Annotated in this window: 107 protein-coding genes and 1 tRNA gene (1 of these 108 running past the window's edge); 65 read left to right on the top strand and 43 right to left on the bottom strand. The window is 67.0% G+C overall.

All coding sequences use genetic code 11. From position 1 onward, the window contains the following. Together rpsA and coaE are read left to right on the top strand one after the other, a co-directional pair. Positions 1-143 carry the end of a 30S ribosomal protein S1 gene (gene rpsA, locus B7R22_RS08395; protein ID WP_116283136.1) on the top strand. It extends 1,318 nt beyond the left edge of the window, so the window shows 143 of its 1,461 coding nt (coding positions 1,319-1,461); the start codon falls outside the window, past its left edge; the stop codon is at positions 141-143. A gap of 137 nt (positions 144-280) precedes the next feature. Beyond that, positions 281-895 carry a dephospho-CoA kinase gene (coaE, locus tag B7R22_RS08390; RefSeq protein WP_116411315.1) on the top strand — a complete coding sequence of 205 codons (615 nt, stop codon included), beginning with the start codon at positions 281-283 and terminating at the stop codon, positions 893-895. Between the two features lie 3 nt (positions 896-898). Here coaE and B7R22_RS08385 read toward each other — a convergent pair whose 3' ends face one another. Next, positions 899-1,924: an ATP-dependent 6-phosphofructokinase gene (locus tag B7R22_RS08385; protein ID WP_116411314.1), complete on the bottom strand. Its 1,026-nt coding sequence runs from the start codon at positions 1,922-1,924 to the stop codon at positions 899-901. A gap of 93 nt (positions 1,925-2,017) precedes the next feature. On the opposite strand from B7R22_RS08385, the gene uvrB reads away from it, so the two are divergent. The 13 genes from uvrB to B7R22_RS08320 all read left to right on the top strand — a co-directional run bounded on the left by uvrB (position 2,018) and on the right by B7R22_RS08320 (position 16,321). Next, positions 2,018-4,081, top strand: coding sequence for an excinuclease ABC subunit UvrB (uvrB, locus tag B7R22_RS08380; protein WP_116411313.1), 2,064 nt, complete (start codon positions 2,018-2,020; stop codon positions 4,079-4,081). Between the two features lie 118 nt (positions 4,082-4,199). Beyond that, positions 4,200-4,499, top strand: coding sequence for a helix-turn-helix domain-containing protein (locus B7R22_RS08375; RefSeq protein WP_116411312.1), 300 nt, complete (start codon positions 4,200-4,202; stop codon positions 4,497-4,499). A gap of 48 nt (positions 4,500-4,547) precedes the next feature. Further along, the gene (locus tag B7R22_RS20225; protein ID WP_116411311.1) at positions 4,548-5,087 is read left to right on the top strand and encodes a hypothetical protein; all 540 of its coding nucleotides are present in this window, start codon (positions 4,548-4,550) and stop codon (positions 5,085-5,087) included. After that, entirely contained in the window at positions 5,069-7,960 is a 2,892-nt protein-coding gene (gene uvrA, locus B7R22_RS08365; protein ID WP_116411310.1) for an excinuclease ABC subunit UvrA, read from the top strand. Before B7R22_RS20225 ends, uvrA begins: the two co-directional genes overlap by 19 nt. Continuing rightward, positions 7,957-9,810, top strand: a complete 1,854-nt coding sequence (gene uvrC, locus B7R22_RS08360; protein WP_116411309.1) for an excinuclease ABC subunit UvrC — start codon at positions 7,957-7,959, stop codon at positions 9,808-9,810. Before uvrA ends, uvrC begins: the two co-directional genes overlap by 4 nt. A 50-nt stretch (positions 9,811-9,860) precedes the next feature. Further along, positions 9,861-10,739: an RNase adapter RapZ gene (rapZ, locus tag B7R22_RS08355; protein WP_116411308.1), complete on the top strand. Its 879-nt coding sequence runs from the start codon at positions 9,861-9,863 to the stop codon at positions 10,737-10,739. A 60-nt stretch (positions 10,740-10,799) separates the two neighbouring features. Further along, on the top strand, positions 10,800-11,777 hold the full coding sequence (whiA, locus tag B7R22_RS08350; protein WP_116411307.1) for a DNA-binding protein WhiA: 978 nt from the start codon (positions 10,800-10,802) through the stop codon (positions 11,775-11,777). Between the two features lie 42 nt (positions 11,778-11,819). Further along, a complete protein-coding gene (locus tag B7R22_RS08345) occupies positions 11,820-12,443 on the top strand; it encodes a superoxide dismutase (RefSeq protein WP_116411306.1) in 624 nt (207 codons plus the stop codon). A 110-nt stretch (positions 12,444-12,553) separates the two neighbouring features. Beyond that, a complete protein-coding gene (gap, locus tag B7R22_RS08340; RefSeq protein WP_116411305.1) occupies positions 12,554-13,561 on the top strand; it encodes a type I glyceraldehyde-3-phosphate dehydrogenase in 1,008 nt (335 codons plus the stop codon). A gap of 13 nt (positions 13,562-13,574) precedes the next feature. Continuing rightward, positions 13,575-14,795, top strand: a complete 1,221-nt coding sequence (locus tag B7R22_RS08335; RefSeq protein ID WP_116411304.1) for a phosphoglycerate kinase — start codon at positions 13,575-13,577, stop codon at positions 14,793-14,795. Continuing rightward, positions 14,792-15,577, top strand: coding sequence for a triose-phosphate isomerase (tpiA, locus tag B7R22_RS08330; protein WP_216363427.1), 786 nt, complete (start codon positions 14,792-14,794; stop codon positions 15,575-15,577). Before B7R22_RS08335 ends, tpiA begins: the two co-directional genes overlap by 4 nt. Positions 15,578-15,687: 110 nt before the next feature. Then, on the top strand, positions 15,688-15,939 hold the full coding sequence (gene secG, locus B7R22_RS08325) for a preprotein translocase subunit SecG (protein ID WP_116283117.1): 252 nt from the start codon (positions 15,688-15,690) through the stop codon (positions 15,937-15,939). A gap of 10 nt (positions 15,940-15,949) precedes the next feature. After that, a complete protein-coding gene (locus B7R22_RS08320; protein WP_116411302.1) occupies positions 15,950-16,321 on the top strand; it encodes an RNA polymerase-binding protein RbpA in 372 nt (123 codons plus the stop codon). A gap of 87 nt (positions 16,322-16,408) precedes the next feature. Here B7R22_RS08320 and pgl read toward each other — a convergent pair whose 3' ends face one another. The 6 genes from pgl to tkt form a co-directional block, all read right to left on the bottom strand. Beyond that, positions 16,409-17,179, bottom strand: coding sequence for a 6-phosphogluconolactonase (gene pgl / locus B7R22_RS08315; RefSeq protein WP_116411301.1), 771 nt, complete (start codon positions 17,177-17,179; stop codon positions 16,409-16,411). A gap of 22 nt (positions 17,180-17,201) precedes the next feature. Continuing rightward, entirely contained in the window at positions 17,202-18,176 is a 975-nt protein-coding gene (locus B7R22_RS08310; protein ID WP_116411300.1) for a glucose-6-phosphate dehydrogenase assembly protein OpcA, read from the bottom strand. Further along, complete coding sequence (gene zwf, locus B7R22_RS08305) at positions 18,173-19,714, bottom strand: glucose-6-phosphate dehydrogenase (protein WP_116411299.1); 1,542 nt, start codon at positions 19,712-19,714, stop codon at positions 18,173-18,175. Before zwf ends, B7R22_RS08310 begins: the two co-directional genes overlap by 4 nt. Before the next feature lie 93 nt (positions 19,715-19,807). Further along, on the bottom strand, positions 19,808-21,424 hold the full coding sequence (locus B7R22_RS08300) for a glucose-6-phosphate isomerase (RefSeq protein WP_116411298.1): 1,617 nt from the start codon (positions 21,422-21,424) through the stop codon (positions 19,808-19,810). Beyond that, positions 21,421-22,542 (bottom strand): transaldolase, encoded by a 1,122-nt coding sequence (gene tal, locus B7R22_RS08295; protein WP_116411297.1) that lies wholly within the window; start codon positions 22,540-22,542, stop codon positions 21,421-21,423. The genes B7R22_RS08300 and tal overlap by 4 nt, the downstream gene beginning before the upstream one ends. Before the next feature lie 41 nt (positions 22,543-22,583). Further along, positions 22,584-24,680 (bottom strand): transketolase, encoded by a 2,097-nt coding sequence (tkt, locus tag B7R22_RS08290; protein ID WP_116411296.1) that lies wholly within the window; start codon positions 24,678-24,680, stop codon positions 22,584-22,586. A 181-nt stretch (positions 24,681-24,861) separates the two neighbouring features. Here tkt and B7R22_RS08285 point away from each other — a divergent pair, with 181 nt between their 5' ends. Then, positions 24,862-25,797, top strand: coding sequence for a heme o synthase (locus B7R22_RS08285; RefSeq protein ID WP_116411295.1), 936 nt, complete (start codon positions 24,862-24,864; stop codon positions 25,795-25,797). 30 nt (positions 25,798-25,827) lie between these two features. On the opposite strand, the gene B7R22_RS08280 is transcribed toward B7R22_RS08285, so the two are convergent. The 3 genes from B7R22_RS08280 to B7R22_RS08275 form a co-directional block, all read right to left on the bottom strand. After that, on the bottom strand, positions 25,828-26,070 hold the full coding sequence (locus tag B7R22_RS08280) for a hypothetical protein (protein ID WP_147305343.1): 243 nt from the start codon (positions 26,068-26,070) through the stop codon (positions 25,828-25,830). Positions 26,071-26,232: 162 nt separating this feature from the next. Then, entirely contained in the window at positions 26,233-26,421 is a 189-nt protein-coding gene (locus B7R22_RS18795; protein ID WP_147305342.1) for a hypothetical protein, read from the bottom strand. 23 nt (positions 26,422-26,444) lie between these two features. Then, a complete protein-coding gene (locus B7R22_RS08275; protein ID WP_116411293.1) occupies positions 26,445-27,392 on the bottom strand; it encodes a COX15/CtaA family protein in 948 nt (315 codons plus the stop codon). A gap of 203 nt (positions 27,393-27,595) precedes the next feature. On the opposite strand from B7R22_RS08275, the gene sufB reads away from it, so the two are divergent. The 6 genes from sufB to B7R22_RS08245 all read left to right on the top strand — a co-directional run bounded on the left by sufB (position 27,596) and on the right by B7R22_RS08245 (position 33,547). Further along, a complete protein-coding gene (gene sufB, locus B7R22_RS08270; RefSeq protein ID WP_104243711.1) occupies positions 27,596-29,014 on the top strand; it encodes a Fe-S cluster assembly protein SufB in 1,419 nt (472 codons plus the stop codon). Positions 29,015-29,112: 98 nt separating this feature from the next. Then, positions 29,113-30,270 carry a Fe-S cluster assembly protein SufD gene (sufD, locus tag B7R22_RS08265; protein WP_116411292.1) on the top strand — a complete coding sequence of 386 codons (1,158 nt, stop codon included), beginning with the start codon at positions 29,113-29,115 and terminating at the stop codon, positions 30,268-30,270. Next, complete coding sequence (locus tag B7R22_RS08260) at positions 30,270-30,599, top strand: non-heme iron oxygenase ferredoxin subunit (RefSeq protein WP_116411291.1); 330 nt, start codon at positions 30,270-30,272, stop codon at positions 30,597-30,599. The genes sufD and B7R22_RS08260 overlap by 1 nt, the downstream gene beginning before the upstream one ends. A 2-nt stretch (positions 30,600-30,601) precedes the next feature. Next, positions 30,602-31,438, top strand: a complete 837-nt coding sequence (gene sufC, locus B7R22_RS08255; protein ID WP_116411290.1) for a Fe-S cluster assembly ATPase SufC — start codon at positions 30,602-30,604, stop codon at positions 31,436-31,438. Between the two features lie 19 nt (positions 31,439-31,457). After that, the gene (locus B7R22_RS08250) at positions 31,458-31,787 is read left to right on the top strand and encodes a metal-sulfur cluster assembly factor (protein WP_116283002.1); all 330 of its coding nucleotides are present in this window, start codon (positions 31,458-31,460) and stop codon (positions 31,785-31,787) included. Positions 31,788-31,948: 161 nt separating this feature from the next. After that, positions 31,949-33,547, top strand: coding sequence for an ABC-F family ATP-binding cassette domain-containing protein (locus B7R22_RS08245; RefSeq protein ID WP_116283001.1), 1,599 nt, complete (start codon positions 31,949-31,951; stop codon positions 33,545-33,547). Here the strand turns inward: B7R22_RS08245 and B7R22_RS08240 are convergent. The 4 genes from B7R22_RS08240 to B7R22_RS08225 form a co-directional block, all read right to left on the bottom strand. Continuing rightward, positions 33,544-34,371 carry a hypothetical protein gene (locus B7R22_RS08240; RefSeq protein WP_147305341.1) on the bottom strand — a complete coding sequence of 276 codons (828 nt, stop codon included), beginning with the start codon at positions 34,369-34,371 and terminating at the stop codon, positions 33,544-33,546. The two genes, B7R22_RS08245 and B7R22_RS08240, sit on opposite strands and share 4 nt — an antisense overlap. A 14-nt stretch (positions 34,372-34,385) precedes the next feature. Further along, the gene (locus tag B7R22_RS08235; protein WP_116411288.1) at positions 34,386-34,955 is read right to left on the bottom strand and encodes an RNA polymerase sigma factor; all 570 of its coding nucleotides are present in this window, start codon (positions 34,953-34,955) and stop codon (positions 34,386-34,388) included. Positions 34,956-35,073: 118 nt separating this feature from the next. Then, a complete protein-coding gene (locus B7R22_RS08230; protein ID WP_116411287.1) occupies positions 35,074-35,346 on the bottom strand; it encodes a hypothetical protein in 273 nt (90 codons plus the stop codon). Then, entirely contained in the window at positions 35,343-35,660 is a 318-nt protein-coding gene (locus B7R22_RS08225; protein ID WP_116411286.1) for a DUF3099 domain-containing protein, read from the bottom strand. Before B7R22_RS08225 ends, B7R22_RS08230 begins: the two co-directional genes overlap by 4 nt. A gap of 111 nt (positions 35,661-35,771) precedes the next feature. Here B7R22_RS08225 and fabG point away from each other — a divergent pair, with 111 nt between their 5' ends. Continuing rightward, positions 35,772-36,482 carry a 3-oxoacyl-ACP reductase FabG gene (fabG, locus tag B7R22_RS08220; protein WP_116411285.1) on the top strand — a complete coding sequence of 237 codons (711 nt, stop codon included), beginning with the start codon at positions 35,772-35,774 and terminating at the stop codon, positions 36,480-36,482. A gap of 178 nt (positions 36,483-36,660) precedes the next feature. Here fabG and serB read toward each other — a convergent pair whose 3' ends face one another. Continuing rightward, positions 36,661-37,389: a phosphoserine phosphatase SerB gene (gene serB, locus B7R22_RS08215; protein WP_116411284.1), complete on the bottom strand. Its 729-nt coding sequence runs from the start codon at positions 37,387-37,389 to the stop codon at positions 36,661-36,663. After that, the gene (locus tag B7R22_RS08210) at positions 37,386-38,630 is read right to left on the bottom strand and encodes a glucose-1-phosphate adenylyltransferase (protein ID WP_116411283.1); all 1,245 of its coding nucleotides are present in this window, start codon (positions 38,628-38,630) and stop codon (positions 37,386-37,388) included. The genes serB and B7R22_RS08210 overlap by 4 nt, the downstream gene beginning before the upstream one ends. Positions 38,631-38,704: 74 nt before the next feature. Here B7R22_RS08210 and glgA point away from each other — a divergent pair, with 74 nt between their 5' ends. From glgA to B7R22_RS08195, 3 genes are all read left to right on the top strand, one after another. Beyond that, the gene (glgA, locus tag B7R22_RS08205) at positions 38,705-39,886 is read left to right on the top strand and encodes a glycogen synthase (RefSeq protein WP_116411282.1); all 1,182 of its coding nucleotides are present in this window, start codon (positions 38,705-38,707) and stop codon (positions 39,884-39,886) included. A 39-nt stretch (positions 39,887-39,925) separates the two neighbouring features. Continuing rightward, entirely contained in the window at positions 39,926-40,711 is a 786-nt protein-coding gene (locus B7R22_RS08200; RefSeq protein WP_116411444.1) for an ABC transporter ATP-binding protein, read from the top strand. Positions 40,712-40,814: 103 nt separating this feature from the next. Continuing rightward, positions 40,815-41,066: a type B 50S ribosomal protein L31 gene (locus B7R22_RS08195; protein WP_116282992.1), complete on the top strand. Its 252-nt coding sequence runs from the start codon at positions 40,815-40,817 to the stop codon at positions 41,064-41,066. Positions 41,067-41,223: 157 nt separating this feature from the next. On the opposite strand, the gene B7R22_RS18790 is transcribed toward B7R22_RS08195, so the two are convergent. From B7R22_RS18790 to treS, 3 genes are all read right to left on the bottom strand, one after another. Then, positions 41,224-41,445: a hypothetical protein gene (locus tag B7R22_RS18790; RefSeq protein WP_147305340.1), complete on the bottom strand. Its 222-nt coding sequence runs from the start codon at positions 41,443-41,445 to the stop codon at positions 41,224-41,226. 347 nt (positions 41,446-41,792) lie between these two features. Further along, entirely contained in the window at positions 41,793-42,677 is an 885-nt protein-coding gene (locus B7R22_RS08190) for an exonuclease domain-containing protein (RefSeq protein ID WP_367379186.1), read from the bottom strand. Positions 42,678-42,739: 62 nt separating this feature from the next. Then, positions 42,740-44,458 (bottom strand): maltose alpha-D-glucosyltransferase, encoded by a 1,719-nt coding sequence (treS, locus tag B7R22_RS08185; protein WP_116411281.1) that lies wholly within the window; start codon positions 44,456-44,458, stop codon positions 42,740-42,742. 130 nt (positions 44,459-44,588) lie between these two features. Between treS and B7R22_RS08180 the strand changes: the two genes are divergently transcribed. Further along, entirely contained in the window at positions 44,589-45,521 is a 933-nt protein-coding gene (locus B7R22_RS08180; RefSeq protein ID WP_116411280.1) for an alpha/beta fold hydrolase, read from the top strand. Beyond that, positions 45,518-46,636, top strand: a complete 1,119-nt coding sequence (locus tag B7R22_RS08175) for a glycosyltransferase family 4 protein (protein WP_116411279.1) — start codon at positions 45,518-45,520, stop codon at positions 46,634-46,636. The genes B7R22_RS08180 and B7R22_RS08175 overlap by 4 nt, the downstream gene beginning before the upstream one ends. Here the strand turns inward: B7R22_RS08175 and B7R22_RS08170 are convergent. Together B7R22_RS08170 and B7R22_RS08165 are read right to left on the bottom strand one after the other, a co-directional pair. Next, entirely contained in the window at positions 46,581-47,186 is a 606-nt protein-coding gene (locus B7R22_RS08170) for a histidine phosphatase family protein (RefSeq protein WP_116411278.1), read from the bottom strand. The two genes, B7R22_RS08175 and B7R22_RS08170, sit on opposite strands and share 56 nt — an antisense overlap. Before the next feature lie 71 nt (positions 47,187-47,257). Beyond that, a complete protein-coding gene (locus tag B7R22_RS08165) occupies positions 47,258-48,118 on the bottom strand; it encodes an NAD-dependent protein deacetylase (RefSeq protein ID WP_116411277.1) in 861 nt (286 codons plus the stop codon). A gap of 103 nt (positions 48,119-48,221) precedes the next feature. Here B7R22_RS08165 and B7R22_RS08160 point away from each other — a divergent pair, with 103 nt between their 5' ends. Next, positions 48,222-49,034, top strand: a complete 813-nt coding sequence (locus tag B7R22_RS08160) for a TrmH family RNA methyltransferase (protein WP_116411276.1) — start codon at positions 48,222-48,224, stop codon at positions 49,032-49,034. A 106-nt stretch (positions 49,035-49,140) separates the two neighbouring features. On the opposite strand, the gene B7R22_RS08155 is transcribed toward B7R22_RS08160, so the two are convergent. Beyond that, positions 49,141-49,932 carry an SGNH/GDSL hydrolase family protein gene (locus B7R22_RS08155; RefSeq protein ID WP_116411275.1) on the bottom strand — a complete coding sequence of 264 codons (792 nt, stop codon included), beginning with the start codon at positions 49,930-49,932 and terminating at the stop codon, positions 49,141-49,143. A gap of 237 nt (positions 49,933-50,169) precedes the next feature. Beyond that, on the bottom strand, positions 50,170-51,120 hold the full coding sequence (locus B7R22_RS08150) for a DNA-3-methyladenine glycosylase family protein (RefSeq protein ID WP_172582269.1): 951 nt from the start codon (positions 51,118-51,120) through the stop codon (positions 50,170-50,172). A gap of 194 nt (positions 51,121-51,314) precedes the next feature. Between B7R22_RS08150 and B7R22_RS08145 the strand changes: the two genes are divergently transcribed. The 3 genes from B7R22_RS08145 (at position 51,315) to B7R22_RS08135 (ending at position 55,350) form a co-directional block, all read left to right on the top strand. Further along, a complete protein-coding gene (locus tag B7R22_RS08145; RefSeq protein WP_116411442.1) occupies positions 51,315-53,129 on the top strand; it encodes a DEAD/DEAH box helicase in 1,815 nt (604 codons plus the stop codon). A 112-nt stretch (positions 53,130-53,241) separates the two neighbouring features. Further along, the gene (locus B7R22_RS08140) at positions 53,242-54,219 is read left to right on the top strand and encodes an aldo/keto reductase (protein ID WP_116411273.1); all 978 of its coding nucleotides are present in this window, start codon (positions 53,242-53,244) and stop codon (positions 54,217-54,219) included. 66 nt (positions 54,220-54,285) lie between these two features. After that, entirely contained in the window at positions 54,286-55,350 is a 1,065-nt protein-coding gene (locus B7R22_RS08135; protein WP_116411272.1) for an NAD(P)-dependent alcohol dehydrogenase, read from the top strand. A 101-nt stretch (positions 55,351-55,451) separates the two neighbouring features. Here the strand turns inward: B7R22_RS08135 and B7R22_RS08130 are convergent, their stop codons facing one another. The 3 genes from B7R22_RS08130 to B7R22_RS08120 all read right to left on the bottom strand — a co-directional run bounded on the left by B7R22_RS08130 (position 55,452) and on the right by B7R22_RS08120 (position 56,509). After that, a complete protein-coding gene (locus tag B7R22_RS08130) occupies positions 55,452-55,910 on the bottom strand; it encodes a nitroreductase family deazaflavin-dependent oxidoreductase (protein WP_116411271.1) in 459 nt (152 codons plus the stop codon). A gap of 96 nt (positions 55,911-56,006) precedes the next feature. After that, positions 56,007-56,210: a cold-shock protein gene (locus B7R22_RS08125; protein ID WP_116411270.1), complete on the bottom strand. Its 204-nt coding sequence runs from the start codon at positions 56,208-56,210 to the stop codon at positions 56,007-56,009. A 214-nt stretch (positions 56,211-56,424) separates the two neighbouring features. After that, positions 56,425-56,509 (bottom strand) — tRNA-Leu (locus B7R22_RS08120). Positions 56,510-56,618: 109 nt separating this feature from the next. Here B7R22_RS08120 and B7R22_RS08115 point away from each other — a divergent pair. Genes B7R22_RS08115 through mshC form a run of 3 tightly spaced genes read left to right on the top strand, consistent with a single transcriptional unit; the run spans position 56,619 to position 60,128 of the window. Next, positions 56,619-57,929, top strand: coding sequence for a M20/M25/M40 family metallo-hydrolase (locus B7R22_RS08115; RefSeq protein ID WP_116411269.1), 1,311 nt, complete (start codon positions 56,619-56,621; stop codon positions 57,927-57,929). A 31-nt stretch (positions 57,930-57,960) separates the two neighbouring features. Beyond that, positions 57,961-58,815 carry an undecaprenyl-diphosphate phosphatase gene (locus B7R22_RS08110; RefSeq protein ID WP_116411268.1) on the top strand — a complete coding sequence of 285 codons (855 nt, stop codon included), beginning with the start codon at positions 57,961-57,963 and terminating at the stop codon, positions 58,813-58,815. Positions 58,816-58,856: 41 nt separating this feature from the next. Beyond that, positions 58,857-60,128, top strand: a complete 1,272-nt coding sequence (mshC, locus tag B7R22_RS08105; protein WP_116411267.1) for a cysteine--1-D-myo-inosityl 2-amino-2-deoxy-alpha-D-glucopyranoside ligase — start codon at positions 58,857-58,859, stop codon at positions 60,126-60,128. Between the two features lie 111 nt (positions 60,129-60,239). Here mshC and B7R22_RS08100 read toward each other — a convergent pair whose 3' ends face one another. After that, entirely contained in the window at positions 60,240-61,184 is a 945-nt protein-coding gene (locus B7R22_RS08100; protein ID WP_253258960.1) for a proteasome assembly chaperone family protein, read from the bottom strand. 116 nt (positions 61,185-61,300) lie between these two features. Between B7R22_RS08100 and B7R22_RS08095 the strand changes: the two genes are divergently transcribed. From B7R22_RS08095 to lnt, 10 genes are all read left to right on the top strand, one after another. After that, on the top strand, positions 61,301-61,975 hold the full coding sequence (locus B7R22_RS08095) for an HAD family hydrolase (protein ID WP_301182603.1): 675 nt from the start codon (positions 61,301-61,303) through the stop codon (positions 61,973-61,975). Next, positions 61,972-62,988, top strand: coding sequence for a tRNA (adenine-N1)-methyltransferase (locus B7R22_RS08090; protein ID WP_116411266.1), 1,017 nt, complete (start codon positions 61,972-61,974; stop codon positions 62,986-62,988). The genes B7R22_RS08095 and B7R22_RS08090 overlap by 4 nt, the downstream gene beginning before the upstream one ends. A 45-nt stretch (positions 62,989-63,033) precedes the next feature. Continuing rightward, positions 63,034-64,014: an FKBP-type peptidyl-prolyl cis-trans isomerase gene (locus B7R22_RS08085; protein ID WP_147305339.1), complete on the top strand. Its 981-nt coding sequence runs from the start codon at positions 63,034-63,036 to the stop codon at positions 64,012-64,014. A 40-nt stretch (positions 64,015-64,054) separates the two neighbouring features. Beyond that, the gene (locus tag B7R22_RS08080; protein WP_116411264.1) at positions 64,055-65,098 is read left to right on the top strand and encodes a helix-turn-helix transcriptional regulator; all 1,044 of its coding nucleotides are present in this window, start codon (positions 64,055-64,057) and stop codon (positions 65,096-65,098) included. Continuing rightward, positions 65,082-66,116: a helix-turn-helix transcriptional regulator gene (locus B7R22_RS08075; protein ID WP_253258959.1), complete on the top strand. Its 1,035-nt coding sequence runs from the start codon at positions 65,082-65,084 to the stop codon at positions 66,114-66,116. The genes B7R22_RS08080 and B7R22_RS08075 overlap by 17 nt, the downstream gene beginning before the upstream one ends. Before the next feature lie 82 nt (positions 66,117-66,198). Further along, on the top strand, positions 66,199-66,546 hold the full coding sequence (locus B7R22_RS08070; protein WP_116411263.1) for a hypothetical protein: 348 nt from the start codon (positions 66,199-66,201) through the stop codon (positions 66,544-66,546). Then, the gene (tatA, locus tag B7R22_RS08065) at positions 66,536-66,835 is read left to right on the top strand and encodes a Sec-independent protein translocase subunit TatA (RefSeq protein ID WP_116411262.1); all 300 of its coding nucleotides are present in this window, start codon (positions 66,536-66,538) and stop codon (positions 66,833-66,835) included. The genes B7R22_RS08070 and tatA overlap by 11 nt, the downstream gene beginning before the upstream one ends. Next, positions 66,836-67,651, top strand: coding sequence for a twin-arginine translocase subunit TatC (gene tatC / locus B7R22_RS08060; protein ID WP_253258958.1), 816 nt, complete (start codon positions 66,836-66,838; stop codon positions 67,649-67,651). After that, positions 67,651-70,107: a DEAD/DEAH box helicase gene (locus B7R22_RS08055; RefSeq protein ID WP_116411260.1), complete on the top strand. Its 2,457-nt coding sequence runs from the start codon at positions 67,651-67,653 to the stop codon at positions 70,105-70,107. Before tatC ends, B7R22_RS08055 begins: the two co-directional genes overlap by 1 nt. Next, the gene (gene lnt / locus B7R22_RS08050) at positions 70,104-71,759 is read left to right on the top strand and encodes an apolipoprotein N-acyltransferase (protein ID WP_253258957.1); all 1,656 of its coding nucleotides are present in this window, start codon (positions 70,104-70,106) and stop codon (positions 71,757-71,759) included. Before B7R22_RS08055 ends, lnt begins: the two co-directional genes overlap by 4 nt. A gap of 125 nt (positions 71,760-71,884) precedes the next feature. On the opposite strand, the gene B7R22_RS08045 is transcribed toward lnt, so the two are convergent. The 4 genes from B7R22_RS08045 to B7R22_RS08030 all read right to left on the bottom strand — a co-directional run bounded on the left by B7R22_RS08045 (position 71,885) and on the right by B7R22_RS08030 (position 74,687). Beyond that, positions 71,885-72,250 carry an RNA polymerase-binding protein RbpA gene (locus B7R22_RS08045; RefSeq protein ID WP_116282967.1) on the bottom strand — a complete coding sequence of 122 codons (366 nt, stop codon included), beginning with the start codon at positions 72,248-72,250 and terminating at the stop codon, positions 71,885-71,887. Between the two features lie 133 nt (positions 72,251-72,383). Continuing rightward, entirely contained in the window at positions 72,384-73,175 is a 792-nt protein-coding gene (locus B7R22_RS08040) for a glycerophosphodiester phosphodiesterase family protein (protein WP_116411259.1), read from the bottom strand. Then, the gene (locus B7R22_RS08035; protein WP_116411258.1) at positions 73,168-74,217 is read right to left on the bottom strand and encodes an SPFH domain-containing protein; all 1,050 of its coding nucleotides are present in this window, start codon (positions 74,215-74,217) and stop codon (positions 73,168-73,170) included. Before B7R22_RS08035 ends, B7R22_RS08040 begins: the two co-directional genes overlap by 8 nt. Then, positions 74,214-74,687, bottom strand: a complete 474-nt coding sequence (locus tag B7R22_RS08030; RefSeq protein WP_116411257.1) for an NfeD family protein — start codon at positions 74,685-74,687, stop codon at positions 74,214-74,216. Before B7R22_RS08030 ends, B7R22_RS08035 begins: the two co-directional genes overlap by 4 nt. A 156-nt stretch (positions 74,688-74,843) precedes the next feature. Here B7R22_RS08030 and B7R22_RS08025 point away from each other — a divergent pair, with 156 nt between their 5' ends. Both B7R22_RS08025 and B7R22_RS08020 read left to right on the top strand, forming a co-directional pair. Then, positions 74,844-75,617 (top strand): SDR family oxidoreductase, encoded by a 774-nt coding sequence (locus tag B7R22_RS08025; RefSeq protein ID WP_116411256.1) that lies wholly within the window; start codon positions 74,844-74,846, stop codon positions 75,615-75,617. Positions 75,618-75,621: 4 nt separating this feature from the next. Beyond that, positions 75,622-76,113, top strand: a complete 492-nt coding sequence (locus tag B7R22_RS08020; RefSeq protein ID WP_116411255.1) for an NUDIX hydrolase — start codon at positions 75,622-75,624, stop codon at positions 76,111-76,113. 6 nt (positions 76,114-76,119) lie between these two features. Here B7R22_RS08020 and B7R22_RS08015 read toward each other — a convergent pair whose 3' ends face one another. The 3 genes from B7R22_RS08015 to B7R22_RS08005 form a co-directional block, all read right to left on the bottom strand. Continuing rightward, positions 76,120-76,716 carry an HdeD family acid-resistance protein gene (locus tag B7R22_RS08015; RefSeq protein WP_116411254.1) on the bottom strand — a complete coding sequence of 199 codons (597 nt, stop codon included), beginning with the start codon at positions 76,714-76,716 and terminating at the stop codon, positions 76,120-76,122. Between the two features lie 74 nt (positions 76,717-76,790). Then, positions 76,791-77,279: a nucleoside deaminase gene (locus B7R22_RS08010; RefSeq protein ID WP_253258956.1), complete on the bottom strand. Its 489-nt coding sequence runs from the start codon at positions 77,277-77,279 to the stop codon at positions 76,791-76,793. Then, positions 77,276-78,706 carry a purine-cytosine permease family protein gene (locus tag B7R22_RS08005; RefSeq protein WP_116411253.1) on the bottom strand — a complete coding sequence of 477 codons (1,431 nt, stop codon included), beginning with the start codon at positions 78,704-78,706 and terminating at the stop codon, positions 77,276-77,278. Before B7R22_RS08005 ends, B7R22_RS08010 begins: the two co-directional genes overlap by 4 nt. A gap of 534 nt (positions 78,707-79,240) precedes the next feature. On the opposite strand from B7R22_RS08005, the gene B7R22_RS08000 reads away from it, so the two are divergent. The 7 genes from B7R22_RS08000 to B7R22_RS07970 are packed head-to-tail and all read left to right on the top strand — an operon-like array spanning position 79,241 to position 87,558. Beyond that, entirely contained in the window at positions 79,241-80,485 is a 1,245-nt protein-coding gene (locus B7R22_RS08000; RefSeq protein ID WP_116411252.1) for a DUF1972 domain-containing protein, read from the top strand. Then, positions 80,482-81,249, top strand: a complete 768-nt coding sequence (locus tag B7R22_RS07995) for a CDP-alcohol phosphatidyltransferase family protein (protein WP_116411251.1) — start codon at positions 80,482-80,484, stop codon at positions 81,247-81,249. Before B7R22_RS08000 ends, B7R22_RS07995 begins: the two co-directional genes overlap by 4 nt. Continuing rightward, positions 81,246-82,475: a glycosyltransferase gene (locus B7R22_RS07990; RefSeq protein WP_116411250.1), complete on the top strand. Its 1,230-nt coding sequence runs from the start codon at positions 81,246-81,248 to the stop codon at positions 82,473-82,475. The genes B7R22_RS07995 and B7R22_RS07990 overlap by 4 nt, the downstream gene beginning before the upstream one ends. A 5-nt stretch (positions 82,476-82,480) precedes the next feature. Next, positions 82,481-83,932 carry a polysaccharide biosynthesis tyrosine autokinase gene (locus B7R22_RS07985; protein ID WP_172582268.1) on the top strand — a complete coding sequence of 484 codons (1,452 nt, stop codon included), beginning with the start codon at positions 82,481-82,483 and terminating at the stop codon, positions 83,930-83,932. Beyond that, positions 83,929-85,074, top strand: coding sequence for a glycosyltransferase family 4 protein (locus B7R22_RS07980; RefSeq protein WP_116411248.1), 1,146 nt, complete (start codon positions 83,929-83,931; stop codon positions 85,072-85,074). The genes B7R22_RS07985 and B7R22_RS07980 overlap by 4 nt, the downstream gene beginning before the upstream one ends. Then, positions 85,074-86,444 carry a lipopolysaccharide biosynthesis protein gene (locus tag B7R22_RS07975; protein WP_116411247.1) on the top strand — a complete coding sequence of 457 codons (1,371 nt, stop codon included), beginning with the start codon at positions 85,074-85,076 and terminating at the stop codon, positions 86,442-86,444. The genes B7R22_RS07980 and B7R22_RS07975 overlap by 1 nt, the downstream gene beginning before the upstream one ends. After that, positions 86,437-87,558, top strand: coding sequence for a glycosyltransferase family 4 protein (locus tag B7R22_RS07970; RefSeq protein WP_253258955.1), 1,122 nt, complete (start codon positions 86,437-86,439; stop codon positions 87,556-87,558). Before B7R22_RS07975 ends, B7R22_RS07970 begins: the two co-directional genes overlap by 8 nt. On the opposite strand, the gene B7R22_RS07965 is transcribed toward B7R22_RS07970, so the two are convergent. Beyond that, positions 87,491-88,465, bottom strand: coding sequence for a glycosyltransferase family 2 protein (locus B7R22_RS07965; RefSeq protein WP_116411246.1), 975 nt, complete (start codon positions 88,463-88,465; stop codon positions 87,491-87,493). The genes B7R22_RS07970 and B7R22_RS07965 overlap by 68 nt on opposite strands. A gap of 35 nt (positions 88,466-88,500) precedes the next feature. On the opposite strand from B7R22_RS07965, the gene B7R22_RS07960 reads away from it, so the two are divergent. Continuing rightward, entirely contained in the window at positions 88,501-89,514 is a 1,014-nt protein-coding gene (locus B7R22_RS07960; RefSeq protein ID WP_116411435.1) for a glycosyltransferase, read from the top strand. Between the two features lie 39 nt (positions 89,515-89,553). Here B7R22_RS07960 and B7R22_RS07955 read toward each other — a convergent pair whose 3' ends face one another. The 4 genes from B7R22_RS07955 to B7R22_RS07940 form a co-directional block, all read right to left on the bottom strand. Continuing rightward, on the bottom strand, positions 89,554-90,585 hold the full coding sequence (locus B7R22_RS07955; RefSeq protein ID WP_116411245.1) for a glycosyl transferase: 1,032 nt from the start codon (positions 90,583-90,585) through the stop codon (positions 89,554-89,556). A gap of 10 nt (positions 90,586-90,595) precedes the next feature. Continuing rightward, the gene (locus tag B7R22_RS07950) at positions 90,596-95,323 is read right to left on the bottom strand and encodes a LamG domain-containing protein (RefSeq protein ID WP_147305338.1); all 4,728 of its coding nucleotides are present in this window, start codon (positions 95,321-95,323) and stop codon (positions 90,596-90,598) included. A gap of 95 nt (positions 95,324-95,418) precedes the next feature. Beyond that, positions 95,419-96,108 carry a hypothetical protein gene (locus B7R22_RS07945; RefSeq protein WP_116411243.1) on the bottom strand — a complete coding sequence of 230 codons (690 nt, stop codon included), beginning with the start codon at positions 96,106-96,108 and terminating at the stop codon, positions 95,419-95,421. Then, entirely contained in the window at positions 96,098-97,489 is a 1,392-nt protein-coding gene (locus B7R22_RS07940) for a hypothetical protein (RefSeq protein WP_116411242.1), read from the bottom strand. Before B7R22_RS07940 ends, B7R22_RS07945 begins: the two co-directional genes overlap by 11 nt. Positions 97,490-97,627: 138 nt before the next feature. Here B7R22_RS07940 and B7R22_RS07935 point away from each other — a divergent pair, with 138 nt between their 5' ends. The 3 genes from B7R22_RS07935 (at position 97,628) to rfbA (ending at position 100,991) form a co-directional block, all read left to right on the top strand. Next, positions 97,628-99,385 carry a right-handed parallel beta-helix repeat-containing protein gene (locus tag B7R22_RS07935; RefSeq protein WP_116411241.1) on the top strand — a complete coding sequence of 586 codons (1,758 nt, stop codon included), beginning with the start codon at positions 97,628-97,630 and terminating at the stop codon, positions 99,383-99,385. Positions 99,386-99,540: 155 nt separating this feature from the next. Continuing rightward, the gene (locus B7R22_RS07930; protein WP_116411240.1) at positions 99,541-100,011 is read left to right on the top strand and encodes an adenylyltransferase/cytidyltransferase family protein; all 471 of its coding nucleotides are present in this window, start codon (positions 99,541-99,543) and stop codon (positions 100,009-100,011) included. Beyond that, on the top strand, positions 100,008-100,991 hold the full coding sequence (gene rfbA, locus B7R22_RS07925) for a glucose-1-phosphate thymidylyltransferase RfbA (RefSeq protein ID WP_116411239.1): 984 nt from the start codon (positions 100,008-100,010) through the stop codon (positions 100,989-100,991). Before B7R22_RS07930 ends, rfbA begins: the two co-directional genes overlap by 4 nt. On the opposite strand, the gene aspS is transcribed toward rfbA, so the two are convergent. Next, positions 100,930-102,711: an aspartate--tRNA ligase gene (aspS, locus tag B7R22_RS07920; RefSeq protein ID WP_116411238.1), complete on the bottom strand. Its 1,782-nt coding sequence runs from the start codon at positions 102,709-102,711 to the stop codon at positions 100,930-100,932. The genes rfbA and aspS overlap by 62 nt on opposite strands. 282 nt (positions 102,712-102,993) lie before the next feature. Here aspS and B7R22_RS07915 point away from each other — a divergent pair, with 282 nt between their 5' ends. Beyond that, entirely contained in the window at positions 102,994-103,383 is a 390-nt protein-coding gene (locus tag B7R22_RS07915) for a DUF6855 family protein (RefSeq protein WP_116411237.1), read from the top strand. Between the two features lie 20 nt (positions 103,384-103,403). Here B7R22_RS07915 and B7R22_RS07910 read toward each other — a convergent pair whose 3' ends face one another. Then, a complete protein-coding gene (locus B7R22_RS07910; protein ID WP_116411236.1) occupies positions 103,404-105,020 on the bottom strand; it encodes a hypothetical protein in 1,617 nt (538 codons plus the stop codon). 88 nt (positions 105,021-105,108) lie between these two features. Here B7R22_RS07910 and B7R22_RS20220 point away from each other — a divergent pair, with 88 nt between their 5' ends. From B7R22_RS20220 to B7R22_RS07890, 3 genes are read left to right on the top strand one after another with little or no spacing between them, the layout of a single operon-like run. Then, positions 105,109-106,017, top strand: coding sequence for an AAA family ATPase (locus tag B7R22_RS20220; RefSeq protein ID WP_172582267.1), 909 nt, complete (start codon positions 105,109-105,111; stop codon positions 106,015-106,017). Positions 106,018-106,045: 28 nt separating this feature from the next. Then, entirely contained in the window at positions 106,046-108,841 is a 2,796-nt protein-coding gene (locus B7R22_RS07895; protein WP_216363426.1) for an alpha/beta fold hydrolase, read from the top strand. Next, positions 108,838-109,692 (top strand): ABC transporter permease subunit, encoded by an 855-nt coding sequence (locus B7R22_RS07890; RefSeq protein ID WP_116411234.1) that lies wholly within the window; start codon positions 108,838-108,840, stop codon positions 109,690-109,692. Before B7R22_RS07895 ends, B7R22_RS07890 begins: the two co-directional genes overlap by 4 nt. Positions 109,693-109,969: 277 nt before the next feature. On the opposite strand, the gene B7R22_RS07885 is transcribed toward B7R22_RS07890, so the two are convergent. Continuing rightward, positions 109,970-110,155 carry a hypothetical protein gene (locus B7R22_RS07885; protein ID WP_116411233.1) on the bottom strand — a complete coding sequence of 62 codons (186 nt, stop codon included), beginning with the start codon at positions 110,153-110,155 and terminating at the stop codon, positions 109,970-109,972. 51 nt (positions 110,156-110,206) lie between these two features. Further along, complete coding sequence (locus tag B7R22_RS07880) at positions 110,207-111,682, bottom strand: MFS transporter (RefSeq protein ID WP_116411232.1); 1,476 nt, start codon at positions 111,680-111,682, stop codon at positions 110,207-110,209. 417 nt (positions 111,683-112,099) lie between these two features. Here B7R22_RS07880 and B7R22_RS07875 point away from each other — a divergent pair, with 417 nt between their 5' ends. From B7R22_RS07875 to B7R22_RS07865, 3 genes are all read left to right on the top strand, one after another. Beyond that, the gene (locus B7R22_RS07875; RefSeq protein ID WP_116411231.1) at positions 112,100-113,233 is read left to right on the top strand and encodes a tyrosine-type recombinase/integrase; all 1,134 of its coding nucleotides are present in this window, start codon (positions 112,100-112,102) and stop codon (positions 113,231-113,233) included. Continuing rightward, positions 113,230-113,568 (top strand): helix-turn-helix domain-containing protein, encoded by a 339-nt coding sequence (locus B7R22_RS07870; protein WP_116411230.1) that lies wholly within the window; start codon positions 113,230-113,232, stop codon positions 113,566-113,568. The genes B7R22_RS07875 and B7R22_RS07870 overlap by 4 nt, the downstream gene beginning before the upstream one ends. A gap of 172 nt (positions 113,569-113,740) precedes the next feature. Next, a complete protein-coding gene (locus B7R22_RS07865; protein WP_116411229.1) occupies positions 113,741-115,111 on the top strand; it encodes a hypothetical protein in 1,371 nt (456 codons plus the stop codon). The last annotated feature ends 232 nt before the right edge of the window (positions 115,112-115,343 follow it).

Genomic DNA, 115,343 nt, shown 5'->3' with positions numbered 1-115,343 from the left:
CCAACGAGGAGACCCCGCTCAATGAGGTCAGCGGCGGCGCTTCCGCCGGTTCGTCGTTCTCGAGCGAGTCGACCGGAGCCGGTACCCTCGCCGACGACGAGACCCTCGCGGCGCTTCGCGAGAAGCTCAGCTCAAACAACTGATCCTTCGGATCACGATCGAACAACCAGTCACACCGTTTCACCACGAGAGGCCGTTCTCCTTCGGGAGGGCGGCCTTTCGCCGTTCCCGGCAAACACAGGCTCCGGATGCCCGGCAGCACCTTCGCTAACATGAAAGCGTGCACCTGATAGCCCTCACCGGCGGCATCGCCTCCGGAAAGTCCACCGTCGCCGCCCGACTCGCCGAACTCGGGGCTGTCATCATCGACGCCGACAGGCTGGCCCGCGAGGTCGTCGAACCGGGAACAGACGCCCTGCAGCAGATCGGCGACACGTTCGGTGCCGACCTCATCCAAACCGACGGAACGCTCGACCGCCCCGGCCTCGGCAAGCGCGTGTTCGGCCAGCCCGAGCAGCTTCAGAAGCTGAACGCCATCACGCATCCGGCCGTGCACCGCCTGGCGCTGGCACGAATGGCCGCCGCTGAGGCGGCCGATCCGGAAGCCATCGTGATCTACGACGTGCCGCTCCTCGTCGAGTCGAGAAGCAAGCGGCCCTTCGACTTCGAGTTCGCCGTCGTGGTGAGTGCGGCAGAGGAGACCCGGGTCGGGCGCCTCGTCGAACTCCGCGGCATGTCCGAGGTGGACGCCCGCAGCCGGGTCGGCTCACAGTCCACCGAAGCCGAGCGCCTCGCGATCGCCGACGCCGTCATCGACTCGAACGGCACCCTCGGGCAGACCCTGGCGCAGGTCGACGCACTCTGGCAGACCCTCCGCGCCCTCCCGGCCCGCTGACCCCTAGCCGAAGAGCTGGGCGGCCTCGTCGTAGCGCGACTGCGGAACCGTCTTCAACTTTCCGAGGGCCTCCTCGAAGCCCACGTTGACGATCTCAGTGCCGCGGAGCGCGACCATCTGGCCCCAGTTGCCAGCCTGTACCGAATCGCTCGCCGCCATGCCGAGCCGGGTCGCGAGAACGCGGTCGAAGGCGCTCGGTACTCCGCCGCGCTGGATGTGGCCGAGAGTGGTCGCCCTGGTCTCGATGCCCGTCATCTCCTCGATCATCGGGGCAAGGCGTTCGCCGATCCCGCCGAGGCGGGGGCGACCGAACGCATCCAGTCCGCGCTCGGAGTGAGGGTCATCGGTCGTGCCGGGGATGAACCCTTCGGCGACGACGACGAGCGGTGAACGGCCGCGGGCGTTGGCGCTCTCGACCCAGCCGCGCACCTCCTCCATGGTGGTCTTCTGCTCGGGAATGAGGATGGCGTGGGCGCCGGCCGCCATGCCGGAGTGCAGAGCGATCCAGCCGACATGCCGGCCCATCACTTCAGCCACCATGCAGCGGCTGTGCGAGTCCCCGGTGGTGCGGAGCCGGTCCATCGCATCGGTCGCGATCTGCACGGCGGTGTCGAAGCCGAAGGTGTAGTCGGTGGCGTCGAGGTCATTGTCGATGGTCTTCGGCACTCCGACGATCTTGAGTCCGGCATCCGTGAGCCGTTTGGCTGCTGCGAGCGTGCCTTCGCCACCGATTGCGATGATGGCGTCGATGCCCTCACGCTCCATGTTCGCCTGGATGCGCTCGGGGCCACCGTCGCCCTCGAAGGGGTTGGTGCGGGACGTGCCCAGGATGGTGCCGCCCTCTTTGGCGATGCCGCGCACGTTCGCGCGGCCGAGCTCGATCAGGTCGGACTTGACGACACCGCGCCAGCCGCCGCGAAAGCCGACGAACTCCTGGTCGTTGATCTCGGTGCCTTTCAGCACGATGCCGCGGATGACCGCGTTCAGGCCCGGGCAGTCTCCACCACTGGTCAGAATTCCAATTCGCATGGCTATACCCTATGGCTTTCCCGCACAGCGTAATCGACGGTCGATCATGCCCCGAGGGGAGCCGGTGTCAGTGGCCCTTCGTAAACTTGGAGCATGGAACCCACTCGCTCTGTCCGACCCTTCGAAGTCATCAGTGACTACACGCCGAGCGGCGACCAGCCGACCGCGATCGCTGAGCTCACGGCTCGCATCAACGCGGGTGAGACCGACGTCGTGCTTCTCGGCGCGACCGGTACGGGCAAGTCGGCGACGACGGCCTGGCTCATCGAGGCGGTGCAGCGGCCCACGCTCGTTCTGGCCCACAACAAGACTCTGGCAGCGCAGCTGGCGAACGAGTTCCGTGAGCTGATGCCGAACAACGCGGTCGAGTACTTCGTGTCGTACTACGACTACTACCAGCCGGAGGCTTACGTTCCGCAGACCGACACCTTCATCGAGAAGGACAGCTCGATCAACTCGGAGGTCGAGCGGCTGCGGCACTCGACGACCAACTCGCTCCTCAGCCGGCGCGACGTCATCGTGGTGTCCACCGTCTCCTGCATCTACGGCCTCGGCCAGCCCGAACAGTACATGAACGCCATGATGGCGCTGCAGGTCGGCATGAAGCTCGATCGGGACTGGCTGATCCGCAAGTTCATCTCCATGCAGTACCAGCGGAACGACATCGACTTCTCCCGGGGCAACTTCCGGGTTCGAGGCGACACGATCGAGATCATCCCGATGTACGAGGAGCTCGCGATTCGTGTCGAGATGTTCGGCGACGAGATCGAGGCGCTCTACCAGCTGCACCCCCTCACCGGCGACGTCGTTCGCAAGATGGACTCGGTCTCGGTGTTCCCGGGATCGCACTACGTCGCCGACAACGACGTGATGCACCGTGCCATCGGCACCATCCAGGAGGAGCTCGCCGACAGGCTGAAGCAGCTCGAGCGCGAGGGCAAGCTGCTGGAGGCCCAACGGCTCCGGATGCGCACCACCTTCGACCTCGAGATGATGCAGCAGATCGGCTTCACCTCGGGCATCGAGAACTACTCACGCCACATCGACGGGCGAAACCCCGGCGAGGCGCCGCACTGCCTGCTCGACTACTTCCCCGACGACTTCCTCGTGGTCATCGACGAGTCGCACGTCACGGTTCCGCAGATCGGGGCGATGTACGAGGGCGACTCCTCACGGAAGCGCACGCTGGTCGAGCACGGCTTCCGGCTGCCGAGCGCCCTCGACAACCGGCCGCTCCGCTGGAACGAGTTCAACGACAGGGTCGGCCAGAAGGTCTACCTCTCGGCGACGCCCGGCAAGTACGAGATGGGCATCGCCGACGGGGTGGTCGAGCAGATCATCCGGCCGACCGGCCTGATCGACCCTGAGATCATCGTGAAGCCTTCGAAGGGGCAGATCGACGACCTGCTCGAGGAGATCCGCATCCGGGTGGCGAAAGACGAGCGAATCCTCGTCACCACCCTGACGAAGAAGATGGCCGAGGAGCTCACCGACTTCATGGGGGAGCACGGTGTGCGGGTGCGTTACCTGCATTCGGATGTCGACACGCTCCGCCGCGTCGAGCTGCTCACCGAACTGCGTGCCGGCGTCTACGACGTGCTGGTCGGCATCAACCTGCTCCGGGAGGGTCTCGACCTTCCTGAAGTATCGCTGGTGGCGATTCTGGATGCTGACAAGGAGGGGTTTCTCCGGTCGTCGACGTCTCTCATCCAGACCATCGGCCGTGCCGCGCGAAACGTGTCGGGCCAGGTGCACATGTACGCCGACGTCATGACGGATTCGATGGCCCGCGCCATCGAGGAGACTACGCGGCGACGCGAGAAGCAGGTGGCCTACAACCTCGAACGCGGTGTCGACCCGCAGCCGCTCCGCAAAAAGATCAACGACATCACCGAGATGCTCGCGCGGGAGGGTGCCGACACGGCCGAACTCCTCGCCGGCCGCGGCGGCAAGAAGAAGAGCCCGACCCCGAACCTCCGGCGCGAAGGCATCGCGGCCGCTGGAGCGAACGAGCTCGAAAGTCTCATCGGCGATCTTAACGACCAGATGATGACAGCGGCGGCTGAGCTGAAGTTCGAGTTGGCTGCTCGGCTCCGCGACGAACTCGGCGATCTGAAACGCGAACTCCGCCAGATGGAGAAGGCGGGACACATCTGAGCTATGCTCATGTGACCTGTGTGGCGACGTCAGATTCGCAGCGAAAGATGAGCAAGGTTTCAAAGCATCGTGCCTCTGCGCTCTGGTAGCGAATCACTCAGGTGAGTACTCATGAGGTATGCCTGAACTGCACTCAGAAGCCGCCCGCATCTTCGGTGATCGTGTGAGATCGTCCCGCCTCCAGCTCGGTGTGAGCCAGGAGCACGTCGCCGAGCTGGCAGAGATGCACGTCACGAACGTCGGCAAGATCGAGCGTGGCCAGACGAACCCGAGCCTCTCGACGATCGTGGCGCTGGCGGGCGCACTGAGCGCAGACCCCGGATCGTGGCTCACGGGCATCCGCCCGGAGATGGTGCCCGGGCGCTCGCACACCCTGACGGCGGCCGAGTTCATCCGGGAGCGCACCCAGCGCGGCTAGCCGACAGACCGCAGTTGTGCTGCACCGCACAGCAGCTGCGCGCGGTGCGTGCGCGGTTGGTGTTCGCGGTCGATCCCGGTGCCGGAGACGGCAGTCGACCTGATCTCGGAGCACGGCTACGAGCCCCAGTACGGTGCGCGGCCACTCCGCCGGGTCATCCGGCGCGAGGTCGACGACCAGATCGCCGACCCACTGGCCACGGGTGCACTCGCCGACGGCGATGGCGTGACGGTGGATGCCGTGGCCGGTGCGCTCGTCGCGACAGACGACTCCGCCGCTCCCGCCGAGCCCCTGCACCCCCGCACGCACTGCGGCGCAGCCCCCGCGACCAGATGGGTTCCGCTGCAATTAGTCGCTTCCGCGGGTGCGCGCGCAGGCGCGGAAGCGACAATCATGCGCGGAACCGCACGGAGAGCGCGAAGCGCGGGGCGGGGGCGCGGGGCCGGAGTGTGCGGAGGAAAGCGCGGGGACTGCGCTGGGCGCCGCAACCTGCTCCGCTCTCAGCGTAGAACGGGGGGCCCGCGCACCCCGCGGGAGGGAGTGTCAGTGGCAGACCATAGACTTCTAGGGTGTCAATTACCAAGGTAGATTCCGCCGGAAAACTGAGTGTACGCGGTGCCCGCGTGCACAATCTTCGAGACGTCGACCTCGACATCCCGCGCGACTCACTCGTCGTCTTCACCGGCCTCTCCGGCTCCGGAAAGTCGAGTCTCGCCTTCGACACGATCTTCGCCGAGGGCCAGCGTCGTTACGTCGAATCGCTCTCCGCGTACGCACGCCAGTTCCTCGGCCAGGTCGACCGCCCCGACGTGGACTTCATCGAAGGCCTGAGCCCCGCGGTGAGCATCGACCAGAAGTCGACGAACCGCAACCCGCGGTCGACCGTCGGCACCATCACCGAGATCTACGACTACATGCGGCTCCTCTGGGCCCGCATCGGCATCGCCCACTGCCCCGTCTGCGGTGAGGTCATCTCCGCCCAGACGGTGCAGCAGATCGCCGACCAACTGATGGAGCTCGAGGCGGGCATCCGGTACCAGATCGTCAGCCCGGTCGTGTCGCAGAAGAAGGGCGAGTTCGTCGACCTCTTCAAGGAGCTGGCAGCCGGCGGGTACTCCCGCGCCGTGGTCGACGGCGACACCATCCAGCTGACCGAGCCGCCGAAGCTGAAGAAACAGTTCAAGCACGACATCTCGGTGGTCGTCGACCGCCTGGTGGCCGGTCCCGACATCCTGGGCCGGCTGACCGACTCGCTCGAGACGGCCCTGCGGCTCACCGACGGCATCGTGCAGGTGAACTACGTCGACGCCGACGGCCCGGATGCCTGGCAGACGTTCAGCGAGAAGCTGAGCTGCCCGAACCAGCACCCGATCCAGCTCACCGAGATCGAGCCGCGCACCTTCTCGTTCAACGCACCCTTCGGCGCCTGCCCCGAGTGCTCGGGCCTCGGCACGCGCATGTCGGTCGACGCAGACCTTCTGCTCGGCGATCCGGAGCTCAGCATAAACGAGGGCGTGCTCGTCCCGTGGTCGACGCAGGGCAAGGGCCTCTACAACTACTACGACAAGCTGCTGCAGGGCCTCGCGCGCGACCTGAAGTTCGAGCTCAGCACCCCGTGGAACGAGCTGAGCAAGACCGTGCAGGAGGCCGTGCTCCGCGGCGACAACTTCGAGGTGCGGGTGAAGTGGAAGAACCGCTTCGGCCGCGAGATGAGCTACACCTCCGGCTTCGAGGGCGTGGTGCCCTACATCGAACGCCAGTACCTGCAGGCCGAGACCGACAACCAGCGGGCCCGGTGGTCGGAGTACCTGCGCGAAGTTGCCTGCCCGGTCTGCAACGGCAAGCGACTGAAGCCCGAGGTGCTCGCTGTTCTCGTCAACGGGCACAGCATCGCCGACGTGACCGACATCAGCCTCTCCGACGCGCAGTCCTTCATGGACGAACTAACCCTCACCGACCGCGAGGCGCACATCGCCGCCCAGGTGCTCCGCGAGATCCGGCTCCGGCTCGACTTCCTCATCCAGGTCGGCCTGAACTACCTGAACCTCGCCCGCGCCGCTGCCTCCCTGAGCGGTGGAGAGGCCCAGCGCATCCGTCTGGCGACGCAGATCGGATCGGGTCTCACGGGAGTGCTCTACGTGCTCGACGAACCGAGCATCGGCCTGCACCAGCGTGACAACCGTCGTCTCATCGAGACGCTCGTGAAGCTGAAGAACCTCGGCAACACACTGATCGTCGTCGAGCACGACGAAGACACGATCCGCACGGCCGACTGGGTGGTCGACATCGGTCCCGGCGCGGGCGTGAACGGCGGCAAGGTCGTGCACTCAGGCTCCTACGAGGGCCTGCTCGCGAACACCGAGAGTCTCACCGGCGACTACCTCTCCGGCCGCAAGTCGATCGACATCCCCGACCGGCGGCGGCCACTCGATCCGAGCCGCGAGATCGTCGTCGTCGGAGCCGAGGCCAACAACCTCAAGAACGTGACCGTCAGCTTTCCGCTCGGCACCTTCATTGCCGTCACCGGCGTCAGCGGTTCCGGCAAGTCGTCGTTGGTCAACGACATCCTCTACCGGGTGCTCGCCAACAAGCTGAACGGTGCCCGCAAGCTCCCGGGCAAGCACAAGCGGGTGACGGGCCTCGAGAACCTCGACAAGGTCGTGCATGTCGACCAGAACCCGATCGGCCGTACCCCCAGGTCGAATCCGGCGACCTACACGGGCGTGTTCGACCGCATCCGCACCCTCTTCTCCGAGACGATCGAGGCGAAGACCCGGGGCTACCAGCCGGGCCGGTTCAGCTTCAACGTCAAGGGCGGCCGGTGCGAGGCGTGTTCCGGCGACGGCACGATCAAGATCGAGATGAACTTCCTGCCCGACGTCTACGTCGCGTGCGAGGTCTGCGGGGGAGCGCGCTACAACCGCGACACGCTCCTCGTGCACTACAAGGGCAAGAACATCGCCGAAGTGCTGGAGATGCCGATCGCCGAGGCGGCCGAGTTCTTCGAGCCGATCGGGGCGATCCACCGGTTCCTCAAGACGCTCGTCGAGGTCGGTCTCGGCTATGTGCGACTCGGCCAGAGCGCCACGACCCTGTCGGGCGGCGAGGCACAGCGCGTCAAGCTCGCGACCGAGCTGCAGAAGCGCTCCAACGGCCGCTCGGTGTATGTGCTCGACGAGCCGACCACCGGCCTGCACTTCGAGGACGTGCGAAAGCTCCTGCTGGTGCTGAACGGACTCGTCGACAAGGGCAACACCGTCATCGTGATCGAGCACAACCTCGACGTCATCAAGAGTGCGGACTGGCTCATCGACCTGGGTCCCGAGGGCGGATCCGGCGGTGGCAAGGTGCTGGCGACCGGTACTCCCGAACAGCTCGCCCGCGTCAAGAAGAGCTTCACCGGTTTCTTCCTGAAAGAGATCCTGGATGCGGAGGAAGGCACGCGGCGAAAGGCGTCATGACCGACACCGTCAGCTACCGCCCCAAGGCGGGGGAGATCCCGACCCAGCCCGGCGTGTACCGTTTCCGCGATGCGAACCAGCGCGTGCTCTACGTCGGCAAGGCGCAGAACCTCCGTGCCCGGCTGAGCAACTACTTCGGGCCGCTCCGGAGCCTGCACGAGCGCACCCGGCGGATGGTCACGACCGCTTCGAGCGTCGAGTGGACCGTCGTCGGCACCGACATCGAGGCCCTGCAACTCGAGTACACGTGGATCAAGGAGTTCGATCCGCCCTTCAACGTCAAGTTCCGCGACGACAAGAGCTACCCGTTCATGGCGATCACCCTCGGTGACGAATCTCCGCGGGTGATGGTCACGCGCAACCAGAAGATCAAGGGTGCCAAGTATTTCGGTCCGTACCCGAAGATCTGGGCGGTGCACGACACGATCGACCTGATGATCAAGGCCTTCCCCATCAGAACCTGCTCCGACTCGAGCTACAAGAAGGCCATGCAGAGCGGCCGGCCGTGCTTCCCCGGCCAGATCGGCCGCTGCGGCGGGCCGTGCTCGGGCAAGGTCACCATCGAGGAGCACCGCGAACTCGTCAACGACTTCATCGCCTTCATGAACGGGCACGACAAACGCTTCGTCACCGAGACGACGAAGCGGATGCGCGAAGCGTCCGAGAGCCAGGAGTACGAGAAGGCGGCGCGGTACCGCGACCAGTTGCACGCGCTCGACGCCGTGCTCGAGAAGAGCACCGTCGTGCTGGCCGACAGCGTCGACACCGATCTCTTCGGCATCGAGCACGACGAACTGGCGGCGGCGGTGCAGCAGTTCATCGTGCGCGGCGGCCGCATCCGCGGTGTGCGCGCGTGGATGGTCGACAAGGAGCTCGACCTCACCACCGGCGAACTCGTCGACTCGATCCTGCAGACCGCCTACGAGGGCCAGATCCCACCGCGTGAGATCATCGTGCCCGACCTCCCCGACGACGCCGCAGAACTCGAGCAGTGGCTCTCCGAGCGCCGCGGAACATCCAAGGTCGCCCTGAAGACGGCCCAGCGCGGCGAGAAGGCCGCCCTGATGCAGACGGCCACCCTCAACGCAAAGAACGCCCTGATGCTCTACAAGATGCGCCGCAGCACCGACTTCGTCGCACGCACAGAGGCTCTCACCGACATCCAGAACGGGCTCGGGATGCCGGATGCCCCCTTGCGCATGGAATGCTTCGACGTATCGCACCTCGGCGGCACGAACGTGGTCGCGTCAATGGTGGTCTTCGAAGACGGGCTCGCCCGCAAAGACCAGTACCGTCGGTTCTCCATCCCCGAGACCACCGACGACACCGACTCGATCTACCAGGTCATCACCCGCCGCCTCGCCTACCTCGAGGAGGGCTCCGAACGCAGCGAGTCCGACAGCGCCACCAAGAAGTTCTCCTACCCGCCCAACCTGCTGATCGTCGACGGCGGCCAGCCCCAGGTGCAAGCGGCGGCCCGCGCGCTGAAGGAATCGGGTGTGCAGGGGATCTTCCTCGCCGGCCTCGCCAAGCGACTCGAGGAGATCTGGCTCCCCGACGATGACTTCCCGGTGATCCTCCCGCGTGGCAGCGAGGCCCTGTTCCTGCTGCAGCGCATTCGCGACGAGGCGCACCGTTTCGCCATCACGCACCAGCGTGCCCGCCGAAAACGCGACATCACGAGTGTGCTCTCGGAGATTCCGGGCCTCGGGCCGGCGCGGGTGAAGACCCTCCTGAAGGAATTCGGCTCGGTCTCGAAGCTCCGGCAGGCTACGCCCGAAGAGATCGCCGAAGTGAAGGGTGTCGGCGAACTGCTGGCCAGGACCATCCACCGGCAGCTGCGGGTCTGAGGCAGCGGATGCCGCGGCCCGCCGCGCCCCCGGCCCGATAGGCTGGAAGTATGACCCCCGACACTGCTGGCCAGCAGGAAGTGCTCATTGTGACCGGGATGTCGGGCGCGGGCCGGTCGACGGTGGCGAATGCCCTCGAAGATCTCGGTTGGTACGTCGTCGACAACCTCCCCCCGCAGATGCTCCGGCCGATGGTCGACCTCGCCGAGCATGCCGGGTCGACCCTCCCACGGATCGCGGCCGTGGTCGACGTGCGCGGGCGCGACTTCTTCACCGACCTGCAGGAGATCATCCAGGCCCTCCGGAGTGGCATCACCGTGCGCGTGGTCTTCCTCGAGGCGACGGATGCGGCCCTGGTCCGGCGATTCGAGCAGGTGAGGCGCCCGCACCCGCTGCAGGGCAACGGCACCCTGCTCGACGGCATCGGTGCGGAGCGGGCCCGGATGACCGCCATCCGTGAGTCGAGCGACATCATCATCGACACGTCGGATCTCAACGTGCACCAGCTGGCGCATGCGGTGCAGGAGCGCTTCTCGGCCGTCGACACGGCCGGTGTGCAGGTCACGATCATGAGTTTCGGCTTCAAGTACGGCGCCCCGGCCGATGCCGACGCCATGGCCGACTGCCGCTTCATCCCGAACCCGTTCTGGATCCCCGAGCTCAAAGACAGGACCGGCCTCGATCCCGAGGTGAGTGACTATGTACTCGGGCAGGAGGGTGCGCTGGATTTCATCGAGAACTATGCTCGCGCCCTCGCTCCCGTGCTCGCCGGGTACCAGCGTGAGAACAAACGCCACGCCACAATTGCCATAGGCTGCACGGGCGGCAAACACCGCTCAGTCGCCGTGGCCCGAAGGCTGGCAGACCTGATCAGCACCAACCCCGGCGTCGTGGTGAGTGTCAAACATCGCGACCTGGGTCGCGAATAACTGCAGCGACACCACACCCCACGAGGGTCACGGTGACGCTGGCGAAGGAGATGGAAGAGATTGGCTCTCACCGCCGATGTCAAGAACGAACTGACCGATGTTGTCGTCACCAGAACGTCGGCCCGTGCCGCTGAACTCGCGACCATCCTGCGATTCGCGGGCGGCCTCCACCTGATCTCGGGGCGCATCGCCATCGAATCCGAACTCGACACTCCGGAACTCGTCAAGCGGGTCCGCAAAGACCTGGCCGAGCTCTACGGCGTTCGCGGCGAGGTTCAGCTCGTGCCCGCCTCCGGTGTGCGGCGCGGCAGCTACTACCTCGTGCGCGTGCTCGAGGGCGGCGAGACCCTCGCCCGCCAGACGGGGCTCCTGGATGCCCGCCGCCGCCCCATCCGCGGGCTCCCGAACCGCCTCACCACGGGCTCCGTCGACGAACTCGGGGCCGTCTGGCGGGGCGCGTTCCTCGCCCAGGGCTCCCTCACCGACCCCGGTCGCTCTGCGGCCCTGGAGGTCATCTGCCCGGGAAACGAGGCGGCGATGGCCCTGGTCGGCGCCGCGGCGCGACTGCATGTCGCTGCCAAGGCGCGCGAGGTGCGCGGGGTCCACCGCGTGGTCATCCGGGACGGTGAGGCCATCGCCTCGATGCTCACGCTCATGGGCGCGAAGCAGTCGATGGCCCGCTGGGAGGAGATGCGCCAGCGACGGGAAGTCAGGGCGACCGCGAACCGGCTGGTGAACTTCGACGATGCGAATCTGCGTCGTTCGGCCCAGGCCGCCGTGGCAGCCTGCTCCCGGGTGGAGCGGGCGCTCGAGATCATCGGCGACGAGGTTCCGGAGCACCTGCGCTACGCGGGCGCACTCCGGTTGAACTTCCGGGATGCCAGCCTCGACGAGCTCGGACACCACGCCGAACCGCCGATGACCAAAGACGCCATCGCCGGGCGTATCAGGCGGTTGCTCGCGATGGCGGACAAGAAGGCCCTCGACCTGGGGATCCCCGGAACGGACGCGAACCTGCCGCCCGACCTCGACGACTGAACCATTCAATAGACTGTTACAAACGAGTACAAGGAGAAAAACATGGCTGAATACACCCTTCCAGACCTTCCCTACGACTACGCAGCACTCGAGCCGCACATCAGTGCGACCATCATGCAGCTGCACCACGACAAGCACCACGCAACCTACGTCGCCGGCGCGAACACGGCCAACGCCGCCCTCGCCGAGGCCCGCGACTCCGGTAATCTCGGTGCCGTCAACAAGCTCGAGAAAGACCTGGCGTTCAACCTCGGTGGCCACGTCAACCACTCCATCTTCTGGACGAACCTGACTCCCGACACCTCGGAGCCCACCGGCGCACTCGCCGAGGCCATCGGTTCCGACTTCGGCGACCTCGAGAAGTTCAAGGCGCACTTCACGGCGACCGCGCTCGGTGTACAGGGTTCGGGCTGGTCGGTTCTCGCCTACGACGTGCTGGGCGGCAAGCTCAGCATCTTCCAGCTGTTCGACCAGCAGGGCAACGTGCCCTTCGGCCTCGTGCCGCTGCTCATGCTCGACGTCTGGGAGCACGCCTACTACATCGACTACAAGAACGTGCGCGCCGACTATATCAAGGCGTTCTGGAACATCGTGAACTGGGAGAACGTGGCCGCCCGCTACGCTGCCGCAACCGAGAAGACGAACGGCCTGCTGGTACTGTCATAGCGACGCTGTGAGCGGGCCCTCCACGGGGGGCCCGCCACCTTTTCTCCACCGGTAACACCTGTACGAAAACATCATCCAGCCCCGCGGGGCCACACTCACAGGAGCACTACGTGTCCGTAAAGATCGGCATCAACGGCTTCGGCCGCATTGGCCGTAACTACTTCCGAGCAGCCCTCGCCAAGGGCAGCGACATCGAGATCGTCGCCGTGAACGACCTGACCGACAACAAGGCTCTCGCCCACCTCCTCAAATACGACTCCATCAACGGCCGCCTCGATGCGACCGTCGAGCTCGACGGTGACAACATCATCGTGAACGGCAAGCCGATCCTGGTTCTCGCCGAGCGCGATCCCGCCAACCTCCCGTGGGGCGAGCTGGGTGTCGACATCGTCATCGAGTCCACCGGCCGTTTCACCAAGTCGTCGGATGCCCGCAAGCACATCGAGGGTGGCGCGAAGAAGGTCATCGTCTCTGCTCCCGCCACCGGCGACGACGTCGCCACGCTGGTGCTCGGCGTCAACGAGGGAACGTACGACCCCTCGATCCACGACATCATCTCGAACGCCTCCTGCACCACGAACTGCCTCGCGCCCCTGGCCAAGGTCTTCATGGACAACTTCGGCATCGAGCGTGGCCTGATGACCACCGTCCACGCCTACACCGCCGACCAGAACCTGCAGGACGGGCCGCACAGCGACCTCCGCCGCGCACGTGCAGCGGCCGTCAACATCATCCCGACGTCGACCGGTGCCGCCAAGGCGCTCGGCCTCGTCATCCCCGAGCTCGTCGGCAAGCTCGACGGCTACGCTCTCCGCGTCCCGGTTCCGACCGGCTCGATCACCGACCTCACGGTCGAAGCGACCAAGCCCGTCACCGTGGCCGAGGTCAACGCCGCGTACAAGGCTGCTGCCGAGGGGCCCCTGAAGGGCATCCTGAAGTACACCGAAGACGAGATCGTCTCGAGCGACATCGTCGGCGACCCGCACTCCTCGATCTTCGACGCCGGCCTGACCAAGGTCATCGGCAACCAGGTCAAGGTGGCTTCGTGGTACGACAACGAGTGGGGCTACTCCAACCGTCTCGTCGACATCACCGAGTTCGTCGCAGCAAAGCTGTAGAGAAAACCGAGAAGTGACGATACGTACGCTTGAGTCCCTCGGGTCGCTCGATGGCAAGACAGTCATCATCCGCTGCGACCTGAACGTGCCGTTGAAAGACGGCACCATCACCGACGACGGGCGTATCCGCGCGTCACTTCCCACGCTCCGGGCACTCGCCTCTCAGGGCGCCAAGGTGGTCATCGTGAGCCACCTCGGGCGCCCTGAGGGCACGCCCGAAGCGAAGTACAGCCTGGCGCCTGTCGCTGTACGGCTGTCCGAGCTCCTCGAGGAGCCGGTCGCCTTCGCCACCGACACGGTCGGTCAGGCGGCTCAGGATGCCGTTGCCGCCCTTGCTGGCGACGGGCACTTCCTCCTGCTCGAGAACCTCCGTTTCAACGCGGGGGAGACTTCGAAGGACGACGCCGAGCGGCGTGCCTTCGCCTCCCAGCTCGCCGCTTTCGCCGATGTGTTCGTGTCCGACGGTTTCGGCGTCGTGCACCGCAAGCAGGCGAGCGTCTACGAACTCGCCGAACTGCTTCCGAGTGCAGCCGGCTTGCTGATCGAAACCGAACTCGACGTGCTCGAGAAGCTCACCGAGAAGCCCACCCGCCCCTACGCAGTGGTGCTCGGCGGCTCGAAGGTCTCCGACAAGCTCGGCGTCATCGGCCACCTGCTGCCGAAGGTCGACTCGCTGCTCATCGGTGGCGGCATGCTCTTCACGTTCCTGGCGGCCCAGGGTTACCAGGTGGGCGCGAGCCTGCTCGAGAAGGACCAGATCGACACCGTGAAGGGCTACCTCGACAAGGCGGCTGACCTCGGGGTCAAGATCGTTCTGCCGACCGACGTCGTCGTGGCGTCGAAGTTCGGTGCAGACGCAGAGCACACCGTCACCAGCGCGCAGACCATCGAGGAGACCCCGTTCGGTGAGAGCGGGCTCGGCCTCGACATCGGTCCCGAGACGGCTGCAGCCTTCGCCGACATCATCGAGTCGTCGCACACCGTCTTCTGGAACGGCCCGATGGGCGTCTTCGAACTCGCTCCTTTCGCCGAGGGAACCAGATCCATCGCCGCCGCACTGACGAAGGTCGACGGCCTCGGTGTCGTCGGCGGCGGAGACTCTGCAGCCGCCGTCCGTGCGCTCGGTTTCACCGACGACCAGTTCGGTCACATCTCCACGGGCGGGGGAGCGAGCCTCGAATTCCTCGAGGGCAAGCGCCTGCCCGGCCTCGACATTCTTGGATGGTCAGCATGACAACCCGCACCCCCCTCATCGCCGGCAACTGGAAGATGAACCTCGACCACCTGCAGTCGATCGCGTTCGTGCAGAAGCTCGCCTGGAGCCTGAAGGACGCCTCGCACAGCTTCGACGACGTCGAGGTCGCGATCTTCCCGCCGTTCACCGATCTGCGTTCGGTGCAGACACTCGTCTCGGCCGACAAGCTCGAACTGGCCTACGGTGCCCAGGATGTCTCGGCGCACGACTCCGGTGCGTACACCGGTGAGATCTCGGGCGCCTTCCTCTCCAAGCTCGAATGCGGCTACGCCATCATCGGTCACTCCGAGCGCCGTACCCTGCACAACGAGTCCGACGAGGAGATCGGTGGCAAGGTCGCTGCTGCCCTGAAGCACGGAGTCGTTCCCGTTCTCTGCGTCGGCGAGACCGCCGAAGACCTCGAGAAGTTCGGCCCGAGCGCCGTTCCCGTTGCACAGCTGAAGGCAGCCCTCGCGGGTGTGGCGTCCGACGCGAACATCGTCGTCGCCTACGAGCCTGTCTGGGCCATCGGATCCGGCCAGGCGGCAACCCCGGACCAGGCCGAACAGGTCTGTGCGGCGCTCCGCGTCGAACTCGCCACGACCCTCAGTGCCGACACTGCCGCCGCGACGCGCATCCTCTACGGCGGCTCGGTCAAGTCGGGCAACATTGCCGGCTTCATGCGGGAGCCCAACGTCGACGGCGCCCTGGTCGGCGGCGCGAGCCTCGATCTCGACGAGTTCAGCGCCATCGTGCGCTACAAGAAGCACGTCGGCGTCTGAGCATATGGCACGCCCTTCGGGCGCCGCGAGCAAACAGGTCGAACCACGGTATACTTGCCCTTGGTCTTGCGGGGGGCTGATCGTCTCCCGTCGTGTGTGAAAGGTAACCGTTGCAAATCCTCCAGGTCGTCTTGCAGGTTCTGCTCGGCATAACCAGTCTGCTTCTGACACTTCTGATCCTGCTCCATCGCGGTCGCGGTGGCGGGCTCTCAGACATGTTCGGTGGTGGTGTCACCTCGAACCTCGGTGCATCCGGTGTCGCAGAGCGTAACCTCAACCGCATCACCGTCATTCTCGGTGTGATCTGGGTCGCGAGCATCATCGTCCTGGGTCTCATCACCAAGTTCGATTCCGGAAACTAGGGGATATTCCATGGCATCAGGCGGAAGCGCCATCAGGGGTTCGCGCGTCGGCGCGGGGCCCATGGGCGAACAGGATCGGGGCTACCACGCCGATCGCATCAAGGTCTCCTACTGGGACGCCCTCGGCAACGAGACCGTGCGGTACTTCGCGGCGAACCTGCCGACCGAGGAGATCCCCGAGACGATCGATTCTCCCCAGTCGGGTCTTCCGGCGGGCCGCGACCAGCTGAACCCGCCGTCGGTGGCGAAGCTCGAGCCGTACAAGACGCACCTCGCCTACGTGAAAGAGCGTCGCACCGAAGAAGAGGCAGCCCAGCTTCTCGAAGACGCTCTCGCCCAGCTGCGTGCACGTCGCGGCACGGCGGCACCCACCACGAAGTAGCGTTTCACGCACCACGCATGAAGAAGGGCCGGAGAGGTGATCTCCGGCCCTTCTTCGTTGTGCCCGTGGCTCCGTAGAAGTGCCGGCTCAGTAGGAGGGAGCGATGAGGTTCTCGGGAACCTCGGCGGCCGCATCCTGGTCGACGAAGAAGACGGTGCGCTTGCGACCTTCCGCACCTGCGGCCGGCACCTCTTCGATCGAAGCGCCCGCGAGGGCGAGGCCCAGAGGAGACGCCTTGTCGGAGCCCGCCATGACCAGCCAGATCCGGTCGGCGGACTGGATGACCGGAAGAGTCAGGCTCAGCCGAAGAGGCGGCGGCTTGGGGGAGTTCAGCACCGGGATGACGGTCTTCTCGGTCTCGGTGATACCCGGGAGCCCGGGGAAGAGCGAGGCGATGTGACCGTCGGGGCCGACCCCGAGGAACATGATGTCGAAGCGCGGGTACCGCTCGCCATCCGGAGCCGCAGCCTCGAGTTCGGAAGCGTACGACGCCGCAGCCTCGTCGATGTCGGGGATCTCGTCGGACGAGGCGAAGGCGTGGACCTTCGCCTCGTCTACGGGAACGTGGTCGAGCAGCGCCTCACGGGCCTGGCCGTCGTTCCGGTCGGCACTTCCCGCTTCGACGAACCGCTCGTCACCCCACCAGAAGCTGATGCGCTTCCAGTCGACGTTGTTCTGGGCCGGAGAATTGCGGATCGCGGCCAGGACGGCCGTGTTCACACTCCCACCGCTCAGCACCACGTGGGCTTCGTCGTTCTCGTCGAGAATGTCGATGATCTTCGTGATGAAGCGGGCGGCAACCGCCCCGGCCAGAGAATCCCTGTCGGGGTGCACCAGTACGCGGCGATCGGTTGTCATAGATTTCAGCCCCAGTAGGTACTCATGAACGGCTTGTGAGGCCGACGTCTGTCGATTCGAACAACTCGGCAAGACCCACCGAGATCACTTCACCATACAGGTCGTCGGGATCGAGCCTGCGCAGCTCTTCGGCGAGACAGTCCCGGAGGTTCCGGCGAGGCAGAGCGAGGTCATGTGTGGGCTGGTTCGGCTGAATCAACGTGGCGACGTTCGGAATCTCGCGCACAAGCTCGATGACGCCGGACTCGCGGACGAGCTTGACGCTGTGGATGCCGCTCGAGCCGTTGGCGCGCTTTGTGAGCCCGTAGGTCACCGGCACTTCGAGCTGGTGACCGAGCCAGGCAGCGAGCAGCAGCGTCGACGGGGAGTCGGACGCACCCTGCACCTCGACGGAGAGAACCGGCTCGAAGGGCGGCTGGTCGAGAACCGCGGCGAGCTGGGCCCGCCAGAGCGTGAGGCGGGTCCACGCGAAGTCGGTGTCACCGGGCGCATACGTCTCGGAGAGCCGGATCAGGGACTCGACCGGGTTCGGGTGGTTCGAGGCGTCCGTGATGCGACGCTGCGCGATGCGCCCAAGGCTCGACGTCGACGCCTTGTCGGGCGACTCGCCGGGCCACCAGACGACGACGGGAGCGTCGGGCAGGAGGAGGCCCGTGACGAGCCCCTCCTCGTCGGATGCTGCAGCGCCGTAGGCCTTCAGCAGCACGACCTCACTCGCGCCGGCGTCTCCGCCCACGCGGATCTGAGCGTCGAGCCGGGCACCGCGCCCGCTCCGGGCGGCGTCGATGTCGGTGTCGGTCGAGACCACGATCACCCGCATCGGATGCTCGCGTGAGGCGTCGTTGGCGGCCTCGATGGCCTCCTCCTCGTGTCCGAGGCTGGTGCGGATGACCAGTGTCAGAACCCGGCCGAGGGCGACAGCGCCGCCCTCCTCGCGGATCTTGACGAGTGCCTTCGAGATCTTGCTGGTATTGGTGTCAGGAAAGTCGACGATCACGGGCGTCTCCAGGTTCTTCCGTCGCGGGCTAGTAGTTCATCTGCCGAATCAGGGCCCCAGGTACCGGGCCGGTACTGGTCGGGCTGGCCCTGCGTTGCCCAGTACTCCTCGATCGGGTCGAGGATCTTCCACGACAGCTCCACCTCCTGATGGCGCGGGAAGAGGGGCGGGTCGCCGAGCAGCACATCGAGGATGAGTCGCTCGTACGCCTCGGGGGAGGCCTCGGTGAAGGCGTGCCCGTAGCCGAAGTCCATCGTCACGTCGCGAACCTGCACGCCTGCACCGGGAACCTTCGATCCGAACCGGATAGTCACACCCTCGTCGGGCTGCACACGGATCACCAACGCATTCGACCCGAGCTCAGACGTCTGGCTCTCGGCGAACAGGTGCTGGGGGGCGCGCTTGAACACGACCGCGATCTCGGTGACACGGCGGCCGAGGCGCTTGCCCGCTCGCAGGTAGAACGGCACGCCATCCCACCGGCGGGTCGCGATGTCTATGCGCACAGCGGCATATGTCTCGGTTGTCGACTCGGGGTTCATTCCGTCTTCCTCGAGGAAGCCGGGGACGTATTCGCCGCCCTGCCAACCACTGGAGTACTGGCCGCGTGCGGTCGAGTGGGAGAGGTCCTTCGGTAGCTTCACGGCCGCGAGCACCTTCTCCTTCTCGGCGCGGAGGTCTGCGGCGTTGAACGAGATCGGCTCTTCCATCGCGGTGAGTGCCATCAGCTGGAGCAGGTGGTTCTGGATGACGTCGCGGGCGGCACCGATTCCGTCGTAGTATCCGGCGCGACCGCCCACTCCGATGTCCTCGGCCATGGTGATCTGCACGTGGTCGACGTAATTGCCGTTCCAGATGGGCTCGTAGAGCTGGTTGGCGAAACGGAGGGCCAGGATGTTCTGCACCGTCTCCTTGCCGAGGTAGTGGTCGATGCGGAAGACGTCATCCGGTGCGAACACGGACTCGACGACATCGTTCAGTTCGCGGGCCGTCTTCAGGTCGCTGCCGAACGGCTTCTCGATGACGACGCGGCGCCATTGGCCGGGCTGCGGGCGGGCGAGGCCCGAACGACGGAGCTGCTCGGTGACCAGCGGGAACGCCTTGGGCGGGATCGACAGGTAGAACGCGTGGTTTCCCATCGTTCCGCGGGTCGCATCGAGCTCGTCGATGACCTCCTTGAGGTGCTCGAACGCCGAGTCGTCGTCGAATTCACCCGACACGAACCGGATGCCCTCCGAGAGCTGGCGCCAGACATCCTCATCGAACGGCGTGCGGGCGTACTCCTTGACGGAGTCGTGCACGACCCGCTCGAAGTCCTGGTCCTCCCAGTCACGGCGCGCAAAACCGACAAGCGAGAAGCCGGGCGGGAGGAGACCTCTGCTGGCGAGGTCGTAGACCGCCGGCATGAGTTTCTTCCGTGACAGGTCGCCTGTCACACCGAAGATCACCAGGGCGCTCGGCCCCGCGATCCGGTTCAGACGGCGATCCGTCGAAAGCCTCAGCGGATTGAAATCCGGTGTGATCTCTACCGGTGGCATCGTGCTCCTTGCGTGTGCTGTGGTGTGATGGGAGGGGGCGAAGGCCCGGCACCCTGGGGTCGCGCCGGGCCGGGTTGCCTGGCTGGGGAGGGTCTATCCGACGGCGTCGAACAGGTGCGAGACGCCCGCTGCCGGAGAAGTCAGGTTCAGACGGAGGACCGGTCGACCGAGCTGCTCGAGCACATTCGCATCACCCGCCGCCTGGGCCTGGATGAGCTGGCCGAACGTGAACGGCCGATCGGGCACGGCGAGGTCTTCCGCGGCGTTCTCCGTGATCTGGAGGAACGCGCCGATCAGAGGCCCACCCTTCTGGAACTGGCCGGTCGAATGCAGGAAACGCGGGCCCCAGCCGAACGTGACCGGGCGATCGATCTTCGCCGCCACGGCGTCTCGGAGCTCGGCCAGACGGGGGAGGGACAGCCGGTCGACATAGGCCTGGATGGCCACATAGCCGTCGGCCGGCGTCTCGGCGAGCAGACCGGCGAGTGCGGCCGCGACGGTGTCGACGCCCGCGATCACCGAGGCCGTGCCCCGTACTTCGATGCCCGCGTCGACGAAGGCCGGAGCCTTCGGCATGGGCTGGGCATCCAGCAGCCCTCGGGTCGCGACCTTCGCCGATTCGACATCGGGCTGGTCGAACGGGTTGATCCCGAGCAGCCTTCCGGCGACGGCGACGGCGTACTCCCACGTCAGCAGCAGTCCGCCGAGCGAACCGCTGACGAGGATCTCACCGTCATGACGGTGCCCTCTCGTGGGAATGAGGTGGAACTGGTCGGCATCCTTCACCAGGCGGACGATCTGGAGATCATCCAGACCCTCCTTCAGCTCTGGAGACGCGGGGTCGAGCACGACGGGCAGAAGCCCCGTGCCGATCTTGCCTGTCGATTCAGCGATCAGCTGCTCCGCCCAGTCCGCGAAACCGACGATATGGGTGCCGTCGGAGACGATCCCCAGCTTGTTCTTCAGAGGCGACGTGCCCGCGATCGCCGCACCGAGGATGAGCCCCGGGTTGTCGGCGTCGTCGGTCGCGAGATAGAGCTCGATCGCCTCTGCCTCGTCGAGCAGCTCGGAGATGTCGGCACCCGCGAGGCCCGACGGCACGAGCCCGAAGGCGGTGAGCGCCGAGTAGCGGCCTCCTACGTTCGGGTCGGCCGTGAACACGCGGTAGCCCGCCTCCCGCGCCGACGCCTCGAGCGGCGAGCCCGGGTCGGTCACGACGACGATGCGCCCCGCCGGGTCGATCCCCGCGTCGCGGAAGGCCTTCTCGTACACCCGTCGCTGGCTGTCGGTCTCGACAGTCGAACCGGACTTCGACGAGACGACCAGTGCGGTCGCGTCGAGCCGGTCCCGAAGGGCCGCCCCGACCTGGGTCGGAGCGGTGGAGTCGAGAACGGTCAACTCGACGCCCGCTGTGCGGGTGATGACCTCCGGCGCGAGGGACGAACCCCCCATGCCGGCGAGCACGATGTGGTCGATGCCCTGTACGAGGAGGTCGTTCCGCAGCGCTTCGATCTCGGCGACCAGCGGACGGGAGACCGAGACGGCCTCCGTCCAACCGAGCCGCTTGGATGCCTCGGCCTCCGCCTCGGGGCCCCAGAGTGCCGGGTCGAGACCCGTGATGCTCGAGGCGACGAGGTCGTCGACCAGCTGGGGAACATGGAAGTCGACCGCTACGGCCGCCGGTCCACTGACGTGGATCCGTACGCTCACTTCGCGGCGTCCAGCGCCGTCTGGACGGTCTCGAGCAGTTCGTTCCACGACACGATGAACTTCTCGACACCCTCCTTCTCGAGGAGCTCGGTGACCTCGGCGTACGAGATCCCCTGGGCGGCGATGGCGTCGAGCACCTTGTTCGCGGCTGCGTAGCTGCCGGCGATGGTGTTGCCCGCGACGACGCCGTGGTCGAAGGTCGCGTCGAGCGTCTTCTCGGGCATGGTGTTGACGACCTCGGGTGCGGCGAGTTCCACCACGTAGGTGGTGTCGAGCACGTCGGGGTCCTTCACACCGGTGGAGGCCCACAGCGGGCGCTGCTTGTTAGCGCCGGCTTCGAGCAGCACCTTCGCGCGCTCGGTCGAGAACGCCTGCTCGTAGACCTCGTAGGCGAGCTGGGCGTTCGCGACGCCCGCCTTGCTCTTCAATGCGAGGGCGTCGTCGGTGCCGATAGCCACGAGGCGCTTGTCGATCTCGGTGTCGACGCGCGACACGAAGAAGGAGGCGACCGAGTGCAGCTTCGAGAGGTCGAGGCCCGCGGCCTGGGCCTTCTCGAGCCCCGCGAGGTACGCGTTGATGACGTCGCGGTAGCGCTCGAGGCTGAAGATCAGCGTCACGTTCACGCTGATGCCGGCCGCGATCGTCGCGGTGATCGCTTCGAGACCCTCGATCGTCGCGGGGATCTTGATGAGCACGTTCTCTTTGTCGACCTTGTCGAACAGCTCTCTCGCCTGCTTGATCGTCGCCGCGGCGTCGTTCGCGAAACCGGGCTCGACCTCGATCGAAACGCGGCCGTCGAAACCATTCGTCGAGTCGTAGACGGGTCTGAAGATGTCGCAGCCCTGCGCGACGTCGCTCGTGGTGATCTCGAACACGGCGTCGGTGACATTCGTGCCCTTCGCCGCGAGCTCGCGGACCTGTTCGTCATACGCCTCGCCCTTGGCCAGGGCCGAAGCGAAGATCGAGGGGTTGGTGGTCACGCCGACGACGTTCTTCTCAGCGATGAGCTTCTGCAGGTTGTCGGTCTTCAGACGCTCACGCGAGAGGTCGTCGAGCCAGATGCTGACACCGACAGCGGAGAGCTGGGCGGTGGGAGTGGATGTCTGTGTATCAGTCATGCTTGTGATCTCCTTGAAACGGGTAGGGGTGAGAAAACGGACTACTTGAGGCCGGCGAGCGAGACCTTCGCGGCCTCGATTGCTGCGCCGGTGGTCATCCCGAACTCGCGGAACAGGGTCTTGTAGTCGGCCGATGCTCCGAAGTGCTCGATCGAGACGCTCTTGCCGGCGTCGCCGACGTAGCCGCGCCAAGTGAGAGCGAGGCCGGCCTCGATCGAAACGCGCGCCTTGACCGCCGCGGGCAGAACCGACTCGCGGTACTCGGCGCTCTGCTCCTCGAACCACTCGAGGCACGGGGCCGAAACGACGCGGGCGTTGATCCCGTCGGCCTTCAAGAGTTCGCGCGCCTCGACGGCGATCTGAACTTCTGAACCGGTCGCGATGAAGATCACGTCGGGGGTGCCGTTCGGCGCCTCGGCGAGGATGTACGCACCCTGGGCGGTGTACTTCGCTGAAGCGAACGTCTCACCGGACGCCTCGCCCTCGCCACGCTCGTACACAGGAATGTTCTGGCGGGTCAGCGCGAGGCCGGCCGGGCCCTGACGACGCTCGAGGATGGTCTTCCACGCGTAGGCGACCTCATTCGCATCCCCGGGGCGGACGACATCCAGACCCGGGATCGCGCGAAGCGTCGAGAGCTGCTCGATCGGCTGGTGGGTGGGGCCGTCTTCACCGAGCGCCACGGAGTCGTGGGTCCAGACGTAGATCGCCGGCGACTTCATCAGGGCGGCGAGACGCACCGCGGGGCGCATGTAGTCGGAGAAGATCAGGAAGGTTCCGCCGAACGGGCGGGTGTTGCCGTGCAGCACGATGCCGTTCAGGATCGAGCCCATGGCGTGCTCGCGGATGCCGAAGTGCAGCACACGGCCGTACTTGTTGCCCGTCCACTCGTGGGTGGAGTGCTCGGCGGGAACGAAGGACGCGCCCGACTCGATGGTCGTGTTGTTCGACTCGGCGAGGTCGGCGGAGCCGCCCCAGAACTCGGGCATGATCTCGGCGATGGCGTTGATGACCTTGCCGGACGAGGCACGGGTCGACACCTCCTTGCCCGCTTCGAACACGGGGAGGGCTGCTTCGAGACCCTCGGGCACCTCGCCGGACAGGACGCGATCGAGCAGTACCTTCTTCTCGGGGTTGGCCTCGGCCCAGGCGTTGAAGCCGACCTGCCACTCCTCGTGGGCTGCGGTTCCGCGGGTGAGCGCTTCGCGGGTGTGGCTGAGGACCTCGTCGGAGACGGCGAAGGTCTCCCCGGGGTTGAAGCCGAGCACCTCCTTGAGCCCCGCGAGTTCGTCTGCGCCGAGAGCCGATCCGTGGATCTTGCCGGTGTTCTGCTTCTTGGGGCTCGGGAACCCGATGATGGTCTTCAGAATGATCAGGCTGGGCTTGGAGGTCTCGGCCTTGGCCGCCTCGATCGCTTCGCTCAGGGCCTGGACGTCTTCGATGTAGACGCCGGTCTTCTTCCAGTCGACGACCTGCACGTGCCAGTGCAACGCCTCGAAACGGGCGTGCACGTCTTCGGTGAAGGCGATGTTGGTGTCGTCCTCGATCGAGATCTGGTTCGAGTCGTAGAACGCGATCAGGTTTCCGAGCTGCTGGTGGCCGGCGAGCGAGGATGCCTCGTTGGTGACGCCCTCCTCCATGTCGCCGTCGCCGGCGATGGTGTACACGAAGTGGTCGAACGGGCTGGTGCCCGGTGCGGCATCCGGATCGAACAGGCCGCGCTCGAAGCGCGAGGCGTAGGCGAAGCCGACAGCGGAGGCAAGGCCCTGGCCGAGCGGACCCGTGGTGATCTCGACGCCGTCGGTGTGACCGTACTCGGGGTGACCCGGCGTCAGCGAACCCCAGGTGCGGAGCTTCTTCAGGTCGTCGAGCTCGAGGCCGTAGCCTCCCAGATAGAGCTGGATGTAGAGCGTCAGCGAGCTGTGGCCCACCGAGAGGATGAACCGGTCGCGGCCGATCCACTCATTGTCGTTGGGGTCGCGGCGCATCTCCTTCTGGAACAGGAGGTAGGCGAGCGGCGCAAGGCTGATGGCGGTACCCGGATGACCGTTCCCGACCTTCTCGACGGCGTCAGCAGCGAGAACCTTCGCTGTACTAACGGCCTTGTCGTCAATTGAATCCCACTGCAGTGATGCCACGAGGTTTAGAGCCCTTCTTCGGTTGCCGACGCGGTAGGACCCCGGACACCATTGAGCCGCAGGTGATTCCCACCTCGTATCCAGTATAGAGATTCGGTGGGTGCCGCCGCCCGCCCGTGCCGACTTCTACATGCCGTAAACTATGCTGGGTGACTGTATGTCGAACGCAGTTAGAGGAGCAATGGACGTTGCTGTAGAAGGCCGAGTGGAGCGCCCGCGTGTTTCCGTGGCGCAGAAGGCCAAGGCATACGTCGCCCTGACGAAACCGCGGGTCATGGAGCTTCTGCTCGTGACGACCGCGCCGGTGATGATCCTGGCGCAGGGCGGGATCCCGAATCTCTGGCTGGTGGTCGCCACGCTCATCGGAGGTGCACTCAGCGCCGGCGGTGCGGGTGCCTTCAACTGCTACGTCGACCGCGACATCGACCGGGTCATGAACCGCACCCAGGGCCGGCCGCTCGTCACGGGCGAGCTGACCGACCGCCAGGCCCTCGTCTTCGCCTGGGTTCTGGCGATCGTCTCCACCCTGTGGTTCGGACTGCTCGTCAACTGGTTCGCCGCTCTTCTGTCGGTCATCGCGATCTTCCTCTACGCGGTGGTCTACACGATCATCCTGAAGCGCCACACCTCGCAGAACATCATCTGGGGCGGCACGGCGGGCTGCATGCCGGTTCTGATCGGCTGGGCGGCTGTCACCGACTCGCTCGACTGGCCCGCATGGATCCTGTTCGGGGTGATCTTCCTCTGGACGCCGCCGCACTACTGGCCCCTGTCGATGCGCTACCGCGAGGACTACAAGTCGGTCGGCGTACCGATGCTCGCTGTGATCCGCGGACAGTCGGTCGTCGGGCTGCAGACGATCCTGTACGCCTGGGCCACCGTCGCGTGCTCGCTGCTGCTCATTCCGGTCGCGTCGATGGGCATTGTGTACACGGTGGCGGCTCTCGCCTCGGGCGGCTGGTTCATCTACGAGACGCACCGCCTCTACAGCACGGCCATCCGCCACGGTTCGGTGAAGCCCATGCGTGTCTTCCACGCCTCGATCACCTACCTCACGATCCTCTTCCTCGCGATCGCGATCGACCCCCTGGTGCGCATCTTCCCCTTCACGTTCTAGCCCTGTCCTCGCACGGTCGGCCCTGCGGCGTCAGCCGAGAAGTCGCAGGTCGAGGTCTTCGTCGGGGTCCGCAGGATCCCAGGCGATCGTCTCACGGGCCGTGCGCAACAAGAGGGTGACTTCCTCCGAGCCGAGCAGGGCCGATGGTGCGAGCTCGATGCTCAGCACCCGGCAACCGGGATCCGACCCGAGAAAATCGACGCCGCGCGGGCTCGGTCGCCAGCGATATGTCGTGCCATCGACCTCGACGAACCGCCAGTCGGGGCGGGTCAAGGACCAAACCGGTACGGTGATGATTCTCTGCCTGACCGCCCAGAGAGAGGTGACGTTGTCCACGACAAGACGTCGCCAATCTCGGAATCTTCGTGAATACGACATTTGTTCACTATATTGCACACGCGCTGGATCCTGAATGGGCTCTGCCGCAGGGATGGATCACCGCATCAGCGGGGCTACGCCGGACGACTTGCTGTCGACGATGATTCTCAGCCGAAACGTCGCGCCTCGCACGGCCGAACCCCAGCCGTTCCGCCATCCCGGCAGGGGCGACGGGTAGCTCACCCGGTCACGCCCGCGGAGCGAAGAAGGACGCTGGCAGCCCTGCTGCGACGTGATAACGACCATGCCCTGACGGTTACCTGACAAACTCAGTCTGCCAGGACAGCAGTCTTGGTGAGCCGATCGGAAGCGGGGAGGGGGGTTGGGCGGCGTTCCGCCAGGAGGGTCGCAGTCATCGCGGCGACGAGGCTCGCTGCGAGCACCATGTGCACGATGACCAGAGCGGGCGGCAGGCCGAGGCGGGACTGGGTGAGGCCCACCACGATCTGGGCCAGTTCGACAACCAGCAGCGTCGCGACGAAGCGGCGGGGGAGACCCCGCGCCAGCGCGACGACCACCAGCAGGAGGGTCAGACCGAACAGCACATACGCGGGGTAGCTGTGCAGGTGTTCCATCACGTCGGTGTTCAGGCCGTTGCGCGGCGTCGCGGCGTCACCCGCGTGCGGGCCGGAGCCTGTGGTCAGGATGCCCAGGGCCACCGCGAGGCCAACGAACACCGCCGCGACGCGGGACACCGCGAGATACCACGCCGGCACCGCAAGAGTCAGGCCGGCGGCACTGCCGCGGGTGCCCGTGTACACCCGGTAGACGAGCATGGTCGTCACCACGATCAACCCGAGCGACACCACGAAGTGCAGCCCGACGATGTAGGGGTTCAGCCCGGTGAGAACCGTGATTCCGCCGATGACGGCCTGCAGCGGGATGGAGAGACCCTGCAGCAGGGTCAGCACGAAGAGGTCACGGCGCGTGCGCCGCATCCGGAGCACAGCGACGAAGACGAGGATCGCGATCACCACGATCACGAAGGTGAGCAGTCTGTTCGCGAATTCGATGATGCCGTGCACGCCCATTTCGGGTGTCGACACGAAGGAGCCGTCGGTGCACTGGGGCCACGTCGGGCAGCCCAGGCCGGAGCCGGTCAGACGGACGGCACCGCCCGTTCCGACGAGCACGATCTGCACGACAAGCGACGCCCAGGCGAGGATGCGCACGCGCCGGTCGACAGACGTGGGGAGCCAGGCTTTCAGGCGATTCACAGAGCAGGTTCCTTCGGGGTGCAGGGGCCGATAGAGTTAGAGGGTCAAGAATCCGCGCCGCAGGCGCAACGGGCTATTCACACGAGGCGGCACCGGAGCCGGAGACACTCGCTTCATTCTAAGTACAGAGCCTCGATGTTCTACGCTTCGTGGAATTCCTTCTGACCTTGACACGTTGTACAAAAAAAGGAAGGGAGAAAGTCATGACAGACGTACTCATCGACCGCCCAGAGCTTCAGAACCTGGGGGTGTACGAGTTCGGGTGGTCCGACTCCGACGCCGCTGGCGCCATTGCCAAGCGGGGCATCTCACCCGAGGTCGTGAAGGGCATCTCCACCCTCAAGAACGAGCCGGAGTGGATGCTGAAGAACCGCCTCAAGGCTCTCGCCCTCTTCGAGAAGAAGCCGATGCCCACCTGGGGTGCCGACCTCTCCGGCATCGACTTCGACAACATCAAGTACTTCGTGCGGTCGACTGAGAAGCAGGCCACCACGTGGGATGACCTTCCCGACGACATCAAGAACACGTACGAGAAACTCGGCATCCCCGAGGCCGAACGCCAGCGCCTCGTCTCCGGTGTCGCAGCCCAGTACGAGTCCGAGGTCGTCTATCACACCATCCGCGAAGACCTCGAGGCCCAGGGCGTCATCTTCATGGACACCGACACAGCCCTCCGCGAGCACCCCGAATTCTTCGACGAGTACTTCGGCACGGTGATTCCCTCTGGCGACAACAAATTCGCCGCCTTGAATTCGGCCGTCTGGTCGGGCGGGTCGTTCGTGTACGTGCCAAAGAACGTGCACGTCGAGATCCCCCTGCAGGCCTATTTCCGCATCAACACCGAGAACATGGGCCAGTTCGAGCGCACGCTGATCATCGCCGACGAGGGCTCGTACGTGCACTACATCGAAGGCTGCACCGCCCCGATCTACAAGAGCGACTCGCTGCACTCGGCCGTCGTCGAGATCATCGTGAAGAAGAACGCCCGCGTTCGGTACACGACGATCCAGAACTGGTCGAACAACGTCTACAACCTGGTCACCAAGCGTGCGATCGCCCACGAGGGCGCGACGATGGAGTGGATCGACGGCAACATCGGTTCCAAGGTCACCATGAAGTACCCGTCGATCTACCTGGTCGGCGAGCACGCCAAGGGTGAGACCCTCTCCGTCGCATTCGCGGGCCCCGGCCAGCACCAGGACGCCGGCGCGAAGATGATCCACATGGCGCCGTACACCCAGTCGTCGATCGTCTCGAAGTCCATCGCCCGCGGCGGCGGTCGTGCGGGCTACCGCGGCGAGGTGCGCGTCGCCGAGAACGCCCACCACTCGGCGAACACCGTGCGCTGCGACGCGCTGCTGGTCGACACCCAGTCGCGAAGCGACACCTACCCCGCGATCGACATCCGGGTGGATGACGTGCAGCTCGGCCACGAGGCCACCGTCTCCCGGGTCAGTGAGGAGCAACTCTTCTACCTGATGAGCCGCGGCCTCCCCGAAGACGAAGCCATGGCGATGATCGTGCGCGGGTTCATCGAGCCCATCGCCCGCGAGCTCCCCATGGAGTACGCGCTCGAACTCAACAAGCTCATCGAGATGGGTATGGAAGGGTCAGTAGGTTAATGACCTCAGTTGCACCTGCTTCTACGACCGCGCCTGAAAGCGAGAGCGTCGCCGGGGCTCCCGCGACTCCCGCATCAGGCGGACACCGCGGCGAGCCCATGGGATCGAGGTCCCACACCGACGGGGCCTGGTCCGAGCGGCCCGTGCAGACGCGCTCAGAGCGGTACGCCTCGGCGAACGTCGGCGACTTCGACGAACCGACCGGCCGCGAGGTCGACTGGAAGCTGACGCCGATCAAGCTGGTGCGCGACCTCATCAACGGTGAACTCGACGGCTCGCCGCTCGAGAGCCAGGTGGCCGTCGCACAGCCCGTCGACGGCTTCTCGCTGGCCTGGATCGACCGCACCGACGAGCGCATCGGATCGGCCGGCCTTCCCGAAGACCGGGCGAGCGCCAATGCGTGGTCGCACTTCGACCAGGCGCTGGCCATCGACATCACCGGCGAGGAGCCGACGGGCGAGTTCATCGTCTCGCGCTCCGGGCTCGGCACGGTGGCCCGTGCAGCGCACACCGTCATCACGGCGGCACCCAACAGCCGCGGCATCCTCGTGCTCGAGAACTCGGGTGACGCCCGGATCGCCGAGAACGTCGAGATCGTCGTCGGGGAGGGTGCCCACGTCACGGTGGTGACGATCCAGGAGTGGAACGACTCAGCTGCGCACCTCGCGAGCCACTTCGCCCAGGTCGGCCGCGATGCGACACTCCGCCACATCGTGGTGTCGCTCGGCGGCGGCGTCGTGCGGGTGAACCCGAGCATCCACCTCTCGTCTCCCGGCAGCAACACGGAGGCCTACGGGCTCTACTTCGCGGATGCCGGGCAGCACCTCGAGCAGCAGGTCTACATCGACCACGAGGCCGAGAACTCGCGCAGCCGCGTGAAATACAAGGGCGCACTGCAGGGCGAGGGTGCGCACTCGGTCTGGATCGGTGACGTGCTCATCCGCCAGAGCGCCGACGGCACCGACAGCTACGAGGAGAACCGCAACCTCGTTCTCTCCGAGGGCACCCGAGCCGACTCCATCCCGAACCTCGAGATCGAGACCGGCAACATCCTCGGGGCCGGCCACGCGTCGTCCACCGGTCGATTCGACGACGAGCAGCTCTTCTACCTGCAGTCGCGCGGCATCAGCGAGGAAGAGGCGCGTCGCTTGGTCGTCCGCGGATTCCTGGCCGAGATCATCCAGCAGATCGGCGCACCCGCTGTCGAAGAACGTCTCACCGGCGCCGTCGAAGCAGAACTGACGGTGACCGTCTGATGGCCGCCATCCGCATCTGCGCTGTCGACGAGCTGAACGAGAACGAAGCCGTGCGTGTCGAGATCGACGGCGTCGCCATTGCCCTCGTCAAGGACTCGTCGGGGGAGTGTTTCGCCATCGGCGACACCTGCACCCACGGCGACATCTCGCTCGCCGAGGGTTTCGTCGAGGACGACACCCTCGAATGCTGGGCGCACGGCTCCAAGTTCTCGCTGCTCACCGGCAAGCCCCTGACCCTCCCGGCCTACGAGCCGGTTCCCGTCTACGAGCTCAGCATCGTCGACGGTGACGTCTATATTGATCCGACCTCTACAAAAGAAATCGAATAGCCATGTCTGTACTCGAAATCCGCGACCTGCACGTCAGCGTCGACACCGAGCAGGGTGCCAAGCAGATCCTGCGCGGCGTCAACCTCACCATCAAGCAGGGCGAGACCCACGCCATCATGGGGCCGAACGGTTCGGGCAAGTCGACGCTCGCCTATGCGATCGCCGGTCATCCGAAGTACCACGTCACCAGCGGCTCCATCGTTCTGGATGGCGAAGACCTCACTGCCGCAACCGTCGATGCCCGCGCCCGCGCCGGTGTGTTCCTGGCGATGCAATACCCGGTCGAGATCCCGGGCGTGACGGTGACGAACTTCCTCCGCACCGCGAAGACCGCCATCGACGGTTCCGCCCCGCCCATCCGCACCTGGGTGAAAGACGTTCGCACGTCGATGGAGAACCTCCGCATGGACAAGGCGTTCGCCGAGCGCAACGTGAACGAGGGCTTCTCAGGCGGCGAGAAGAAGCGCAATGAGATCCTGCAGCTCGAACTGCTGAAGCCGAAGTTCGCCGTTCTCGACGAGACTGACTCGGGCCTCGACGTCGACGCGCTGAAGATCGTGTCCGAGGGTGTGAACCGCGCGAAGGAGAACACCGACCTCGGTGTGCTGCTCATCACGCACTACAACCGCATCCTCCGCTACATCACACCCGACTTCGTTCACGTGTTCGTGGCCGGCCAGGTCGTCGAATCCGGCGGACCCGAGCTCGCCGTGCAGCTCGAGAACGAGGGGTACGACACGTACGTCGCCGCCAGCGCTGCCGCTGCCGAAGCCATCGCCTCGGCCGAAGCTGCGGACGCTGCCGCCGGCGTCGTGGCCTCACCGGCCGTGAACGCCTAGAGCATCGTAGGATTGACACATGGTCACCACTCTTGAACCCGCGAAGTTCGACCAGGTCGAAGAGGCGCTCAAAGACGTCATGGACCCGGAGCTCGGCATCAACGTCGTCGACCTCGGGCTCATCTACGACCTCGGCTGGGACACCGACAACGACGCCCTCATCATCTCGATGACCCTGACGAGCGCCGGCTGCCCACTGACCGACGTTCTCGAAGAGCAGACCGCAGAGGCTCTGGATGGCGTGGTCGACGCGTTCCGCATCAACTGGGTGTGGATGCCGCCGTGGGGCCCCGACAAGATCACCGACGACGGCCGCGACATGATGCGGGCTCTCGGCTTCAGCATCTAACCTTTCGGCCTCGGCGGCGGCAACATCCCGACCACCGTTCTCCGGCACTGTAGCCCCGACCTGATCCACCACGGTCGGGGCTTTTTCCGTTCACGATTTATACTTGACTTTCATCCCCCACCTCTGCCATTTCGGCGAGACATCAGAATTGGACTTCCCCCGTGCTCAGTGTGCATGACCTTGAGCTGCGCGTCGGCGCCCGCGTTCTGATGTCGGATGTGAACTTCCGTGTCTCGGCGGGGGACAAAGTCGGCCTGGTCGGCCGGAACGGTGCGGGTAAGACCACGCTCACCAAGACCCTCGCCGGCGAGTTGAAGCCCGATGGCGGCCGTATCGACTTCTCGGGGCAGATCGGCTACCTGCCGCAGGATCCCCGCTCGGGCAATCCGGAAGACCTGGCGCGCACGCGCATCCTCGACGCCCGTGACCTCGGCCAGATCGTGCTGCAGATGCAGCAGGCACAGCTCGACATGTCCTCGAGCGACCCCAAGGTCGTCGACAAGGCGATGAAGAAGTACGGCAACCTGGATGACCGCTTCAACGCTCTCGGGGGATACTCGGCAGAGGCGGAAGCCGCGTCGATCGCCTCGAACCTGAGCCTGCCCGACCACATCCTCGACCAGCCGCTCTCGACGCTCTCGGGTGGCCAGCGGCGCCGCATCGAGCTGGCGCGCATCCTGTTCTCGGGTGCAGACACGATGCTGCTCGACGAGCCCACGAACCACCTCGATGCCGACTCCGTCGTCTGGCTCCGAGAGTTCCTGAAGAACTTCCAGGGCGGCCTGATCGTGATCAGCCACGATGTGGCCCTCGTCGAGGAGACCGTGAACCGTGTCTTCTACCTCGACGGCAACCGCCAGGTCATCGACACGTACAACATGAACTGGAAGAACTACCTGCGCCAGCGGGCATCCGATGAGGAACGTCGCAAGAAGGAGCGCGTCAACGTCGAGAAGAAGGCCGGCGTGCTGCAGATGCAGGCCGCCCGTTTCGGCGCCAAGGCCTCGAAGGCTGCCGCCGCCCACCAGATGGTGCGCCGTGCCGAGAAGATGCTCTCGGGCCTCGATGAGGTGCGTGAGGTGGAGCGCGTGGCCAAGCTGCGGTTCCCGGATCCCGTCGCGTGCGGCCGCACTCCGCTCATGGCGAGCGACCTCTCGAAGAGCTACGGTTCGCTCGAGATCTTCACCGCCGTCGACCTCGCGATCGACCGCGGCTCGAAGGTGGTCATCCTGGGCTTCAACGGTGCCGGCAAGACCACGCTGCTGCGTATCCTGGCCGGCGTCGACAAGCCCGACACCGGCCAGATCGAGCCCGGCCACGGCCTTCGCATCGGGTACTACGCCCAGGAGCACGAGACCATCGACGTGAAGCGCTCCGTGCTCTCGAACATGGTGTCGTCGTCTCCGAACCTGACCGAGATGGAGGCCAGGCGTGTGCTCGGCTCGTTCCTGTTCACCGGCGACGACGGTCACAAGCTGGCCGGTGTGCTTTCCGGTGGCGAGAAGACGCGTCTCGCCCTCGCGATGATCGTCGTCTCGGGCGCGAACGTGCTGTTGCTCGACGAGCCCACGAACAACCTCGACCCGGCCTCTCGCGAGGAGATCCTGGATGCCCTCGCCAACTACGCCGGCGCCGTGGTACTGGTCTCGCACGACGAGGGCGCGGTCATGGCCCTCAACCCCGAGCGGGTGCTGATCCTCCCCGACGGCGTCGAGGACCACTGGAACAAGGACTACCAGGACCTCATCGAGCTCGCCTAACCGAGCGGCGGTGCCGTATGCGCGGCGCCGTCTCCTGTGGTGAAAGTCGTTGTGGTGGGGAAGTCAGGTTGGCTCGACACACCGTCGAGCGTGGTCGGCCACCAAGCCGCCCAGTGCCCATTGTTCACGGTGGCGTCGACCATTCGGCCGTCGCCCAGCGTCAGCTTCACTGATTCCACGTCATTCCCAGCGCGCCCAGACATCGAGGTGATGATGCCGAACTCCGGTGATGGGCTGTCCATTCGCCCGAGGTCGGTGGTGATCTGGTCGGCGACCGGAGCGGGTTCGAGATGGAGGTCCTCGGCTGGGGCCGTGCTGAGGTATTCAGCGTTGGATATCCACAGGGCATCGTCTTCGGCTATGACGCAGAACGCCGTCTGTCCACCTCCGTCGGCGAACAGCATCGCCCGGAACGCACCGCGTTGTTCGCTGGTCAAAACCGCTTCCTCGGAAGTGTTTCCGTGCTCGCTCGACGCTGTACCGCAAGCGTTGCGGTCTGCAGTGCTCGGGGGAACAGCCACCGGCGTGGAAGTGTAACTGCCGAGCGCCCCTGTGGCCGAGAGTGCGAAGTTCGACACGGGCGCCGGGGCCGGCGCGCCGAGCGAGAGCATCAGTACTGCAGCGACGGCGGCGGCCGACAGGATGCCGGTCGTGCCGAGCACGAGCCGACGGCGGCGATGCTGTCGCGGTAAGGCGTCGTCGAGCACCATCACGAGGAGGAGGAGCTGCTCGCTGAGTCGCTCGTCGTCTGCGCTGAGTGCTGCCTCAGGTGCCGGGTCGAGCGTCTTCAGCTCGGTCGCGAGGATCGGAGTGGTGGGATTCATGAGGGTGTTCCTGTTCATCGGTTCGTCAGTACGAGGTGGGCGTAGGCGGGCTTGGGCGCCTCGTCGAGCAGGGTGGCGAGGCGGCGGCGGGCGCGGGTCAGGCGCATCGAGTAGGTGGCCCGCGAGCATCCGAGGGTCCGGGCCGCCGCCTTCGCATCGAGGTCTTCCCAGGCGTCGAGCGTGAGCACCTCCTGGTCGGCCGCGCTGAGCGTCGTTAATGCGGCGGCGAGGTCGATGCGGCGCTCGATGTCGGCGATATCACCGGTCGCGCCGGCAGTACCAGAACCGGGCCCGATGCCGGCGACGTCGAACGTCTCTGCGAAACCAGCGAGCCGCACCGCGAGGGCCCGCTGGCGCTCACTCGACCGTGAGGAGTTCAGCATCACGTTGCGTGCTGTGTTGTAAAGCCACGGCAGGGGCTCCCGCGGCACGGCGTGCCACTTCGCCCAGGCGATGGTGAACGTCTCGCTGACAATGTCGTCGACGGCGAGCGGATGCGCACGGCGCCGCACGAACCGCAGCACCTCGGCGTAGGTCTGCCGGTACGTGGCAGAGAACGACGCCACACTCGTCTGGGTTGTCATGGGATCTCGATTCGTCGGCTCCGGGTGAGCCTCAGACAGTTACTGTCCGGCGAATCTCATTCTGCAACACGGAGTCGAGAATTTATCGTAAAAATTCTACAGCAAGAGGTGGGGCCCGCTATACTCCGGCGACGGTCAGCGTCGCAGCATCCGGCACCGTACCGAACGGGGTCACCGCGAGCGGGAAGTCGCGGGCCGCCAGGAACTCGCGAAGGAACACGACGTGCTCGTCACACGCCACCCAGACCTTGACTCGGTCTTCCGTGTGGATCTTCGGGTTGCGCCAGCCGATCGCCCAGGCCGCGGCAGTGCGGCAGCCGGCGCGTGAGCACTCTTCGGTACCGGGGGCGCCTCCCAGGGAGCCGCCACCCAGCGCGTCGAGCAGGCTCACTCCGGACGACCGCCGGTCTCTCGGCCGCCCGTGTAGAGCGGCACCTGGCCGAGCGGTACCAGCTGGCCGCCGGGGGCCTGCATGGTGCCGGGGGTGTTGCGGCCAGTGTTGGCGATCACCACGGCGAACCAGGGCAGCACCACAGCGGCGACGCCGAGCACGAGCAGCCACCAGCCCTGCACGAAGAGTAGCCCGGCGAGGCAGAGCAGACGGATGCCCATCGCCAGCGAGTAACGGATCATGCGCGCATGGCGCTCAGCCGCCGGGTTCTGGGGAAGACTCGTGACGGAGAACTGTTGCGAGTCATGCTTCATTGTGCGCCGCCTGTCGGAAGAGAATCATCTAAGACTACGCTTCCCGCGCCTCTCGTAAGCTGGTAGGCGGCCATCCGGCACATCGCTTGACAGAACACAGAAAGACATACGATGACGACACCCAGAACCGTACTGATCACCGGCGGGAACCGAGGAATCGGGTATTCGCTCGCCGAGGAGTTCGTGGCTCAGGGACACCGCGTCGCTGTCACCGCGCGATCGGGTGAGGGCCCGGCCGGTTCGCTCACCGTCCGGGCCGATGTGACGGATGCTGCGACCATCGACACCGCGTTCACGGAGGTCGAGGCGGCACTCGGTCCCGTCGAGGTGGTCGTCGCGAATGCGGGCATGACGCGCGACACACTCCTGCTGCGGATGAGCGAGGAGGACTTCACCGACGTGATCGACACGAACCTCACGGGAGCATTCCGGGTGGTGAAGCGGGCGTCGAAGGGGATGCTCAAGGCGAAGTTCGGGCGCATTATCCTGATCTCGAGCGTTGTGGGGCTCTACGGCTCGGCCGGGCAGGTGAACTACTCGGCGTCGAAGGCGGGCCTCGTCGGTCTCGCCCGGTCGGTGACGCGTGAGCTCGGTTCAAGGGGTATCACGGCGAACGTGGTCGCGCCCGGTTTCATCGAGACCGAGATGACGGCCGAGCTGCCGGATGCGCTGCAGGCTGAATACAAGAAGTCGATCCCGGCGGGCCGCTTCGCTTCGGCCACGGAGGTCGCCCGCGTGGTGGCCTGGCTCGCATCCGACGACGCCGCCTACATCTCGGGCGCGGTCATCCCCGTCGACGGCGGCCTCGGCATGGGCCACTGACGCCCGCTCCTCTGTCTCCGTGAGACGTCTGTGCGTCGGTGAGACCCGCACACGCGTCTCACGTGCGCGCGGGCGTCTCACTCTCGCAGGAGGTTGGCTGCGGGTGGCACGGCGCGCGGGGGCGGAGGGCCAGCGGGCCGGCGGCGTCAGCCGCGGTGGCCGAGCAGGGGAGCGGCCGCTAGCCGCGGAGCCCGAGCAGGGGGAGGAGTTGCGAGAGGTCGCGGGTGTCGATCGCGAGATGCGCGGCGTCGCGCACGACCTGGCGGGCGTTGAACGCCACCGAGAGGCCTGCCGTATGCATCATGCGGAGGTCGTTCGCTCCGTCACCGACCGCGACAGTGCGGGCGAGCGGGATGCCCGAGGCCGCCGCCCACTCGACGAGCGCCGACGCCTTCGCCTCGGCGTCGACGACCGGTCCGACCACGTTGCCCGTGAGCAGCCCGTCGACGACCTCGAGCCGGTTGGCGCGCCAGTGGTCGAGCCCGAGCGAGACGGCGACGTCGTCGACGAGTTCGTGGAACCCGCCCGAAACAACACCGATGCGGCCCCCGGCGGCGTGCAGGCCCGCTACGAGCTCGGGCACTCCCGCCGTCACGCGGATCTCTGCCGCAACATCTTCGAAGCAGGTGACCGGCAGCCCGGCCAGGGTGGCGACACGCGAGCGCAGGCTCTGCTGGAAGTCGAGCTCACCCGACATCGCCCGCTCGGTGATGTGCGCGACCTGGGTGAGGCTGCCGGCGCACTCCGCCAGCATCTCGATGACCTCGTTCTCGATGAGCGTCGAGTCGACGTCGAGCACCACGAGAAACGACGGCGAAGGGGTCGCCGGCGAACCCGCGGCCACGTCTGACGTGATTAGCTGCTGACGGTGGGTGCGGACATCCGGAGTCAGCAACTGATTCGTCATGGCTCTACGCGTACTCCCTTGCCGACGACGGTGATGCCCGTGTCGGTCACCGTGAAGCCACGTTCGCGATCGCGAGCGTGGTCGATACCGATCATGGCCCCTGCAGCGACAACCACGTTCTTGTCCAGAATAGCGCGACGGATCACGGCGTCGGGCTCGATGTGCACGCGGTCGAACAGCACACTGTCCTGCACGAGGGCGCTCGATCCGATGGTCACCCAGGGCCCGAGCACGCTTCGCTCGATACGGGCGCCCGAAATCAGACAGCCGAGGGAGACGATCGATTCGACCGTCGTTCCGCTGTTGCCCTTGGCGTCCCGCACGAACTTTGCCGGCGGCGAGTTCAGCTGCTGCGTGTAGATCGGCCACTCGCTGTTGTACAGGTTGAAGATCGGCAGGGCCGAGATGAGGTCCTGGTGGGCGTCGTAGAACGACTCGATCGTTCCCACGTCACGCCAGTAGTACCGGTCGCGGTCGGTCGCCCCGGGAACCTCGTTGCGGGAGAGGTCGTAGACCCCGGCCTGCCCACGCGACTCGAAGTCCGGGATGATGTCGCCGCCCATGTCATGGTTCGAGTCGGGCTTCTCGCCGTCGCGGATGACCGCATCGATGAGGGCGTCGGTGTTGAACACGTAGTTGCCCATCGAGGCGAGAACCTCGTGCGGGGCATCCGCCAGTCCGATGGCCGTCTTCGGCTTCTCGAGGAACTCGGCGATCTGCGCGGGATTCTCAGGGTGGGTCTGGATGATGCCGAACTGGTCGCTGAGCTCGATCGGCTGGCGGATGGCGGCCACCGTCGCAGGCAGCCCGGAGGCGATGTGCGCCTGGATCATCTGCGCGAAGTCCATGCGGTAGACGTGGTCGGCGCCGACGACGACGACGATGTCGGGCATCTCGTCTCGGATCAGGTTGAGACTCTGCAGGATGGCGTCGGCCGAACCGCTGAACCAGCGCTTGCCGAGCCGCTGCTGCGCGGGCACTGACGCGACATACGAATCGAGCAGGCCCGAGAGCCGCCACGTCTGGGAGATGTGACGGTCGAGGCTGTGCGATTTGTACTGCGTAAGCACCACGATCTTCGTGAGTCCCGAATTGATGAGGTTCGAGAGCGCGAAGTCGATGAGGCGGTAGCCCCCACCGAAAGGGACGCCGGGCTTCGCGCGGTCAGCCGTGAGAGGCATGAGTCTCTTGCCTTCGCCACCGGCTAGAACGATGCCGAAGATCTTCTTTGATGCAGCCATAGCTCGACTATAGGGCAGCACACAGACACACCATGGGCCTCGATTCACATCGCGTTATCCAGTAGGTTCTGCTTGTGCGAGTCGACGTGATTTCCCGAGAGTATCCACCCGAGGTCTATGGCGGGGCCGGTGTGCACGTGGCCGAGCTCGTGAAGGCCCTCCGCGAGAACATCGAGGTCGTGGTGAGAGCCTTCGGGCAGCCTCGCAGCGAGCCTGGGGTGTTCTCCTACCTCCCGCCCACCGAGCTGCTGGGGGCGAATCCCACGCTCACCACGTTGGGCGTCGACCTGCAGATCGCGAACGATGTGGCAGGTGCGGATGTCGTGCACTCGCACACCTGGTACGCGAATGCCGCCGGGCAGCTGGCATCCATGCTGCACGGCGTCCCGCACGTCGTCACCGCGCATTCGCTGGAGCCGCTCCGACCGTGGAAAGCTGAGCAGCTGGGCGGCGGCTACCGCCTGTCGAGCTGGATCGAGAAGAACGCGTTCGAGAGCGCCGATTCCGTGATCGCCGTGTCGAACGGCATGCGGAACGACATCCTGCGCTCCTACCCGTCCATCTCCGAAGACCGCGTGAGCGTCGTCTACAACGGCATCGACCTCGAGAAGTGGAAGCCGGTTCAGGATCGAGCGGTGCTGGAGCACTGGGGCATCGACACGTCGAGGCCGTCCGTCGTCTTCGTCGGCCGCATCACCCGCCAGAAGGGCCTGCCGTACCTCCTGCGGGCTGCGCGGCAGCTGGCTCCGGATGTTCAGCTGATCCTCTGCGCAGGAGCCCCTGACACGCCCGAGATCATGGCCGAAGTGACATCGCTGGTGCAGACGCTGCAAAAGGAACGCACCGGGGTGATCTGGATCCCGGAACTCCTCAGCCAACACGACCTGTCTGCGGTGCTCTCCAGCGGAACCGTCTTCGTCTGCCCGTCGGTGTACGAGCCGCTCGGCATCGTCAACCTCGAAGCGATGGCGTGCGGACTGCCGGTCGTCGGAACCGCGACCGGCGGCATCCCGGAGGTCGTCGACGACGGCGTCACCGGCCGCCTCGTGCCCATCGACCAGGTAAGCGATGGAACGGGCAGCCCGACCGACCCCGAACGCTTCGTACACGACCTGGCCGGCACACTCACCGAGGTGCTCGCAGATCCCGACCGGGCCCGGGTCATGGGTGCACATGGCCGGTTGCGGGCCGAGAGCACGTTCAGCTGGAAGCAGATCGCCGAAGACACCGAACGGATCTACCGCAGCCTGATCTAGTCGGTTTCGCGCTCGGAATTGCCCGATAGAGTTGTGGTCATGCCCACAGTTCTTGACCTCGAAGACGTGTCGGTCGTTCGCAACGGAAACCGCATCCTGAGCGACATCAACTGGAAGGTCGAGGCAGACCAGCGCTGGGTCATTCTGGGTCCGAACGGCGCCGGCAAGACCACTCTGCTGAACCTCGCGTCGGCTATGGTGCACCCGTCGACGGGCACCGTGCAGATCCTCGATTCGCGCATGGGGCGTGTCGACGTGTTCGAGCTCCGGCCCCGCGTCGGCTTCGCCTCCTCGGCGATGGCGAAGCGTTTCCCGCAGGACGAGACGGTGCTGAACGTAGTGCTGACCGCTGCGTATTCGGTCACCGGGCGATGGAACGAGCAGTACGACGAGATCGACCTGCGCCGTGCGCAGCGTGTGCTGGCCGAGTGGCGGCTCGACCACCTCGAGGACCGTCGTTTCGGTTCGCTGAGCGACGGCGAGCAGAAGCGCGTGCAGATCGCCCGCTCGGTGATGACCGATCCCGAGCTGCTGCTGCTCGACGAGCCCGCGGCCTCGCTCGACCTCGGCGCCCGCGAAGAGCTGTTGCAGCTTCTCGGCGGCTACGCGTCTGCGCCTTCCGCGCCGGCGATCGTCATGGTGACGCACCACGTGGAGGAGATCCCGCGTGGCTTCACCCACGCGCTGCTGGTGTCGAAGGCGCAGATCGTGGCGGCGGGCCCGCTGTCGGAGGCGTTGACGGAAGCCAACCTCGAAGCAACATTCGGCCTGCCGATCGTGCTGACGGAGACCGACGGGCGCTACGCGGCACGCGCGGCGGGCTGATCCGGTTTTTCCCCTGCGGTTCTGGTAGACTCTCTAGCTGGCGTTCGTGCCACAATCTTTCTTCCCATCCCCCTCACGCTGACACAGCACCAAGGAATCCCTCATGAAGACCGAGACCCACCCCGACTACCTGCCCGTCGTGTTCCGCGACCTGGCTTCGGGCGCAACCTTCCTCACCCGTTCGACGGTGTCGAGCCAAAAGACGATCGAGTGGGAAGACGGCAACACGTACCCCGTCATCGACGTTGAGATCTCGAGCGAGTCGCACCCGTTCTACACGGGCAAGCAGCGCATCATGGACTCCGCCGGTCGCGTCGAGAAGTTCAACAGCCGTTACAAGGGTTTCGGCAAGTAACTCTGCACCTCTAAAAGGGGCGGGTGGCCATCGGCCTCCGCCCCTTTCTGCGTACCCGCCCGCCTCCCCGCTACGCTCCGAATCGGCTCGGGAGTTCCGGTCGGTCTCCGCGGCCCGGAGCGACAGAAACTCCCCAGCCGATTGCCGACGGGATGGGTCAGGACGAGGGGGCAGTGGTCGCCTTCGTCGTCGGGGCCGGAGTAGGCTCGCCGGGGGCCGGGGTCGGCGGAGGTGTCGCGGCTGGGAAGGTGGTCGGGGGACTGGTCGGCACGACCGTAACGCCGCCCGTCGATGGGGTGCTGTAGCCGGCCCCCGACCCGCACGCGGTCAGCACGGCGAGGACTGCCGCAGCCGCCAGGATGATCGCGGTGCGCTTCATGCGGGCGAGTCTACGCTCACGCTCCGCCGCCCGGCGAGACCCGAACCCCACGTCCAGCCCGGCACGTACCGTCGTCGATCGCGCAATCGGCGGCCCTGCCGACATCCGAACGCCATAGTGCAGAGGTTTGGTCGAGCGCCGTCCGTTGCGCGATGCCCCTCCGAGCGGAGGCGCGCAGACCAGCCCTGGGGCCGCATGGGCCGACCGCTCCCGCCAGGGGCCGCAAGTCCCGCAGACTAACCTGGGGCCGCAAGGCCCGCAGGCTAACCCGAGGGCCGCAAGGCCCACAGACTAACCCAGGGGCCGCAATGCCCACAGACTAACCAAGGGGCCGCAATGCCCACAAATTAGCCCAGGGGCCAGGCCGTGCGGGCTGTGAAGTCGGGGTCCTTGGTGCGACGCATGTAGTCCTGGAAGCTGGTGGCCTGCTCGGCGAACCAGCCGGCCTGCGAGTGGTGGAGCTGCTGCTGAGTCATCTCGAGTTCGACCGCGTAGCGGCTGGCGAGCGACTGCGCGACACGGCCGGCCGCGATGGCGTCGGCCCCGGCGTCGTGCGCGTCGAGCAGTTCGACCTCATAGAAGGTCGCGGTGGCCTCGAGCGTGCGCTTGCCTTTGCGGTAACGGTCGAGCGCCTTGTCGATCACGAGAGGGTCGACCACCGGGAGCGGCTCCCGCAGGGGAGTGATGCCGTGGCGTCGGGCCTCGCGGTCGAGGAGCGTCAGATCGTAGGGCGCGTTGTAGATCACCAGGGAGAGGCCCTGGTCGAGGGCGTCGGTGAGGGCATCCACGATCTCGGCGACGACGTCGGCTGCGGGGCGCCCCTCAGCCACGGCGCGCTCGGTGCTGACCCCGTGGATGGCCGCGGCGCCCGCGGGGATGGGTACGCCGGGATTCGCCATCCAGTCGATGCGCGACTCGACGTTGCCGGTGTGGTCGATGATGCTGACGTTCGCGGTGACGACGCGGCTGGTCTCCACGTCGATGCCGGTGGTCTCGAGGTCGAACACGGCGAGGCGGTGCGCCCAGGCGGGCCACTCCGGCAGGGGAGGCGCGAGGAGTGCTGTCGCCGAACGCGACGGCGAGGAGGCGACAGAGCCCCGGGCATCCGGAGCCGAACCCGCGTGCAGGGGAACCGCGGGGCGATCGTTCAGCGCGTGCCTGCCGTGCGGGAGTACCTCGGCCGGTTCGAGATCGAACAGAGCGAGGGGCACCGACTGCGGAAAAGAGTTCACAATGTGAGCGTAGGGCGAACCGCCGACACTGCCCGGGAAGGGCGCCGCGTGCCGCGAGGGAATCAGAACACCTCGACGCCGGCCTGGCCGATCCGCAGCCAGTAGAAGCTCTGTGTGGCGAGCGTCAGCGTCACCTTTCCGTCGTCGCCGATCGTCGGGAAGGCCCCTCCACCGAACAGGTCGTTCAGCCGCCGCCCGGCGAACTCCGGCAGCTCGAGCGTCACCGAGATCGGATTGTGCGCGAAGCTGAAGACGCAGAGGATGCGCTCCGGCGCGTCGCCCCACTGGGTGTCCGAGCCGGCGTACGAGCGCACGAACGACAGTACCGAATCGTGGTTCGCCGGCACGATCTCGAGCGTGCCGAGACCGAAGGCGGGGTGGGCCTTTCGCACGTGGATGACGTTCCGCACCCAGTGCAGCATCGAGCGCGACTGCGCCAGCTGCGACTCGACGTTCACGAGCGTGTAGTTGTAGACCAGCGACTGCACGACCGGCAAGAAGAGCTTGCCCGGGTCGGCGGTGGAGAAGCCGGCGTTCCGGTCGGGGGTCCACTGCATCGGCGTCCGCGACGAGTCGCGGTCGTTCAGCCAGATGTTGTCGCCCATGCCGATCTCGTCGCCGTAGTAGAGGAACGGCGAGCCCGACAGCGAGAAAAGCAGAGCGTGCGCGAGTTCCATCTCGGCGCGTGAGTTGTCGAGCAGGGGTGCGAGGCGGCGGCGGATGCCGATGTTCGCGCGCATCCGCGGGTCGTAGGCGTACCAGCCGTACATCGCCTGGCGGTATTCCTCGCTCACCATCTCGAGCGTGAGCTCGTCGTGGTTCCGGAGGAACACGCCCCAGCCGGCCCCCTCGGGGATCTCCGTAACCTCGGAGAGCACCCGGATGAGCTCCGTCGCCGTCTGCGAGCGGAGCGAGTAGAAGATCCGCGGCATGACCGGGAAGTCGAATGCCATGTGGCATTCGGGATCATCCTCGGTTCCGAAGAATGCCGCCACCTCGCGCGGCCACTGGTTGGCCTCGGCGATCATGATGCGCCCGGGGTACTCGCGATCCACCATCTGGCGGAGCTTCGCGACGAACTCGTGCGTCTTCGGCTCGCCTTCGCCGTTGCCCTCCTCGCTCACGTAGAGGTAGGGGATGGCGTCGAGCCGAAAGCCGTCGACGCCGAGGTCGAGCCAGAACCGCACGATCTCGAACATCGCCTCGTGCACGGCTGGGTTCTCGAAGTTGAGATCGGGCTGGTGGGAGAAGAACCGGTGCCAGAAGAACTGTCGGCGCACGGGGTCGAAGCTCCAGTTCGACTCTTCCGTGTCGACGAAGATGATGCGGACGTTCTCGTACTTCGTGTCGGTGTCGCTCCACACGTAGAAGTCGCCGTAGGGGCCCTCGGGGTCGCTGCGGGACTGCTGGAACCACTCGTGCTGGTCGGACGTGTGGTTCAGCGGCAGGTCGATCACCACCCGCATGTTGCGCTCGTGCGCCTTCGTCACCAGATCCCGGAACTCGTCGATCGAGCCGAACTCGGGCAGGATCGCCCGGTAGTCGGCGATGTCGTACCCGCCGTCGCGGAGGGGCGAGTCGAAGAACGGCGGCAGCCAGAGACCGTCGATGCCGAGCCACTGCAGGTAGTCGAGCTTCGAGACCAGCCCTGCGAGGTCTCCGGATCCGTCGCCGTTGCCGTCGACGAACGAGCGGATCATCACCTCGTAGAACACCGACCGTCTGTACCACTGCGGATCGAGCGTCAGACCTGGCAGTTGGATCGGTGCGGTGAAGCTCACAGAGGGCCTTCCCTGAAACGAGAACGAGCGGGGTGCTGCCAACGCTAGTGCAGTCCGTCTGGGAATTCGAAGCGGGCGGTTCGGCGTGCGTGCCAGCGGGTTCCGGATGCCCAGCCCTAGACTTGCGGGGATGATTCCGCCCTCTCCCTACGCCCGCCAGCTCGACGCGATTCCGGTGACCCGGCAGAGCGTCGACATCCTCGGCGGTACCACCGAGCTCTGGAGCTACGGCCCCTCAGATACCGACACCGTCGCCGACACCGCCGTCGTCATGGTGCACGGTTTCCGCGGTGACCACCACGGCCTGGAGCCCCTCGTAGCGCAGTTCCCCACGTACCGCTCGGTGCTCGCCGACCTGCCCGGGTTCGGCATCTCGACCCCGCTCGACGTGAACGGCGCGCTCGGGGTGAGGCACGACATCCACGGCTACAGCGCGTGGCTCCGCGAGCTGGTGGAGCGGCTCGCGATCGACCGCACGACCACGCGTCTCGTCGTGCTGGGGCACTCGTTCGGCTCGATCATCGTGTCGGCGGCCCTCTCGGAGGGACTCGAGGCCGACGACGTCGTGCTGGTGAACCCGATCGCGGCTCCGGCCCTGAGTGGGCCCCGCGGCATCCTGACCCGCCTCGCGGTGTTCTACTACAAGGTGGGCGCGTGGCTGCCCGAGCGGCCCGGTTTCGCCTGGCTGCGACTCCGGCTGGTGACCCGTTTCATCAGCATCACGATGGCGAAGACACGCGATGCGGGTCTCCGGCGCTGGATCCACGACCAGCACGACCAATTCTTCGGCGCCTTCACGAACCGCCGTGTCGTGCTCGACGCCTTTGAGGCCTCGGTGAGCAACGACGTCTCCGAATACGCCTCGCGGATCACTCCGCCGACGCTCCTGGTGGCGTCCGACCGCGATGACATCACGCCCGTCTCGGCGCAGGAGCGGCTGGTGGGAGCGATTCCGGATGCGCGGCTCGTCGTGCTCGAAGGGGTCGGCCACCTCGTGCACTACGAGAAGCCGCGCGAGGCCGCTGCGGCGATCGAGGAATTCCTGAGCGAGGTCAGAGCGTGAAGATCGTCTTCGACTGCCGCTACACCCGCATCGGGCGGCACGACGGCATCAGCCGCTACACCGCAGGGCTCGTCACGGCGTTGGCGGCGAAGCATCCGGTGACCATGCTCATCAGCGACAGACGCCAGCTCGAACTGCTTCCCGACCTGCCGTATGCCATGGCGAGCTCGCCGACGAGCCCGCGGGAGCTCTTCGTCGCCCACCAGGTGAACAAGCTTGAACCCGACGTCGTGTTCACCCCGATGCAGACCATGGGCACGATGGGCCGGAAGTACCCCCTCGCCCTGACCGTGCACGACCTGATCTACTACTCGAACCCGACGCCTCCCCGCGAGTTCGCCTGGCCGCTCCGGCTGCTCTGGCGGCTCTACCACACGGCGTGGTGGCCGCAGCGGCTGCTGCTGAACCGGGCGGATGCGGTTGTCACCGTCTCGCACACGACCCGGGCGCTGGTCGAGCAGCACCACCTCACGTCGAAGCCGATCGTGGTGGTGAGCAACGCCGCCGATGTGCTGACCTCGGAGGACGCAACGCTGGCCCCGGCAGCCGAGGGGGACATCGCAACCGGCCCGGTCGCCCGCGCCGCGGCCCGCTCGCTCCTCTACATGGGCTCGTTCATGCCCTACAAGAACGTCGAGACCCTGGTGCAGGCGATGCCCCACCTCCCCGGCTACACGCTTCACCTGCTGAGCACGGTCCGCTCCGCCGACCGAGAGCGGCTGCAGGCGCTGGCTCCGGATGCCCGCCTCGAGTTCCACGACGGCGTCTCCGACACCGAGTACCTCGCGCTGATCGACAGCGCCACGGCGCTCGTCACCGCCTCGCTCGAGGAGGGTTTCGGCATCCCGCTCGTCGAATCGATGGGCCGGAGCACACCGGTCGTGGTCAGCGACATTCCCGTGTTCCGTGAGATCGGGGGAGACGCCGCCCTCTACTTCGAAGCGCGCGACCCTGCCGCGTTCGCCGCCTCCGTGAAGCGGCTCGAAGACCCCAAGGAGTGGTTCCGCCGCTCATCTGCCTCGAAGGAGCAGGCGGGGACCTTCAGCTGGGCCTCGTCGGCTACGGCACTTCTGGCGCTGCTTGAAGAGCTAGCTGGTTCACGGGCTCGCCGTTGAACTCGTCGAGGCGCAACTCTCCGCCCGTGTAGCTGAACGAATGCACCGAACCGTTCGCGATCCGTTCGTCGGCTCGCGGGCGGCCGCCGCCCGTGGCGTGGCGCACGAGCGACGAGATGACGCCGCCGTGGCAGACGACGATGAGCGACTGGCCGGGATGCTGACGGGCGATGCCGATCAGGGCAGCGTGCACCCGCAGTTGCACCTCACGGTGCGTCTCCCGCCCGGGTACGACGATGCCGGCGGGGAAACGCTCGTGCAACTCCTGGTAGTCCATGCCCTCCGCGTCACCGTAGCGACGCTCCACGAGGTCGGCCTCCGACGTCGGCTCGGGCAGCCCGAGCGCCGCCGCGATGATCTCGGCCGTCTCGCGGGCCCGCGACAGCGGACTGGTCAGCACGGCATCCCAGCGCGTGCCGACGAGGCGGGCGGCGGTCTCCACCGCCTGGGCGCGGCCCGTGTCGTTGAGGGGGATGTCCGTGTTGCCCTGGATGCGCCGCGCCAGGTTCCAGTCGGTCTGGCCGTGGCGCACAAGAGCGAGAAAGGTCATGACAGCAGGGTATCAACCGCGCTGCCGCAAGCAGCAGGGTGCAGTCGTTCAGGCCTCAGTGCACCATGGCCTCAGGGAATCAACCGCGAGGCGAGGGCGGTCAGCGTCTCGGAGGTGCCGGCATCCACCTTCACCGTCGCCCGGCTGTCGCCCTTGGTCACGCCGCGGTTGATGATCACGATCGGCAGGCGCCGACGGCGGGCCTGCTCCAGCAACCGGATGCCCGAATTGACGACCAGCGACGAGCCGGCGATCACCAGGGCCTCGGATGCCCGCAGCAGGTCGCTCGCCTCGGTGAAGCGCTCCTTGGGGATGAACTCGCCGAAGAACACGACGTCGGGTTTCAGCACGCCACCACAGACGGTGCAGACCGGTACCTCGAACTCGGCCCAGTTGGCCACATCCGCGTCGCCGTCGGGGTTCACCGTCACCGCGTCGGGCTTCGTGATCCACGGATTCGCGGCGTCGATCGTGTCGGCGATGCTCACCCGGGCGAACATCTGGCCGCAGGTCAGGCAGCGCACCCTGTCCATCGAACCGTGCAGGTCCACGACGCGGTTCGAGCCGGCCCGCACGTGCAGCCCGTCGACATTCTGGGTGATGATGCCGGAGACGACGCCAGCACCTTCCATCATGGCCAGCACGGCATGCCCGGTGTTCGGCCGGGCCGCATCGAACAGCTTCCAGCCGAGATGGCTGCCGGCCCAGTACCGTTTTCTGAAGTCGGCGTTGCCGAGGAACTGGTCGAACGTCATCGGGTTGCGTTTCGGCGCGCCTTCGCCGCGGTAGTCGGGGATGCCCGAATCGGTGCTCACACCGGCCCCCGTCAGCACGACGAGCCGCTTGCCGGCCAACACGTCGACGACCTCGTCGAGTGCGTCGGTGTCGCCGGGGATGCCCGCCCGACCCTGCTCGGATTCCCTCAGAGCCATGGCCGCACCTCCTCCGCGCGAGCCACTGGTTCGGGCCGCACCCCTTGAGTCTAGGAGTTCTTGTTTTCGTAAATGTTTCCGGCGACTGGCAGAGTGGTGTTCCGTGCCCCTGATTCCGCTCGAAGACCTGACCGACCCGGGGCTCGCCGACTACCGCGGCCTCACCGACGTGGCTCTTCGCCGGGTGAGCGAGCCGGCCGGCGGGCTGTACATCGCCGAGTCGGCCAAGGTGATCGAGCGTGCGCTTGCCGCCGGGCACGTGCCGCGATCGGTGCTCTGCGAAGAGAAGTGGGCGGCGGGCATCCAGAGCCTGGTCGACGACTCGGTGCCGATCTACGTGGGCTCATCGGCGCTGCTCGAGAGCCTGACCGGGTTCAACCTGCACCGTGGGGCGCTGGCGTCGATGCACCGGCCGCCGCTGCCGTCGGTGTCTTCGCTGCTGCAGGATGCCCGGCGGGTCGTCATCCTCGAGGACATCGTCGACCACACTAATGTGGGCGCGATCTTCCGCTCGGTGGCGGGGCTCGGGGCGGATGCCGTGCTCGTCACGCCGCGTTCGGCCGACCCGCTCTACCGGCGGAGCGTGCGGGTGTCGATGGGCACGGTGCTGCAGGTGCCGTGGACGCGGCTGCCGGAGTGGGATGTCGCGGGGCCGATGCTTCGGGCGGCCGGGTTCCACGTGGCGGCGCTGGCGCTGAGCGACGACGCGGTGACGCTCGACGAGTTCGCCGTGTCGCCTCCGCCCCGGGTCGCGATCCTGCTCGGCACGGAGGGCGACGGGCTCTCTCGCGCGGCCCTCTCGGCGGCGGACACGGTGGTCACGATCCCGATGCTGCACGGGGTGGACTCGCTGAACGTGGCGTCGGCGTCTGCGGTCGCCCTTTGGGCGCTCCGCGTGCAGCCCCTCGCCCGCTGACCTGCGCTCGGGCGCGCCCCTTGCGATCCCCACCCGGGAGGAGCTCCGCCCAGCCTCGTCGCCTATACGGTCGGGTCGCCTGAGCTCCTCCCGAGCGGGAATACGGTCAGTCGGCGAGGTGCGAAAACACCGGGCCTGCGGTTGTGCGTTTCGCCGAGAGGCCATCACCGGAGGACTGGTGCCGCACGCGCCGAAGCACCCACGGCACGAAGTACTCCCGCGCCCAGACCAGGTCTTCTGTGCGGGCCTCGCGCCAGCGTGCGGCAGTCAGCGGCTGGGGCGAGTTCGGCTGCAGGTCATTCGAAACGTTCAGAGCGGCGAGCACCGTGCGGGCGATCTCGTGGTGGCCGAAGGCGTTCAGATGCAATCGATCCGGTGCCCACATGTTCGAATTCTGGATGGCGACGAGCGCCCACTGGTCGGCCACGATGAGGTCGTACTTCGCAGCGATCGCGCGGATGTTCTCGTTGTAGATCGCTACCTTCCCGCGAATGCTGCGGAACACGGGTGAGAAACCGACATCGGTTCCGGTGAAGACGACGATCGTCGCGCCGCTCTGCTTCAGGCGCACGATTCCGGCCTCGAGCTGGGCCGCGATGAGATCGGGATCGGTGCCGGGGCGGATGATGTCGTTGCCCCCGGCCGAGATCGTGATGAGGTCGGGCTTCAGTTCGAGAGCTGGCTCGACCTGCTCGTCGAGGATCTGGCGGATGAGACGTCCGCGGATCGCGAGGTTGGCATAGGAGAACTCCCCGTCGACCTGGGCGCTCAGGACTTCGGCGACCCGGTCGGCCCAGCCTCGGTGGCCGCCTTGGCTGGCGGGCTCAGGGTCGCCGATTCCTTCGGTGAAGGAGTCGCCGAGGGCAACGTAACGGCGCCAGGGATGCGGTTCGGTCATGGGTAGTTCTCCTGTGGCAAGTTCTTACAGCCAGCCTACGCCTGGCTACCGGATGCTTGGCCGGGCGTCGTGGAACCGTTCTGCACTTCGTGAGACTCCAGCGACTACGTGAGACGCGCGCGCCGGTCTCACATGGCCGCAGCTGTCTCACGTGCGGCTCGCGGCGGGGGGGGTGGGGGGGGGAGGGAGGGAGGAGGGAGGGAGGGAGGGAGAGGCAGGCGAGCGGGGCGGGGCGGGTCAGCCGGCGATTGCCGCCACCGCGTCCCGCCAGAGGTGCATGCCGAAGTAGCTCCGCCACGGGGCGACGCGTTCAGCGAAGCTCACGAGTTCCCGGCGCTCCGACGGCAGACCGAGTGCGGCAGCGCCGGCGCGCAGGGCGAGGTCGCCGTCGAGCAGAATGTCCGGGGCGCCCAGCACGCGCATCGCGACGTACCCGGCTGTCCACGGCCCGATTCCCGGCATCGCCTCGAGGCCGTCCATCAGCTCCGGCACGCTCGCGCGGCCATCGACGACCAGGCTCCCCTCGGCCAGCGCCTCCGCGACGGCCAGGATCGTGCGCACCCGCTGCGCCGGCCCGCGCACGATGCCGGTGCCTCCGCGGGCAAGCTGCTCGGCGGTCGGAAAGAGTCGGCTGAGCGGTGAGGCCGATGCGGGAGCGGCGGCGTGCGTCGCCTCGGCAGCCAGCCCCGGGTCGAGCGGGTCGCCGAGGGCCGCAGCGAGGTTCCCCTGCACGGTCCGCGCCGCCTTCACCGACACCTGTTGGCCGATCAGCGTGCGGAACAGGGTCTCGTGCGGGTCGGTCGAACCGGGCATCCGGATGCCCGGGGCAGCCGCCAGCGACCCAGCCAGCTCCTGCACCCCGCCGAGCACGGAGTCGATGGCCGGCGCGTCGGCATCGAGGTCGTAGAGCCGTCCCACTGCGGCGACGACCTCCGCGAGATCCGGATGGCCGGGAGACCCGTGGCCCGGCACCGCCCCGCCGACGCGGAACCACACCCGCCCCGTCACCCCCGCCGGGGTGGCCCGCACGGCCACCAGCGCCTGCCCGCTCTGCAGCGCCAGCGTGCGCCAATACTCCCCGTCGACCACCGCCTCCACCCCCACGATGGCGTGCGCCGAGAGAAACCGGGTGACCCCCGCGTGGTCGAAGGGCGGGATGGCCGGGAGAGAGAACGCGTGGGGGAGCACGCCCCATTGTCGCCCGCCCGACGCCCAGAGGCCACCGCCGCCACGCCCCGCCAGCTACGCCCACCCGGGCTCGCAGGCCACCCCCCGCCACACCCTGCCACGCCGCGCGCGCGACCTCACCGCCACCGCCGACGGCGCCCGCGGGCCGGTTGGGCGAGCCGCGCTGGGAGCGGGTAGTGTGTCGGAAAGTGACTATTTCGCCTGCCCCCGCCGGACGTCCGGTCGGAACCTCCGCGGCCGAGCATCTCTCCCCGAGCTTCCCCGAACGGGCCGCCTGGGGAACCGTCGGTAAGCTCCGCGCCTGGCAGTCCGAGGCCCTCACCGCCTACTTCGAGCACGAGCCCCGCGACTTCCTCGCCTCCGCGACGCCGGGCGCCGGCAAGACCACGTTCGCGCTGCGGCTCGCCGCCGAACTCCTGGCCCGCAAGACCGTCGACCGCATCACGGTCGTCGCCCCCACCGAGCACCTGAAGAAGCAGTGGGCCGACGCCGCACACCGGGCGGGCATCCGGCTCGACCCCACCTTCAAGAACGCTCACGGCCGCCACGGTGCGCACTACCACGGCGTCGTCGTCACCTACGCGCAGGTCGCGACACGGGCCGAACTCCACCGCGACCTGACCCTCAGCGGCCGCACGCTCGTCATCCTCGACGAGGTGCACCACGGCGGCGACGCGCTGAGCTGGGGTGACGCCATCCGCGAGGCCTTCGAGCCCGCCACCCGGCGTCTCTCTCTCACCGGAACCCCGTTCCGCTCCGACACGGCACCGATCCCGTTCGTCAGCTACCTGCCCGACGAGCACGGCATCCGCACGAGCCTCACCGACTACAACTACGGCTACGGCCGGGCGCTGAAAGACGGCGTCGTTCGCCCTGTGCTCTTCATGGTCTACGCCGGCCACATGCGCTGGCGTGACGGCGTGGGCGAGGAGATGGAGGCCCGCCTCGGCGAGGGCAACACGAAGGACATCACCTCGCAGGCCTGGCGCACAGCGCTCGATCCGAAGGGCGACTGGATCCCGCAGGTGCTGAAGGCCGCCGACCGTCGCCTCACCGAGGTCCGGCAGTCGGTTCCGGATGCCGGAGGCCTCGTCATCGCGACCGACCACTATGCCGCCAGGGCCTATGCCGACGTTCTCGGGGAGATCACCGGCCAGCCGATCACCATCGTGCTGAGCGACGAGAAGGAGGCCAGCGACCGCATCGAGGAGTTCTCGAACTCGACGCGCCGCTGGATGGTCGCCGTGCGGATGGTGTCGGAGGGTGTCGACATCCCGCGGCTCTCCGTCGGCGTCTACGCCACCAGCGCCGCCACTCCGCTCTACTTCGCGCAGGCGATCGGCCGCTTCGTGCGGGCCCGGCGCCGAGGGGAGATCGCCTCCATCTTTTTGCCGAACGTGCCCTCCCTGATGGCCCTCGCGAACACGATGGAACTCGAACGCGACCACGCCCTCGACCGCCGCGAGACCGGCGACCCCGCCATCGACCTCTTCGCCCCCGAAGAGGACATGATGGATGCCGCCAACCGGCAGGAGAAGGCCTCCGACGCCCTGCAGCAGGAGTTCAGCTTCGAGCCGCTCTCCTCTCACGCCACCTTCGACATGGTCGTCTACGAGGGCGACGAGTTCGGAGCCGAGGCGATCGGCGGCAGCGACGAGGAGCTCGACTTCATCGGCTTCCCTGGCCTCCTCGAACCCGAACAGGTGCGGGAGCTGCTTCAGCACCGCCAGGCGAAGCAGGCCAGGCGCAAGCACGAGCCGGGCTATGTCGCTCCCGTGGTCGAGACTCCGGATGCGGCTCCCGCCGCCCCGCTCTACCGCACACTCAAGGAGCAGCGGTCGCTGCTGAACAGCGTTGTCGGCATCTGGGCGAAGACCTCGGGGGAGCCGCACGGGCTGATCCACGCCGAGCTCCGCCGGGTGTGCGGCGGGCCGGCGGTCGCCCAGGCGAGCGTCACTCAGCTGCAGACGCGCATCTCCACGGTGCGGAAGTGGATCGGCACGCACTGACCGTCCGCACCCCGACCTCCCTTAGCACGGGTAGCGAGGCACTCGCAGGGCCTCCCTCACCGCCACATTCTGAAGCAGACTGGATCCGGTCACCCGTTATGAAGGAGTCACGATGAAATACCTGAAACTCGGCGCAAGCGGCCTCGAAGTCTCAGCAATCACCCTCGGCTGCATGAGCTACGGTACGGCAGACCGCGGCAACCACGACTGGACCCTCGACGAGCAGGCCAGCCGCCCGTTCATCCAACAGGCCCTCGACGCCGGAATCACCACGTTCGACACAGCCAACGCCTACTCCGATGGCACCAGCGAGGAATTCGTCGGCCGTGCTCTGGCCGACTTTGCGAGCCGCGAGGAGATCGTGATCGCCACCAAGGTCTTCATGCCGATGCGCAGCACCCCGAACGGCGGCGGCCTCAGCCGCGTGCACATCATGAACCAGATCGACGCGTCGCTCCGCCGGCTCGGTACCGACTACGTCGACCTCTACCAGATCCACCGCTGGGACGACACCGTTCCGATCGAGGAGACCATGGAGGCGCTGCACGACGTGGTGAAGGCCGGCAAGGCGCGCTACATCGGTGCGTCATCCATGTACGCCTGGCAGTTCGCGAAGGCCCAGTACACGGCCGACCTCGGCGGCTGGACCCGGTTCGTCTCGATGCAGGACCACTACAACCTCATCCAGCGCGAGGAAGAGCGCGAGATGCACCCGTTCTGCCTCGACCAGGGCGTCGGCGTGCTGCCGTGGAGCCCGCTGGCCCGCGGCCGCCTCACCCGCCCCTGGGGCGAGCAGACGGCACGCGACGCGAGTGACAACGTCAGCGCGAAGGTCTACGCCGGTACCGAAGACGGCGACAGGCAGGTCTCGGATGCCGTGGCCACCGTCGCCTCGAACCGTGGAGTCTCCCGGGCGCAGGTCGCCCTCGCCTGGGTGCGGCAGCAGGCCGCCGTGACCTCGCCGATCGTCGGGGCGACCAAGCCGCACCACCTCGAGGACGCGGTCGCCTCTGTCGACCTGGACCTCACCCCCGCGGAGCTCGAGACGCTCGAGGCTCCCTACCAGCCGCACGTTCCCACCGGCTTCTGATCGTCGTCCGGCCCGCCTTCCTTTTTAGACCGATCCGTTCACCCCGTCCTCTCACCTAGGAGAAGCATGTCAACCACCGTCAACGCCATCGCCGCACCGTCGGCCACCGAACCCCTGATCACGACCACGATCGAACGCCGTGACGTCGGCGCGGAAGATGTGCTGATCGAGATCGCCTATTCGGGCATCTGCCACTCCGACATCCACACCGTGCGGGGAGAGTGGGGCGACATCCAGTACCCACAGGTCGTCGGCCACGAGATCGTGGGCGTCGTCACCGAGATCGGTTCGGATGTCACCCTGCACAGCGTCGGCGACCGCGTCGGCGTCGGCTGCATGGTCAACTCGTGCCGCGAGTGCGAGAACTGCCTGGCCGGAGCGAACAACTACTGCCTGAAGGGCAACACCGGCACCTACGCGTCCGTGGACGCGGATGGCACGGTCACGCAGGGTGGATACTCGACCCACATCGTGGTCGTCGAGGACTTCGTTCTGCGCGTTCCCGAATCGATTCCCTTCGAGAAGGCTGCGCCGCTGCTCTGCGCCGGCATCACGACCTACTCGCCGCTGTCGCACTGGAACGCCGGCCCCGGCAAAAAGGTCGCCGTCGTCGGCATGGGCGGGCTCGGCCACATGGCCGTCAAGATCGCGCACGCGATGGGCGCCGAGGTCACCGTGCTCTCGCAGACGCTCAGCAAGAAGGAGGACGGCCTGCGTCTCGGCGCCGACCACTACTACGCGACCAGCGACGAGTCGACGCTGAAAGACCTTCAGAACACCTTCGACCTGGTCATCAACACGGTCAGTGCGAAGATCGACCTCAACACCTACCTCAAGGTGTTGCGCCTGAACGGCACCTTCGTCAGCGTCGGTGCCCCGCCCGAGCCCCTGCCCATCCAGGTCTTCACTCTGTTCGGCAACCGCCGTTCGTTCGCAGGCTCGGGCATCGGCAGCATCGCCGAGACGCAGGAGATGCTCGACTTCTGTGCCGAGCACGGCATCGCACCCGAGACTGAGCTCATCGAGGCAAACGCCGACGCCGTGAACGCGGCCTACGAGCGCGTGCTGAAGTCAGACGTGCGCTACCGCTTCGTCATGGACATCAAGACGCTGGCCGACGCCACCCTCTGATCCCCGCACCCGGGCACCACCGAATCGGCGGCCCTCGTTGCATCCGTGCTGTATAGCGTGACGGATCTGACGAGGACCGCCGATTGCGTTGTCGGCCCGCCTCAGGGGCGGGGGTCGACGATCACGATCGGGATCTCGCGGTCCGTCTTCTGCTGGTAGTCGGCGTAGTCGGGGTAGAGGGCGACCATCTTCTGCCAGAGCGCCGGCTTCTCCCGAGGCGTGGCCGTACGGGCGGTGCCGCGGATGATCTCACCCTTGTTCTGCACGACGACCTCGGGATTCGCTTCGAGGTTCAGGTACCAGACCGGATGCTTCGGGGCCCCGCCGAGTGACGCGACCAGGATCTGGCGGCCGTCATCTTCCGCGCAGATCAGGCAGGTGCGGCGCCACTCCCCGCTCTTCCGGCCCTGGGTCGTGAGGAGCACCAGCGGCGCTCCGCCCTTGAATGACGGCTTCTCGCCGTCGGTGGCGAGGTATTCGGCAATCTGCGCCGCCACCCACTCCGTGTCATTGTCGATCGGGTTCTCAGGTGATGATCCCGGCGTGTTTTCGATAGTCATACGTCGAGCTTAAACAAGAATGCCCCGGCCGGAGCCGGGGCATTCCCACAATATTTATTCACGATGAGAAGCGCGTGCGCTTCTCATGCCCAAAGGCTAGAGCGAACGGATGTTCTCAGCCTGCGGGCCCTTCGGGCCCTGGGTCACATCGAACTCGACGCGCTGGTTCTCATCGAGCGACTTGTAGCCGTTCGACGAGATGGCCGAGTAGTGAGCGAAAACGTCGGGGCTGCCATCTTCGGGAGCGATGAATCCGAAGCCTTTTTCAGCGTTAAACCATTTGACGGTACCAATTGCCATGTTAAAACTCCTCCAGGAGCGTTCTCTATGAATCCGACTGCCGGATTCTGATAGCGCGGTGCCTGTCATCCATCTTTCAAGCGCAATGGGCAACGGGGCTTGGCCGCGAGCGTTCAGAACTGCGAGGCACAGCAACTTCGTGTTAAACACTACCCCAGTTGTGGGGAAAAGAAGAACGGGATTGCGATGTGTGTCGCAATCCCGTTCTGATCTGTGTCCGAAAGGGGACTTGAACCCCTACGCCCATAACAGGCACTAGCACCTCAAGCTAGCGCGTCTACCATTTCCGCCACCCGGACAGGTGTTGCTGCAACTCCCTTGCAGGAGAACAACAAGGTAAGACGATAGCACGTCTGGAAGCACCCGAAAACGCACCTCCGCTTCCGGCCGTGCCGGTAGCGTGTTCGCATGACCTCGACGAGCGATCCGACCCTCGACCGCACCGCCCACCTCACCCGTGACCTGATCCGGTTCGACACCAGCAACTACGGCGACGGCAAATCCAACGGCGAGACGGAGGCCGCCCACTACGTGGAGGCGGAGCTCCAGGCGCTCGGCCTGAAGCCGCAGTTGTTCGATGCCGCCCCCGGCCGAACCAGCGTGGTCGCGAGGCTGGAGGGTGCGAGTCCGGATGCTCCCGCCCTCGTCGTCCACGGCCACCTCGACGTGGTTCCAGCCATCGCCGACGACTGGAGCGTCGACCCGTTCGGCGGCGAGATCCGCGACGGCATGATCTGGGGTCGTGGGGCGGTCGACATGAAGAACATGGACGCCATGATCCTGAGTTCGCTCGGCGAGATCCTCAGTTCCGGCCGCCAGCCGGCGCGCGACCTCGTCATCGCCTTCTTCGCCGACGAGGAGGCCGGGGGAGTGCTCGGTTCGCATTTCATGGTCGACGAACATCCGGAGGTCTTCGAGGGTGCGACCGAAGCGATCTCCGAGGTCGGCGGCTACTCCATCGACCTCCAGGGTCAGCGCGCCTACCTCGTGCAGACCGGCGAGAAAGCCCTGATCTGGATCAAGCTCATCGCCCGCGGCCGCGCCGGCCACGGCTCGCAGATCAACTCCGAGAACGCCATCACGCGTCTGGCCGGTGCCGTGGCACGGATCGGCAGCCAGGAGTGGCCGGTGAAACTCACGATGACCACCCGCCAGCTGCTCGACAGGGTGGCGGGCATCCTGGGGCAGGATCCGAAGCAGGTGAGCGCCCAGGAGTTGGCGATCGCCACCGGCACCGCGAGCCGTTTCATCAGCGCGACCCTCCGAGCCACCACCAACCCGACCATGCTCGACGCCGGCTACAAGGTGAACGTCATCCCCGATCTCGCGGAGGCGCGGATGGATGTCCGCGTGCTCCCGGGCGACGAGGTCGAGGTGATGGCGCGCATCCGCGAACTCGCCGGAACCGACGTCGAAGTCGTGGTGATGCACCAGGACATCGGCCTCGAGACGCCCTTCGAAGGCGCGCTGGTGGAGCAGATGATCGCAAGCCTCGGCCGCTTCGATCCGGGTGCCGAGGTGCTGCCCTACCTGCTCTCCGCGGGTACCGACAACAAGGCCCTCAGCATGCTCGGCATCAAGGGCTACGGCTTCGCCCCGCTGCAGCTGCCGGCCGATCTCGACTTCCCGGCGCTGTTCCACGGCGTTGACGAGCGGGTGCCGCTTGACGCACTAGTGTTTGGCACAGATGTTCTGACCGACCTGCTTCTGCGTTACTGAAGCGGCTGCCTCGCTACCCGAAAGTTTCTGAATGGAATTCCTCCAAGCGATCATCCTCGGCCTCGTTCAGGGTCTGACGGAGTTCCTGCCGATCTCCTCCAGCGCCCACATCAAGATCGTGGGCGAACTGATCGGAGCCGGAGGCGACCCGGGGGCTGCGTTCACCGCGATCATCCAACTCGGCACCGAAGCGGCCGTGCTGGTGTTCTTCTGGCGGGATGTGGTGCGCATCGTCAGCACGTGGGTGAAGGCGCTGTTCGGGCGCATCCCGCGGAACGATCCGAATGCCCGGATGGGCTGGCTCATCATCATCGGCAGTCTCCCCATCATCATTCTCGGGCTGATCTTCCAGAACCAGATCGAGACGTCGCTCCGCTCGCTGTGGCTGGTGGCCGCCACCCTGATCGTCTTCGGAATCCTGCTGGGCGTGGCCGATGCGGTGGGCGAGAAGAAGCGCCGGCTGAAAGACCTGACCTACCCGCACGGCGTCGTCTACGGCTTCGCCCAGGCGCTTGCACTCATCCCCGGGGTGAGCCGCTCGGGTGGCACCATCACCGCCGGGCTCTTCATGGGCTACGAGCGCAAGGCCGCCGCCCGCTACTCCTTTCTTCTGGCGATGCCGGCCGTGTTCGGCAGTGGTCTCTTCCAGCTCTACAAGAGCATCAAGGAGCCGTGTGTGAACGCGGCTGCCGGCTGCACGCCCGAGATCTTCAACGGCGCCGAGACGGCCGCGGCCACCGTCGTCGCCTTCGTGGTGGGCCTCGTCGTGATCGCCTTCTTCATGAACTACATCTCCCGGCGGAGCTTCCTGCCATTCGTGATCTACCGCATCGCACTCGGCATCGTGCTGATCGTGCTGCTGGCCACGAACACCATCGCCGCCTGAGACTGGTCGGCAGCCGGATCGCCAGAAGTTAGAGTTCAGTAGTGCACTCCTGGCCTTCTCCTGACGTTCCCGCGCTGTCCTCCCGGGGGCCGGTTCCCCGCCTGTTCAACCAGGCCAGCGGTCAGATCGAGGCGGCACCGGGGACCGACGGCACGGCCGGCCTCTATGTCTGCGGCATCACGCCCTACGACGCCACCCACCTCGGCCACGCCTCCACCTACCTGGCGTTCGACACCCTGAACCGGCTCTGGCGGGCGGCGGGTCTCACGGTGTCGTACACGCAGAACGTCACCGACGTCGACGACCCCCTGCTCGAGCGGGCGACGGCCACCGGTGTCGACTGGCGGGAGCTCGCGGCGTCGCAGACCGACCTGTTCCGCGGCGACATGGAGGCGCTCCGCATCCTCCCTCCGGCGAACTACATCGCCGTCACCGAGGTGGTCGACGAGATCGGGCAGGCCGTGGCCGAGCTGATCGGCAGCGGATTCGCCTACGGCGTGCCGACCCCCGACGCACGGAACGACGATGCCCGCGACGTCTACTTCGATTCGGCCCGTGCCGCGGAGGCGACGAGCTGGTTCCTCGGGCTCGAGAGCCGCTACGACCGCGCGACGATGCTCGACCAGTTCGCCCAGCGTGGCGGTGATCCGGAGAGGCCCGGCAAGCGCGACCCGCTCGATCCGCTGCTCTGGCGGGTGGCCCGTGACGGCGAGCCGGAGTGGCCCTCAGCGGTCGGCGCCGGCCGGCCCGGCTGGCACATCGAGTGCGCCGTGATCGCCCTCGACCACGTCGGCCGCGACTTCGCCGTGCAGGGCGGCGGCTCCGACCTCATCTTTCCGCATCACGAGTTCAGCGCCGCGCATGCGACAGCGCTGACCGGGGAACCCTTCGCGTCGATCCACGCCCACACCGGCATGGTCGCCTACCAGGGCGAGAAGATGTCGAAGTCGCTCGGCAACCTGGTGCTGGTGTCGAAGCTCCGGGCCGCGGGTGTGGATGCCCGAACCATCCGGCTCGCCCTGCTGGGCCACCACTACCGGAGCGACTGGGAGTACACCGACGCCGACCTCGAGCGCGCCACGGCGAGGCTCGACCGCTGGATGGCTGCGGCCGCGATGGCGGACGAACACGAAACAGCCTCGACCCCGGATGCCGTGGCTCTCGTCACCCGCCTGCTCGAGGCCCTCGCCGACGACCTCGACACCCCCCGGGCACTCACCCTGCTCGACGAGTGGTTCGAGACGGCGCGAGTGGTCCCCGCGGTGATCGTCGACGCGATCGACGCCCTGCTGGGCATCCGCATCGCCGCCTGACCGGCGCCCACAATTCAGGCCGCATGCCTCACCGCGTCCAGATGTTCGCTGGCGCCGCGTGTGGCCTGAATTGCGCCCGAGGATGCCCGCGCCTTGGGGACGCGAGCGACGCTACGGGCGCCAGGGCTCCGCTGGGCCCGTCGCCGGACCGTCGCCGCGCTTCCGCAGGTAGCGCTCGAATTCCTGGGCGATGGCCTCACCGCTCGCCTCGGGTGAGTCGACCGTGTCCCGGGCCTGTTCCAGCTGCTGGATGTAGGACGCCATCTCCTCGTCCTCACCTGCGAGAGCGTTGATGCCCGACTCCCAGGCCGCCGCCTCGTCGACGAGGTCGCCCCGCGGGATGACCACGTCGATCAGCTCCTCGAGCCGGTCGATCAGCGCCAGGGTGGCCTTCGGCGAGGGCGCGTTGTGCACGTAGTGCGGCACGCTCGCCCAGAGGCTGACTGTGGGGATCCCGAGCTGCTCGGCCGCGTCGGAGAGGATGCTGAGGATGCCCACCGGGCCCTCGTAGGCGCTCCGCTCGAGGTCGAGCTCGGTGCGCACGCCGGCGTTCTCGCTGGTGGAGTAGATGCTGATCGGGCGGGTGTGCGGCACGTCGGCGAGCATGGCGCCGAGAAAGACGATGCCCGAGACGCCGGAGTCCACAGCGACGTTCAGCACCTCACTGGTGAACCGTTTCCAGTTGCGCGACGGCTCCGTGCCGAGCAGCAGGTAGACGTTGGAGGTGTTGTTGCTGCTGACCTCGAGGCCGGCATCGGCGGCGAGCTGCTCCGCCGGTTCTCCCGCTTCCTCTGCGTCGCCGGTCGCGGCGGCCGGGCCGTAGATCGTCGCACTCGGCCAGACCAGGATGCGCTGGCCCTCGTCGTCGAACTCGCTGGTGGGCCGGTTGAACTGGTAGTCGAAGAAGTCCTCGGAGTCGATCTCGACGATCTCCGCCAGGTCGAGTTGCTCCTTCAGGCTCCGCACCGCTGCGGATGCCGCCTCACCGGCGTCGTTCCAGCCCTCGAAGGCGACGACCATCAGCCGGCCGGTCAGGAATTCTTTGCTCTCTGCCACTTAGGGGAAGTCCTCGTGTTCTCTGGATCAAGCGGGCGCACCCGCGCGGAAGCGTTCCTCAAGGATAGGCCGTCGCGCCCCGGCGGGGCTCCGTGCTCACGGTAGGCTTCGATCCCGTGACCGAACAGAATCCTGCCGCCGTTCTCTGGGACATGGACGGCACTCTCGTCGATACCGAGCCCTACTGGATGACCGCCCAGACCTCTCTCATCGAGTCCTACGGCGGCACCTGGACGCACGAGGAGGCCCTCGATCTCGTCGGCTCCGGCCTCTGGCGGACGGCCCAGACAATGCAGGCGAAAGGCGTCGACATGGGGGAGGACGCGATCGTCTCGCTGCTGAGCGAACGCGTCATGGAACAGATCACCGTGGCCGTTCCGTGGCGTCCGGGGGCGAAGGAGCTGCTGTTCGATCTCCGCCGGGCGGGCATCCCGACGGCGCTGGTCACCATGTCGATCCGGCGGATGGCCGAGCACGTGCGGTCGTTCATCCCGTTCGACGCCTTCGACCTCGTGGTCTCGGGCGACGACGTCACCAACGCGAAACCGCATCCGGAGGCCTACCTGACGGCGGCCGCGCACTTCGGCGCCGCCCCGGCGGACTGTGTCGCCATCGAGGACAGCCTCGCCGGCACCGCCTCCGCCGTCGCGGCCGGCGTCGTGACGATCGGCGTCCCCCATTACCTCTCGCTCGAGAACAGCGGCGCCGACGTGCTCTGGCCGACCCTCGACGGGCGCTCGAGCGCCGATCTGGTTCGAGTTCTCACAGATTCAAGGAGTGCAGCGCGATGACCACCTCCACCACCTACAGCGGACCGTTCCGCGCCGGCGACCGGGTGCAGCTCACCGGTCCCAAAGGCCGGATGAACAGCATCAGCCTCGAAGTGGGCGCCACGTTCCACACCCACAAGGGCTGGATCGAGCACGACGACCTCATCGGGCTGCCCGACGGTTCTGTCGTGCAGAACTCGATCGGGATCGACTATCTTGCGCTCCGTCCGCTGCTCACCGACTTCGTCATGGCAATGCCACGGGGAGCTGCGATCATCTACCCGAAGGACGCCGCCCAGATCCTCGCACAGGCCGACATCTTCCCGGGCGCAACCGTCGTCGAGGCCGGGGTCGGTTCGGGTGCGCTCTCGCTCTGGCTGCTCCGCGCCCTCGGCCCGGCGGGTTTCCTCTCCTCGTTCGAACGACGTGATGAGTTCGCAGATGTCGCGCGCGCCAACGTCGCCGCCTTCACCGGTGCGGAGCCCGAGAACTGGACCGTCACTGTCGGCGACCTCACGGATGCCCTCCCGACGGTGCACGACGACGGAACCGTCGACCGGGTCATCCTCGACATGCTCGCTCCCTGGGAGTGCATCGAGGCGGTCGCCGCCGCGTTGAAGCCCGGGGGAGTCGTGCTCTGCTACGTCGCCACCGTCACGCAGCTCTCCCGGGTCACCGAGACCATCCGCCGTTCGGGCCTGTTCACAAACCCCGACCCGAGCGAGACGATGGTGCGCACCTGGCATGTCGAGGGCCTCGCTGTGCGGCCGGACCACCGGATGATCGGCCACACCGGCTTCCTCGTCACCGCGCGCCGGCTCGCGCCCGGCTCCGTGCTGCCCGAACTCAAGCGCCGGGCATCCAAATCGGAGTATTCCGACGACGACGTCGAGGCCTGGACCCCCGGGGCGCTCGGCGAACGCGGAATCAGCCCGAAGAGCCTCCGCAAACGCGTGCGCCAGGCCAGCGCCAGTGCCGACGCCGCCCTGGCGCGCGAAGCTGAAAACCAGCCCGAAACCGACCCGTTAGACTGAGGCGGCTCGCGATCGTGAGCTGTTCTGTACCTGAAATGAGGATCCGTGCGTAAGACCGTCGCGCTCATCGTGGCCGCTGGCCTGCTCGTCGTCGTAGCAGGATGCAGCTCCACGGGTGGCACTTCAGCCTCCGGATGCTCGCCCATGGCTTCCTCGGGAAGCGCCTCCGGCCTCGTCACCGCCACGGGCGACTTCGGATCCGCGCCGAAGATCTCGTTCGGTACGCCGCTCGACGCCGGCAGCACGACCGAGGTCAGCACGCTCATCCAGGGAAGCGGAACGGTTCTGCCCGAGAACGGCATCGTCTCGGGCGACTACACGCTGCTCGACGCGACCACCGGCGCCACGGTCACCGCCACCGCGTACGACGGAAAGACCGCCTCGACCTTCCCCATCTCGAGCGCCGGCATCCCGGGCATCCGGAAGGGCCTCGCCTGCGCCACGGTCGGATCGCGCGTCGCCATCACCATGCCCCCGGCCGACGGTTTCGGCACAGAGGGCAACAGCCAGGCGGGTGTCGGCGCGACCGACTCGCTCGTCATGGTCTTCGACATCACGGACGCGTTCGGCACCCGGGCCGACGGCGCCATCCAGCCCGCAGAGGCCGGTTTCCCTAGTGTCGCGCTCGCCCCCGACGGTCGACCCGGCATCACGGTTCCCTCGGGCAGCGTGCCGACCGACCTGCGGGTCGCCGACCTGAAGAAGGGCGATGGCCCGGCGATCGCCGATGGTGACAACGTGATCGTGCAGTACACCGCGGTGGTGTGGGCCGACAAGTCGATCGCCGGTTCGACCTGGGCCGATGGCACGCCCAAGCTCGTGCAGGCGTCGTCGAGCGCGCCGCTTGCGACGACCATCGTGCCGTCGCTGGTCGGCCAGACGGTCGGGTCGCAGTACATCGCCGTCGTACCGCCGGCCTCGGGCTACGGAGACACCGCGTCGACTGACGGAAAGATCCCTGCGGGCTCGACGCTGATCTATGTCGTCGACGTGCTCGGGATCCTGCCCGCCGCACCTGCCCAATAAGTCAGGGATCAGCCCGAGGCACCCGTAAAATGGGAGCCTGATGACTGAGACCAGGGGACCCGCGCCCGTACCCGTCGAGGAGCGACTGTTCAGCCTCGTGCTGGCCCTGCTGGCGACCGAGGCGGGGCTCACGAAAAACGAGATCCTCTCTACGGTGCAGGGCTACCGTCAGCGGTACGTCTTCGCCGGCGACAACGCCAGTCTCGAGCGCCAGTTCGAGCGGGACAAAGACGACATTCGTGAGCTCGGTGTGCCGCTGGAGACGATCGAGCCGATCGACGAGTCCGGAAACAACCAGCACCTGCGCTATCTCATCCCGAAGGGCGCCTACGACCTCCCCGCAGACATCTCGTTCTCCCCGGAGGAGATCGCCCTGCTGAACCTGGCAGCGATGGCCTGGCGCGAGGGCTCCCTCTCCCGGGAGTCCCGGCACGCGCTGCTGAAGCTCCGTTCGCTCGGCGTCGAGTCGATCGAACCGGTTCTCGGCTACGCGCCGCGCATCCGTACTCGCGAGGCTGCCTTCGACCCGCTGACCGACGCGCTCAGTCGCCGGATGCTCGTGCGTTTTGCCTACCTCAAACCGGGCGACCTCTCCCCTCGCGAACGCACCGTCGCACCGCTTGCCCTCGTTCAGCATGAGGGCCGCTGGCACATCACCGGGATCGACCAGCAGATCGGCGAGCCCCGCACCTTCCTGCTCTCCCGCATCGTCGGGCCGGTGACCCGCACTCGCATCCCCTTCGAGAACGATGCCCGGGGTACGGCCGAGACGGCGCTCCGGCAGCTCGACGAGATCTGGGCCGCCAACACCGCCGTGGTGCGCGCGCGGCCGAGCTCCGATGCCCAGACACGGCTCGTGAACCGTCGGGGGAGCATCCGGAGACCGGACGGCGACCTGACGCTGCACTACACCGACCTGCACCTCCTGGCCGACGACCTCTCGGGGTTCGGGCCCGAGGTCTTCGTGGTGTCGCCCCCAGAGCTCCGCGCCGCGGTGCGCCGTCGCCTCGAACTCACCGTGGCCACCCACCAGCCGGTGCGCCCGACGGCGGAGGAGGAGGCCGGCCGTGCCGAAACAGCCTGAGTCGCCGAAACAGCCTGGGTCGCCGAAACAGCCCAAGTCATCCGGGTTCGTGCACGCCCAGGACAAGCTCGCGTTCCTGCTCTCCCTCGTTCCCTATCTGCTCGACAGGGACCGGGTCTCCGTGGTGGATGCCGCTGCCCACTTCCAGGTGAGCGAGGAGCAGGTGCGGGAGGCCGTGCGACTGATCGCGGTGTCGGGAGTGCCCGGCGAGACCAGCCAGTACCAGCACGGCGACTTGTTCGACATCGCCTGGGACGACTTCGAGCAGAGCGACGAGATCCAGATCACCCACCGCGTCGCCCTCGACGATTCGCCGCGCTTCTCCGCCCGGGAGGCCGCGGCTCTGATCGCCGGGCTCCAGTACCTGCAGGCGGTCCCCGAGACACTCGACAGTGCTGTGCACTCGTCGCTGATGGCGAAACTGGCGCGCGGATCCTCCGAAGAGCCGAGCCAGGTGGCCGTGGCGAAGTCGGAGGCGAACGCATCCCTCGTCACCATCCGCTCGGCTGTCGCCGGGGGGCTGCAGATCGAGTTCGACTACGTCGGCTCCCGGGGAGAGCGGGAGCACCGGGTCGTGGATCCACTGCGGATCGACTCCAACAACGAGAGCTGGTACCTCAGGGGCTGGTGCCACACCCGCCAGGGCATCCGTACCTTCCGGCTCGACAGGATGGCCGACCTCACGGTCACGTCGAATCCGAACCTGTACCGCCCCGGCGACCTCGCCCTCAGCGACAACCTGTTCGACGGTTCGGGGGAGACCCTCGGGGTGGTGCTGGAGGTGCATCCCGCCGCGGTGAGCCTCCTGGGGGAGTACCTCGCAGAGGGCGCGCCCCAGCTCGAACGCGGCGCGGTCGTGCAGGCGACGGTGCGGGTGGCGCACATCCACGGACTGAAACGGCTAATCGCGAGCCTCCCGGGCATCGTGCGGGTGATCGAACCACCCGAGGCGCGGCGTGCGGTGCACGACTGGGCGGCCGAGGCCCTCGCCGCCTACGACGATAGTGTTACGTCATGACATGGTGGGCGAGCGCGGCAGGGGCCCTGAACGGGCCTCTGCTCAGAGCGCGGCGCACTTGCGCAGCAAGTAGGGTGTCGTCATGACATGGTGGAGCTGGATCGTGATCTGGGCCGTGCTGGTGCTGGCGATGCTCGGCATGTACGCCCTGCTGGGCTGGCGGTTGTTCAAGAAGGCCAGCGTAATCCTCGGCGAACTGAGCCAGCTCGGAGCCCAGGTGGGCAGCATCCAGGACAACGTCGAGAACCTCACTCCCGAGCCGAGCGACAATGCCATCCTGCTGGGCTATGCCCAAATGCACCACCGCCGAGATGCCCACAGGCGACGCCGTGCAGAGGAAAAAGAGCTTCGCAGGGAGAAACGGCTGGAACGGGGTAAACTCCTCATAACATCCGACTACACACAAAGGACGTGGCCCCATGCTCGGTAACCTTCAGGGTTGGCATCTGATTGTCATTCTCGCCATCGTGCTGCTCCTTTTCGGTGCCCCGAAGCTTCCGGGCCTCGCTCGCAGTGTCGGCCAGTCGATGCGCATCTTCAAGAGCGAGGTCAAGACGATGAAGTCCGACGACCCGAGCGGCGCCGAGGCCAAGCCGGCTGCTGCCGAGACGGCATCGAACATCGCCGAGCCCACCACGCTGAACAAGCCTGCCGACGTCAACGTGGCGAATGTCACTCCGACCGACCTCGGCTCGGACCACAACACCGCCTCCAGGTAAGTGGCCGTTCGCTCGAAGGCGGAACCTCGCCCCAAGAAGAGCGCGAACCGCGACGGGCGGATGTCACTCGGTGAGCACCTCGTCGAGTTCCGCAAGCGGATGTTCCGGGCGCTCCTCGGAGTCGCGATCGGTGCCGTGGTCGGCTGGTTGCTCTCCGATCCGATCCTCTTGGCTCTCAGCGCGCCCGTCAGTGCCATCACCAGCTCCCAGGGGCGTGCTGCGTCCCTGAACTTCACGGATGTCTCGCAGGCCTTCGACCTTCGCCTGCAGATCGCCATCACCGTCGGTATCGTTCTGGCGTCCCCGATCTGGCTGTACCAGATGTGGGCTTTCCTCGTCCCCGGCCTGACCCGCCGGGAGAAGCAGTACGCCGTGGGCTTCGTGCTCACCGCCGTTCCGCTCTTCCTCGCTGGCTGCGCGGCCGGCTGGTACGTGCTGCCCCACATGGTCTCGATCCTCACCGGCTTCGCCCCGCAGGACACCACGAACATCATCAGCGCGGGAACCTACTATTCCTTCGTGCTGAAGCTGGTGGTCGCCATCGGCATCGCCTTCGTGCTGCCCGTGCTGCTCGTGCTGCTGAACTTCGCGGGCATCCTGAGCGCGAAGTCCATCCTGAAGTCCTGGCGCATCGCGATCCTCGTCATTGTGCTGTTCTGCGCGATCGCCACGCCGTCTGCCGACGTGTTCTCGATGTTCCTGCTCGCCATCCCGATGGTCGGTTTGTTCTACACAGCGGCTCTCATCGCCACGATCCACGACCGCCGCAAGGCCAAAGCTCAGGAGAAGTTCGACGCCGAACTGGTTGTGCCGTAATGACCCAGGCGCTGACTCCGGCCGAGCGCTACGCCCTCAGCCGGAACAAAGCGACGAATCCTGTCGTCGACGAGTTCCGGCAGGGGCTGAAGTTCGACCTCGACCCCTTCCAGATCGCAGCCTGTCAGCTCCTCGAGGCGGGCAACAGCGTGCTCGTCGCCGCGCCCACGGGTGCCGGCAAGACCATCGTGGCCGAATTCGCCGTCTTCATGGCGATGCAGCAGCAACGCTCGAAGGTGTTCTACACGGCCCCGATCAAGGCGCTGAGCAACCAGAAGTTCCAGGAGTTCGTCGCTGAGTACGGTCCCGACGAAGTGGGCCTGCTCACCGGAGACACGAACATCAATCCGACGGCGCGGATCGTGGTCATGACCACTGAAGTGCTCCGCAACATGATCTACGCCGGCTCCGACCTGCTCGCCAACCTGGCATTCGTCGTGATGGACGAGGTGCACTACCTCGCAGACAGGTTCCGTGGCGCGGTCTGGGAAGAGGTGATCATCCACCTGCCGACGTCTGTGCGGCTGGTGTCTCTCAGCGCCACCGTGTCGAACGCCGAGGAATTCGGCGACTGGCTGCAGGCGGTGCGGGGTGACACCGAGGTCATCGTCTCGGAAGAGCGGCCCGTTCCCCTCGACCAGCACATGCTGGTGCGCCACAAGCTTCTCGACCTGTTCGACGGTAGCGGCCAGGCGACGACGAGCCGGGTCAATCCTGAGCTGATGCGCATCGCCCGTTCGACGGGTGCGCCGCAGTCACGGAACGGCGGCCGGCCGGGCGCCGACGACCGCCGGAGCCGGAACTCGTCGAAGTACCGGCCGAATCACACCCAGGCCCCGCGCATGGATCGTGCGGAGCTGGCAGACCTGCTCGACGAACACAACCTGCTGCCGGCCATCTTCTTCATCTTCAGCCGGGTCGGCTGCGATCAGGCCGTCAAACAGGTGCTCCGCGCCGGCGTCCGCCTCACGACGACAGAGGAACGTGACGAGATCCGGCGCATTGTGGATGAGCGCTGCCGCACCCTCCTCGACGAGGATCTCGCGGTACTCGGCTACTGGGAGTGGCTCGAAGGCCTCGAACGGGGTGTCGCCGCCCACCACGCCGGGCTGCTGCCCGCCTTCAAGGAGGTGGTGGAGGAGCTCTTCCAGAAGAAGCTGGTTCGCGTGGTCTTCGCCACCGAGACCCTGGCGCTCGGCATCAACATGCCCGCGCGCACCGTGGTGCTGGAGAGCCTCGAGAAGTTCAATGGCGAGGCGCGGGTCCCGATCACGCCGGGGGAGTACACCCAGCTCACCGGGCGGGCCGGTCGCCGCGGAATCGACGTCGAGGGTCACTCGGTCATCCAGTGGCGAGACGGCATCGACCCCCAGGCGGTGGCGTCCCTTGCCTCACGGCGGAGTTACCCGCTGAACTCCAGCTTCCGCCCGACGTACAACATGGCGGTGAACCTGATCGACCAGTTCGGCCGGGCGCGCACCCGCGACTCGCTCGAGCTCTCGTTCGCGCAGTTCCAGGCCGACCGCGCCGTCGTGGACCTCGCCCGCAAGGTGCGCTCACAGGAGGAGACCCTGGAGGGCTACGAGAAGGCGATGACCTGCCATCTCGGCGACTTCCCCGAGTACGCCGCGCTCCGCCGGGAACTGAGCGACGTCGAGCGGTCGGGTGCGGGCCGGGCCGACACCCAGAGCCGTGCCGAGCGCGACAGCCGGCAGAAGAAGATCACCGAACTGCGCCGGCGCATGAAGGCTCACCCGGTGCACGTCTGCCCCGAGCGGGAGCACCATGCGCGCTGGGCCGAGCGCTGGTACCGCCTCAGGCGGGAGACCGACCAGCTCGTGCAGCAGATCAACACCCGCACCGGTGCGATCGCCAAGGTCTTCGACCGCATCACCGAGGTGCTGATGCAACTCGAATACCTGAAGGCCGACACCGCCGGAGAGCTGACGCTCACCGACACCGGCAGGACTCTGAAGCGCATCTACGGCGAACGCGACCTGTTGGTGGCGGAGTGCATCCGGCAGGGCGCCTGGGCGAATCTCGACCCGGCGGGGCTCGCGGCCATGGCGTGCTCCCTGATCTACGAGCCGCGTCGCGACGAGAGCGAACTCCCCGAGCGGTTCCTGCCGCGCGGGGCCTTCCGCGGTGCGCTCGAGAACACGCAGGCGATCTGGGAGGACCTCCAGCAGCTCGAGACGAGGCACCGCCTGCCGGGATCCGCCCCGATCTCCGTCGGGCTCGCAAAGCCGATGAACGAATGGGCACGCGGGGCAAGCCTCGACACCGTGCTCTTCGACGCCGACCTCGCCGCCGGCGACTTCGTGCGCTGGACGAAGCAGACGATCGACCTGCTCGACCAGCTGCAGAACCAGTACGACCCGAAGGTGGCAACGACCGCCCGACTGGCCCTCGACCTGGTGAAACGCGGGATCGTCGCGTACTCCTCGGTGGCATGATGACCTCCGTTCTCTCCCGCGACCAGACCCCTCGACCGGGCTCCGGCGGTGAAGGAGCGGATGCGCCGCACAGTGCGTCGCTGCTCCCGCCCGAGCGGCTGCCGTTCGCCGACCGGCTGCGTTCCGGGATCGCGGCGCCGGTGCTGCCGCTCTGGCTCGCCTGCCTCGTGGCCCTCGGCGGCGGCCTGAGCCTGATGACCGGCTTCCCCGGTGCGGATGTCTGGCCGATGACCTTCGTCGGTGTCGCCGCTATCCTGGTGAGCCTCATCGGCCAGCGCTGGAACCGCGCCCTGCTCGTCGGGCTGGTGGGCGGCGTCACGTTCTGGTGCGCCCACATCTCCTGGCTGACGCTCTACCTGGGGCCGGTGCCATGGCTTGCCTTGGCCATTCTCGAGGCGATCTTCTTCGCCATCGGGGCACTCACGATCGCATTCGTCTACCGGTTCGCCGGGGCGGTCTGGCCGACGCCCCTCGGCCGGCTGGGCATCCTCCCTGTCGTCGTCTCCGGACTCTGGACCGCACGGGAGGCGATCACGGCAGTCGCGCCCGAGGGTGGCTTCTCGTGGGGCCGCGTGGCGTTCTCGCAGTCGACCAGCCCGTTCTCGCATCTCGTCGCCTTCGTCGGCGTCTCGGGGCTCAGCTTCCTCCTCGTCTGGCTCGTGGCGTTCGTCATCCAGCTCTGCCGGGAGGTGAGCCTCCGCGCCGTCACACGATTCGCCCTGGGGATCCTGGCCGTGGGTCTGCTGCTCGTCGTTCCGGCCTGGCCCGCACCGACGTCGGGAACGACGCGCATCGCCGCCGTGCAGGGCAATACGAAGTCGGGGCTTCTGGATCGGGTCGAAGCGGGCGACAACCTGAACGCCCACATCACCGAGACGCTCAAGCTCGAAGGCAACGCTGTGGACATGGTGGTCTGGCCCGAGAACGCGTCGGATGTCGACCCCGAGACGTCCAGGGCCGCAGCGGCCGATCTCGACTTCATCAGCGGCATCATGAAGGCGCCGCTCGTGGTGGGTACGATTGCTGAGCGCGACGGAAAGTTCTACAACACGTCGCTGCTCTGGGAGAACGGTTCGGTCGCCGATTTCTACGACAAGCGGCACCCGGTTCCGTTTGCGGAGTACATGCCGGCCCGGCCATTCTTCCGGGCCCTGGTGCCCGACCTCGTCGATCTCGTCACTCGCGACTACCAGGTGGGCACGACCGACACCGTGATGAACGTGAACGGCGTGATTGCGGGGATCTCGATCTGTTTCGACATCACCGACGACAGCGCCGTGCAGGCGATGGTGGATGACGGGGCTCAGGTCATCCTGGCGCAGACGAACAACGCGGACTTCGGCCAGACCGACGAGAACCTGCAGCAGCTCGCCATCGCGCGGCTCCGTGCGATCGAGACCGGGCGGAGTGTCGTCAACATCTCCACCGTCGGCCACAGCGCGATCATCGCCCCCGACGGCTCGACGCTCGACGCGATCGCACCGTACACGCCCGGCGCCATGGTCGACGACGTTCCCCTCTCGACCACCGTCACCCCCGCCAGCCTCGCCGGCCGCGGCCTCGAGTGGCTCGTCTCTGGCCTGGGCTTCGCCGGTCTCGCCCTGGCCCTCGTCGCGGCCGTCCGCGCCCGCCGCGCTGCGCGCCGCGCCTGACATCGACTCGGGAGTTCTGGTCGCCCAGCGTGTTCGAAAGCGACCAGAACTCCCCAGTCGACAGGGCGTAACCACGAACGCGCCCAGCCGTATGGCCGAGCGCGAGGGTCGAGGTGGGTGATGCTCTACGCGCCGATCTTGTGCTGGCCGCGCCGGGCCCGCAGGTAGTCGAGCCGCTCCTGCAGGAGCTCTTCGAGCTCAGGACGGGTGCGGCGTTCGAGCAGCATGTCCCAGTGGCTGCGGGGCACCTTGGCCTCGGCCCGGTCGAGCACGACAGGCTCGGAACCGATCATGAGAACGGCCTCATTGCTGCAGAACTTGCACTCCCAGGTCTCGGGCGCTTCTGCTTCGGCTGAGAAGACCATCTCGGTCTCCTTGCCGCACGTGCTGCACAGGTATGTGTGTGTCATGCGCGGAGAGAAAACGACTCCCTCTTCACTCTGGAGGCTTTGGCCCCCGAGTCTCATTCCGCGCAAGCTGCGATCTGCCATTGTGTGGTCTCCTCCCGCTTCGCTTACCTAGGTATAAACCCGTTGCCGCACTCGAACATTCGTGGCGGTGGCTATTCCCAGAACACTCCCAGATATTCGGATCGAGTGCCTGCCCTTGACTTTGTGTTCGTAGTCAGCGGCGATTCGGCTTGGTTCGGGCCACCAGTTCGAGGGCCAGATCGACGCGGTCCGTGACGAGCCCGTCGACTCCGACAGCCAGCAGTTGGGCCATCTTCTGGGGATCGTTGATGGTCCAGACGTGCATCTCCACACCAGCCGAATGGATGAGCGCGAGCATCCGGCGCGTCGGAACACGAAGCCCCAGGGCGGTCTCCGGCACCTGCACGGCGTCGACGTTCCGCAGCAGCCACCGCACGACGGGCGCCAGCCCCAGGGTCCCAGCGACGAGCACCACAAGGAAGGTTCGGGCCGACGCCGACGTGGCGACAGCGACCCCCGACGTTCCGGCTGACGCCCGGATGGCGGCTTTCCGCCGGGCGTTCGAGAACGAGGTGAGCAGCACCCTCTGCTGAGCCCCGGCCGCGACGATCGCGGCACCGGTAGGCCCCGCGGCCGCCTCGGACTTCACGTCGATGTTGAATCGGGTTGCGGGGAGGGCGACCAGGGCATCCTGCAACGTGCAGAAGCCGACGCCGCCGCCGAGATCGAGCGCGGCGAGCTCGCGGGCCGTCAGGCTCCCGATGGTCGACGCGATACCGAGCAGTCGACTCAGATCGGGGTCGTGCGCCACAATGGCGACACCGTCGAGAGACGCGTGCACGTCGCATTCCACGTAGAGCGCTCCCTGCTGAGCCGCGGCGCGGAAGGCAGGAAGCGTGTTCTCGACCGCCGACGTCGCGAGCCCCCGGTGCGCGAGCAGCCGGGGGAGCGACGGAGCGAAGTACCCGGTGGCGGGTCTAGGCACCCGGCGTGGTCTCGGCGGGCGAGGATTCCGGCGCAGAGGAGGCCAGAGGCGCAGCGGACGCGGCTGGTGCAGAAGCCGTTGGCGCAGCGGGTGCCGCAGGTGCCGCAGACGCAGCAGGCACTCCGGCCGACGCAGCCGCCGCCATCGCGGCACCGCGATCGCCGAACGCCTGCCCGATGCCCTTCAGCGCCTCGGTGAGCTCGCTCGGGATGACCCAGAGCTTGTTCGCACTGCCCTCGGCGAGCTTCGGAAGGGTCTGCAGGTACTGGTAGGCGAGCAGCATCTGGTCGGGCTTGCCGCGGTGGATGGCATCGAACACCGTCGTGATCGCCGACGCCTCACCTTCGGCGCGCAGCACGGCGGCCTTGGCATCACCCTCGGCAGACAGGATCGCCGACTGGCGGTGCCCCTCAGCCGACAGGATGGCGGACTGTTTCGTGCCCTCGGCGGTGAGGATGACGGCACGGCGCTCACGCTCGGCGCGCATCTGCTTCTCCATCGAGTCCTGGATGGACAGGGGCGGGTCGATCGCCTTGAGCTCCACCCGGCCGACGCGGATGCCCCACTTGCCGGTCGCCTCATCGAGCACGATGCGGAGCTTGCTGTTGATCTCGTCACGCGAGGTGAGCGCCTCTTCGAGATTCAGCCCGCCGACCACGTTCCGGAGGGTGGTGGTGGCGAGCTGCTCGACGGCGCCGAGGTAGTTCGCGATCTCGTAGGTCGCGGCCCGGGCATCCGTCACCTGGAAGAACACAACCGTGTCGATGGAGACGACGAGGTTGTCCTCGGTGATGACCGGCTGCGGGGGGAACGAGACGACCTGCTCACGGAGGTCGATCAGCGGGCGGAGCCGGTCGATGAATGGAACAAGGAGATTCAGGCCGGGCGTGAGCGTCTTGTGGTACTTGCCGAGCCGCTCGACGACACCTGCGCTGGCCTGGGGAATGATGCGGATGGCCTTGGCCAGGGTGGTGATCACGAAGATGACGACGATCACCACCACGATGATGGCGATGACGGACCCTACGGAGAAGTCGTTCACAGGATTGCTTTCTCTTCGGGAGCGACCAGTGCAGTCGCCCCATCGATTGCTTTGACGAAGACGAGTTGGCCCGGCAGGAGTTGCTGGTCGATGGCTGTGGGGAAGACCCTCGCCGTCCAGGTGTCGCCATTACTGAGCTTCACGCTGCCGGTGGTGTCGGTCACCGCGAGCAGCACCTGGCCCTCGAGCCCGAGCAGCGCCTCGATGCCACTCGGTGTCGTGTCGCCCCCGCGGTGCAACCGCCGGAGCAGCGGTGGCCGCAGGGTGAAGATGAGCAGCAGGGCGAGAACCCCGGCGATCAGGACCTGGAGCAGGAACGGTGCACCGGCGAAGTGCGAGACGAGCCCCCCGGCACTGCCGACGGCGAGCATCACGAACAGCAGATCGAGCGTCAGCGTCTCGACCACCAGGAAGATCAGAATCAGCGCAAGCCAGATCACCCACGCGTACGAAGCCAGAAAATCTGTCATGAGCTGCTCCTTCGCTGTCGTTGCCTTTTATGAAACTACCAGTGACCGTCCGGCGGATACGAAGTTCACAGGTCTTCCCTTGGTAGTCTCGTGGGGTCAATATCAGCGCCATCCCTCGCAGCACCACCCGCCGCGAACCGACGACAGGAGCACGACGTGTCAAACCCTCTCACCCCCGGATCCCTGACGGGCAAGCGGGTTCTGGTCACGGGTTCGAGCCGCGGGGTCGGCGCCGATACGGTGAGCTACTTCGCCGAGGCCGGCGCGAGCGTCGTCATCAACTTCCGCAACAAGGAAGCGCGGGCGAACAAGCTCGCAGAGAAACTTCGCGCCGAGGGTGCGACCGCACTCACCGTCGGCGCGGACCTCACCGATCCGGCATCCGTCGCCCGCATGTTCGAAACCGTGCAGGAGGCGTTCGGCGGCCTCGACATCCTGGTGCTGAACGCCTCGGGCGGCATGGAGAGCGGCATGGCCGCCGACTACGCGCTCACCCTGAACCGCGACGCCCAGGTCGACCTGCTCACCAGCGCGCTGCCACTGCTGCAGCCCGGGTCCCGCGTGGTGTTCGTCACCAGCCACCAGGCGCACTTCATCCGCACCACCGAGACGATGCCCGAGTACGAGCCCGTCGCGCTCTCGAAGCGTGCGGGCGAGGACGCCCTCCGTGCCCTCGTCCCGCGCCTCGACGAAGCAGGCATCACGTTCGTCGTGGTGTCGGGCGACATGATCGAGGGCACCATCACCGCCACCCTGCTCGAGCGCGCGAACCCCGGAGCGATCAGTGCGCGCAAGGAGTCTGCCGGACGCCTTTACAACGTGGCGGAGTTCGCGGCCGAGGTCGCAGCGGCCGCCGTGGAGCCGATCCCGGAGAAGCACACCCGGTACGTCGGCGACGTGTCGGGCTTCGCTCCCGAGCAGACGGACTGACCGGATGCCCGCCGCCGACCAGCCGGCGTCGGAACGCCCCGGCTTCGACTTCAGCAAGTCGAGAGTGCTGCTGTTCGACGGCGACGACCGGGTGCTGCTCTTCCTGACGAAAGCTGCCGTGCCGACCAACCCGACACGCTGGGTCACGCCGGGCGGGCACGTCGAGCCGGGGGAGTCGCATCCGGAGGCCGCAGCGCGGGAACTCTTCGAGGAGACGGGCCTCGCGGTAGACGCAGAGGCGCTCGGGCAGCCGATCCGTTCGCGCGAGTTCAGCGACGAGCGAGCCCCCGGGGTCTTCAGGACGAACTACGAGGAGTGGTTCGTCTTCCGCACGGTGCAGTTCGAGCCGGAGAGCGCCAACTGGACCCCCGAGGAACGCATCGACATGGAGGAGCACCGCTGGTGGAGCATCGCCGAGCTCGATGCCACCGCAGAGACGATCGAACCGGATGACCTGATCGCGGTCATCCGGCACGAACTCGCCAAGCGCGCCTGACGACGGCTACGTGGCGACGCGCGCCTTCGGGACGCGGCCGAGCGTGATGGCTGACATCGCCTGGAAGATGCCGAGCACGATGAAGATCCACGCGGCGAACACGGTCAGCACGGCGAGCGACGGGAGCGGCGAGAGCAGGAACACGATGCCAGCGACGATCGAGAGCACGCCGAGCAGCGTGCCGTACCACTTCGACGAGTCGTTGACCGTCTGGGTGAGGGCGAGGACGCCCTCGAAGACCCAGGAGAAACCGATGACGAGGCCGAGCACGGTGAGCGAGGCGAAGGGGTTTCGGAGCGCTATGACCCCCGCGACGAGCAGCAGCACGCCGAGGATGACGCTGAGCACCCGGATGCCCGGCGAGAGCGTGCCGTTGACGATGCCGACGAAGATGCGCATCAGCCCGACCACGAAGAAGTAGAGGCCGAAGAGGAACGCGACCACCTCGAGGGTGGAACCTGGCCAGACCAGCACGAGGATGCCGACGAGCACCGAGAGCACCGCGCCGATCCAGAGTGCGACTTTGAAGTGCCGGAGCACTCCCGGCGCCAGGTCTTCGGTGTGCAGGGAGAACCTCAGTGGGTTCGTGGGTGTGGTCGACATAGTTGCCCCTCCGTGTGTCGTTGTGATCAGGTGCCGCGGTATTCAGGAGCCGCTGCATGAAGGAAGCCCTGACGTCAGACTGCGCCGATGTCCTCGTTCCAGAGTCCGGGTGACTCCGCTATGAATGCTCCCATCATTGCGATGAGGCCCGCGTCATTGACGACAGTGAGTTCGGCGCCGTGCTCGGCCGCCCAGTGCTGGCCGCCCAGGAAGTTCTGGTCGTCGCCCACGACGATCCGGCCGATTCCGAACTGGCGGATGAGGCCCGAGCAGTACCAGCACGGAGAGAGCGTCGTGACCATCACCGTGTCGCGGTAGTTCGTCTGCCGGCCCGCGTTCCGAAAGGCGTTGGTCTCGCCGTGCATGGAGGCGTCGCCGTCCTGCACGCGCCGATTGCGCCCGCTTCCGAGCAGCACCCCGTCGCGGGTGAACAGCGCGGCTCCGATCGGGATGCCGCCCTCCGCAGCCCCGAGGGCGGCTTCGGCGGTGGCGACGGCCAGCATCGCGGCATCCGTCGGGTAGACGGCGCCGACGACGATCTGCACGCCTGAGTCGGCGCTCACGCGACGTCATCCGCTGCATCGACACCGACGACGTCGGCGGGAGTACTCGTGAGCGGCCCGCCGAGCCGGGGCTTCACCGCGCTGAAGAGCACCGCGTACGTCACCGCTCCCAGCACGAATCCGACGATCGCCGTCAGGTCGCCCACCTCGGGCACGGCCGCCGGTACGACGCCGACGAAGAATGTCTGGTTGGAGAAGAGCCAGATCGAGACGACGATGCCCACGATGAAGGAGATCACCCCGGCAGAGTTCCGGTACATCGCGTGCTCGGTGACGATCGAGCCGATCTCCGTACCGCGGCGGAGGAACCGGTCGACGAGGACCACCCCGAGCCATGGCGCGATCCAGTAGGCGATCACGAGCAGGAAGTTCTCGTAGGTGTGGCCCGCATCGGGGATGGCACTCCACGCGAGGAAGAAGCCGACCACCCCGAAGCCGAGGGCGATCAGGGCCCGGCGGAGCGCGAACGGGATCTTGATGCCGGCGGCGAGGAACGACATCGCACCCGAGTAGATGTTCAGGGCGTTGGCCGCGACGGCTCCGACGGCGATGGCGATGAGGGTGAGGTCCCGGATGACCGGGGGCATCGACTGCGTGAACGAACCGGTCGGATCGCTCGGGTCGAACCCCGCGATCGTCGCAGCGGCAGCGCCGGCGGCCATGAGCACCACGCAGGAGACGAAGTTTCCGAGCCCGGCTGCCCATCCGACAGTGGACTTCCGAACGGTGGCCGGCAGATACCGGCTGTAGTCGGACGCGTACGGATTCCAGCCGGCCGCATACCCGAACGCCGCGCCTGCCGCCAATGTGAATCCTCCGAAGCTGAACGCGCTGCCGTCGACAACGACGCCGAGGTCGGCGTGCAGGAAGATCGTGACCGTGGCGACGAGGAAGATGGCGCCGAGCACGAAGCTGGAATAGCGCTCGAAGAGCTGCACGAGGTCGTGCCCGATGAAGGCCACCGCCACTTCGACCACGACCACGATCAGCAGGGCGAGCACCGGCGGCATACCCGTGAGGGTGGAGAGTGCGAACGCGCCGCTCACCGAGTTCACCGTGAACCAGCCGAGACCCGCCATCACCGTGTTGATGGCGGCGGGCAGGATGTTGCCCCGGTAGCCGAACGCCGTGCGGCTGAGAACCATCTGCGCGAGACCCTCGCGCGGCCCCCAGGTCGAGAGGACTCCCTGGGTGAGGGCGCCCACGGCGCTGCCGAGCACGAGCGCCGCCATGGCCTGCCAGAAACCGAGACCGAAGAAGGCGACCGCGATGACACCCACGAAGATCGTGGCGAACTCCAGGTTCGGCGCCGTCCAGGTGGAAAGGAGCTGCCAGGGCGAGCCGTGCCGTCTGTCGGCCGGGATGGCTTCGATTCCCCCCGGTTCGATGCGGGAGGGGGCGCTGACGGTGAGGGTTTTCTCGCTCATTGTCAGATCCTAATGAAGATTGTCAGATACCAATGAAGAACGGCGTGACCCGGGCAAAGCCGTCGGGTCACGCCGTTGCGGCGTCAACTGTTCGAAAGTTCCTAGCTAACTCGAGTGCGCCGGTGAAAGCACAACTTCATACAACCCGAATGCTGCGAAGCTGCCGAGAAAAACTTTACCGCACAAGTCACGCTCGTGTCTGACAGATCATGAACCCTCACCGAATTGATTCAGAACATTGCGAATGTATGGAATCACCCAGAACGGGGGCTTTTTCGTAAACCTGAAGCGAAGCTAGTGTGAACAGTGCAATCCGAAACAGGCTGCGTCGGGGTCGTAATCCTAGCTACGACCGAACTGGCCAGACCGAAGAGACGCTGATGCCTCGGCTACCGCTTTTCCTAGAAGTGTGCGCTGATGGGGTCGGCCGAAACAGCTCTCCGGCGTGGGTGGGCAAGGGTGAACACTCCTGCCCACCCACGAGAGCTCCCCACCGAAACTCCCGTCCCTGTGACCCGAAACAGGTAACACACCATGTCTGACCGCGAACCAAGGCCTCTCCGCATCGCAATGGTGGGAACGCGCGGCGTTCCCGCTGCCTACGGCGGCTTCGAGACCGCGATCGAGGAGATCGGACAGCGACTCGTGGCTCGGGGACACACGGTCACCGTGTACTGCCGCACGGGCAAGGTCGAGCGGCTGAAGACCTACCTCGGGATGAAGCTGGTGCATCTGCCGGCAGAGAAGTCGAAGACACTCGAGACGCTCAGCCACACGGCGCTCTCGGTGTTGCATATGCTCTTCTCCCGCCGCCAGGATGTCGCGTTCGTCTTCAATGCCGCGAACGCACCGTTCGTCTCGACCATCCGTGCCCGCGGCACCGCCGTCGCGGTGCACGTCGACGGCCTCGAGTGGAAACGCGACAAGTGGAGCAGCTCCGGTAAGCGCTACTACCGCAAGGCCGAAGAGATCGCGGTCAAGCACGCAGATGCCCTCATCGCCGATGCGGCGGGCATCGCCGACTACTACGACCACGAGTTCGGTATTCCCACCGAACTGCTCACCTACGGCTCGAACATCCTGCGGGAGCCCGCCTCCGACAAGCTCGCCGAACTCGGACTGACCCCCGGCGCGTACCACTTGGTCGTCGCCCGTTTCGAACCCGAGAACCACGTCGATGTGATCGTCGACGGCTATGCGGCGAGCGCCGCAAAACTGCCCCTCGTCGTCGTCGGCTCCGCTCCGTATGCTGCGGCCTACACCGAGCGCATCGCCGCCGTCGCGACATCCGACGACCGGATCCGGATGCTCGGGGGAGTGTGGGACCAGGAACAGCTCGACCAGCTCTACGCCCACGCCCTCACGTACTCGCACGGTCACTCCGTGGGCGGCACGAACCCGTCGCTCCTTCGCTCCATGGGCGCGGGCACGGCAGTGCTCGCCTGGGACGTCGTGTTCAATCGCGAGGTGCTGGGTGACGATGGAGAATTCTTCGCCACCTCAGAGGAGCTCGGCGAACTCATCGTCGCGGCCGAAGCGCACCCTGCCCGCGCAGATGCCATCGGTGGCCAGTTGCGGAACCGCGCCGAGCAGACCTACGACTGGGATGTCGTGAGCGCCGGTTATGAGGAACTCGCCCTGCGTCTCGCCCGCGGCTACTCGACGCACGGGCAGAGCAACGGCCATCGCAACGAGACCCCGTGGGAGGTTCCGACCGGGTACCGCACGAACATTCCGGCGCCGGTCCGTCAGTCGGCACCGATCGGGGACGACCAGTGAGCGTCGCCTCCAAGGAGACCTACCGGCAGACGGTCAGCCGCCTCGCCTCTGCACAGAAGAAGGCCGCACCGGGCGCGCCGGCCTACTCGATCTACGTGAACCGCAGGATCGGCCGCTACCTCGCCGCCTGGGCCTTCCGGGCCGGCCTGACGCCGAACGGGGTGAGCGGCATCAGCGCCGCGTTCACCTTCTCCGGGATCGTGCTGCTTGCCGTTCTGCCCGTGTCGTGGATCTCGGGAATCGCTGTCGCGCTGCTTCTCGCGATCGGTTACGCCTTCGATTCGGCCGACGGCCAGGTCGCCCGGCTGCGAGGCGGCGGCTCGCTCTCGGGTGAGTGGCTCGACCACGTCGTCGACTCGGTCAAGATCGCATCACTGCACCTCGCTGTTCTCATCACCCTGTTCCTGCACGTGGACCTGACCACGCCGTGGCTGCTGCTCATTCCGATCGTCTACTCGGTGGTCGCCTGCGTCTCGTTCTTCGCGATGATCCTAAACGATCAGCTGAAGCGCGGCCGCACTGGGCCCGTCGCCCCGCGCGGCAGGGCGTCGCTGCTGCGTTCGCTGCTCGTCGTCCCCACCGACTACGGCATCCTCTGCCTCGTGTTCGCTCTGTTGGGCAGCCCCGTGCTGTTCATCGCCCTGTACGGCCTGATGGCCGTGGCGAACGCCGGCCACCTGGTGCTGGCGTCCCGCAAGTGGTTCTGTGACATGACCGAGCTCGACGCGAGCCTCAGCGCCCGACCGGAGACGGTGGCGGCGTGACTCATCCCGGATCCGGACCACTCTCGGGGCGCACCATCCTGTTCGCCCAGCCCAGTTCGGAGCTCTACGGCTCAGACCGTGTGCTGCTCGAGAGCGTCGAAGCCGTGCTGCACGCAGGCGCGCGCGCCGTCGTCGCCCTGCCGCAGCACGGTCCCCTGGAGGCTGCCCTGACGGCAGCCGGGGCGACGGTGGAGATCTGCGCGACACCCGTTCTCACCAAGAGCGGCATGAGCGCGCGGGGGATGCTCGCCCTGTTGTCGACCGGGGCGCGGGGATTCCGGGCCGGACGCCGCCTGCTCTCTCGCGTACGCCCCGATGCCGTCTACGTCAACACCGTGACGATCCCGCTCTGGATCGGCCTCGCCCGGCTGGCGGGCACGCCGGTTCTGGCGCACATCCACGAGGCGGAGGGATCCGCCGCCCGCCCCATCGCGCTGGCCCTCAACTTCCCCCTGTCGTTCGCCACCCGCCTCATCGCGAACAGCGAGTACAGCGTGTCGGTGCTGGCCCGCAGCTTCCCCCGTCTTGCGCGGCGCACCTCGGTCGTCTACAACGGCGTACCCGGCCCCGGTTCGCCGCGCTCGGCTCGCGAGGCGCTCGACGGGGGGCTCCGCATCCTTTTCGTCGGACGACTCTCGAGGCGGAAGGGTGCTCTTGTCGCTGTCGAGGCGCTGGGCGCACTCCGGGACCGCGGCGTCGCGGCCTCGCTCGACATCGTCGGCGCCCCGGTTCCGGGAGCGCACGACTACGAGAACGAACTCGTCGCCCGCATCCACGAACTCGGTCTGGCCGACCACGTGCAGCTCAGAGGGTTCCGGAGCGACATCTGGCCCTCCCTCGAGACCGCGGATGTCGCGGTCGTGCCCTCTCTCCTCGATGAGCCGTTCGGCAACACGGCGGTCGAGGCCCTGCTCGCAGCCCGGCCCGTCGTGGTGAGCGACACCTCCGGGCTCCGCGAAGCGGCGGGGGAGTACCTCTCCTCGCGCTCGGTGATCCCGGGCGATCCGGAAGCCCTCGCCGACGCCCTCGCTGCCATCTGCCGGGAGTGGGAGAGCGTCAGAGTCGACGCCTCCCTCGACCGGCTCCGGGCGGAGCAGAAGCACTCTCCCGCGAAGTACCGGGGCACGATCGCCCTCCTCGTCTCTGAGATCGCCGCTGCCCCGAGCGCGATCCGTTCCCGACCGACCGCGTTGCCCGACGCGCAACTGACCACGAACAAGGTGTGATGATCATGGACCCTCACGATTACTGGAAAGCACTCCGCAAGCGCTGGATCGTCATCGCCATCCTCGGAGTCGTGGGTGGAGGCGTTGCCTACGCCTACGCCGAATCCCTCCCCGATTCCTTCACGGCGACGAGCGAGATCTTCGTCTCGCCGACCCAGGGCCAGACCACCAGTGAGGTGCTGCAGGGCTCGACCTACACGCAGAACCTGGTGCAGTCGTACTCTCAGCTGGCCACCACGCCGGCCGTGCTCACACCGGTGATCGCCGAACTCGGGCTCGACACCACGCCGGCCCGGCTGGCCAAGGCGATCAAGGCCGAGACTCCACTCAACACCGTGATCATTCAGATCACCGTGAGCGACGCATCACCCGAGCTCGCGGCATCCATCGCGAACAGCGTGGGCGCGTCGCTCTCGTCGGCCGCGATCGGGCTCTCCCCGAAGAACTCGACCGACGTGCCCTCGATCTCGATGAGCATCGTCACGCCGGCCCAACCTGCGGTCAACCCCGTGGGGCCGAACCGCCGGCTGCTCGAGATCAGTGGTGTGGCCGCCGGGCTCGCAGCCGGTGTGCTCTACGCGATCGGCATCGCCGTCTTCGACACCCGGATCCGGTCGCCGCGGGACGTCGAGCGCGTGACAGAGGTGCCCGTCGTGGGCAATGTCGAGCGTCGGCGTCGGCGTTCACCGCAGGCAGACGGCATCACGATGCGGATCGCACCGCACAGCCTGCTGGCAGAGGACTACCGGCGGGTGCGCACAAATCTCGAGTTCGCCGATGTCGACAACCCGATCCGCTCCATCGTCGTCACCTCCGCAATGCCGGGGGAGGGCAAGTCGACCATGGCGATCAACATCGCCCTCGCCATGGCGGAACGGTCGATCCGGGTGCTGTTGATCGATGCGGACCTCCGTCGGCCCTCCATCGCCACCTACGCCCAGATCGAGGGAGCTGCGGGCCTGACGAGTGTGCTGGTCGGTTCGGCCGACCTGAAGGACGTCATCCAGCCTTGGGCTCCGAACGTCGACATCCTGACCTCGGGCACCATTCCGCCGAACCCCAACCAGCTGCTCGGTTCGACCTCGATGGCCCGGCTGCTGCAGACGGTGATCGACGATTACGACTTCGTGATCGTCGACACCCCGCCGCTGCTCCCGGCCTCCGATGCCCTGACGCTGACGCACATGACGAACGGCGCCCTCGTGGTCTCGCTCTACAACTCCACGACCCGCCAGCGCCTCACCGACGCTCTGGCCGCCCTCTCCGGTGTGCGTGCACGCACCATCGGCATCGTGCTGAACCAGACGAAGCCGAAGGCGCGCGACGAGTACTACAGCAGCGACGTCACGAAGATGGTCAACCCCACTTCCGACGAGAAGACGCATAGCGAAGCCCAGCCGAAGCCCGCGGAGTCGGCCGATGCCGTACCCTCCGCAGAGCTGCGACCCGTGCCATGACCCCGGATCACCACGTGCTCCGAAAGCCCGCCCTGCAACTGCGGGTGCGGCTCTACGAGTCCATCCGCACGGCGCATCTCGAACGCGCCCGTGATCTGCAGCCCGCCTCGATCCTCTACCGCGTGAAGCGGTACGACTTCGAGGACGGCCTGGCGGAGGGGCTCGACCTCGTTCGGGTGGGTCCGCTGAGCGGTGCGCTCCTGATCGGCCGATCCTCGATCGAGACGCTCGAGATCAACGAGCCCCTGATGCTGTCGAGCCTGCTCTCCACCTCCCTTGCACTCATCGCACTGCGGGTGAGGCGGCTCCTCGGCGGCGGGCGGACCACTGTCGTCACCTACGCGATCGGAAACTCCGACCCGTTCGCCGACGGACCCGCCCAACGCCCCCGCACCAGGCTTCGCCGACGGATCGAACGGACGCTGGCCCGGCAGGTCTGGGACAGGGTCGACCGAGCAGCATTCGGAACGAGTGCCGCCCAGCAGACCTACCAGAGCGTTCTCGGCGACGTGAACATCCGCTCGAACGCCCTGCTGATCCCGGCACTCCCCGCTCCGGTTCCGACCGCGACCTCGAGCCGGCGGATCGACGGACGGGTGATCTTCGTGGGCGCGTTCAGCGAGCGGAAGGGCATCCGGGTGCTGCTGGAGGCCTGGCCGTACGTGACAGGGCTCCGACCCGGCGCGACCCTCACCATCATGGGCAAGGGACTGCTCGAGGACAGCGTGCTCGCCGTGGCGCGCCTGTTCGAGGGCATCACCGTCGAGATCGATCCGGGTCGTGAGCGCATCGCTGAGGCGCTCGATGAGGCCCGGGTGCTCGTTCTTCCCTCCCAGCCCTCGGCCACCTGGCGGGAGCAGGTCGGACTTCCCATCGTCGAAGGCCTCTCGCACGGGCTCTCCATCGTCACGACAGAGCAGACCGGTCTCGCCGACTGGCTGATGTCACACGACCACACCGTCGTCGCCGACCCGGCCTCGAGCCCCGAACTCGCCGTGGCCATCGTGCAGATGCTCGACGACAACCGGCCCGTGTCGGAGATCCTCGACAGCCTGCCCTCCCGCGACGGCCGCCTCGCAGCCGACGACTGGATGTTCTCCCGAACCCCGACGATCACCGACCTCGCCCGGGAATACAGCTGATGGGCATGCGGGGGGTCGCCCGTGGCGGCACCTTCTCGCTGGTCGGAAGCGCGGCCGCCGCCAAGGTCGGCGTGATGGCGATCGCCGGGATCCTCGGCATCATCACCAGCCGGATGATCATCCAGAACTTCGGCGTGGATGCCTACGCGCAGTACGGCCTGCTCTCGAGCTTCCCGACCCTGCTGCCCTTCGCCGACCTCGGCATCGCGGCCGTGGTGATCAACGCGGTCGCCGGTTCTGCCGCCCCGCGCACCGACGACTACGTGCGGCGCACCATCGTCACGGCCTTCCGCATCCTGATCGTCTCCGGCGGCATCATGGTGACGATCGGCGCCGTCATCACGCTGGCCGGCTGGTGGCCCCTGCTGCTCGGCAAGGGCCTGATGCCGGGTGGGGGAGACGTCGCGGCGTTCCTCTGCATCGCCGTCTTCGGGCTCGTCATCCCCCTGACGGTGGGCCAGCGCATCCTCGTCGGGCTGAAGAAGACCACGACCCAAGTGGCGAGCCAGGCCGTCGTCGCACCCTTCATGTTCCTCGTGGTGGGCGCGTTCGTCGTGCTCATGGTTCCCGCCGGCACCTACCTCGCGGTCGTCACCTACATCGCGAACGCCCTCGTCTCGGTGATCTGCCTGATCGTCGCGGCCCGTGCACTCAAGCCGCAGGTGGGGGCGGCAATCCGCGAGATCCCGCACGTGCGGAGCTACCGCGGCGTCTCGGCGCTCGGTCTCGCCTGGCCGATGCTCGTGCAGATGGTGGCGCTGCCCATCGCCATGCAGACCGGCCGGCTGCTGCTCAGCCACCTCGGCACCGTCGAACAACTGGCGGAGTACAACCTCGCCTCACAGCTCTTCGGCATCGTGCTGCAGACGATCGCGGCGGCGGGCCTCGCGCTCTGGCCGGTCTACGCGGCGGCCCGGAGCGCCAACCGGGTCGAGTCCCCGGCCGTACCCACCCTCTGGTTCCTTGTCGGCGGGCTGCTGATGGGCGGGGCGCTGGCCGCTCTGTCCCCGATGCTCGCGAACTTCGTCTCGGGCGGGCAGATCCACCTCGACGGCTGGCTGCTGCTCGCGTTCGTCGTCTTCGTGGGACTTCAGGCGGCGAAGTACCCGATCGGCATGTACATGACCGACAAGCGCGGGCTCGTCTTCCAGGTCGTGCCGGTGCTGGTGATGATCCCCCTGAACATCGGCCTGTCCTGGTGGCTCATCGGTGTCATCGGAGCCGCCGGCCCCGTGGTCGGCTCGTCGGTGGCGGTGCTGGTCTGCCAGGTGGTTCCGAACCTCTGGTACGTCTCCCGTGACGTGGCCCAGAGACGGCGGCTGCTGCAGGATGTCGCCACAGAACCCGAACGGGAGAGTGAACGTGTCTGAGCACACATTGCCGGTCGTGCCGGAGAGCACCGTGCAGTTCGTCTTTCCGACGGAGCGGGACGTGCCCTCGTGGGAGAAGCGTCACCTGGCCGGGGAAGTGCCCGGTTTCTGGCCCTATGGTCTCGACGAGCTGAGGTACTACACCGGCCGCCTCAGCGCTGTCGCCGCCCGCGAGCCCTCCCGGGCATCCGTCCTGCGGAGCCGCCTGCGCGGGCGACTGCCCGGCATGAACCGCCCTGCCCCCTCCCAGACTCTGCCCGGATCGCCCCGGAATCTCGGTCTCACCTGGGACGAGAACGCGGCCAGGCGGATGCTCCTCGAACACCCGGCCGACGAGATGTACAGCGGGGTGATCTGGGTCACCGACATGCTGGCCCGCGGCAGGGACATCGGGACGATCCGCCAGGTGCTCCGGGCGATGAACGGCCTCTGGGTCATCAGTCGCGCCCAGCAGGAGGCCGTGGAACGGCTGGTCGGCGACGATGGGCCCCCTGTCGGCTTCTTCCGGTTCGGTGTGGACGCCGGATTCTTCACACCTGCGCCGCAGGCCGAACGGCCATTCGTGCTGAGCGTGGGCGGCGACAGGGACCGTGACACGGCCACCCTCTTCCAGGCCCTCGCAACCGTGCACCGGCGGGCTCCCGACACCGAGATTCTCGTGCAGACCTCCAGCAGCCTGCCCGCACCCGACGGTGTGACGAAGGTCGCCAGGGTGAGCCACCGGGAACTGGCGGCGCTCTACGCCCGCGCCAGCGTGGTGGCGATCGCCACCCGCCCGAACCTGCATGCCTCCGGCATGACGGTGAGTCTCGAAGCCATGGCCACGGCCCGGCCCGTCGTGATGACCGACACACCGGGGATCGACGACTACGTCTTCGACCAGCAGACAGGATTTCTGACACCCGTGGGTGACGCCCCTGCGATGGCTGAGCGCGTTCTGCAGCTGCTGGCCGACGCGTCACTGGCCCAGGAATTCGGCCTCGCCGGGCGCCGGGCTGTCGAGGCGGGGCTGACGAGCTCCCAGATGGTGCGGGAGCTCGCGGACTTCACCGGGATGCGGCGTCCCGCCCCAGCGCCAGCGCTCGACGGCGCCTCGACCGCAACTCCTCTTTGACGAGGCGGCGACCGTCCCGCGCGCCGCGGAAAGCGGCGACAAGCGGAGACAGCGAGCGGGTGAACTGGCGCCGCCCGCCCTGCTGCAGCACCTCCCACGCTATGGTGCGGGTCAGACCCGACCAGCGGACGAGTCCCTGGTCGTCGAGGTGACGCACCGCGAACAGCAGCCGGTTCCGGATGTTGTAGTAGTAGTAGGTGTTCGACTTGGGCTCACCGGCGTGCGAGTAGCCTCCGCCCTCCTGCGTTCCGCCTTCTGCATGCACGGCGATGGCCTCCGTGAGCACCTTCAGTCTTCCCCCGGCCCTGGCCACCCGGTGCGAGAAGTCGACGTCCTCCCAGTAGAGGAAGTACTGTTCGTCGAAGCCCCCCGTCGAGTTCCAGAGTTCGCGGGTCAGCAGCAGGCACGCTCCGCTCAACCACGGTTCGATGGCGACCGTGCTGCCGGCCGTGCGGCGGCGGGCCGAGCGGATGCGCCCGTCGCTGAGGTAGAGGTCGGAGCCGTTGAACCACACCGAACCGTCGGGGCGGAGGATCTGCGGGGAGTAGAGCGTGTCGCCGTCGGCGAGACCGGCCTCGATGAGGAGTTCGAGCGCCTTCTCCGCGATCTCCACGTCGGGGTTCATCAGAAGCAGAAGTTTCGCACCGAGCTGTTCGGCGTGCAGCACTCCGCGGTTCATACCGCCGCCGAAACCGGTGTTGCCGGTCGGCAGCACGGTGTTCCAGTTCTCGCGAGCAGCCAGGGCGATGAGCCGCGTGCGCTCCTCGTCGGTCGAGAAGTTGTCGACGATCACCACGGTCAGCTCCGGCTGGCGCCGGGTGAGAGGCGCAAGATTCGCTTCGAGCAGGGTCGTCGACCCGTAGTTCACCACCACGATCGCAAGCTGGGAGAAAGATGACGAACTCATACCGTGACTCCTTGGAAGACGGGATAATGACGGGGATGAACGCACACGGAGTGACCGGGCAGACCGCGGCGAGAACACTGGTGGTCGCTGTGCTGACCTTCAGGAGACCGGTCGACCTGGCGGGCATCCTGCCGATGCTGGTCGCCCAGCTGCACGACGTGCGCGACGGGGTGGCCGGTTCGGAACCGGTGGCCGGTATGGTGGTGGCCGGTTCGGTCCTGGTCATCGACAACGACCCTGCCGGCTCCGCGCGGGGCACCGTCGAAGACGCCGTGAGCGGGATGCCCGACGACGACCGTGCGCTTGTGCGCTACGCGCACGAACCCACGCCCGGCATCGCAGCCGCACGCAACAGGGCGCTCGAGGTGGCCCGCGGCGCCGACCTGCTCGTGTTCATCGACGATGACGAGCGCCCCACCGAACATTGGCTCCGCTCGCTGCTCGACGTCCAAGAGCGAACCGGGGCCGCCGCCGTGGCGGGGCCCGTGGTCTCCGACTACGAGGTCGAACCCGGCCCCTGGATCGTGGCCGGCCGCTACTTCGAACGCCGGCACCTGGCCGACGGATCGCCGATCACGGTGGCCGCCACGAACAACCTGCTGCTCGACCTGGCCTTCACCGATGCGCTCGGACTGCGCTTCGACACCACACTCGGTGTGATCGGCGGCGAGGACACCCTGTTCACCCGCCAGATCGTCGAGGGTGGGGGGCGCATGTTCTGGGCGGCGGGAGCCGGTGTCGTCGATGTGGTGCCCCGCAACAGGGTGACGAAGAAGTGGGTGGTGCTCCGTGCCTTCTCGAGCGGGAACAGCTGGAGCGTCACGACCCTGATGCTGCTTCAAGGGCGCAGTCCGGAGAGGCTCGCGGCACAACTCGGTCTGACCCTGAGGGGCGCCCTGCGGGGCGCCGCGGGTACCGGCCAGATCGTAGCCGGTATTCTGCTCGGCTCGCTCGAGCACCGTGCGCGGGGAACGCGCACCCTGGCCCGGGGGGCCGGGATGATCAGCGGCGCCTGGGGCTACTCCTACGAGGAGTACCGCCGGGCCTGACCGGGGGTCGGCGCGGGAATCACCTGAACAGGGCATCCGTCAGCCCCCCGCGTGTTCGAGCTGGTGGCGCGTGACGGCCTGGCTGGCCGACAGGTACGCGGAGAAGTGCCGGTGCCCCGCGTCACGCCAGTCGCGAGCACCGAGCCGAGGCGGCTCGACGGGGTGGTGGTTCTCGATCTCGCGAAGCGTCTCGGCCAACACCGTCGCCGTGAGTTCCCCGGTGTACTGGTGGACCCAGCCGTAGCCGACCTCCGCGGCGAGGCGTTGGTTCACCGGGTTGGCCGGCAGGAGCACCGGCCGGTTCAGCGAGAGAGCCGTCAGCGCCCCGCCGGAGTTGTGCATCTCGGTGTAGGGGAGCACCACGAGACTCGCGCGGCTGACCGTCTGCACCAACTCGGCGTCGTCGAGGAACTGCAGAGTGAGACTGATCCGATCGTCACCGGCAGCGCGGCTGCGGAGGTCGTCGGCGAGTTCCGGCGTCGAGGGTCGGCCGGACACCTGGAGCGTGACATCGCCCGGCAGCGCCCGGAAGGCGTCAATGAGCGCGTCGACGCCCTTGTACCGCCGGATCAGGCCGAAGTAGGCGATCCGGCCGGGTTCGGGTTCGGCCACGGGGTAGTGCTCGAACCAGTCCCGGTAGTGGCCGTGCGGGATGAGGGCGTACTGCCGGTCATCCCGCACCGGAGTCTCCGGGTTCAACCGGATCCACAGCGTCGTCTGGCGTTCGAACTGGCCCAGGAGTGCCCTCTCCCGCCTCGAGATGCCGGAGGGCAGCTCGAGGTTGTGCAGGGTTCGCACAATGGGCGTGCGCGTCATCCGGAGCCTCAGCAGCAGCAGGGCGGTGAGGCCCTGGCGCACCAGGGCCTTCAGCGGACTGTGGCCGGCGACCAGGATCTCCGGCCAGTGCACGTGGAAGACGTCGTAGCGGCCGAGCAGCGCCCCCCGCCACGAGAAGTTCCGAACGCTGACTCCAGCGATGGAGTCGATGCTCTGGGCGAGCATCACCAGGTACGGATTCGTGGTCGGGCGGGGGACGGGGAACGACTGCTGCACGATGAAACTGTTCTTCATGTGGCGCGCCTCACGGTTTGAAGGCACTCAGCTCCTGCACGGTGACCTGTTGCGGAGCATTGGTCGCGGTGCCGGAGACGTAGCTCAGCAGGCCGATGGCACCCGGACCCTGGAGCCCGGCATAGCCGTCGGTCGCCTGCACGGTCCATGCCGTCGGTTCGGTCGTGCCGGCCGGCCAGACTCTCGCCTTGATGGTGGTGGGGCTCGTGCCGGTCACCTGCAGGCGGAGGCTCAGCTTGGTGCCGGCCACGATGCTGCCGGGCACGACCACCTCGCTCGCCAGCGTGGTCGCCGTCGCGGAACCCTGGAGTGCTGTCAGCGAGACGGCAGCCGTGCCATTGTTCTTCAGGCGGATCGCCGCGCGGTACTCGTTGTTCGTCGCGGTCTTGCGACCGACGGCGTACAGGTAGGTCCCGCCGCCGGTGCCGATCTTGTCGAGACTGAACTGCACCCGCAAGTCGGTGTCGGCCTGCGAGACGCTGTTCAGGTAGGCACCCGTCTGCGAGCCGGCCGCTCCGAGCCGGAACACCGCGCTGCCGTTGTTCACGGCGAGGTCGGATGCTGTACCGAACTTGGTCCAGGCGCCTCCGACGTCGGCCGTGCCGAACCCGTTCGCCACGGTGCGGGTGAAGGAGTCGAGCGCGAACGGCATGGCCGGCGGGTTCGTGACCGTGACGGACTGCGTGGCCGTGGCCGTGGCACCGGAGTTGTCGGTGACGACCAGCGTCGCTGTGTAGGTGCCCGCCGCGCCGTAGCCGTGCGACACCGTCTTGCCCGTGCCGGTCTGGCCATCGCCGAAGGTCCACGCGTAGGACGCGATGGTGCCGTCGGAGTCGGTGGATGCCGCACCGCTGAAGTTCGCGGTGAGATTCGAGACCGTGGAGTCGATCGCGGCGACCGGCGGAACATTGGCGGGCGACGGAGCCGTGACCATCACGGAACCGGTGGTGACGCCCGTCGCGCCCTTGTTGTCGGTGACCGTGAGTTTCACCGAGTACGTGCCCGCCGAGGCGTACACGTGCGTCGGAGTCTGCCCGGTTGCGGTCTGGCCGTCTCCGAAGGTCCACGCGTACGACGCGATGGTGCCGTCGCTGTCGGCCGAGCCGGAGGCGTCGAAGGCCACACTCAGGTTCGTCGGCGTCGCGGCGAACGAGGCGGTCGGCGGAACGTTCGGCGGCGGGGCCGCGACAGCGGTCACCGTGGTCTGCGAGACCCCGGTCGCGGCGTCGTTGTCGGTCACCGTGAGCTTCACCGTGTACGTACCGGCGGCGGCGTAGGTGTGCACGGGCGGGTTCGAACCCGTGGCCGTGGATCCGTCACCGAACGCCCAGGCGTACGAGGTGAGTGTTCCGTCGGAGTCAGCCGATCCCGTTCCGTCCACCGTCAGGGCGAGGTTCGTGACCGAGCTGGTGAACGAGGCCGTCGGGGCCACGTTCACCCGTGGGGCTGTCACCGTCACGGCGTTGGTGAAGACACCGGTCGCACCCTTGTTGTCGGTGACCGTGAGCGACACCGTGTAGGTGCCCGCCGCAGCGTAGGTGTGCGATGTGGTCGCCCCGGTTGCGGTCTGGCCGTCGCCGAAGTCCCAGGCGTAGGAGGCGACTGTTCCGTCGGGGTCGGCGGATCCGGTCCCGTCGAAGGTGGCGGCAAGGTCTGCCGTCGCCTGGCTGAACGATGCCGTCGGAGCCTGGTTCACGGCGCCGGTGGTGCCGAGGGAGTAGTGCTGGGCGACCGTCGCCGCGCTGAGCGCATTGTCGTACACCGCGGCCTCGTCGATCCGGCCGTTCAGGAACGGGCTCGAGGAACCCCAGGTGTTGTCACCGCCGATCCGCCAGTATCCGTCGTAGGCCTGCGCCTGCGTCTGCGGGTTCGTGCCGATCAACTGCCCGTCGACGTAGAGCTTCAGGCCGTCGGACGACTGGGATGCCGTCACCTGGTGCCAGATGCCGTCGTTGTAGGAGCCCGGCGTCGTGATCGTGTTCAGTTGGCCCGTGTAGGTGCCGAAGACCAGTTGCCCGTTGTCCTGCAGGTAGATGTGCCTGTCGTAGCTGCTCGACGTTCCCGACTGGTTGCTGCCGAAGCCGATGATCTTGCCGCCGACGGTCGTGGTGGTGTTGAACCACGCCTCGATCGAGTAGGTCTGCGGGTTCGCGATCTGTGCCGAGGTGGCCACGACTCCGCTCTGGCCATCGAACGAGAACGCCTTGTCGGGGTTGCCTGCGAGGGCTCCCGCCGCACCGGTCGTCACGCCGCCCGAGATCACGCCGGGATCGAGGCCCTGGCTCGAATCGGCCGCGACCGCGCCACTCGCGTCGTTCAGACGCCAGTACACACTCGGCGCGTCGTTGTAGACGCGGTTGCCGTAGTTGTCGGCCGGCGGCTGAGGCAGTCGCGAGGTGCGACCGGAGGCCACGAAGTGCGCGTCGACCTGCTGCTTGTTCAGCACCTGGTTGTAGACAGCCACATCGTCGATGTCGCCGGCGAAGAAGTTCGAGCCGCTCCAGGAGGAGTCGCCGCCGATCCGCCAGAAGCCATCGTAGGGCTGCGCCGACGTGGTGTCGCTGCGTGTTCCGACGCGCACGCCGTCGACGAACAGCTGCATGCCGGTGGAGCTGAGGGTGCCCACCACCTGGTGCCACTGGCCGTCGTTCAGCGCAGCGGCCGACTGCAGCACCTGAGAGTTGCCGTTGTAGACACCGAAGTTGATCTTGCCGTCCGTGGTCATGTAGATGTGGCGGTCGTAACTCGACGACGTTCCCGTGCTCGAGTTGCCGAAGCCGACGATCTTGCCACCCGCGGTCGTGGTCGTCTTGAACCACGTCTCGAGAGAGAACGTCTGCGGGCCGGCGACCGGGGTCTGGGTCGACGAGAAGCCGGTGCCGTCTCCCGAGAAGGTCGACGCCGTGTTCGAGTCGCCTCCGATCGCGCCGGCTGCCCCGCGGGTCACACCCGCGCCTGCCACCTGGTCGCCGAATCCCGCCCAGTCGTAGACGCTGGTGCCGCTGGCCTCGCCGAGCCTCCAGAAGCTCGCCGGGGTGTCGTTCTGCACCGCCGAAGTGTAGGGGCTCGGGCTCGCGGCCGTCACGGTGACGCTCACGCTGTCGCCGATCACCGTGTTGCCGAGCGGATCCGTCGCCCTCACGCGGTAGCTGTAGGAGGCGCCCGGTGTCAGCCCGGTGTCGGTGAAGCCGAGGTTCGGCGTCTTCCAGACAGAGGAAGCTGCGGCCGTGGTGTACACCGGCGTGTTGAGGTTGCCGTTGCGGTAGACCGCGTAGGTCAGGTTCTCGTTGTCGCGGTCGGAGTTCGCCGTGAAGCTCACGCGGGCAGTGCCGGCGGCGAGCGAGATGACGGAGGGCTTGAACGCGGAACCAGAGTTGAGCGGTCCCTGGGTGTTCGGAGCGATGGAACGCACCGCGAACCGGGTGAGGCCCTGCTGGCGCTTGCCGTTCACCTGAGTGAACTCGCCGCCGTAGACCACGTACTGACTGTTCGTCGCGACGCTCCACGGGCCCTGGCTCTGGCCGGTGAAGGTACCGGTGTTGAAGTCGGGGTACCAGTTCAGCAGGGTCGGTGCCGGGTTGCCGGCGAAGTTGTAGTAGCCGAGCGGATCGTTCGTGATCGTCTGCGTGGCCGACTTGCTGAACGCGAGCGCACGGTGGAAGACCCACGGCTGCGGCGTCTGCTGGAAGCCGGCGATGTTTCCGCAGTAGTGCGGGTGACCGGCGATGTAGAGAGCCGTGCCGGTGGAGGCTGCCGAATAGGTGTCACCATGGCAGTCCTCGACCCAGACGATGTTGCCCGTGGCCCAGTCGGCCCGGAACGATCCCTCGAGGTTGCCGCCCTGGCCGAACACGTAGCCCGAACCGTAGAAGCTGTCGCTGTCGGAGGTGAGGCTGGTGATGGATGCCTGCGTGCCGCCGTTCCGGATCAGGTTGTTCACCGCGAACGCGCCGATGATCTGTCCCGTGACAGCGTCTGTCGAGGCGAGACCGTAACCGGGGTTGGTGTATCCGCCGAGGGAGGTGAAGCTGCCGCCCACGACGACCTTCGTGCGGTCGGGGGAGATGGTGAGGGCGGTGACATCGCCGCCGGCGGCGTTCGGGTCCCACGCCAGGTTGGTGCCGTTCGAGGCCGTCACGGCACCGACCTTGTTGCGCACATCCTTGCCGATGCTCGAGAACGTGCCACCGAGGTACACCGCGGTCGGCGTGGCCACGATCGCGCTGACGGTGGAGTTCGTGCCGGGCGCCCAGGACGTGACCACAGCACCGGTCGACGGATCCAGGGCCGTCACGCGATAGCGGTTCACGCCGTTGACGGTGGTGAAGGCACCTCCGACGTACAGGCGAGTGCCGTCAGGGGAGCCCGTGACAGCCTTGACCTGCCCGTTCAGCACAGGCGCGAACCCGGTGTTCAGCACGCCGGTCGTGAGGTTGTACGACAGCAGGTACGTGCGGGAGACGGTGTTCACCCCCGCTGCAGCCCCGGCCGGCTGCGCCGTGGTGAAGTTGCCCCCCACGAAGACGGTGTTGCCGATGATGGTCTGCGACCACACCACCCCGTTGATCTGGGGGGTGGGGAGCGCGTCCGCCGACACCGTCGGCGGCGAGGTCGCCGCGGTCGGGTCGGTGGGGGCAGTGTCCGCCTGCGCGGACTGCACAGCGGTCAGAGAGGTCAGTGCAACGGCAACGACGGTCGCTAGGACGACCATCGACCGGCGCAGGGGCGCCAATGGCATAGGAGTGCCTCATTCGATAGTGCGCGAAAATTCGGTTTCGCGGATGATTCGAATGTAGGGCAGGCAGGAACCTTTAATCTCCCCCCAGAACGGGACTATCTCGGGGCAGCGCCCTCGAACACCGCGACGGGGCTTCCTGCCCGGTAGTCGAGGGTGATTCGCACTGCGTCGCGCTCCTCAGCGGGTACGACGAAGACATAGCTGCCGGTGACCGCCTGGCCCGCGCCGACCTCGGCGGGGAGCGGGATGCTCGCACTCACCAGTTCGTTCGACGGTGTCTGGCTCGCGCCGTACGACAGGTCGACGACGGCGGTCTGGAGCGATACGGCGGCCGTGCCCGAGTTCGTTGCCGTCACCGTGAACTTCAGCGACGGTCCGCCGATCTCGCCCACACCGCTCGCCACGCCGTCGACGGAGGTGATCTCCGAGATGCTCACCGAGAGCCCGTCGGCGACCGCGGCGGGGGAGTCGAGGGGAACAGGGGCCTGTTCGACCGGTTGCGCCGGATCTCGAGGGTCGGTGGTGGGTCCCGCCACCGAAGGAGCACCTGCGCCGTCAACAGGAAGCGGCGTGCCGCCCGCATCCACGCCCTGGGAGTTCGCATCGGGCGCGCTGCCCGACGACGACGCGGCCGAACCGAGGCTCGCCACCACCACGGCGATGACGATCACGACGGCCACGACGATCGCCATGACGATTCCGATGACCAGCGAGCGGCTCGGCTTCTGTCTCGTCGGCGTCGAAGAGGCCGGCGTGCCGCGGGTGGGGGATGAGTCAGCGGGCACGGGGGCCTCTCGGGGGAAGGGGATCGGGGGTGACGACCGGCACCGGTGCCCGGGGCGGGGCACCGAGCCGCGCACTGAGCGGGGCTCGGCGTAGGGCACTGTGCGGGGCGTTCTCGGTGGGGCGGGCCGCGAGGGGGATGGCGAGCATCCCGAGCATCAGCACGAACAGAGGCTCAGCGCTGTAGAACGGGCTGAATCCGACACCCCACAGGCTCGTGGCCGTCGCGAACACGATCACACCCGTGGCGGTGCGGTCGGCGATCCTGATGGCGATGCCCCACACGGCGGCGATCACGACCACCACGAGGAACAGCAGCCCGGGCAGGCCGAAGTGCGCGAAGAAGTCACCCGCGATCGAGTGCAGTTCGTAGTGCCCACCGAAGAGGTACACCTCGACATAGCCGTTGTCTGGCGCGTAGTTGATGGCGGCCATGCCGGTCTTGGCCGCGGTGATGTCGGTGACACTCGGCACGGTGCCCGAACCGAACCCCCACCACTGGTGCCGGAACAGCGCCCAGGTGGCTGCCAGCTCCGGGCGACCGCCGAGGATCAGCGATCCCGACGTCTCGACCTGCTGCAGTGTTCGCGCCTGGGTGGAGGCGCCCAGGTAGCCGTCGAGTATCAGCGCCTGCCCGAGGTTGTAGATCACCGCCGTGAGTCCGCCGAGCCCGAGCACCATCCGCGCCGCCGAGAGCGACCTGTTCTTCCCCTTCGGAATGACCTGGAAGGCGACGATGATCGCGGCAAGCAGCAGGATCGCGAAGGCCGACCGTGAATCGTTCAGTCCCGAGGCCACTGTCAGGGCTCCGAGAACGAGGAGCTGCAGCCAACGCCGCCCCGACTTGTGGGCCAGCGACAGGGCGATGATCGCCACCGGTACGGCGAATCCGAACTTCCAGGGATTCGAGGGGTACAGCGGGCTGCCCGGGTTGACGGCCAGCAGAAGCCCGACGCCGAACCAGAGTGTGACGCTCGACTCGGGGAGCACGCGCCTGGCCCAGAGCACCACGCCGATCGCGAGCAGGGCCCCGACCAGCAGCACGGTCGTGCTGGTCAACAGCGATCCGTCTGTGCTGTGGTCGCCGGCGTTGAAGAAGGTCAGCCAGATTCCGGACAGAGCGGCCAGCACACCGGTGCCGAACAGCGCCCATCCCCACCGGTAGCGGCGCACCACCGGCAGCCAGACCGGCAGGAGTACGAGCGCAGCGACGTGGCCGACCTCGATGCCCTGCGGCAGGGAGATGCGGGCCCCGATCAGCACCAGAGCACCGATCGCTAGCCACCTCACCCAGCGCCGGGGGTCGCGCCGAGCGGCGACTGTGGGCACCGGATGCCCGGCTGCACCTTCAGCGCGCAGGGCACTCTCGAGACGCAACGGCATGCGATCACCCTAAACCGGGAGCGGCGATATTAGTACAACCGGGCCGCCCCCAAAGCAGGTGTACCCCGAACGGGTGATAGGGTTCTGGCTCAGCCGAGCTCCCCCTTTGCCGACACTCGAACCTCCCGGGAGTGCCACATGCCTCAGCCCCGCCGTCTCGTCGCCCCGCATCCCGGCCTCCGGCCGCGTGTTCTCTCCCTCTTCTCCGCAGTCCTGGTGACCGTGGGGCTGCTGGCCGGTTCCCCCGTCGCTGCGCAGGCGGCGACGTCCGCAGCGGGTGCCGCGCCCCTCGGCTCCCTGAGCTACGCCGTGCCCTCGGGGGCGTTGTTCGTCTCGGTGTCATCCGGCCAGGATTCGAATTCCGGAACAAGTTCGTCGCCGCTGAAGACCGTGGCGGCGGCCATCAGCCGGGCGAAGAGCGGGGGGACGATCGTGCTCCGAGCCGGGGTCTACCACGAGGCGGTGGTCATCCCGACGAACAAACCCCTCACCATCCAGCCCTACCTGAAAGACGTCGTGTGGTTCGACGGGTCGTCGGCGCTGTCCGGATTCGCTGTCTCGGGCAAGACCTGGACGGTGTCGAACTGGACCTTCGCCCCCACGAATGTCATGAACGGCGTGGCCGACAACCCCGGGTTCGTGGATCCCGCCCACCCGATGGCGGCCCGCCCCGACCAGGTCTTCTACGACGGTGTCGCGATGAAGCAGGTCGGCTCGGCGGCCCAGGTCACAGCCGGTACCTTCTCTGTCGACAGATCCGCCAAACAACTGACCATCGGCAGCAGCCCCTCCGGCCACAAGGTGGCCGGGAGCACCCTCGGGCAGGCGATCTATGTCATGGCGCCCGGGAGCGTGCTGCAGGGCTTCGGTGTTCGCCGGTACGCCACCGACTACGCCAACCGGAGCGCGCTCCGGCTGGCCAACATCAACATCTCCGCGCGCCAGCTGATCGTCCAGGACAGCGCGATGATCGGCATCAACGTCGAGAACAACAACGTCGTGCTCGATCACGTCACCGTCACCCGGAGCGGCCTGCTCGGTATCGGGGCGAACGCCTCGTACTCTCTGGTCATCAAGAACTCGTCGGTCACGGGCAACAACTCCGAGCAGTTCAAACCGGCCCCCGTCTCCGGCGGCATCAAGATCACCCGCACCCGGGGCATCACGATCACCGGCAACAACACCAGCAACAATTTCGGCTCCGGGATCTGGCTCGACGAATCCTGTTACAACGCCACGGTGACGAACAATGTCTCGTCCGGCAATCAGTACACGGGCATCCAGATGGAGATCTCGAGCAACGCGATCATCGCGAACAACGACGTGTCCAACCAGCAGTTCGGCATGCAGCTCTTCGATGCAAGCAACGTGAAGATCTACAACAACACCATCGGCAACAATTCGAAATTCGGCATCCGGATTTACCAGGACCAGCGGCGACAGGCCACCGCGTCGTTCGCCGGGCACGACCCCCGCCAGGCGATCCCCGACCCGACAGTGCCGTGGATCACGAAGAACATCACCATGGCGAACAATGTCTTCGGGGCCGGCGGGTTCTTCCAGATCTGGGCGCTCGACGGGGTCAGCCACATCCCCGCGGACTCGATGGCGATCACGGTGGCGGGCAACCTCTTCAACCACCGCACGACGATGACGCAATCGACGCTGCTGGCGTGGGGTGGGAGTGACAATTCGACGATCAAGCGCTTCGACACGGCGGCGAGCATGCTGGCGAAGAGTTCGGCCTTCAGGAACACGGAGACGACGTCGAGCAAATCGTTGTCGCAGATGTCGACCGACATCGCCGCAGCCGGTGCCGGGGCCGTCGCCCTGCCGGCGGATGTCGCCTCTGCCATCGGCACGTCTGCGGGAACCAAAAGGGTGGGCCGCTTCTGACAATGCCCACGAACGGGGGCTTCGCACGCCCCCTTTCGTGGGCCTAGGCTCGAGAGGATCAGTTGCGGTGTGTAGCTTTCCTAGGGCGACACGCCGGAATCGCCTCGAGCTTCGCCCTCTGCGCGCGTTGTCGACTAACCCGAAGTAGTCACTCAATGACCCGACGAATCGGCTATGCAGCCGGCGCCTACGACCTCTTCCACGTGGGCCACCTGAACCTCCTCAAGCACGCCAAGGACCGTTGCGACTACCTGATCGCCGGCGTCGTCTCCGACGAGATGCTCGAGCTCAACAAGGGCATCAGGCCGGTTGTTCCGCTGGCGGAGCGCCTCGAGATCGTGAACCACATCGACTACGTCGACGAGGCGCGTGCCGAAGTGCGGAGCGACAAGCTCGACACCTGGCGGGATGTCGGGTTCGACATCTTCTTCAAGGGGGACGACTGGCGCGGCACCGAGAAGGGCAGGCGTCTCGAAAGGGAATTCGCCTTGGTCGGAGTCGAAGTCGTGTACTTCCCCTACACGATGCACACCTCGAGCACGCGGCTCCGCCAGGCACTCGACGTGCTCTCCGGGCTGCCCGAGGCCTGGCCCGTGCCCGATATCAAGGCGGCGGAGCAGCAGTGAGAGGCATCATCCTGGCGGGCGGATCCGGTACCCGGCTCTGGCCCATCACCCGCGGCATCAGCAAGCAGCTCATGCCGATCTACGACAAACCGATGATCTACTACCCCCTGTCGACACTGATGCTCGCCGGCATCCGGGAGATCCTGATCATCACGACGCCGGAGTACTCCGACCAGTTCCGGTCGCTGCTCGGCGACGGCTCCGAACTCGGAATCCGCCTCGAATACGCGGTGCAGGAATCCCCCGACGGCCTCGCGCAGGCATTCCTCATAGGCGAGGAGTTCATCGGCGATGAATGCGTGGCACTCGTGCTCGGCGACAATATCTTCCACGGCGTCGGGCTCGGCCAGGCCCTCCGCGAGCACCAGAACGTCGACGGCGCCCTCATCTTCGCCTATCCGGTGTCGAACCCGCGAGCGTACGGTGTCGTCGAGTTCGACGAGAACGGCGTCGCGGTGTCGATCGAGGAGAAGCCCGAGCATCCGAAGTCCGCCTTCGCCGTGCCGGGCCTGTACTTCTACGACAATTCGGTCGTCGAGGTAGCCCGCACAATCGCTCCGAGTGCCCGCGGCGAGCTCGAGATCACCGCCGTGAACGACCGGTACCTCGCGGCAGGCGGATTGCGGGTGCAGACGCTCGACCGGGGAACGGCCTGGCTCGACACGGGCACGTTCGATTCGATGATCCAGGCCACCGAGTTCGTGCGGGTCATCGAGGCGCGCCAGGGCCAGAAGATCGGCTGCATCGAAGAGGTGGCCTGGCGTTCAGGCTGGATCGACGACCGGCAGCTGCTCACCCTTGCCGCCCCGCTGATGAAGAGCGGCTACGGGCGCTACCTGCAGCAGCTGCTCGAGGTGCCGCGCTCCGCCGCCGACGGCGAGCGGGCTCCGGAACCCGAACGCCGCGGCGGCCCGTCGATCACACCGCGGCTGCCGAAGCAGGTGAATCCACCCCAGCCTCACGGCGCTGCTGCAGCGTGATCGGAGCGGGCGCCTCAGTCAGTGGATCGACGCCACCACCCGACTTCGGGAACGCGATCACCTCACGGATCGACGACGCGCCCGACAGCAGGGCGCAGATGCGGTCCCAGCCGAACGCCATTCCTCCGTGCGGCGGTGCCCCGAACTCGAACGCGTCGAGCAGGAAGCCGAACTTCGCCTCCGCGTCCTCTTCGCTCAGGCCCATCACCGCGAAGACTCGCTCCTGGATGTCGCGGCGGTGGATGCGGATCGAGCCGCCGCCGATCTCGTTGCCGTTGCAGACCAGGTCGTAGGCGTAGGCGAGCGCCTCGCCCGGATCGGTGTCGAAGGTGTCGATCGACTCCGGCTTCGGTGACGTGAAAGCGTGGTGCACGGCAGTCCACGCGCCAGCACCGACCGCGACGTCTCCCGCCGCGACGGCGTCACCCGCGGGCTCGAAGAGCGGAGCATCCACCACCCAGAGAAACGACCAGGCCGACTCGTCGATGAGCCCGGCGCGGTGGCCGACCTCGAGTCGGGTCGCGCCGAGCAGGCTCTGGCCGGCCTTCCGCGTGCCGGCGGCGAAGAAGATGCAGTCGCCGGGCTGTGCGCCGACCGTGGCCGCCAGGCCCGAACGCTCTGCCTCCGACAGGTTCTTGACGACCGGGCCGCCGAGCTCGCCGTCTTCGCCGACCAGCACATAGGCGAGTCCCTTGTGGCCCCGCTGCTTGGCGAATTCCTGCCAGTCGTCGAGCGTGCGGCGCGACTGGGCGGCACCACCCGGCATGACGACGGCGCCCACGTAGGGTGCCTGGAACACGCGGAACGCCGTGCCTTCGAAATAGTCGGTGAGCTCGGTGAGCGGCGTGTCGAAGCGCAGGTCGGGCTTGTCGGATCCGTAGCGGTCCATCGCCTCGCGGTAGGTGATGCGAAGGAAGGGTCCGGATGTCTCGTGGCCGACGAGGGCCCAGACGCGGTGTGCGAGCTCCTCGGCCAGTTCGATCACGTCGTCCTGGTCGACGAAGCTCATCTCGAGGTCGAGCTGGGTGAACTCCGGCTGCCGGTCGGCCCGGAAGTCCTCGTCGCGGTAGCAGCGCGCGATCTGGAAGTACTTCTCCATACCGGCCACCATCAGCAGCTGTTTGAACAGCTGGGGGCTCTGCGGCAGGGCGTACCAGCTACCCGGCCGAAGCCTGGCTGGCACCAGGAAGTCACGGGCGCCCTCCGGAGTCGAGCGGGTGAGCGTCGGCGTCTCGATCTCGACGAAGCCGCGGTCGCCGAGCACCGTGCGGGCAACGCGGTTGACGTCGGAACGGAGGCGCAGTGCCGCCGCCGGCGCGGGGCGGCGGAGGTCGAGGTACCGGTACTTGAGACGGGTCTCCTCACCGACGCTCACACGGTCGTCGATCGGAAAGGGCAGCGGCGCCGAGGTGTTGAGGATCTCGATGCCGGCCACGGAGACTTCGACCTCACCCGTCGGCAGCTCCGGGTTCGTGTTGCCCGCGGGGCGGACCTGCACCTCGCCGTCGATACGGATGCAGTACTCGTCGCGGAGGTCGTGCGCGCCCGATGCCTCCAACACCTCGTCGCGCACGACGACCTGCACGATGCCCGACGCGTCACGCAGGTCGAGGAAGGCGACGCCGCCGTGATCCCGGCGCCTGGCCACCCAGCCGGCGAGGGCTACAGTCTGGCCGGCGTGTTCGGCGCGCAGAGTACCGGCTTCGTGGGTGCGGATCACAGGGAACGTCCTTTGGGTCAAGAGAATCTGGGGCCCTCCCATCGTAGAGCCGGGCGCCGACCGCCGGTTCTGGCTGCGTCGCCCGGCCGCCTTTTCGCCAGGAAAGCGCGCCGCCTCCGTGCACAATTCAGGAGATGAGCGGGGCCGAGCCCGGATGGTCGATGGCCCCGCTCATATCCTGAATTGTGCACGGGGCAGGGGCGGATGGGGAATGGTGCCGGGGGACGACGGCGGCACGCGTGCCGGGGGTGTGACTAGAGTCAGCAGGGGAAGGGTTCAACGATGACCGAAGGCACATCCGGCGAACCGTGGCAGCTGACGACGGCGCCCGGCTCCTCCACCTACACGATGCACATCGAGGGCGATGAGCTCATCTGCCAGGTCGGCTCCACCCAGCTGAAGTACCGCGCGCGGGCCATCACGGACCTTCACGCGTGGCTGTTGGAGCAGGGCGACTGGGTGCCGCTCGGCGCGGCCGACGAATCGAAGGACGCCGCCGAGGGCAGCATCGAGGCGTGGGGTCGGTCGGACAGCAACCCGGTGAGCGGCTGGTACGGCCTCCGCAAGGGCTACCGGGGGCGGTTCGGGATGTACCTGCCGCCGCTGCTCGAGAAGCTGGGACTCATCGAGCTGACTCACACGCCGAGGAACAACACCGCTCGCGCCCTCTGACCCTTCAGCGCCACGAGCCGTCAGGCAGGCGGCCGGAAGGCCGACTTCGGAGCGGCCGGCCCCAGCCCCTGCGTCTCGAACTCGTCGAGCACGGCGCCCGCCGTGTCGAAGTGCCAGCCGAGCACCCGCCAGCCCTGGACGCTGCCGGTGATCTCGATGCCCTCCACTCGGGCGCTGCTCGGAACGTCGAGCGGGCCCTCGAAGAACCAGTACTCGGCCGCGGCGAGTTCTTCAGGCGTCTCGATGATGTGGCGATCCGTCGTGGTGTAGACGAAGGAGTCTGCGGGATGGTCGTCGAAGACGGCGAGCTTGCCGCCGGCGAGGAGCGCCCGGAAGGGGGCGAGCCCGTCGGCCTCCGCCTCCGCGGACGACGTGATGCGCGCCTCGGCCGCGGGGAAGAGGGCGGCGACACGCGCACGGAGGTCGCCCAGCCCGATCGCTTCACCGGCCAGCAGCACCTGGTGCGAATCGTCGACCCCGGAGACCGCCGCCGCCAGCTCGTCATAGCCTGCCCGCTCGCGCCCGACCGCCTCGGCCGCGAGCATCTGGCCGAAGTCGTAGGGCGGGGGAGCGGCGAGCTCCGACTCCCAGGTCTGCAGCAGTCGGTCGGCACGGTCGACGTAGGCCCCGAGCAGCGCCTCCGTCTCGTCGTCCAGCACAATCGCGCCCCGCGCACTGGCACCCTGCGTGGCTCCGGCTCCGGCTCCTGCAGCACAGCGCTCCGGCTCGAGACGGCACGCATAGGCGTCGTCGATGCTTGCTGAGGCAGCGGCGGTCTGGGCGTCGCCGTAACAGTCACCACCCCCCTCTCCGACGACGATCGCCACGCCGAATCCGACGTCGGGTTCCACCTGGCCCGGGGCGACGATCCGGCATTTCGTCACATCGAAGCCGATCTCGCCGGCCACGGCGGAGCCCGACACGAGCTTCACCTGGTACCGGCCGTCGTGCTGGTCGAGCAGGTACCAGTCGCCGCCCCAGCCTGACGCCGCGAGGTTGTTCCAGCCCCGGATGCCGTCGAAGGTGATCGCGATCGTCTGGCCCACGGTCTGGCCATCGTTCGCCGTGACGGTGTCGGCCGTCTCGACCGATCCTGTGGCCAGGCGCACCCCGTCGAGCACGCAGTGCGCCTCGAGCCGCCACACGTCGACGTCGCCGGTCACGAACATCCGTACACCGAGCCGTGGCGCGTCGGGTTCGTCAGCCGTGTCGAGGGCGACGAGCCCGTGACCCGGCTCCCGAGCGTTGTCGACCGCATAGCGGTGCTCCCCGGGCAGCTGCAGCACGGTCATCCGCCCGTCGTGCAGCAGCTCGTCGTGCATCAGTTCGCCCGCTCCGTCGAGCACCGAGACGAGCCGCAGTGTGAACTCCACCGTGCCCGCTTCATCGAGGTCGCCGCCCTCCTGCCAGCGCTCCAGGTCGACGGCGACGTGCTCGCGATCATCCAGGACCGGAGCGGGCATGCGGTGCTCGAACCAGGGCGAACCGTCTGGCCGGGCGACGGTCCACACGAGTTCGGAGCCGGGGGAGGCCGGCCCGAGCAGGGTGAGGCTCAGCTTCGGGTGCCACCCGGCCGGGTGGTAACTCCCGAAGGCACCGGCCGTGGCGCGGAGCGAGTGTTTGATCACGGAGGTCATTGAGAAATCATCACCTATCGGCTCTTCGGCCGCAACGGTGAACCTCAGGCTGAACGTCACCACCGCACACCCGCATGAGAGTTGCCAGGTGAGAATCGCGCTGCTGGGTGGCCTGCGGGTCGACCACGAGGGTCGGGCCGTCACCGTGTCCGGAACCAAGCAACTCGCGGTGCTCTTCCGGCTGGCCGTGGATGCCGGGGTGCCTGTCAGCTACCGGGCGATTGCCGAAGACGTGTGGGGGCTCGACGCTCCCGAGAACTCGAAGGCGGCCCTGCAGTGGCCGTCGAGCTCGTGGAACCCGGCGGAGCGCCGACGCGCACAACCCGGAGCGCCGGGACACCGCTCTGCCCGCCCAACTCACGAGCCTCGTCGGGCGCGAGCGCGAACGTGCCATGATCGCCGAACAGCTGCAGGCAATCGCCTGGTGACCATCATCGGCACCGGAGGCGCCGGCAAGACCCGACTCGCTCTCGAGACCGCCTTCCACCGCGAGAACGCCCTGCTCGTCGAACTCGCCCCGGTCGGCCCGAGCGAGGTGACCGCTGCCGTTCTGACGGCCACCGGCAGGGAGCTCCGCACGGCCGAGACCACTGGCGAATCGAGCCGCACGCGCATCCTGGAGTCCCTGGCCGGGCGGGACGTGCTGCTGGTGCTCGACAACTGCGAGCACGTCATCGACACGGCGGCGGCGCTGTCGCAGGATCTCCTGTCGGCCCTCCCGCGGCTCCTCATCCTCGGCCGATCTTCCGTCGCACGGCGGTGGCCTGGTGCACGACGTCGAGGCCGGAGACGGTGGCGGTGCCGCCGTCCGGCTTCAGCAGCGTCGCCAGGATGCGCACCGCCGTCGTCTTGCCGGCCGTTCGGGCGAGCACTCCGAGAACCCGGCCCTCCTCGACGGTCAGGTCGATCGTCGTGCGCGTCTGGAACGAGTGTGCGGCCCGGCCTTTGCCGCGCGGCTGTCAGCTGCTGTCAGCCTCCGTCAGACGCACAGAGTTAGCATGAGAGCAGGACGGATGAGGTCACGGATGATGCGTAGGGATCGGCTGCCGGATGCTCACGCGGGTCGCCGCCTGGCGCACTCGGCCCTCGTGGTCGTCGCCGCGCTAGTTCTGGCCCCCCTGCTGTCGGGTGCCGTCTCTGCCACCACCGCGGCCGCAGCCGCATCAACAGCCGCTGCCGCATCAACAGCCACCACCACCGCTGCCACCACCGCGGCCAGCCCGTCGGTGCACTCGTTCCTCGTGCCCGTGCACGACGCGCCGGGCAGCAGCACGATCATCCAGATCGACGCCGACCTGTACACGCCCGCCGTGACACCCGCACCGGCGGTGCTGCTCGCGCACGGATTCGGGCAGACCAAGACCGACCTCGCGCCCGAGGCGAAGCAACTGCAGGACGCGGGCTTTGTCGTTCTCGCCTACACCGCCCGCGGTTTCGGCCAGTCGGGCGGGTCGATCGGGCTGGACTCGCTCGACGGTGAGGTCCCGGATGCCCGCGCCCTCGTCGACGTGCTGGCCGGTGAACCGGCGGTCGAGAAGGTGGGCGACGATCCTGTGGTCGGAGCCGTCGGCGGCTCCTACGGGGGAGCGCTGGCGCTCATGCTCGGGGCGACTGACCCGCGGATCGACACCGTCGTCGCCGCCATCACCTGGAACGACCTCGCCGAAGCACTCGTTCCGCTGTCGGCGGGACGAGGCGACGGATCCGCTCTCCGGGTCTTCAAATCGGGCTGGGCCTCGCGGCTCTTCGGGGCGGGCATCACGCCCACCGACCCGTGCGGGCGGTTCACACCCGCGTTCTGCACGCTGTACCAGAACCTCGTCACCGGCGGGCAGCCGAGTGCCGCCGAGCTGGCGTTGCTGGAGCGGTCCTCGCCGGCGACAGTGCTGTCGGGGATGCACGCGCCGACGCTCCTGCTGCAGGGCCTCGAGGACAACCTCTTCGGGCTCGACCAGTCCGATGCGAACGCCCGACAGCTGGCGGCGGCCGGCGCGCCGGCCCAGGTGCAGTGGTTCAACGGTGGCCACGACGGCGGTGGCATCGGCGGCACCGACACGGTCATCCAGTCGTGGCTCACCGACCATCTGAAAACCGCTGAGCCCGTCGCCCCGACGTTCAGCTACGCCGTTCCGCCGAATGCGACCGTGTTCGGCACCACCGTCACCGCGTCTGCCTACCCCGGGCTGGACGGATCGGGTGAAGCGCAGCAGGTTGCCCTGGATGGCGCGCAGAAGACCATCGTGAACCCGCCGGGGGGCCAGCCGGCCTCCGTGACAGGACTCCCTGGTCTTGACACCAGCAGCGTGGCGGGCCGCACGGCCATCGGCCTGCTCGGCGCCGCCAACTCCCTGGCGGAGCAGGCGCAGTTCGTCTCCGCGCCGCTCCCCGACCCGTTGGTGCTGGCCGGGGCCGCCAGCGTGCGGGTGCGCGTCGCGTCGGCACCTGGCGCGCCCTCGACGGGCGAGACGGTGTCGGGCTCCGGCGAGGCACTGCTGTTCGCCCAGCTCTCCGTGGGCACCGGGGACGCGGTGCGCGTGCTCCCCGGTGGTGTTGCGCCGATCCGGGTGGCGCTCCCGGAGGGCGGTGCCGACGTGACGGTGACCCTGCCGGCCACCACGTGGAGCTTCACGCCGGGCGACCAGCTCACGCTCACCCTCCGCAGCACCGACTCGCAGTTCCAGGGCCAGGCGAGCCCGGCCGCCTACGTGGTGTCGCTCGACGGGCCGATCAGCCTACCGACCGTCACGGCAGCAGCCGTCGACCAGAGCGAGGGCCAGCCCACGACCGGCGTGCTGGTTGGGATCGCCGCGACCCTCCTGGTGGCACTCGCGCTGGTCATCGGGGCACTCGTTCGGAGCCGCAGAGGCGCGGGTGCCAGGTTGCCCGCAGCAGAGTCGGGCCCCGTCGAGCGGCCTCCGCTCAGCATCCACGGCCTGACCAAGCGTTTCCGTTCCGGCTTCCTCGCCGTCGACGACGTGTCGTTCACCGTCGAGCGCGGCCAGGTGCTCGGACTCCTCGGCGAGAACGGCGCCGGCAAGACGACGACCCTCCGCATGGTCGCCGGCCTCATCCGCCCCGATGCCGGCACCGCCACGTCGTTCGGGGCGGAGATCGGCCCCGGTTCCCCCGTACTCGCGCGAGTCGGCTGTTTCATCGAGGGCCCCGGATTCCTGCCTCACCTGTCGGGTCGCCGCAACCTCGAACTGTACTGGGCCGCAACCGGCAGGCCACGGGCCGAGGCACAGTTCGACGAAGCCCTCGCGGTAGCCGACCTCGGGGGAGCACTCGCCAAGCCGGTGCGCGGCTACAGCCAGGGCATGCGCCAGCGCCTCGCGATCGCGCAGGCCATGCTCGGGATGCCCGACCTCCTCATTCTCGACGAGCCGACCAATGGGCTGGATCCGCCGCAGATCACCGCCCTCCGCGGAGTTCTGCGGCGCTACGCGGAAGGCGGCCGAACGGTGATCGTGTCCTCGCACCTGCTCGGTGAGGTCGAACTCACCTGCTCCCACGTGGTCGTGATGTCGCACGGGCAGGTCGTCGCGACCGGGCCCGTGGGCGACATCGCCGGCGACGCGAGCGAGCTCGTCATCGGCGTCACCGCTGTGGATGCCGCCCTCGCCGCACTGCGTACTCTCGGCGTGGATCGTGCGGAGATCCATCCGCCAGCCGCCATCCGCGTCGTGCCCGGCCCGCACCCCGTCGAGGAAGTCGTCGCCGCGCTCGTCGGCGCCGGTGTCGGCGTCACCGACCTGCAGCGCGGTCGTCACCTCGAAGAGGCGTTCCTCTCGCTCATCGGTGCGACGGAGCCGTCGGCATGAGCGCAGCCCAGCTGCCCGGCCGCCCGGGCACCATGCCGTTCCGGGTCGAGCTTGCCCGCCAGCTCAGCCAGTGGCGGGTGCGCATCGTGCTGCTCATCCTCGTGCTGATACCGGTGATCGTGAGACTCGCGTTGCTCATCGGGGGAGCGCCGACATCCACCAGCGGCAGCAGCTCTTCGGCCACCACCCTCGTCGCGCTCGCCCAGGCGAGCGGCGGCACCTTCACGGCCTTCGTGCTGCAGTTGACCCAGGGTTTTCTCATCACCCTGATCGCTGCCCTGCTCTACGGCGACATGATCGCGGGGGAGGCCTCCCGTTCGACCCTGAAATACCTGCTCACCATCCCGGTTCCGCGGCTGCGGCTGCTCGCCGTGAAGGTGGGGGTTGCGTCGGCGCTCCTCCTCGCGGGTCTCATCGCGCTGACCGTGGTCGCGCTTGTCGTCGGCCTCGTCTCGTACGGGCCGGGCGGCATCCAGGTGCCGGGCGGTCCCCGACTCGCGCTCGGCGACTCGATCGGGCGCCTCGGTCTCGCCACCGCGACGGGCGCCGCCGGACTGCTCTGGGCTGCGGGCCTCGGCACCCTCCTCACGGTGGTGTCGAACAGCCCGCTGGCCGCTGCCGGGGGAGTCGTGCTGGTGTCGATCCTGTCGAGGCTGCTCGACTCCATTCCGACGCTCGGGGATCTGCGGATCATCCTGCCGACGCACTATTCGACCGCGTTCAGCCAGTTCCTGACGGCGCCCACAGATCTCGCCCCCGTAGCCGACTCGGTGCTCTCGGGCCTGGTGTGGGCGGTGGTGCTCGGCACCTGGGCGGCCTGGTGGTTCAGCCGCAAGGATGTCTCGGGCTGACCTGCCCTGGACCCCGAGTCGCAGAGGGGGCCGCCGGCGTCCACCGCTGCTTGGCTGTTCTAACTTCCGTCGCACGCCCTGATGGGGCTCACCATCGAACGGTGCGCGGTGATTCCGGTCGCCGAGCGACCAGAGGCCGGGAGGCGGCGGGGCGGCAGAACGTCCCGACGGGGGAAGGGGGAGACATGCCAGGGCCCGGGCCAGCAGCACTCACACCCGACCAACTCGCCGCCACCGCGTCGTGCAACACGGTCGGGCCGGTCATCTCGAGCCTCGATCAGAGCGGGTTCGAAACGGTGCTGAACCAGATCCAGTTCGCTCTCGTGCAACTGGCGGATTCCTGCGCCACCATCGTCGACGACGGCACCGCGCGACCCGGTCTGAACCAGGCGACGAACCCGGCAGTCGTCGCCGCGGCGAAAGCCGCCGACGCCGACCTCCGGAACGCGGTGACGAAACTCAAGGCCTACACGAGTGACCCGAGCGCCGGCAACCAGGTCGTCGTCGAACACGCTCACAGCCTGTTGCGGTTCGAACGGCTCCGAGCGATACCGAACCACACCAGTGCGGCTGCCATGGCGGTGAGCGCGAGGCCGGCGATGGTGACTCCGTTCTGGAACGCATCCGCTTGTTGTGCGGTCCAGTGGCCAGACGAGATGCTCCCGGTGAAGAGCGCGGCGAGGATGGTCCCTGTCACGGCGATGCCGATCCCGGTCGCGACTTCGCTGGACGTGTCGACGAGTGCAGCACCGATTGTGGTGCGGTCTTTCGGCAGGCCTGTCATGACGTTGGTGCCGGCGACGACACCGACCACGCGCATCCCTGCGGCAACGAGCACGAGGGCGAGCGCGATCCACCCGTAGCCAAAGCGGCTGCCGGCGGAGAAGACGCCGAGGCCGAGCACGACCGAGGCGGCACTGATCCACGCTGCCCGATCCATACCGACCTTTCGGACGAACGGCCCGACGAGGCTTCCGCTACCGAGCAGCACGACGACCTGGGGGAGCAGTCCGACTGCGGCGAGTGCCGGTGGCCACCCCCAGGCGAACTGCAGCTGGAGGGTCACCATGTAGCCGAGGCCGGCGACCGCCAGACCCGAAGCGGCCTTGTAGGCCAGTCCGCTGGACACGAGCGGTAGAGCGACGAGTTTCAGGTCGAGGAGGGGAGAGGTGGCCGTCCGCTCGCGGACGACGAAGAGGATACCCGAGATCACGGCACCGGACGTTGCCGCCCACGGAGTCCAGGATCCAGTGCCTTCGTCCACGAAGAGAGTGGGAGTCACGAGGGCCAGCACGATCGTAGCGGTGCCGAGGAGTGCTCCGGCGACGTCGAGAGGATCGCGGTGGAGTTCGGCCGGAACATCCTTTCCGACGCCCAGCCTGATCCCGATGAACGCCAGCGCGGCGATCGGCACGTTGGTCAGCAGTAACACCTGCCACGGTGCGACCGCGAGGACGAAGCCGCCGACGGTCGGGCCCACCGCCAGACCCACCAGACCGACGGTGGAGATGAGGGTGAGTGCCCGGATGCGCAGGTTCTCGACGTCGAAGAGTCGGAACGCGAGCGCCATGGAACCGGGGGTGGTCATCGCAGCTGCGATGCCCATGGCAGCCCGCACGGCGATCAGCTGTTCGGGCGTCGTGACGAAGGCTGTACACAGGCTCGCGAGGGCCAGGAGCGCCAGACCCACCAGCATCACGCGGCGGCGGCCGAACCGGTCCGCGATTGCGCTGAACAGAAGCATGAGCCCGCCGAAGACGACCGCATAGGCGCCCGTGACCCACTGCAGCGAAGTGAGTGACGCGTTCAGTTCCCGCCCGATGGTGGGTAACGCGACGTTGAGGATCGAGTTGTCGAGCATCTCGAAGAGGAACACAGCGGAAAGTCCGGCGAGAGCGACAGCGGCAGCTTTCAACGTCTGCGGCCGACGTCGACCTGACGAAACCTCAGGCCCTGTGGTCGTGATCGGTGACTCATTCTGGTTGCTCATGGCGCATTCCTCCACATGGGGAGAAGTGGCGGCTCACTGAGCGGCGTACGAGCGTGGGCGATCGCCCTCGGTTTTACTTCCGGTAGCCCTCAAGCTAGTTGATACGGCCAGGGCACGCAAACAACCGTCTTGCGCCTTGTTTCAGTGCGCTGATAATGTGCATTATGTCAAGTAGTATCGTAGTCATACGCATATCGTGCAGATAGCCGGTAAACCTGTACCCGTTCCTTGAGCCCGTCGATAACCTTGCTGACCTGCACTTTCATTCCTACCACTCGTAGTGGTGTGACGTTAGCGACGCTGCGACGGACGGCTGCGGCGCTGCCTGTGTGATGTTGGTCTGATCAGGACTTCCATATTGCCATCTGCATATAGCGCAGATAGTCTGCAAGAACTGCGGACGGCGTTGGAGGCGGATTGGTCGACAAATTGGGTGGGTTATCGTTCCTGCCGCTGCCTGATCGGGAGCCCGAGAAGGACGCTTTCTTAGGCGAGGTTTTGACGGGCTGGAAGCGTCAGCAGTTCGCGAAGAACTTCGTTGAGAAAACGGTTAGCCGTCGGGTGAACCGGGTTCTCTTGTTCTGTGATTTCACGGGTAAGTTTCCGTGGGAATGGATGCCCTCCGATGCTGACGAGTATTTCTCACACTTAGTGAATGTGAGGGGTCTTGTTCAGGAGAGTATCCGGGCGTACCAAAGCGATGTCTCGTTGTTCTGTGCGTATGCGACGAGTGAGAGTTATCCGTGGAACGAGGCGTGCGGACGGCTGTTCGGTACGTCGATGTCGCAGGTCATCACCGATCTGAACAAGGCTCGTCATACCCAGGAAGCGAGTATGGGGCCCGAGAAGCGGGTCTTCGATTTGGCCGAGCTGCAGCAGTTCTTCGACTTCGCCGATGACGAGGTTCAGCGAATTATCCGGTCGAAGGTGAAGGGCGGGCTTGCCGCTTGGCGAGATGTCACAGCGTTGAAGGTCTGCTACGGCTGGGGGCTCCGTCACGATGAGCTGCGCCGGCTGGACCTGGTCGATTTCTCTGCCAGCGCTAAGGCTCCGTATTTCGGTGATTACGGTCTTTTGCGGGTCCGCAACGGGAAGGCGAACAAGGGCGCTCCGAAGAAGCAGCGCACAGTTCAGACCCTGGTCGACTGGGCCGCGGAGGCTGTCGCCGTTTGGGTAGAAAACGGGCTCCCCCGGTTCGGTGAACCGATCAGACACCTGTTCCCGACATCGACCGGCGGCGTGGTCGCCGAGAACGACCTCGGTTCGCGGTTCAACGGGTTCGTGAGAGCACTGGGTCTTGGCCCGGGCGTCGATATCCACGGGTTGCGCCGGTCCTACGCAACACACATGATCACCGTTTACGGCTACGACGAGAAATTCATCTCCATGCAGCTGGGACACGCGAACACCTCCACCACAACCATCTATACGCTCCCCTCGGCCGATTTCGCCGCGAAAGAGATGGAACGGGTTCTGACGAAAGATCTCCTCACAAGCAAAGGCAGACTCCTGCTCAAACCAGCGAGGAACACAGGAAGGGCACCACGATGAAACATCACATCGAGTACACGTTCCACGTTCGCGAGCTGATGGCTCGCGTTGGAATCCGCACCAGCCGAGACCTTGTCGAGCCCCTCCGAGAGCGTGGCATCACCTTGTCCGAGTCACAGATCAACCGGATCGTGGCCCACGACCCGGACCGCATCGCGTTCCAGGTCCTAGCCGCGTTGTGTGACGTTTTCGGTGTCGAGATGAACGAGCTGGTCACGTACACCAGCACCGAGGTGAAGGCCAAGCGGAGCCGGGTCGCCGGCGATACGAACGTTCCCCTGCTGGCGGCGTATCGCCCCGTTCGGGCCCGGATCCATCGACCAGACGATGACTGAGTTCAAACCGAGAGGCCGGCCCCGAACGACCACGACCGGGTACACCTGCGATCGTTGCGGCCGGGTCACGGGAAAGATTCGGGTCCGCTGGCCAGACGGGAAAATCTGTGGCATCTGCTTCACGAATGCGGTCCACACGTTCGGTACCTGCCCGCTCTGTGACACAAGCCGGATGCTCCCCGGGCGCCTGGAAACCGGCGATGACATCTGTGCTGAATGCGCCGAGATCACGACGAATCTGACCTGCGATCTTTGCGGCCTCGAACGCGAACGGTTCCGAGGCGGCCAGTGCATCGTCTGTGTCCTCGACGGCGAACTCACCGCGCTCCTTAAACCCCACGACCCACCCGATCTTCGCCTGAAACGTTTGATCACAGTCCTGACAACCGTCAAACGGCCCGAGAGTATTTACACCTGGCTGCGTACCAACGGCGGCGCGTCCACCGAGCTGCTGAAACGACTCGGAGACCGTGAGCTCACGCTGTCCCACGAAGCATTCGATGCCCTCCCGCAAACCGCCGCGGTCGAGCACCTCCGATCGATCCTGACCCACAACCACATGCTCCCCGCGCAACACGATCGGCAGATCGCGGTCTTCGAGCAATGGCTCAACGACCGACTCGACGAACTCCGCCCAACCCCCGCCATCCACTCCCCGATCGAGCGCTTCGCCAAATGGCATCACCTCCGTCGGCTCACGACAGAGTCGTCCGAGACGAAGAACATGAACTACGCGACACGGTGCGCGAAACAAGAGATCACCGAAGCGGGCAAGTTTCTCCGCTGGCTCCTCGACGAGCACGGCAAGACCAGCGTGACAATGTCCCAGATCCACATCGATCAGTACCTCACCGAAGGCACCTCGACCAGAAGACACATCCGCAACTTCGTCCGCTACCTCGGCCGAGAGAAAACCCTACCCAGCCTCGACGTGCCCGTCCGCCTCGCCAAGACCACGCCCATGCTCACCCAACAACAACGCCGGGGCCACATCAAAACCCTGCTCGAAGCCGTCAACGTCAGCACCTCGATCCGGCTCGCCGGACTGCTGTTCCTGCTCTATGGCATCCCGATCGGCCGGCTCAGCATGACAACGATCGACCAAGTCGACGTGAAACCAAACATCGGCATCACCATCAAATTTGGCCGCAACCCAGCGCCCGTTCCCGACGAACTGATTCCTCTCTTCCTCGCGCACCTTCAGACACGTGAGCAACAAGGCACCATCAACACCGGCACACACTGGCTCTTCCCCGGCGTGCGAGCAGGTAAACCCCGCTCCCCCAACACCCTCGTCATCCAGCTACGCGACCGTGTCGGGATCAACATCCAAGGAGTGCGCAACACCACCATCCGTGGACTCGTCGAAGAGATCGACCCCTCATCCCTGTCACGAATGCTCGGCTACAGCAAACAAATCATGGCCAAACACGCCACCGCAGCAACCATCCCCTGGTCCAGCTACGTCATCGACAAAAACCCGCACTACGCACACGCACGCCCCGAAGGCCCAGAACCCACACCACCGAAAACGCCGTCATAGCCGACAATCCGATACCTCCACTACCCAGTTGAGGGTGTCATCTTCGCATTGGATGCGAATACGCCGGTCCCCTCGACCTCCGCGGCACGACGCATCTTCAGCTAGGGGACTGTGCTGAATTCGGTGTTTCTGGCCTAACGCGTCGGGCGTGTGCCTGGCGGGGAAGGTGCCGTGATGACGACACTGGATGTTGTGAAGAGAAACAAGCCGGAGCCCTCTGCGGAGGAGCTCG

This window comes from Subtercola boreus, assembly GCF_003399635.1.
Lineage (GTDB): Bacteria > Actinomycetota > Actinomycetes > Actinomycetales > Microbacteriaceae > Subtercola > Subtercola boreus_B.
This window is presented reverse-complemented; position numbering and strand designations above follow the sequence as displayed.

Bases quoted from the DNA above. Each gene is read 5' to 3' on its own strand.
- B7R22_RS08385 (WP_116411314.1), bottom strand. From the start codon at position 1,924: ATGCGAATTGGAATTCTGACCAGTGGTGGAGACTGCCCGGGCCTGAAC.
- uvrB (WP_116411313.1), top strand. From the start codon at position 2,018: ATGGAACCCACTCGCTCTGTCCGACCCTTCGAAGTCATCAGTGACTAC.
- B7R22_RS08375 (WP_116411312.1), top strand. From the start codon at position 4,200: ATGCCTGAACTGCACTCAGAAGCCGCCCGCATCTTCGGTGATCGTGTG.
- uvrC (WP_116411309.1), top strand. From the start codon at position 7,957: ATGACCGACACCGTCAGCTACCGCCCCAAGGCGGGGGAGATCCCGACC.
- rapZ (WP_116411308.1), top strand. From the start codon at position 9,861: ATGACCCCCGACACTGCTGGCCAGCAGGAAGTGCTCATTGTGACCGGG.
- B7R22_RS08345 (WP_116411306.1), top strand. From the start codon at position 11,820: ATGGCTGAATACACCCTTCCAGACCTTCCCTACGACTACGCAGCACTC.
- tpiA (WP_216363427.1), top strand. From the start codon at position 14,792: ATGACAACCCGCACCCCCCTCATCGCCGGCAACTGGAAGATGAACCTC.
- B7R22_RS08320 (WP_116411302.1), top strand. From the start codon at position 15,950: ATGGCATCAGGCGGAAGCGCCATCAGGGGTTCGCGCGTCGGCGCGGGG.
- pgl (WP_116411301.1), bottom strand. From the start codon at position 17,179: ATGACAACCGATCGCCGCGTACTGGTGCACCCCGACAGGGATTCTCTG.
- zwf (WP_116411299.1), bottom strand. From the start codon at position 19,714: ATGCCACCGGTAGAGATCACACCGGATTTCAATCCGCTGAGGCTTTCG.
- tal (WP_116411297.1), bottom strand. From the start codon at position 22,542: ATGACTGATACACAGACATCCACTCCCACCGCCCAGCTCTCCGCTGTC.
- B7R22_RS08285 (WP_116411295.1), top strand. From the start codon at position 24,862: ATGGACGTTGCTGTAGAAGGCCGAGTGGAGCGCCCGCGTGTTTCCGTG.
- B7R22_RS18795 (WP_147305342.1), bottom strand. From the start codon at position 26,421: ATGGTCGTTATCACGTCGCAGCAGGGCTGCCAGCGTCCTTCTTCGCTC.
- sufB (WP_104243711.1), top strand. From the start codon at position 27,596: ATGACAGACGTACTCATCGACCGCCCAGAGCTTCAGAACCTGGGGGTG.
- sufD (WP_116411292.1), top strand. From the start codon at position 29,113: ATGGGATCGAGGTCCCACACCGACGGGGCCTGGTCCGAGCGGCCCGTG.
- B7R22_RS08260 (WP_116411291.1), top strand. From the start codon at position 30,270: ATGGCCGCCATCCGCATCTGCGCTGTCGACGAGCTGAACGAGAACGAA.
- sufC (WP_116411290.1), top strand. From the start codon at position 30,602: ATGTCTGTACTCGAAATCCGCGACCTGCACGTCAGCGTCGACACCGAG.
- B7R22_RS08250 (WP_116283002.1), top strand. From the start codon at position 31,458: ATGGTCACCACTCTTGAACCCGCGAAGTTCGACCAGGTCGAAGAGGCG.
- B7R22_RS08240 (WP_147305341.1), bottom strand. From the start codon at position 34,371: ATGAATCCCACCACTCCGATCCTCGCGACCGAGCTGAAGACGCTCGAC.
- B7R22_RS08235 (WP_116411288.1), bottom strand. From the start codon at position 34,955: ATGACAACCCAGACGAGTGTGGCGTCGTTCTCTGCCACGTACCGGCAG.
- B7R22_RS08225 (WP_116411286.1), bottom strand. From the start codon at position 35,660: ATGAAGCATGACTCGCAACAGTTCTCCGTCACGAGTCTTCCCCAGAAC.
- fabG (WP_116411285.1), top strand. From the start codon at position 35,772: ATGACGACACCCAGAACCGTACTGATCACCGGCGGGAACCGAGGAATC.
- serB (WP_116411284.1), bottom strand. From the start codon at position 37,389: ATGACGAATCAGTTGCTGACTCCGGATGTCCGCACCCACCGTCAGCAG.
- B7R22_RS08210 (WP_116411283.1), bottom strand. From the start codon at position 38,630: ATGGCTGCATCAAAGAAGATCTTCGGCATCGTTCTAGCCGGTGGCGAA.
- B7R22_RS08200 (WP_116411444.1), top strand. From the start codon at position 39,926: ATGCCCACAGTTCTTGACCTCGAAGACGTGTCGGTCGTTCGCAACGGA.
- B7R22_RS08195 (WP_116282992.1), top strand. From the start codon at position 40,815: ATGAAGACCGAGACCCACCCCGACTACCTGCCCGTCGTGTTCCGCGAC.
- B7R22_RS18790 (WP_147305340.1), bottom strand. From the start codon at position 41,445: ATGAAGCGCACCGCGATCATCCTGGCGGCTGCGGCAGTCCTCGCCGTG.
- B7R22_RS08180 (WP_116411280.1), top strand. From the start codon at position 44,589: ATGATTCCGCCCTCTCCCTACGCCCGCCAGCTCGACGCGATTCCGGTG.
- B7R22_RS08170 (WP_116411278.1), bottom strand. From the start codon at position 47,186: ATGACCTTTCTCGCTCTTGTGCGCCACGGCCAGACCGACTGGAACCTG.
- B7R22_RS08165 (WP_116411277.1), bottom strand. From the start codon at position 48,118: ATGGCTCTGAGGGAATCCGAGCAGGGTCGGGCGGGCATCCCCGGCGAC.
- B7R22_RS08155 (WP_116411275.1), bottom strand. From the start codon at position 49,932: ATGACCGAACCGCATCCCTGGCGCCGTTACGTTGCCCTCGGCGACTCC.
- B7R22_RS08140 (WP_116411273.1), top strand. From the start codon at position 53,242: ATGAAATACCTGAAACTCGGCGCAAGCGGCCTCGAAGTCTCAGCAATC.
- B7R22_RS08135 (WP_116411272.1), top strand. From the start codon at position 54,286: ATGTCAACCACCGTCAACGCCATCGCCGCACCGTCGGCCACCGAACCC.
- B7R22_RS08130 (WP_116411271.1), bottom strand. From the start codon at position 55,910: ATGACTATCGAAAACACGCCGGGATCATCACCTGAGAACCCGATCGAC.
- B7R22_RS08125 (WP_116411270.1), bottom strand. From the start codon at position 56,210: ATGGCAATTGGTACCGTCAAATGGTTTAACGCTGAAAAAGGCTTCGGA.
- B7R22_RS08115 (WP_116411269.1), top strand. From the start codon at position 56,619: ATGACCTCGACGAGCGATCCGACCCTCGACCGCACCGCCCACCTCACC.
- B7R22_RS08110 (WP_116411268.1), top strand. From the start codon at position 57,961: ATGGAATTCCTCCAAGCGATCATCCTCGGCCTCGTTCAGGGTCTGACG.
- B7R22_RS08090 (WP_116411266.1), top strand. From the start codon at position 61,972: ATGACCACCTCCACCACCTACAGCGGACCGTTCCGCGCCGGCGACCGG.
- B7R22_RS08080 (WP_116411264.1), top strand. From the start codon at position 64,055: ATGACTGAGACCAGGGGACCCGCGCCCGTACCCGTCGAGGAGCGACTG.
- B7R22_RS08070 (WP_116411263.1), top strand. From the start codon at position 66,199: ATGACATGGTGGAGCTGGATCGTGATCTGGGCCGTGCTGGTGCTGGCG.
- tatA (WP_116411262.1), top strand. From the start codon at position 66,536: ATGCTCGGTAACCTTCAGGGTTGGCATCTGATTGTCATTCTCGCCATC.
- B7R22_RS08055 (WP_116411260.1), top strand. From the start codon at position 67,651: ATGACCCAGGCGCTGACTCCGGCCGAGCGCTACGCCCTCAGCCGGAAC.
- lnt (WP_253258957.1), top strand. From the start codon at position 70,104: ATGATGACCTCCGTTCTCTCCCGCGACCAGACCCCTCGACCGGGCTCC.
- B7R22_RS08045 (WP_116282967.1), bottom strand. From the start codon at position 72,250: ATGGCAGATCGCAGCTTGCGCGGAATGAGACTCGGGGGCCAAAGCCTC.
- B7R22_RS08030 (WP_116411257.1), bottom strand. From the start codon at position 74,687: ATGACAGATTTTCTGGCTTCGTACGCGTGGGTGATCTGGCTTGCGCTG.
- B7R22_RS08020 (WP_116411255.1), top strand. From the start codon at position 75,622: ATGCCCGCCGCCGACCAGCCGGCGTCGGAACGCCCCGGCTTCGACTTC.
- B7R22_RS08015 (WP_116411254.1), bottom strand. From the start codon at position 76,716: ATGTCGACCACACCCACGAACCCACTGAGGTTCTCCCTGCACACCGAA.
- B7R22_RS08005 (WP_116411253.1), bottom strand. From the start codon at position 78,706: ATGAGCGAGAAAACCCTCACCGTCAGCGCCCCCTCCCGCATCGAACCG.
- B7R22_RS08000 (WP_116411252.1), top strand. From the start codon at position 79,241: ATGTCTGACCGCGAACCAAGGCCTCTCCGCATCGCAATGGTGGGAACG.
- B7R22_RS07985 (WP_172582268.1), top strand. From the start codon at position 82,481: ATGGACCCTCACGATTACTGGAAAGCACTCCGCAAGCGCTGGATCGTC.
- B7R22_RS07980 (WP_116411248.1), top strand. From the start codon at position 83,929: ATGACCCCGGATCACCACGTGCTCCGAAAGCCCGCCCTGCAACTGCGG.
- B7R22_RS07975 (WP_116411247.1), top strand. From the start codon at position 85,074: ATGGGCATGCGGGGGGTCGCCCGTGGCGGCACCTTCTCGCTGGTCGGA.
- B7R22_RS07965 (WP_116411246.1), bottom strand. From the start codon at position 88,465: ATGAGTTCGTCATCTTTCTCCCAGCTTGCGATCGTGGTGGTGAACTAC.
- B7R22_RS07960 (WP_116411435.1), top strand. From the start codon at position 88,501: ATGAACGCACACGGAGTGACCGGGCAGACCGCGGCGAGAACACTGGTG.
- B7R22_RS07955 (WP_116411245.1), bottom strand. From the start codon at position 90,585: ATGAAGAACAGTTTCATCGTGCAGCAGTCGTTCCCCGTCCCCCGCCCG.
- B7R22_RS07950 (WP_147305338.1), bottom strand. From the start codon at position 95,323: ATGCCATTGGCGCCCCTGCGCCGGTCGATGGTCGTCCTAGCGACCGTC.
- B7R22_RS07940 (WP_116411242.1), bottom strand. From the start codon at position 97,489: ATGCCGTTGCGTCTCGAGAGTGCCCTGCGCGCTGAAGGTGCAGCCGGG.
- B7R22_RS07935 (WP_116411241.1), top strand. From the start codon at position 97,628: ATGCCTCAGCCCCGCCGTCTCGTCGCCCCGCATCCCGGCCTCCGGCCG.
- B7R22_RS07930 (WP_116411240.1), top strand. From the start codon at position 99,541: ATGACCCGACGAATCGGCTATGCAGCCGGCGCCTACGACCTCTTCCAC.
- B7R22_RS07915 (WP_116411237.1), top strand. From the start codon at position 102,994: ATGACCGAAGGCACATCCGGCGAACCGTGGCAGCTGACGACGGCGCCC.
- B7R22_RS07910 (WP_116411236.1), bottom strand. From the start codon at position 105,020: ATGACCTCCGTGATCAAACACTCGCTCCGCGCCACGGCCGGTGCCTTC.
- B7R22_RS07895 (WP_216363426.1), top strand. From the start codon at position 106,046: ATGATGCGTAGGGATCGGCTGCCGGATGCTCACGCGGGTCGCCGCCTG.
- B7R22_RS07890 (WP_116411234.1), top strand. From the start codon at position 108,838: ATGAGCGCAGCCCAGCTGCCCGGCCGCCCGGGCACCATGCCGTTCCGG.
- B7R22_RS07880 (WP_116411232.1), bottom strand. From the start codon at position 111,682: ATGAGCAACCAGAATGAGTCACCGATCACGACCACAGGGCCTGAGGTT.
- B7R22_RS07870 (WP_116411230.1), top strand. From the start codon at position 113,230: ATGAAACATCACATCGAGTACACGTTCCACGTTCGCGAGCTGATGGCT.
- B7R22_RS07865 (WP_116411229.1), top strand. From the start codon at position 113,741: ATGCTCCCCGGGCGCCTGGAAACCGGCGATGACATCTGTGCTGAATGC.